We start from the raw sequence: 99,822 nt of genomic DNA on the forward strand, positions 1-99,822 counted from the left end.
CTATTATACAAAATAATATATAAAGTAACGAACTATAATGTTAAAATTAGCAGTAATTAATTATGAAAATTGAAATGTCATTGTGCACAATGGCTTCGATCTTTTTTCACTTAAACTGTGAAAGATGAAAAGGAGCAAAAAGATATGCAGTATTATTATTTTTCGTTATTACTTTTAACAAGTTTATTATGGGGCGGGAACTTTGTCGTAGGAAAATCGCTTGTCGGTCATGCTTCTCCGATGACTTTGACGAGTTTAAGGTGGATCATTGCTATTAGTTGTCTTTTGCCAATTGTATGGTGGAAAGAAAGAAAGATATTTCCCCCTCGAACTGCAATCCTTCCTTTATTTTTGATGGGAATTACTGGTGTGGTTCTATTTAATCTTTTACAATTTGCAGCATTAGAGAAAACATCCGCCACTAATGTTGGATTAATATCAACATTAAACATGATTTCAATTGCTGTTTTTTCATTTTTCTTTTTAAATGAAAGAATTAATATTCTACAAATGTTTTCTATGTTTTTTTCGCTTATTGGCGTAATACTTGTACTTTCAAAAGGAAATATTGATCTATTTCTTTCATTGCGATTTAATACAGGTGATTTATATATGATGGCTGCTGTATGCGTTTGGGGAATATATTCCGTTTGTAGCAAATGGGCCATGATAACAACTACACCCATGATGTCTACATTATATTCTGGTATATTTGGACTTATAGTCCTTCTTCCGTTTAATTTTTCTAATTTTACAGTGTCTAATATAAATACTTCTTTCATCCAATCTATTTTATATACAGGCGTTATCTCAACTGTAGCATGTATGGTACTTTGGAACATTGGTGTACAAAAATTAGGTACAACAACATCAGGTATTTTCTTGAATTTTAATCCTATTTTCACTGCAATTTTAGCCTTTCTATTATTAGGTGAAAAAATGACGTGGGTACAAGGAATTGGTAGTGGTATTGTGATTATAGGCTGTTATTTGTTCTCACATTTTAAAGCGAAAGTGATTTTTAAAAAGAATTCTAGACAATCGCAGATTCAAGCATGATTTTTTTCAAAGTCTATAAACGTAATATCTCTCGTGATTAATTTTCTATATATACATTAAAGCCTGATCCAAGGTGGATACAGGCTCGTTTGTTCAAAAACTTTCCGGATAAAATATGTAAGATGTCAAAATTGGCACTTTTTTCGTTTAAAACCAAGCCTTCCTTTATCGACTTCTTTTTAAATACTTTCGTAAGCATTTAGAAAACTGCTTTTTTTCTTGTCCCGTTTGACTTCAACTGTTCCTATTGCCTTTGCAGTCTCGACTGCCTTTTCATGGAGTGGCAAATATGAAATCCCCACGGTGTATAGAAAATTATTCATAGCGGATTTCGTTCGTTCAGGAGAATCGTGAATCGTATTTTCTCAATATCAAGCATATTGGAAATCTTGCTTTCTGAAAATTCAACATCTAGCCGATTCCCTAAAAGCTAGCTGTAGCAACTCCAGCCCGCTGACAATCATACTTTCACCCAGGCTACTAACACAACTGATGAACATAATGGATAAACCAGCATATAAAATAAACAACCATCCTTAAGATTATATACAAAAAGCATTCGGAACGAATTAATTCCGAATGCCTTTTTGAATTTAATCGCATACCATGCTTTTTGCATCAGCGAAAATACGGTCGCGAGATTAATGGATAGTTTTTAGGAAACTACTTAGTTTGAACTAAGACAATTTCGTCAATAATCGGAATCTCTCTTTTTAATAAAGATAAGAGAGTTTCTTCAATTGTATTGTCGATTTCACAAACCGTTATTGCTTCACCATTGATTTTGGAACGTTCATTGGCCATTCGGGCTATATTGAACCCTTTTTGATAAAGAATATCCGATAATTCGGCAATAACCCCTTTTTGGTCGGAATGACGGATCACAAGTGTTGGCCGTTCTCCTGAAAATTTTAATGGATACTCATCGAATTCCTGAACCTCCACTTTACCACCGCCTAAAGAGCTGGCCAAAACCTTTACAGTAAGTGTGACGCCTGTCAATTCTACGAGGACTGTATTCGGATGATAGCTTCCAAGAACCCTTTTCGTGAATTCATATTGTAAGCGATTTTCTTCAGCAATTTGTTGGGCATTTGGAATACCATCATCCATTGTAGATAACCCAAGAACACCGGCTAATAGAGCCAGGTCTGTTCCATGGCCTTGATAGGTTTCGGCGAAAGATCCCATCAGCGAGAACTTTGCATATAATGGATTTTCGTTTAATAGCTGGCGGGCAATATTCCCGATTCGGACAGCCCCGGCTGTATGAGAACTCGAAGGGCCAACCATTACCGGACCGATGATCTCATACGCACTTTGGTATTTTGCCGGCCCACCGCCACTAGTTTTTCCGCTTAGAATCTGCTTCTTTAATTTTTGCCCGGTCGGAGTTCCGGCGAGACCTCCTATCCCGGTTTCTCTCAACGATTCGGGCATTTGCTGTCCGACTTCATGCATCACATGAATCACTTCATCCGGTGGGATGATACTGGCTATTCCAGCTAAAGCCATATCTGCAGCAGCTTGTGCGGTAATTGCATGTAAACCGTTGCGGATGATGCACGGGATTTCCACCAGCCCAGCAACCGGATCACATACCAACCCCAGTGAATTTTTCAAAGCAATTCCTACGGCATTTCCAACCTGCATTGGTGTTCCACCGGCAAGCTCTACTAGGGTGCCGGCAGCCATTGCGGTTGCTGAACCGATTTCAGCTTGGCACCCGCCGGCTGCCCCTGATATCGAAGCTTTATTTGCAACAACTAAACCAAGGGCAGAGGCAGTGAATATTGACTGTACAATCTGCTTTCTGGTAAATTTCCCGCTGGCAAGGGCGTGAACAAGGACAGCTGGCAAGATTCCCGCTGACCCAGCTGTTGGCGTCGCCACAATTCGCCCCATAGCAGCATTTACTTCCGATACCGCGAGCGCATTTGCTGCAGCATTCAATGTTTTGGGATTGACAAAGGAATTCCCGTTTCGGGCATACTGATAAAGACGGTTTCCATCCCCTCCCGTCAAACCAGTACGCGACATGACTGGACTCATTGTACCTCTGCGGACAGCCTCCTCCATTACAGTAAATTGTTCCGACATTATTTCTGTAATCGTCTCCCTGGAACAACCTTTCTGTTGTACTTCTGTTTTGATCATCAATTCCGAAATGGTTGTTTTCTCCAGCTCTGCTAGTTCAATTAACTCTTTCAAATTGGTAAAAGACATGTGATCACTCCTTAAGGATACGGTTCCCACGCCGTAAGCATAAGAACCGTATCCTTCTTCCCTTTGTTTACTTCTGTCCAAAATATTCTATAACTACAGCTGCCATTGCTTTTGCTGCGATGATAAGGCTGTCCTCATTAATGACAAACTTAGGATGATGGTGAGGATAAACTGGACCATCATCCGGCTTTGCTCCAACATAAAACATACTGCCAGGAATCTTTTGCAAATAGTAAGCAAAATCCTCTGACCCAGACATTGGCGGTGTTTCCACTAACGCTTTGATTTCAGGAATTCCGGCCTTTTTAATCCCATTTACAACCAGTTCTGTCATGGCATTATCATTCACTAAAACAGGGTAATCATGTGAGTATATTAAGTCATAGGTAATGTCAAATTCTTGAGCAAGCCCCGCTAAAATTCGCTTGAATTCAGTTTCCACTGTAGCACGAACTTCACTGGACATGGTTCTAACATCTCCCTCAAGTTCCACGCTGTCCTTTATAACATTAAATGATCCCTTTCCATCAAACGAGCCAATCGTTACTGTCGCCATATCAAAGGGATTGATTCGACGGCTGACAATCGTCTGGGCTGCTACAACAAAATGGCTTGCTGCGACAATACTGTCATTGCTTGTATGCGGCATCGAACCATGTCCGCCTTTTCCTTGGATTTTCACTTTGAAATACGAGCGTCCGGCCTGCATTTCTCCAGCACGATAAGAGACTTCCCCGGTCACCGATGGGGACATAAGGTGAATGCCGAAAATACTATCCACACCTTCTAAGCATCCATCTTCAATCATTGCAATTGCTCCACCAGGAGGCGTTTCTTCCGCAGGCTGATGCAAGATAACAACGTTTCCCCTTAATTGGTCTTTTATTTCAATTAATGCTTCGGCTAGGATCATTAAATAGGCAGTATGTCCATCATGACCGCATGCATGCATAACACCTGGATTACTCGATTTAAATGGGACATCTGCCTCTTCCATAATTGGCAGTCCATCAAAATCAGCACGCAGGGCAACCGTTTTACCTGCGAGTCCGCCTTCGATTGTCACAACCACTCCATATCCGCCAACATTTGTCCGTATTATTACATTTTTATCTTTATAAAAATCAGCAATGTATTGAGCCGTTTTTTCTTCTTTAAAAGATAATTCAGGATGTTGATGGAGATATCTACGAATTTCTATCATTCTTTCTTTTTTCTCTTCAAGTTTTTGCATTAGTTGATCTAACATCATATTCCCCTCCTATTATTTTTCTGCTTTAACGGTAAGTATTACTAGACCGCATATTACAACGGCTATTGCCAAGGTGATGAATACGATAGAAAACGATCCACCGGCCATAGAAATTAAAGCACCGAATGCCATTGGAGCAATAAAGCCACCAAGCGTTCCACCCGTATTGACGATCCCAATGGATGACCCAATTACTTTCTCAGGTAAAATCTTGTGCGGCCAAGAGAAAATCCCCACAAAGATCGTAGTTAATAAAAATGTAAGCACATATAAGAAAGCAATGGAAAGGGCCAATGAATTTGAAAATACTAAACCAAGAAACAACAAGGATGAAACTACTGAACAGCACATTAGCAGTAACTTTTCCTTACCAGCAAAATATTTTGTCAATAATACACCTGCAAATATGGAAGCTAGCGTTCCCCCAATAGCGTTCACTGCCAGGATTATCCCAACCGTACTAATGGATAGTGTAAATTTTGTCTTTAAGAAGGTTGGCAGCCATGACATATTTCCATAAAAAGCTACATTCGCAAGCAGCATAGCAACGAATAAAATAATTACATTTCGATTGGAAATCACTGATTTAAAACTAACTTGTTTCTTTTCAGTTTTCGTTTTGGCAGTTGGATGGCTATTAGGTACCAAAAAGGCAACCAAAAGTAACGAGATCGCAAACATTGTCCCCAGTGCATAGTAGGCATAATGCCAATCCAAGTCAATCAGCCGTGCCCCAATCACAAATGCCAAAATTCCGCCAATTCCACTCGTTGACAAAATGAGCGATTGAACAAAAGTTCGTCTTTTTTTCGGGAAATTTTCGGCGATTCCTTTTGAACAGCTTGGAGGATAGCCTGCATGGCCAATACCAGCCAAGAAACGAATCAAAATAAACATCAATAAGCTTCCAGCAAAGCCAAATGCGAATGAAAATATTGTAATAAGCGAAAGCGAAAGCATTAGTACCTTTTTATATCCAATCTTATCTGCGAGCCATCCACCAGGTATCTGCATTAAAGAATAACCCAGGAAAAATAAACTCATTATCAAACCAGTTTGACTTGTTGTTAGATGGAATTGTTCTGCAATTGGGATAATTGCAGTCGAAATCATGTTTTTGTCCATGTAAATCATGGAATAACCAGCCATTAAAGCTGTAGTCAACAAAACTCCACCGGTATTTTTTTCCTTTGATACCGAAAGTTTTGCTTCGCTTTGCTTCTTAATCGTTCCTTGAGAAACAGACATAAAAGGCTACCTCCGAAATAATATTTATGTAATCGCTTTCTTGTCTTCATTATAATTATTTTAAGTATTGAAAACATTCCAATCATTGTCGAAAACTTACCCCTTCATTTGCCCTTTTTCATTACTTGGCTTTACCGGACAACAAAAAAAGACCATCAAGTTTTAACCTAATGGCTTAATTTCAAAGAGATGTATGGCATTTAACGTCAAAGTGGATTGTAAAAATAGATCCGAGTCAATGTTTTCCTCATAGATTTGCAAATCTGGATAAGCTCGCTGCTTGAGATACGTAATGATCTCTTGGTCATAGATATACTGCTGATTGAGATTGAGCCAATTAAAGTAAAATGCACCGTTATTTCTATCGAGAATGTGTTTGCGAATTTGATAAATGCCAGAAGGCAGCCCTGAAATCATGATTTTCTTTTCCTTGGTTAAGGAGCGCAAAAAGAAACCTTCGACAGAATAAGTGGGATTAACATAGGAATTGTTATAAATAGCCAATTGATACCCTTGTTTCCCCTTCGTCAGTACAAAGTCCTCACCTTCGGCTAAAATCTCTAGTCCTATTTTCGCGATTAATTGCATGTTAAAAAACGCCGGACGTTTTATTTGATAATAATAAAGCAGGGCAATTCCATTCATTGCAATATTTTCATTATCCATATTACTTTTTTCTAATGAATGGGTATCAATCCAAAATCCCAAACCGGAAATCTCTTTTATAACATCAAGCATGTCTTTAAAAATGAGAGCTGATCGAAAAAAAGTTCCACTTAAATTTACTGTATTACCGTAGAGTGTATTCCAGTTTGTCAGGTAAATTGGTGTGCCAGCCAAGCCAGCTGACAATAGCTTTGCTTTTAATTCGATACACGATTTCTTTATATAATCTTTTACTCCCTTAAAGGAACTGTTATCCATATCGGTAAAGTCAACTTGTTCATTTGGATTGCAGCTAAAGCAAACCAGGTCAATTTGATCCATTTGCTTTAAAAATTCAGTAATAGGGACTGATAATCCTTTTTCTAAGGAAAAAGGCACTTGAACTCCGACCTTTGCGGTGGAAGCCCTCTTTTTCACAGTATGAAAGTATTGTTGATAAAAAGTCCGGGCAGTTTGATCCCACTCCGAGAAAACCAATTCAAATTGCCATTTCCCGACAAAGGCATCGCCAAAATAACTGACAGCGTGCTGTAAAAATTCATCTAACATCTTTATATAATCCGGGCAGCTTACTACTTCCTTTTCAATCTCCACACTAATGAATGGAATTAAACCCAGCCTTTGAAACTCGTTAAATAAAGCATCAATCTTATAATACGGCCCACCTATTTGCAAAAGCGGATCGATTGTCGTAAATGTTTTGGAAAATAGGTTCGTGAAATAGGCATATTCAAAATGGAGCTGCTCCTGAATAAGCTTTAATTCTGCTTGGACCTCTTCATTTAAGGCATATTCCAGCTGTCCAATCACCAATAATCGCTTGGCTTTATCCCTCACAAGAACAGGCTCTTGCGGCAGGTTGATATGTACCGCCGAAACTCCCGATTCTTTCACCTTAACACTTTGGTCCTTTTGCGAAATATACTTGCTCAATTCAATTAAAAAGTGCGGCGAATTCACCAAGGTATATTGTTCGCTTATATTATTTACTTCCTGGAAAGGTTCTTTTTTGTGAAGACCTCGATATTCGGTAGGTGTTTGATTGTACATTTCCTTAAAAGCCTTGTTAAAAGCTTTCACATTTGGAAAACCATTATTTAACGAGACTTTCATAATATTATGATCGGTATATAACAGCTCATGAACAGCTGATTTCAAACGGATTTGTTTTACATATTGTGAAAAACTCACACCAACAGCCTGTTTGAAATAACGGGACAAATAGTATAGGGATAAATATTGCCGTTTGGCAATCTCTTCAAATGACATCTGTTTGCGATAATTTTTTTCAATAAAAGTAAGGATATCCCTAATTCTTTCATCCTTCATTTCATTAAATCGATTCTGCCCGAGATGTTTTGTTTTGAAATTCCGGATAAGGAGTGTAACTAACTTGAAAATCTGGCTGTTGATTTCGAGTTCACTTCCGTCCTGCTCTTGGTAATGTGCGATCAAAATTTCAGCCAAGAGTTGACGGATTTGGTCAAAAAGAAGATATAACCCGCTATCCTCTTTAGATGAACGGCAGTCGAAATAACACACATGAATATCCGGATAATGCTGCTCGATGGAATGAAGGGGAATTTGCAGCAATAGAACTACATTGTCTTCATGCCCCTTTACGGTATGGACATCATTAGCATTTATAAGCATAAGATCATTTTCCGCCAAGTGATAGGAATCTTGATTGACCATAACCTCAATTTCTCCCCGGATAACGAAAAGAATTTCAATTCCTAAATGGATATGCTGCGAGTGATGGCGAATATTTTGCAAACTGATTAGGTAAGAATCTTCTATTACTGGTTCAGACATGAACATTCACCTTTTTTACTGGGATTTTACCACTGCCCATCATACTTTAGCAAATCAATATCAAACGCTATTTTTCATGTAATATGATGGTAAGTAAGGTTTTTAATTCTATTAGTAAGAAAAGCCACAGCTCCCCGCCTATTGAAGTAAAGTAGCAGTACAATAAGCGGGGAAACAGTCATATATATAAGTATATGAAATAGGTTTTTCATAACCAGTGTTTTGGATACTGTCTTGTTTGAAATAAATTATTATAAATCATCGATATAAAAACTAATAATAAGGTACCTATTACAATCGGAATCAGGAATCCCCAACCAACTTGAGAATTGATCGAAACAAGGGCACTAGCCGCTGCGGGAGGGTGAACGGTTTTTGTAAAAGTCATAATAATTAATACAATAGCCAGTACCAGACCGATAATGAATAGACTTTTACCGAAAATGCTCCAAATGATAAGGGCTGTTGTTGTAGAGATTATATGTCCTCCAATAACATTACGGGGTTGTGACAAGAGACTTTTATGCGCACCAAAAACAATAACACAGCTCGCCCCAAGAGGAGCTAGTGCCATAGGATATCCTAAATAAACAGCTATAAAACTAATAATGATAATAGCAATGAGTCCACCTATAGCTGAAACAAAGGAATCCATATAATCAATTCTGTGTTTTTCTCTAGCTTCGCCCTTCATTTTCTTTAAATATGCTGTTAAACCAGTGTTTTGTTGATTACTCCAACTTTTTTCAAGACTTTTTTCGAATTCCATAATTTATGTTTTCCTCACGTTTTCTAAGTAAGTCGACAAGTCGACAGGGTTTTTATATATTGATATCTTACAGGAAAACCATGAATTTTTAAATATATATCTGAATTTCCATTTTTGTTTTCTATAAAACAGTTAACAATCTCCCCTTAGTCTGTGAAGCTTTCATTATAGTTTGTTATTTTAGTGAGGATTTGCCGTTATTAAAGAGTATAGATTAGTATCAAATGAAACATCATTCTGGTACATATAATTTCTCAATATCCCTTCTTTTTTGAAACCTAAATTTGTCAACAACTTATTGGATGCTTTATTTTCAATAAAAACAATTGCTCCAATACGAGTTAGGTCAAGCTCTTTAAAACCATAAGAAATCACCTTACTGACAGCTTCTGTTGCATAACCGTTACCCCATTCATTTTGGAAAAGTGCATAGCTCAGTTCTGCTCTCTTATGTTCATGAAACCATTCTTGTAATCCAATTGTCCCAATGATGCCATCCTTCCCTTTCAATTCAATTCCCCATTTAATACCGCGTTTTTCATCGAAATCCTTTGAAAAATTCCTAATGATTTGCTTCACCTGATCTGTATTTGTTAATGGAGTTTGCCCATAATATCGTAATACCTCTGGATTGGAAAAGCATTTTAATATATTTAATGCATCACCCTCCACCAATTCTCTCAAGATTAACCGTTCTGTTTCTAATATAGGAAACATTTTTCCACTCCCTTTGCTTAAAATTAGATTCCTCTTAAAAAATCTTGGCCTATTTCTTTCAGAGGCTCACCTCAATAAATTTATGGCGCAACCCCCGTACGTATTACCCTGACTACTGATATATCAGACTTCCATTTTAAAAAAGGTCAACCAGTATAAACCGGTTAACCTTATAATTAGAACACACCCTTTAGCTTTTTAAGAGCTTGTTTATTATCTTGTATCATTTATTAGGATTTGCTGTTATGTTCGATTGTTATCACGACATTCCCCTTCTTGTGTCCTTTCTCTACATATGTATGGGCTTGAACTATTTCTTCAAACGCATAATATCTGTCAATGACCACTTTTAACTTCCCCGCTTCAACAAGTTCATTGAGGAAGTTTAGAGCTTCGGGGGTTTCAGGAGAATTTTGACTCAATATCAGCTTTTTGCTGGTTGTCAATTTAGTCCATAGCATTCGAACACCGGGTACCGGTACGGTGACATTTAGATAGGTTCCGTTCTTTTTCAGCGATTTCATACAAGCTGAAAACGGACTCTTGTTTACCGCTTCAAAGATAACATCATAAGTCTCACCATCTCTGGAAAAATCCTCTGAAGTGTAATCGATGACCTTATCGGCTCCAAGAGATTTTACCAATTCTACATTCGCGGTACTGCAAACCCCTGTAACTTTTGCTCCGAAATACTTGGCAATTTGTACTGCATAACTTCCGACACTTCCTGAAGCCCCATAGACAAGAACCTTTTGACCTCTCTGAATGTTAGCTTTTCTAAGATAAAACAATGCTGTACGTGCCCCAATTGGAATGGCTGCGGCTTCCTCAAAAGATAAATTAATAGGTTTAATGGTAACTGGCCCGTCTTCAGGCAAGCACTTATACTCGGCATAAGCACCATAACCGACTTGGGAAGCTGCAAAAACCTGGTCACCTGCTTTAAACAACTTGACATCTTCTCCTACTGACTCAACTTCCCCAGATAACTCCAAACCCAATATGGATTTCTTTGGACGCCTTAACCCCATTATTATCCGAGCAGGCAGCCAAACAGAGAGGGGAACTGTAAAGCTCCGTGACCGAATATCCCCCATTGTTACCGTTGTCGCTTTCACTTTTACCAGTATTTCATTCTCCTTAGGAGCAGGTTTTTCTACCTCTTTCAGTTGAAGAACGTCGGGGGGACCGTACTTGGTGTACACAATTGCTTTCATTTATCCACCTCCAATTCGTTATTTTCACTTAATATCTACGAATCTTCAAAAACTGTATTTGAACAATACTGCTCCGCCGGATTTAAAATACTAAATCTAAACGCGTTTACATTAGCTTACTCTCCTTCATTTATCTTCATGCCTCTAATAAGAACTTCAGGATCGTGTAACTTAAGTATTCCATCCTAACATCAGCGGGTATATAATATTTTTCGTTTCACCGACAAGAGGATGCAATAATAGTCCATCAACGGATTCCAATGCAGTTTTTTGCAGGTATTCATTCACGGTCTCTTTTTTTAAAAGACTAAATAACGGCAAATGTTTCTCCTATTTCTCGATTATTTCATTAAGTGGATTCCTAAGTTGTATATGGTTATGTTTGTTATCCTTTTTAATTTCATTTTTGAAATTATATGAAATCATTATTGATTGAACTCCACACCATTCTATTAAAAAAGCTATATGTCCTTGTGAGGACATATAGCTTTTTATCATTTTTGAAATTGTAATTGATGCAGATTGGCAAAAATGCCCCCCTGCTTAAGTAAGTCATCGTGACCGCCCTCTTCAGCAATTCCTTCTTCCGTTACTACCACGATTTTGTCAGCGTTTCGAATGGTTGCCAAACGGTGTGCGATGATTAACGTAGTTCTGTTTTCAGCTAGTTCAGTAAGAGCCTGCTGAATAATTCTTTCCGTTTCAGTATCGAGTGCAGAGGTTGCCTCATCGAGAATTAATATTGGCGGATTTTTCAAAAACATCCTTGCTATTGCAATCCGTTGTTTTTGTCCTCCCGATAATTTCAAGCCGCGTTCACCTATTTGAGTCTCATAGCCTTCCGGAAGTCCTTCAATGAAAGTCTCCAAATGGGCTCTCCTTGCGGCTTCTTGAATTTGTTCATCCGATGCGTCAAGCATTCCGTACGCAATGTTCTCTTTTACAGTTCCTGTAAAAAGAAACACGTCTTGCTGGACAATGCCAATTTGTGAGCGCAATGACTTTTTCGTCATCTCACGAATATCAATTCCATCAATGGAAATTGAGCCGGCATTAACATCATAAAATCGTGGGATCAATGAACATATAGTCGTTTTCCCGGCTCCTGAAGGCCCGACAAAAGCGATGGTTTCACCCGCTTTAACTGTTAGATCAATACCTTTTAAAACCGGCTTTTTATCTTCATAGTAAAAATAAACGTCTTTAAAGGAAATATCACCCAAAAGGGTGGTTACCTTTATTGCATCCTTTTTATCCACGACATCAGGACCGACATCCAGAAGTTCCGTAAAACGCTTAAAGCCGGCCATCCCTTTTGGATAGAGTTCCATCAACGCACTGATTTTGTCGATCGGTTTAAATAATACGTTAACGTATAAGACGAATGCAACCAGTTCACCATAAGAGAGCTGCCCATGAAATGTTAGCCAAGCTCCTATCACCAACACGGCAAGGGTCATAAACCTCGTCATCATGTAAATGCCTGATAAGCTAAAGGACATTACCTTATATCCAAGTAGTTTCGCTTTACGGAATCTGCGATTATTAGTAGAAAATCTTTTCATTTCATATGTTTCATTAGTAAAGGATTGGACAACCCTCACCCCTGAGACGCTATCTTCCACACGGGCATTTACATCTGCAACCTCTGTATACATTTTCTTCCAGGCTTTATTCATCTTTAAGTTACTTATGACAATTAATAAAACGAGGAACGGTAAAATACAAACCGATATGAGTGCCAATTTCACATTGATCGTCAACATAATCCAAAATGCACCTATAAAAGTCATGAAGGCAATGAATAAATCTTCGGGACCATGGTGAGCAAGTTCACCAATATCGAACAAATCATTGGTTATGCGGCTCATGATATGGCCGGTTTTCGTGTTATCAAAAAAACGAAAAGATTGTTTTTGCACATGCTCAAATAATTCCTCACGCATATCAGTCTCAATATTGATACCCAATTTGTGACCCCAATACCCTACGATGAACTGTAAGAAGGTACTAATGATATAAATGAGGAACAAACCGGCACTTACCGAAACAATTGCAGACCAATCGTCGCCAGGCAGCAGTGTATCTATAAACCACTGAACGGCTAGCGGAAATGCAAGTTCAAGTATAGCCACGACCACTGCACTGAAGAAATCAATAATGAATAACCGCTTATGCGGCAGGTAATATGAAGCGAAACGTCGAATCATCAAATTTTTCTCCTTTTTTACATATATTAAGGAGTATAATTCCATATTCAATATTCAGCAAGCATTTCAGAACCCCCATTTTCATATTATGGTAAAATCATCTATATAAAGCAGCCCAACCCGGCTCATGCAATCTATTAAATTAAGGAGTGAATCCAGTGTAAAAAAATAACCATTCTAAATATCCATGAACTTTATTTTCTTAAAAGGATGGTATTCATGAAAAACACATCGTTTCGATGCCTTTGGATAGGTCAGGCGTTTGCAAATCTAGGGGATATATTTTATGTAGTCGGGTTGATTTCACTATTATATACCATAACGGGATCTGCCTTTTATTTGAGTTTGCTTCCGTTCACTACAACGATTTTTCGGTTTTTCAGCAGTTTACTTGCCCCCCTTGTCATCGACAGGTTTCCATTAAAAAGAATCCTTGTACAATCTCAATGGTGGAAAACTATCTTACTCGTTTGCCTAGGAATCTATATAACAAATTTCAATCAAGGTTTTTCTGTTGCCGTCATTTTCTTCATTGCCTTGATATCATTATTGGATGGAGTCGCAGCCCCGGTCAGCGCAGCTTTGATTCCTCAATTAGTTCCAAAAGATGAACGGATGAAAGCGAATGGTTTCTTGAATGTGATCACTCAGACCATCTTTGTTGCAGGATGGCCACTAGGTTCCGTCTTATTGATAAGCACCAACAGCAGCTTAATCATTTGGCTTACTGTCATGCTTTTTGCCGTTTCAACGATCTATACTGTGAGAATCGAAATCTCAGAACAAACGACGGACTCTGTTGCTCCGACAAACTGGGGTTCCATTATATCCGGATGGGTTGCGATTCGCCAAATCCCAACTATCCGTACACTCATTTCAATTGATTTTATAACTACTTTAGCTTCAAGCGTGTGGGTGGCTGCCGTTATCTATTTATATGTAGAACAGAACCTGCAACTTGGTGAGGAGTGGTGGGGATACATTAACACAAGCTACTTTGTCGGCATGATTTTCAGTGGATTGATCGTCATCCGTTTTGCCAAGATACTAGAAAGATATATTGGATTCTTCATCACTTTCGGGCTATTTTTAAGTTCACTGCTGATCTTACTTTTTGGAACTACCAGTATTCCAGCTTTGGCTTTGCTGCTGGCATGCCTGTACGGCCTCCCAGAACAAATCCGGGAAATAATCTACACCAAGCTATTCCAAGACCATGCAACGGAAAAGACTCTTGCAAAAATTTATGCCGCTTGGGGAGCGGTCATCAATCTTACATTTGCCGGCTCTGTCTTACTATTAGGCTATATATCGGAAACATACAGTGTCAAAACAACGTTCCAATTTTCTTCCACCCTGATATTCCTTGCTTTTCTTTATGCAACGTTTAAAAGGAAGGACCTACAAGGGGGAAAATGTAATCAATCACCGTCAAGTCAGTCATCTAATATTCCAAGATGATGTATTTCTTTCGATTCAACATAAAAAAGGAGCCTTTGTTTTCAATGGCTCCTTTTTTATGTTTCAAGGGCCCGTCGAAGAATATTGTCGCTCTTTAAAATATTGCTCGGAGTGATTGGCTTGCCCCTGATAAAAGCTGCACAACCAAACAAGGGAAAAAAATATATAACGCTTCTTTTCACCTCCTGGCACCCATTCATTCTATTTGATAATCCAGATATTCTTATCTAAAAACTCCCAATTCTGAGGGAATTCCAAACCAATCTGCCAATAAGTTGCACCTATAAGTTCATATGCATCAATCATTTCATATTTTGCGCTTATCGATCGAATATCTTCAAACCAAACGACATGGTTCGAATTCTCTCTTCGATAAGAATAGGTAGGGGACGCTGCTGAAGTGTCAAAAGTTATTTCAGAGCCAGTTGCAATGGCAAGATTTTGGGCATTTTGAGCTGATAAAGCTTTAGTCTCGTGGCTTGGTACTATCCAATCGTATCCATACATAGGAAAAGCCGACTGCAGTTTATACTCAGGTATAGTCGACAATGCATAACGAAGAACCTCGCCCATCCACCAAAGTGGGGAAATGGGTTCAGGCGGTCCAGTTGGATACCCATAGTCAATGGTCATCACGGCAACAAGGTCGGCTGCCTCTCCGATTCCCCGATAATCATGCCCGCCTACAATTCGATTATCAGGATTATCCGCTGTTTTTGCATGTACGTTCACATGCAGGATCAGTTCGTTCAACCCCTCCTTTAATTCTTTTAAAAAAAGTACATAATCGGAACGCCTGGCAGGTGGGATGAATTCGATGTCCATACTGACACCGGCATAGCCTTTCTCTGTAACGAAATTCAGCATACTATTGATTAAATTCGCTCTATATACTGAACTAGCAAGGACATCGCCAGCCAAATCCGCATCAAAATCACCATCTTGGAAGTTCCGGATCATCAGTAGCGGCTTCACCCCTGTCTGCTCGCATTTCGCAATAAGGGGGAGATCATCACCATCAACGTATGCATTTCCTTCCCTTGTAAACGAATAAGCTACAATGGCTAAATAGGATAGTTTATCACCATTCTGCTCAAGTGTTTCAAACACTACTCCACCTGAAGTAGGGAAAGCAAAACCCAGCGTAATCAATTGATTTTTGTAAGGAGACGGAATTAAAATTTCCGTACCGACTTTTAACGAGTTTGCAACGATTCCTGGATTGGCCTCCATGATTTCCGCTGCACTCGTACCAAAACGACTGCCGATTCTAGTAAGGGTATCCTGACTTTTAATTAGATACCTCCGATTCACCGCTTTTTCATTAGGTATATACAATGCCAGGCCAGGGACCAAAGTTGTTGATTCCAATCCGTTTACTTCAATTATCCTCGATGGGTCAACTTTATTTTTCGTGGCAATTTCCCAAAGACTGTCACCTTTTTGCACAATAATGATCGTCATTTAAAGCCCTCCAAACTCCCTCCAAAAAAGTTTATGTCATTCAGGTAATTGGATAGAACGCATTATCACATTTCCTAATGATGATATCCTGGTTTTTTAGACTTTATTTTAAATGGGAATGAAGGATCACAAAAAAAAGAGGCTGTCCTAAGGGACAACCCCACTCTATAAGCCATCAGTTGATTTTTCGTTTCACATACTCCCATACATCAAAGTAAATTCTTAATATCGTAGAACTTCCCATTCTCCAAATCTTCCGCTTCAAGAAGCTGCAAAAGTTTATCTGCCACAAATTCGGGGCTTCTTAACATGCCATTTTCTTTATATTCATGAAATTTGTCTCGATCCGAAAAGTCCCGTTCGTCTGCTGACCGGATTGTCCCTTGCATCTCCGTATCCATTACACCTGGTGAAAAAGAGATGAGAGACGTAGGGAAAGATGTTTTATCCTGTTCCAACCCTGCAACCCGTGTGAACATTTCTAGCCCTGCCTTAGTGCTGCAATAGGCTGACCAGCCATGATAAGGGTTTTTTGCTGCTCCTGAAGATATGTTGACCATTACCTTCTTTCTGTTCCAGTCCTTTGTCTGTTTAACGAATTCATCAGCCAATACGATGGGTGCCATGAAATTCACCCGCATGATTGTTTCCAAATTTACTATACCAAGGTTTCCTACCGGCTTTATCGGTTCAATGACACCTGCATTGTTAATGAAATAAATGTCACTTGTTTCATCGACAGCAGCAAGAATCTCATTGACTAAGGAAGGTAACTTTTCAGTTTCATTCAAGTCCATCGAAATATATGTAAGTTTCGTCCCGGATCGGTCAGCCATCTGCTGCATTTCAGGATGGGCTGTACGGGAAACTAAGATGCAATGATCACTCGTTTGCAAACATCCTTTGGCAATGGCAGCCCCTAAACCTTTTGAAGCTCCTGTGATTATAAACGTTTTCACGGCATTTCCCCCTTTTATGGATATAAACTATTGTACCAAAATGGAGTCCGGAATGGTCTCCTGCCGAATTCCTTTCACTATTTTTACCGAGGAGATGATTACTATAATTTTAAAACAGTCTTGGTTATACTCCGTGATTTTTTTCATTTATATGAAATAAATCCTCACTGGATTTAAGAAATTCGCGACACTCATGCCGAAAATTTGCTAGCCGAGACCCCGGTGACGCTTGCTTTGATGAGGCTTGACAGACAGTCGGTGGAAAGGGGATTTCTGAAAGAGGGTTTGTGAAATGATTTCCACTCCAAGCACTCGCTTTCCGCGGGCGGTCCGGGAGCCTCCTCATCGCCTTTGCGCCTGCGGGGTCTCCCCTGGACGCGCTTTTCCCGCAGGAGTCTCGTACCTTCCATTCCAATCAACTTTGTTTTTCTTTTAGATAGAATACGAATAACCCTAAAAAAACTGTAGACCGACAATAGAACATGCCTGTCTTAACTTTAGATAATTATTACCAAATCATTAAACCAAGACTTGGTTATATTCCGTGATTTATTATTTGCGACACTCCTGCCGAAAACTGGCTAGCCGAGACCCCGGTGACGCTTGCTTTGATGAGGCTTGGCAGACAGTCGGCGGAAAGGAAGCGGATTTCTGAAATCATAGCTAGAACTTTTTTGAGGGTTTGTAAAATTTTGAACGTTTTTCAAAAAAAAAACTGCAGGCAAACTCGCTTTTTACGAATTTGTCTACAGTCTGAGTGGCCCATATAGTAATGGTCCGCAACTTTAAAAATTATAATATGGGTGATACCAGCCTTGCAATGGACTCTTTAAAACGAATCCATTTTGAACGCTTTTCAAAGTCTTCAATTGTAAGCTGCCTGCAGACTTCAACATCCTTATAAAAAATCCTTGTCAGTGTTTCGGCCATTCCTTCATCATAAATGAAGGCATTTACTTCAAAGTTCAATTTAAAACTACGGACATCAATGTTAGCAGTCCCCACCGAGGAGACCTCTTCGTCCACCACGATCATCTTCGCATGAATAAAGCCGTTATCATAGATGTATATCTTAGCTCCCGCTCTTAATAACTGCCCTGCATTGAACGTTGTTGCCCAATAAACGAAAAGGTGATCAGGTTTATTCGGAATCATGATTTTTACATCTAACCCTGATAAGCTGGCAATCCTGAGTGCATCCAATAAACTTGCATCCGGTATGAAGTAAGGTGTTTGAATGAGAATCGATTTCTTTGCTGAAGATATTAATTTAATATAGCCATTTTTAATTTGTTCCCATTCAGAATCCGGCCCACTTGTTACTATTTGCAAATCTATATTGCCTTGAGGCTTTAAAACAGGGAAATAATGTGGCTGATAAGTTATATCATGGTGCTTTGATGCCTGATTCCAATCCAGAATAAAACGGGTTTGAATGGCTTTGACAGCCGAACCCTGTATTCGAAGGTGTGTATCACGCCAAAAACCGAATTTTGGATTAAGCCCTAAATACTCATCACCAACATTAAAGCCTCCTACATACCCTACTTTTCCATCAATGATGACTAGCTTTCGATGGTTACGGAAATTCAGCCGTAAATTTATAAATTTTAATTTGGATGGGAAGAATGCCTCCACTCGCCCTCCTGCCTGCCTAAATTCCCTGAAGAAACTTTTAGTCATCCCCCTGGATCCCAGCTCGTCATAAAGAACCCGAACTTTGACGCCTTCATTCGCTTTTTTAGTCAAAGCTTCAATGAATCGTTTACCCAGGCCATCCCTTTGAATGATGTAGTATTGTATGTGTATATGGTTTTCTGCCACTTCGATATCTTTAAAAAGCTGGTCAAACTTATTTTTTCCTTCCGTAAAAATATCGACTTGATTATCTTCAGTAAGCACGGCATCATTGTTCCGGAGATGCATATAAATCAAATCACGGTAATTACTTGAAGAGGCATTTCGAAAAGGAAAATGATCCGTTGAAAGCTCTTCCATCTGTTTATCAAGGATTTCTTCAATCCCGATTTTCTTCTTGTCCTCCCATTGGAATAAGTGGGCGTGCCTTAAACTCGTACCAAAAAGGAGATATAAAATAAAACCAACTACAGGGAGAAAATATAACACCAATAACCAAGCCCAGGTGGTGCTCGCTTCCCTTCTTTCAAAAAATATGACAATCGTGGCAAATAAAATATTTAGAATGATGACGAGGCCGAGCAAAACCGATGTAACATGCGTAAATTCCATAGTATACCCTCACTCAATTTTTATCCCTTTAAGGATACCATGCAAATTCTTTATATCAAAGGATTTGCTTATCAGAAATGAAAACAGAGAATTCAAAAAAATGGACCCCTTCCTGTAGAGGCCCATTTTAAAAAAATCCATCCACCCTGGACACTAGAATTTCTTAGATTGGTCAAATTGTTTTCAAACATTGTCTTAAAAATTCCAATTCAACAATAACCATAAATCTAATTGCTTATCGACTTTTCACTAATAAATTCACAGCTTCTTTTACTAGCTCTTCGGGATTCTTTTCTCCGGCTTCATTAGCCTCCCGGACGCATTCTACAAGATTTGAACTTACTATTACCCCGATTGTCCTATCGATTGCAGATCTAGTGGCAGATAACTGCGTTACTACATCTCTGCAATCTTTGTTTTCCTCCATCATTTTCAATATCCCACGAAGCTGTCCTTCAATTCGCTTCACTCTATTTTTAACCTGCTTATCATATTCCATGTGAGGCCTCCTACCCTGCCTATTACTTATGAATCCTATCCAGACATCCATCATAAAACCTATTCAGTTGAAATGAAGGATTGATAAAAATCTTACAATTTATAATACATACCACTTAGGTATAATTGTCAAGTGCCAATATTCAATAATGATAGCTCCAATATGTAATTTCTATTTTTGTACTAGGAGACTTTGTGCAACTGCCTCAGAAAACTCGATCGTCATTTGGGGAACGTAGGTTTTTAACAAAGCATTGACGATAGGGGCTTTGGCTCCTTTTGCCGTAATCGCCAGGCAGCCAGTCATTTTAGTCTGCCCAATTCCGCACTGTTCTGCTAAAAAATAGCCATGCCCATCAAATTTTTCATTTAATCCCTTAAGTTTAAATGTTACCTTTTCGGGTTCAATCCATTCCAATATATTCACTTCAAGTTTTACTTTCTTCTTCATTAATCCCAAATCGCTTTTAAACTCCCAAATGAGTGTCCTTTCATTCATCATCTCATGATTGATATATCCTGGGACAAGAGGTGCCCAACGATCTATGACACTGACAAATCCCCATACCGTTTTTATTGAAACTGGTAAAATGATACTATGCACACCTTCTGACAAAGCAGTTCCCCCCCTTAATCATTCTATTTACATCTTTTTAATGTATGGCTGAATCATATTGAATAGAACGGTAAGCTTGGTTCTTAAACAAAATTCTCCCTGTGGTAAGAAACCATTTAAAGATAACAGCAAAGAATCGCCCCTCGGCAATAAAGGGACGATCCTTTTTTGTCGTATTCCTTATCAATCTGACGCCAATTCAACCGTATACATACTCAGTCTTGGATCAGGGTTAATCCAGGCGCTTTCAAACACGAATACCACTTTATAATTTGCGTAATCGGTATAAGTGACATAGTACATCCCTTCTTGCTCCACCTCACTTACAGGTTCACCAATCAATCCCTTCAACATGGATAAATGGATGGTTTGCAATTGCGGATCAAAATCATCAATGGCGGTAATCGTTTTTCTTCCTGTTGAACCGTCGTAGAGGAATCGGATATTATGGGACCAATAATTGGCCGCAGCGGTACTTAAATCTTCCGGTACACCCCAGGCTTTTTCCACTTTCTTCAACGAATCACCTACAGAAAATTGACCACTATTAATGGTTTGCTGGGATTCATAGGCTAAACCCAGGATCTGCCGAATCAAAAGGTCTGGCGTGGATTGTGATGTTAAGGAAGATGAAGCAAAAGCAGGCTGCCCACCAAACATGAGAAATGCGAGCATTAGAAATGTAACACTCCGGATAAAACGATTCACTTGTTTCAAAGCTATCCTCCCTTTCCACCTGGAAATGACTAATTACATTATTTTAAATATCTTAAAAAAGATGAAAATTTGCGTATGTCATTCCAGTTGGTTTTACATTTACTATTAATATTCATTGGAACTTTGGACACATACCATTCGTTTAGGAAAAAACTTAAATTGAAATATTAAGCTATTTAACTTGACGCCAATGGTGCCTTCTTTGTCCGAGTGGGCAAAAAAAATGTTCACAGCTTTTCTTGTGAAGATAGTTAATTATTAAAAGTTAACGATGGTGGAGATTTGGAGAACTCATGCTTTAATAGGACCTTTTAAATAAAGAGCTGCTATTTTGGTATGAGTTTTTTATATGTATCATCATCAATACTTAACTTAATTAGGTTCAAAAAATATTATATTAAGGAGGAATTGGATTCCCAATTTACGGACCTGAAATGTTAATAGGTCTACAAGCACTGGATTTAGTTCCTAAAAAAGCTGCAGGCACTGCAGCATGACTGACTGGCTTATTTGAATATTTAAGATGATCTGTAGCGGCTAATGCTATTAGATATATTCCATGGGGGATGGATTTTTTATGAATAGTTATACACCCTCCATGATTAGATCGACGGTCAAAAAATATCTGAATATTCAGATATTAATACCTAAAAGCAGTTGACGGACGGTTTGGGTAACATTTCATAAAGGAATGTATATAATAAATGACTATGCCTTTATACCAACGGTCCTAAAGGCATAGTCATTGCATCAAAAATCATATAGATTAATGTTTTCTACTAAAATACTGGTTATTGCCGATCAAAAAGAGAAGCTCCCGCTATACCGGGTTTTGTCATCTCGTAAGGATTTAGAATGAGATCCAATTCTTCTTCTGTCAACACATCATATTGTAAACAAAGTTCGCGAACTGATTTGCCTTTTAATATCGCTTCACGCGCAATTCGTGAAACCACTTCGTACCCAAGGTGCGGATTGACTGCTGTAATCACTCCAACACTTTGTTCGACATAATCTTTTAAATGTTGCTCATTAGCTTCAATGCCTTCTAAACAATAATCTGTAAAGACATTGAAAGCATTGTTCATTATGCTAATTGATTGCAATAAATTGAATACAAGGACTGGCTCCATTACGTTCAACTCTAGTTGTCCTGCTTCTGATGCTAAGCAAATCGTATTATCGTTCCCGATTACTTGGAAAGCGACTTGATTAATTAATTCTGGCATTACTGGATTTACTTTTCCTGGCATGATGGATGAACCTGGTTGACGTGCTGGAAGTGTGATTTCTCCTAATCCCGCTCTCGGTCCTGAAGCCATCAAACGTAAATCATTAGCAATTTTAGACATATTCATCATACATACTTTCAATGAAGCTGACACTTCAGTATATGCATCCGTATTTTGAGTTGCATCTACTAAATGTTCTGCTCCTACAAGCGGCAAGTTACTGATTTCAGCTAAATATTTAACAACATTTTCAATGTAACGAGGATCTGCGTTCAATCCCGTTCCCACTGCTGTTGCCCCCATATTCACTTCATATAAATGTTGACGTGATTGACTGATTCGTTTTATGTCCCGATCCAACACGCGACTGTATGCCTCAAATTCTTGACCGAGTCGAATTGGCACTGCGTCCTGAAGATGTGTACGTCCCATTTTGATAACATGATCAAATTGTTTTGCTTTATTCTTTAAAACCGTACTCATCTTGGTCATTGTTTGTAACAATTGCTCTAAAAGCCGTAGTGTTGATAAATGAATGGCAGTAGGGAATACGTCATTGGTTGATTGCGACATGTTAACATGGCTATTTGGACTTAATTGTACATAATCCCCTTTATTGTGTCCCATGAGTTCTAACGCACGGTTGGCAACGATTTCATTAATGTTCATATTCATCGATGTACCTGCGCCGCCTTGAATTGGGTCAACGATGAAATATTCATGCCACTTTCCATCGATCACTTCATCAGATGCTTTGACGATAGCGCTTCCAATACCATCATATAACCGTTTGGTATCCATATTTGCTAAAGCGGCTGCTTTTTTAATCATTGCTAATGCACGAATCATTTCTTCATTGACTTTGTAACCGGTAATCGGAAAATTCTCTACAGCGCGTAGAGTTTGTATTCCATAATAAACATCTGCTGGAATTTCCTTTTCTCCAAGAAAGTCTTTCTCGATTCGGTATGTTTTCTCTTCTATCAACATTTCCTCTTGCCCCTTTGTTTGTTCTATAATGTAATGTCCTCTGCAATCGGTGTTTCCATCATTTCCTTCACTTTTTTGGGATCTTGTGTCTTGGCTAAAATCCACATCATCTTAGGAACGATGGCTTCTGTATTCATATTTCTGGAACGAATGATGACATTCTTATTCACTTTTCGTCCCACTTCGTAAATATCCATATCTTCCCCTTCTTCTAAACATTGGGTAGTAATGACTACGGATATTCCACACTGTACCAACTCATTCAATTTTTCTAAAATATTTCTTCCTTGAAATGGAATACCACCGCTGCCATAACTTTCAATTACGATTCCCCGACATTGATTTTTCAGAGAATCAAAGAATTCAGGCTTAATACCGGGATGCAGCTTAACCAAAGCAACATCAGTACATAGGGAAGCATCTAACTTAGCTTCCTTTTTCTTTGGTGAATGAACTGGCTTTAGATACTCAATTTTATCTTTGAATATGGTAGCGATATATGGATAGTTAATACTTTCAAACGAATCATAGCTTTTAGTTCTCAATTTAATGGCCCTAGTACCCTGGATGACTCTACCATCAAAAACAACATATACTCCTCCAATATCTTCACAAGCAAACCGGATCGCATCAGAGATATTTCTTTTGGCATCTGTCTTTTTAAAGGCAATTGGGATTTGAGAACCTGTAATGACAATTGGCTTCCCTAAATCTTGTAACATATATGAGAGCGCAGCTGAAGTGTAAGCCATTGTATCTGTTCCATGGGTAATCACAAAGCCATCGTAATCATGGTAGTGCTCATGAATGGATTGTGCCATTTCTGTCCAATCTTCCGGCTGCATATTTGTACTATCAATATTCATCAAAGGCTTACTATCAATCTGATAAAGTAAATCCAATCCCGGCAGGTGTCCTAAAAATTCGTCAGCTTTCATCTCTGGAACAAGTCCATTTTTTCCTTCTAACGATGCAATTGTACCACCTGTAGTAATTAACATCAACTTCTTCATTTTTGACTTCAACTTCTCCAATATACTACCCCCTATAAAGCCTCCCTGTTTTACAATCATTCAATCATCTTAGAAAAGGATGTTTTCGCTGTAAATGTACATGTTACGCGTACACCACATGTTATTATAGTCATGTTCCAGAGTGAAATCAAGCTAAAATCATTCATTACGCGTACGCTTTTTCCAATATGATGTTATAATGGATTTATATAAAAGGAGAGTAATAAGAATGATTGTAAATAGATTAACTACATTAAGGAAGGCCAAAAGGTGGTCTTTGCAATATACCGCTGACAGACTCGGAATCGCCAAGAGTACCTATGCAGGTTACGAATCGGGCCATCGCCGCCCTTCATTAGAAACGATTAATTTATTAGCAGGCTTATATGATACATCCACTGATTACATTCTAGGTCGAGTGGATTATCCATCTAAAGATATTACCACAGAATCACCTCGAGTCATGGAATTAACGGATTCACCAAATATGGAGCTGGCTGTAGATGGAATCTCTCTTTCTGAAGAGGAAACGATTCAATTCATCGCTTTTATTAGAGCTAAACGAGAAGTGGAAATAAATCGCGATAAACAAAATGAAACATAGCAGACATAGGGCTTAAGACTTGGTATATGGGGTATGAACCGCACTTCATCACCAGGTTCTTATAATATTCACGATGTAACTGGCATGATTTAATTAAAACTGTAAAATTCCATGGCTTTATCCAGTTAGGATAAGTGGGTTATGATTAATCGTTGAGTTCGCCCTTTTGACGCTACATGTAATTAAACTTACTAACTGGGCTTAGTAGTTTTTGGAATTCTAATGGTGCACCGAGTTTAGAAAATTAAGTTTTATTATTTATAATAGAAGAAAGTCGGCTAATTAAATGCATCTTATTCTGTTATCTTCTTTAACTTACTTCCTTTTCCATCAAGGGAAGATGAGTAAATTCCGCTGTTTTTTCTATCCGCCATATATGCTTATTTAAGTTTAATCTCCGACTTTCCCTCTTGATTTATATGCAATGAAAGAAAAACCATAGCAAAGCTCATGGTTTTTCCAAAGTATATAAATGGAAATTGCTGTCTCATCTTTTAAGCTAAAAACGAAGCTGAATTTTGGAAGCCTCATGATGTGCTTCTATTTTCGGAAAGCAAAATTATAAAACCCTTAAAGGTATGGAAAATTGCTCCATATCTTGATATGTTTAAAAGTGTCTCATTCAATATACTGTTTCCCAATAAATCAAGGCATCTCGTCATCTTTTTCCCGATTTTTGAAAGCTTCATGTGTGACAATATCCTCGATTTGTTCATATTGCCGGGTGTGTTCCTTCTCTTCGCTAATTCTATTATTGGGTAGATTTCCTGGATGTCCTTTATCTTTGTGATTAAAACTTTTACCACGACTCATACTCAATCTCTCCTTTCTAATCATTGTTTGTTTAGTTTCCCCAAGCACACAAAAAATATGATTAATTTCTCTTTTTCCTGTTTTTGCGACAGGTTTGGATTCACCTGTAATTTTCAGCCGAAATTCATTGTAAAAACACTGAAAAAATAAGAGCTATGAGTCAATCCGGGATGTTCCTTCACACCGATCTAGTGCAAAAAAAGAACAGGAACCGTCAAATTATGACGCTTCCTGTTCTTTTTATTTATCCACTACTTACATACCTTATAACAGTTTGATAACAGTAAAAGGGCTAGGAGGATACCACCACGGAAGGTCGCCACTTTCTTGAAATGTCCGCAATATGATTCGGTGCCGTTCTGCAACATCCTCCAATTAAACGTGCCCCTGCATGGTGCCATTCTTCAGATTTCAGGTCGAGCCTGTTACATGATTCTTCACCATGCCAGGTTTTAGTTTCCGGATTATATGTTTCACCAGAATTCGGATAAACTATAATTGGTTTATTCGTGTTTGAACGCAACACCTGTATGGCTTCCGTGATACCTGATACAGGCGCACAGTTGATGCCGATTGCTGCAATTTGCTCACTTTCCCCAAACAATCTGGTACACTCCTCAAGCAATGTACCGTCACTAATCGCTTTTTCATTTTTCAATGAAAAGGATAGCCAAGCATAGACTTCTGGATAATCTTTCAATAATGAATGCAATACTTTCGCTTCTTGCAGGGAAGGAATCGTTTCAAATGCTAAAATGTCAGCACCCGCTTCAATCAAAGCTGATATTCGCGAGCGATGAAATGCAGTTAAAGTTTCATCTGAAACACCATAGTTTCCTACATACTCTGAACCATCTGCAAGGAAAGCCCCATAAGGTCCAACTGATGCAGCAACTAATGGCTTAGGTCTAGTCGTTTGATATTCTTCTTCCTTCCAAAATTCATCTCTTGCTTTCCTTGCAAGTAAAACCGTTTTCCGGATTAGTTCCAAAGCCTCTTTCTCTTGTATTCCGCGGAGTGCGAAACCTTCAACTGTTGCTTGGTAACTTGCCGTTATCGCACAGTCAGCACCAGCCCGAAAGTAGTCAGAGTGAACTTGATAAATCACTTCTGGATTTTCAAGTAATACACGTGCGGACCACAGGGGATCGTCCAAATCGCACCCATGCCTTTCAAGCTCTGTAGCTAGAGCCCCGTCCAAAATCATGACTGAATGATCTCGTAATATTGCGTCAATTGGGCTAATTTTATTCTTCATGTTCTACTCCTCTTTTTCTTTATAGTTTGTGTCAGATAATAACTTCCATAGCAAAACAAAATAAAAGGAATGCCACAATATAGTGCAATTCGTTGTGTAGGATCAAATGCAATTCCTATGCAAGAAGCAAGACATAGCAAAAAAGAAACGATTGGTATGAGTGGATATAATGGTGTATGATAAGCCAAATCATTTACTGAATTTCCTTCGTTTATAAATCGTCTGCGAAATAGAAACTGTGACGCGCTAATACTCATCCAAACTACTACCACGGCTAGTCCAGAAATGGATACAAGCACTATATATACAGTATCCGGTGCAATAATACTCGAGAAAAGGGCTAAACCACCTCCCAACATACTGAAAAAAACTGCATTTATCGGAACACCCCGTTTTGTCAATTTTGCAAATATGGGTGATATTGTTTTCTTATCTGCAAGCGACCAAAGCATTCTGGATGATGCATATAATCCTGAATTTGCAGCAGACAAAATGGCAGTTAATATAATAAAGTTCATAATATCCGCTGCATACGGCACTCCAATTCGTTCGAGAACTGCAACAAAGGGGCTCTCTAGTACGCTTGCATCCGAAATAGGCAATAATGCGGATAATACAACAATGGTTCCTACAAAAAAGATAATCAATCTCCATAATGTCATACGGATTGCCTTTGGTATCGTTTTTTCTGGGTTCACTGTTTCTCCAGCTGCAATTCCGATTAATTCAGTTCCAGAAAATGCGAAATTCACCGCGAGCATCGTCATTAGAATGGCAAAAGCACCATTCGGAAATAAACCTGCACTTGTAAAATTGGATAATAACGGAGCTGATTGTGAATTAATTATTGGAATAAAACCTACCATTGCTGCAGCTCCCAGAATAATAAATATCACAATAGCAAATACCTTTATAGACGCAAACCAGAATTCGGATTCAGCGAAAAACTTAACGGTCCACGCATTTAAAGCCAAGACCAATATGGCAAATAGAGCACTCCATATCCAGACATTGATTGATGGAAACCATCGCTGCATCAACAATCCTGCAGCCGTAAATTCCGAACCTAGTGCAACAGTCCAGGTTAGCCAATACAACCAGGCTACTGTATACCCTGTCCCTGGTCCGATGTATTTGGCTGCGTAGCTATGAAACGCGCCTGTCTCGGGCATATGTACTGCCAGTTCACCAAGACATAGCATGACTAGATAAACCACTAAAGCTCCAATCAGATACGAAAGGATGGTGCCGAATGGGCCAGCCTGTTGAATCGTATAACCCGAACTTAAGAATAAACCAGTTCCAATCACCCCGCCAAGCGATAGCATTATTATATGCCGTGCTTTCATTTTCCTTTGAAAATCATGTTTTCTTTTGTTCTCCATTCTTACTCTCCTTAATCTTGGATCCAGAAAAAACGAAAACGCACTCTAAAAGAGTGCGTTACTGACAAATAAACACGTACGGTCTTATCTATCAAGGTTTCACCCCCTGGAATTAGCACAGTGTCTTTGTAGACCTGCTGCTGAGGTTTCATAGGGCCAGTCCCTCCACCTCTCTGGATAAGAAATTATTTTTTTATAACTTTATCAATCTATGAAAAAATTGTCAAGTTTTGTTTCGGATTGTAAAGACTTCCTTTAAAATTCTAACGATCATGGCACCGGCGGCATAAATATGAAATGGTTGCTCGTTTTTGGAACAGTCGCTTACCACATTAAAATTGCAGATAAAGCTAACCGGGTAATTTTGATTTTAAAAAATGACGCCATCTTAAAAAGATGACGCCATTTTTTCTTTCTTTTCACTTAAGGACGTTCTATTTCAAATAATTCCCCTAGTTTTGTATAAGTATGACCCGCTAATCTTGCTACAGGTTTTAACCCATTCTGGTCAATTCGGCCATTATGGTAAATATCTTGCTCTATATGATAGCAGACTATTTTCCCTATCAATAAATCACAACCAGGTTTATTCTGGGAACCTGCCAATGGTATCGCATGCTCTAATGTACATTCAAAGCGTACCTTCGCTTCTTTCAATCCTGGTACGGATACCTTATCACTAACAGCCGGCGTGAAATTGGTAAGACCCAATTCACTTTCGTCGGATGGGAGTTCCTTCGCCGTTCGATTTGCATCAGCGACATTATTCTCATCAGTGATATGAACAACGAATTCACCTGTTTGAATTGCATTTCGGGCCGTGTCTTTTGAAACCCCTTCTTTCCGTTGGACAGAAATGGAAATCATCGGAGGATTTGAACTGACTATGTTAAAAAAGCTGAACGGCGCTATATTGATTGTACCGGTTTCGGATTTTGTCGTAACCAAGGCTATAGGTCTCGGTATAATGCTTCCAGTCAAAAACTTATAATTATCCCGTTCAGTCAGACTTTCAGGATTAACAGAAATCATCTTCATTCCCTCTCATTCTTATAAAAAGTGCTTTTGAAACCATGAACCCGCTGCCTCAACCTCTGAACGTGTTAACTGATGACCGTAATTTTCCCACTGAACATCCACTGTAGCACCAGCTTGCAGTAAAAGTTGATTAAGTTCATCAGTTTCTGCTGCCGGGCAAATCGGATCGTTTTTACCTGCAGCAATAAATACAGGTATATCCGAAAGGGACGGCAATGCAATACCTCGTCTAGGCACCATTGGATGATGAAGAATCGCTCCTTGTAATGCCCCTTCGAAATGGAACAGCAAACTTGCCGCTATATTTGCACCATTGGAATAACCTAATGCTACCACTCTTTCACGGTCGAAGTCATATTTTTTGGACGCTGATTCCAAGAAGTCATAAAGCTCCTTCGTACGAAAGATCAAATCTTCTTCATCAAAAACCCCTTCGGATAACCGGCGGAAAAAACGTGGCATTCCGTTTTCAAGTACATTTCCCCGTACGCTTAATACGGATGATCCCGGTGAAACCATTTCCGCTAATGGCAAGAGATCTGTTTCCGTTCCTCCAGTGCCATGTAAAAGCAAAAGCAATGGCTCTTCTGGATTACTTCCTTTTTGAAAAATATGCTTCATCATTTATCCTCCTCCAGTACTCTCGGCACTGCCGGCAGTAACGTTTTCTCCATGATTCCCCTTTTCTCTTCCAGCCATGGCGGCAGCATTAATTTACTACCCATCGTTTCCTTCGTTTCATCATGAGCGAAGCCAGGTGGATCTGTGGCAACTTCAAAAAGTATGCCTCCATCTTCCCTGAAATAAATGGCATCGAAGTATTGACGGTCTGTAAAGGGTGTCACACCATAGCCATGGTTGGCGATATGCTCCCTCCACCCTTTATGATCTTCATTATCGATTGCACGCCATGCAAGATGATGGACAGTTCCCACTCCGATTTTCCCATTGGGCAAAACCGTTTTTTTAACATCTATCAAATTACCGATGTCGGATGTGGATTTGAAGCGGATGTAATCGCCCTCTTCTCCAATTTTTTGCAGGCCCATCACTTTCTCTAATAGTTCCATCGTTTTGATCGGTTTTGACGTCAATAATACGGCACCGCCGAATCCCTTGACCGCCTTGGCAGCTGGTACACCGCCGAATGACCACTCGCTATTTTTCCCTTCTTTACGCTCAACCAGTTCAAGTTGCAAACCGTGTGGGTCATGAAATTCCAGATATGCCTCGCCGAAACGTGAAACCTTTTTAAAGTCAATGTTAAATTTACCTAAACGCATTTCCCAGAAACCCATTGATCCTTCCGGAACTGCATAGGTTGTAACCCCCACTTGTCCTGAGCCAATTCTCCCTTTGTATGCCCCAGGCCAAGGAAAGAAAGTGATGATAGTTCCCGGAGAACCTGATTCATCTCCGAAATACAAATGATAGGTGCCTGGATCATCAAAATTAACGGTTTTCTTCACCATACGCAGTCCCAATACTCCAGCATAAAAATCCACGTTCTCTTGAGGATTGCCTACAATTGCGGTTATATGATGTATTCCTGCATTTTGCTTTTGCATGCCGATTACTTCCTTTCCCGTTGATTAATTTGTTGGTTTTGTATTCAGTGGTTTTAAATTCGCTTCAATATCTTTTCTTTTCGATTCTAAAAATGGTGGCAGGGCAAGGTTCTCACCTAAGTGCTGCTCTGCTTCATCCACTGCAAAACCTGGTCCATCAGTAGCTAATTCAAATAAGATGCCATTCGGCTCCCTAAAATAGAGTGAATGAAAATAAAAGCGGTCCACATAACCCGAGTTCACGAATTTCGATTCGCTAATTTTCTCTATCCATTTTCTCAGTTCCCCTTCATTATCCACCCGGAAGGCAATATGGTGTACTCCACCCCTCCCCAACCTTTCCCGAGGTATGTCATTCCTTTCTTCAATATGGAGTTCCCCTCCTGTTCCTCCCTCACCTGTCTCGTAAACGACTATCGGATTTTGCCCCCTTATTGAGGATGGGTATGTGCCGGATTTCCTGAACCCCAATACCTCGGTAAGAACGCGTTCTGTTTGTACAATATTAGGTACAGTAAGTTTTACTGGTCCTAATCCAAGAATGGAAAACTCTTGCGGCACCGGGCTTCCATCCCACGGTAATCCTCCTTGAACGCCGTTATTATCCTGATCGGAAACCAAAAGAAGCCTCTGCCCTTCAGGATCTTTAAATGTAAGCACTTTCCTATCAAAACGGCTCGATAATTCATCATGCTCAACATTGAATTCAACAAACCGTTTTTTCCAATATCCTAATGCTTCATCATCTCTCACCCTTAAGGAAATTTCTGAAATACTATTGTTCCCCTCATGAGTGCGGGCAGCATTGGGAATCTCAAAAAACGTCAATTCCGTACCCGGTGAACCAATTTGATCTCCATAAAATAAGTGATACACACGTACATCATCTTGATTCACCGTTTTTTTAATTAATCGCATCCCTAAGACTTTTGTGTAAAATTCAAAGTTATTTCCCGCTTTAGCTGTAATCGCCGAAACATGATGCAATCCTTTTAATTCCATCCGTACCACTCCTATCTTTATAAATCTCCCCTTACGGAGATGAATTAATCCATATATAATATCTCGAATTCAAAGTATTTAACCTGTACAATGCTTTTAATACAAATATCTTGATTTAAAGATAAACGACAGTGATAAATTTGTCAACCATTTTTATTCAAATTATTTCACCCGTATTCACTTATCATAAAATATTAAAATCAGGTCAAAATAAATCGGTATATAGAATGGAGGTGTGATATATGGTTAAAGATTTTTTTAGCGCAATCGAAGATAGACGCTCTTATTATTCCCTTAGCAAGGAACGTGTTGTTCCTAATAAAAGGATTAAAGAAGTTATCGATCATGCCGTTCAATATTCCCCTTCCGCTTTCAACTCCCAAAGTGCAAGAGTGATTGTTTTAACTGGTCAAAGCCACGACCAATTATGGGATATCACGAAAAAAACATTAAGAAAAGCAGTCGGTGACAAAGATTTTGAAAAAACTGAAGAAAAAATGAAGTCATTTATAAATGGTTATGGTACGGTTTTATTCTTTGAAGATCAGGCCATTATAGATAGGCTTCAAGAACAATTCAAAACGTATGCCGAAAACTTTCCGATTTGGTCGAACCAATCGTCTGCAATTTTACAATTTGTCGTATGGACTTCCTTGGAAATTGAAGGGTTTGGGGCAAGTCTTCAGCATTATAATCCTTTAATCGATGACGAAGTGAGAAAGACATGGGATATATCACGGGATTGGAAACTCATCGCACAAATGCCCTTTGGAAAACCCACTGCAGAGCCTGGCGATAAAGACTTCTCACCACTTGAAGAACGTGTGAAATATTATCAATGATACAATAGGGCTGGCTCTAAATAACGAGCCAGCCCTACTATTTTCAACCGATATAATCTGGAATAGTTCCAAAAAATCTTGTGAATACTACGGGCGCAAACCCTAAATAACCTATAATTGGCATAATTTTTAAATTTTCATATTCATTTACCACTTATATCATACATCTCCCTTCAAAAACTGTTAATTATTTATTGGAGAAGATCGCTTCGGAAGCCATTCCTTAAGGTAAAGTGGGAGTCCACTCACATACTCCTTGGAAGCATGTCCACTTGGTAGAAGAATGTATGTCTTATCCTTACAGGTCAAATGCTTCATAACCGGATTAATCATTTCCTGCGGTACCAGACGGTCATTTTCATTTGCTGATACTAATACACTAGCGTCAATATTGGATAGCATAGCTTTTTTTCCTCTGATTCTTAAACTCCCCTTAACCAAACGATTGTTTATCACAAGATCTTCACCTATCTGTTTTGCAGTCGCTCCAGCTAAAGGCACGTGTCCATTTGTCCACGCATTGAATCGACGCCAATGTTGAACATATTCTTCATCATCAGCTTGATTTAATAATGACAGATAGGGTGATATATAGATAGGTGATGTGATCAAGCGGATTCCATATTTAACCTCACTAGCTGGGATCGTTTTAAAAATGTCAATCGTCTCGTCAAAATCTGCGGTACCATCTTTTATTGCAGCTTGCCATTGATCAAAAGATTGGGAGGCACTAAAATCTATAGGTGTAACGGAGAGAATTAAATTCTTAACAGGCTCGTCTGCAATAGCCGCATACATAGCAGCTATTGTACCGCCAAGACAAAAACCCATTACAGTTATCTCTGACGCTCCGGAGTGTCGTAATGCGCGCTGGACTCCTTTTTGAATGTAATCGACGATATAATCATCAATCGAGATGTCACCATCTTCATAGCCTGGACTTCCAAAATCAAGCAAATACACTTCAAACCCTTCATTTACAAAAGCTTCTATTAAACTATTTCCTGGAGCTAAATCGAGAATTAACGGGGTATTGATGAGTGAATAAATTAGAAAAACCGGCACGTTATATCTTTTTTTTACCGCCGGATAATACCAAAGTGTAGATTTATTTTTTTTCCACACCGAAATTTTTGGTGTTAATCCCATTTCCGGCATAGGCTGATTGGGAATATCCGAAAAATGTTTCCATTTAGATATCGATTTAGGTTGATTTTTTGGCACCTTCCGTTTAGACATTTCTATTCCTCTGTCCAACGAACTTTAAATCTTGTAATTGGTTTATTAAATCTAAAACCCTTTTTTTATTCTCTTCCTTTTTGTTAGATTCCTCTCTTGATTTCATTTTTTTACTACCTAATGAATAAACGACCCCTAAATCACTCATAGAAGGTTGACTTCTAAGATACCCATTTCTTTCTGGAATTACAGTGGAAAGTAGCTCTTCTAATTTGTCAATTTTTTCTTCGAGCTGGAGGACTAATTTCGCAATATTGGCTACATCTTTTTTTGTGGGATAATTCATGATAATGGACCTTCTTTCTGAGGCCTCCTGCATCTTTATTATCTCTGGAACCTGCATTTGTGAACTTCTACTAACTGATTCTATTAACTCCCTATTATTTATTAACTCCTGAATTTTACTATTCAACTGTTGCTCTTTTTGTTTGCCGAACACTTTTAGCTCTTTATATAAATCTGATTTTTTTTCTGTCATATATATCGTTCCTCTCTTCTCCGATTATGCTAATGCTGCTATACCTCCGTCAACGATTAAAACATGTCCAACCAAATAATCGGACGCTTTCGAGGCTAAAAAAACGGCGGCTCCTTTTAAATCCTCTTCATTACCATACCGGCCAGCCGGAGTTTGACCTACGATGTCAAAGTTGGATTCTTCAAGGATTTTTTTTGTGATTTTAGTCGGGAAAAAGCCTGGTGCTATCGCATTGACTTGAATCCCGTGTCTAGCAAGCTTAACCCCTAGATCCTTAGTCATTGTTATCACAGCGCCCTTACTTGTGTTATAAGCAATGGTATCCAATACTTCAGGTATCGAACCGCCAAGACCCGACACAGATGCAATATTAATGATTTTGCCGGACTTTTGCTGTAACATGACCTTTGCTACAGCCTGTGAAAACAAGAACGTACCCGTAACATTTACCTTCAACACTTTCTCCCATTTATCCTCAGGAACATCCAATAGCGGGCCTGACCAAGATGTACCGCTATTATTGACAAGAATATCAATGGCACCGAATTGAGAAACAGTTTCTTTTACAACATGTTCGATGTCACTCTTATTGGTAATATCACATTCAAAGGCGATCGCTTTAATTCCTAATGATTGTAGGTGATCACAAACCTCTTTACATACAGAAAGATTGCGTGAGGCAATAACAATATTAGCTCCTGCCTCTGCCAGCGCCAAAGCTATCTGTTTGCCTAGCCCTCTGCCGCCTCCGGTAATAATAGCCGTTTTATTCGTTAAATCGAACAGATTACTTAATGTTGTCAACTTTTCAGCCCTTCCGTTATGAAATATCTATCTTTTTATAAAGCGATTTATATTATTATAGAAAAGCCTATCCATTATGGTGCTTAAAATAGCCTAATGCCTCTGCCTTTTTGTTTCACTAGCTTTATTAATTTTTGCTTTCCATATGAATTCAATATGTATGAGATTACTTCCTGATTTACGAGCAAAATCGAATACATAGCCTGTTTATTCGTTTACACTAAAAGAATATTAAGGAGGTTATAGATATGACGATACATCACTTTCATTTAACCGCAGAATGGCCCGGCGGCAGAAATGATATCGGCACGATTCATTCAGGGAATCTTCAAACACAAATAAGTATTCCTACTGGAATGGAAGGACCAGGGGTCGGGACTAATCCCGATGAAATGCTTCTTGGGGCGGCCTCGACCTGCTATATCATTACCTTTGCTGCCATGTTAGAGCGAGCCCATATAGAAAAGGCGAGCTTGTCCATGCAATCGGAAGCGTTAGTGGATGTTACGAATGGTGTATTCACCTATAAGAAAATCATTCATTGCCCTGCACTTGTATTAGTACCGGGCACTTCTGAAAAAGTGATTGAAAAAGCGAGGAAGCTTGCTGAAAAAGCTGAAACTTCATGTATGATTTCTAGAGCGATAAAAGGTAATGTAGCGGTGGAATTGAATGCGACAATTTCCATAGCACAGCAATCTTGAACAGAAAAAGTGCCTAACCCTATGTCGGTTTAGGCACTTTTTGAACTATTGAATCAAGTTCACTTTATTTTCAACCTCGCGGCACACTTCATCAGCCGTTAAACCATTTGCCTCAATGATGGACGCTTTCAATGAAGTATCGCTTATACCCATCATATTACTTTCCAAACCTGTTACCACACAACAATCCACGTTTTTTGCGTCAGCTTCTTGTTTAATCTCCACAACATCAAAACCTTTTTCGCGAAGTGCTTCCTGAATATTCGTTAATGATTCTTCAACACCGATTTTTGACATCAACACACACCTCCTCTACCCTCTAACCTGTCCTTTTCACCTTCAATATATGTATAGGATGTAAAGGAAATAGGGAAAGTAATATCGAGGTGATAAACATATGAATGGGAAAAACAAGAAGGATGCTTCACAAACTCGTTTAGGTTCTTCTCAGATAGAGGGGCAAGGTACCACTACGAAAGAAACAGGGGCCTTCACTCAACCTTCTTCACTTAAAAAGCAAAAACGTTCCTGATAACAGAGAATCTTAAATCAATCATGGAACTCCGCCTTCATGAACAAAAAAAACGCTTGGTTTAACCGCCAAGCGTTTTCCTCTGCATGATCCTGTCTTTGCCGTACATTCAATAAGGGTCTTATATATTTTGTTTTCTGATTTCCCTTTGAATTTTTAGATCATTCAATTGATCTCCATCAATTGTTTTTGAATCCATTTTTGCTTTATCGGCTTCACCTGGGTTTAAATCACTTGCCCTTAAATTATTATTGGGCGCTGCTTGCTCGTTCCATTTGGCCATTATGATCTCCTCCTCAGTCCTTTATCCTTCCCAAACCTAAGAATATTCATGAATACACCCCATCATTTATTGCAAAGATAGGAATGGAGGTGGTTTTATTGGAACCAAACAAACCCGGCAATAAGAATGTACCGGATTTTAAAGAGTTGAACGACCGTATCATCAGAGAAGCATCACAGAGTCCCCGTTTAGTGATTCAAACAAATTTGGATGCAAAGAATGTAAAGGATGAGAACCCTTATGCGGATCGGATTAACAGTGAAGGATTTTCTGATTTTTTTGAGGAATAAAACAAACCACTTTGTACAATTAGGACGTTGATTTCCACTCCAGGCACTCGCTTTCCGCGGGCGGTCCGGGAGCCTCCTCGGCGCCTTTGCGCCTGCGGGGTCTCCCTTGGACGCGCTTTTCCCGCAGGAGTCTCGCACCTTCCGTTCCAATCAACTTTGTTTTAAATTTAGATAAAATCCCTTTTGTCTACAAACTGAAACCGGCTTTATAAGCCGGTTTAATTTTAAAAATATTTTTTCTTCCAAAAAATGAATGCCGTCGTTCCAGCCAATGTGATGGCAATTAATAATGTAAAAATGAAAGCAAACCGATTATGTTCAAATGGCAGTTCGACATTCATTCCGTAAAAACTTGCCACCATCGTCGGAAGTGTTAAAATAATGGTCACTGAGGTTAGAAACTTCATGGCATTATTGACATTATTGGAAATGATCGAAGCGAATGCATCCATCATACCGCTAAGAATGGATAGATACACTTCTGCCATTTCGATTGCCTGAGCATTTTCGATGATTACATCCTCAAGCAATTCTTTATCTTCTTCATACATTTTCAAATAATTAAAACGGAGGATCTTATCAAGTACTACGCGATTGGATTTCAATGATGTCGTAAAATAAACCAGGCTTTTTTCCAAAGCAAGGAAAGTGTATAATTCTTTATTTTTCATGGACTGATGCAATTCACGTTCCGCTTCATTAGTCATCTTGTTAATCTGTTTCAGGTATCGTAAATAATAGGATGAAATCTCAAATAATATTTGTAAAGCAAACCTTGTTTTCTTATTAGTGAAAAATCCTTTGATTTTATTGTTTTTGAAATTCGCCAATATCGGTGTTTCTTTCAAAGACACTGTAATGAAACAGTCTTTGGTGAAGATCATACCGATAGGGATCGTTTCAAAGATAGGTAAGTCTGCTTCGTCCCTGGTCAAATATGGGAAGTCGACAATAATTAAAACATTATCATCCTCTTTTTCGATTCGTGGCCTTTCTTCATCATCAAGTGGATCTTTCATGAAATTGATCGGTAATTGCAAAGTCGTGCATATATAATCTATTTCAGCTTCTGTGGGCGCAACAATGTTCACCCAGGAACCTTTTGTCATGTCCTCGATATTGTTTAGGTGACGATTTTCATCCGTCTTGTATATTTCAATCATTTTCTTGACCTCCTCTTCTATAGAGAAAGCCTTATTTACCTTCTTCGAGCAGATACTCAAGGAGAATAACAGTCTCGACTTCTAGCATCATATTGGCTTCCTCTTTCTTTCTGGGTTCAGGATCATAAGAACTGCTGCTCACTCGTATCCACTTCCTTTCGATTCTTTAATCTTAATCCTTATTCATTTAAAGCACAATAAAGAATTTAATACCATGAATCCCTATTTCGAATTCGCAATTATCTGATTTTTTTCATTTGAAAAATATAATAAAAAAAAACGCTTGGGTATCCCCAAGCGAGTCTGATTGCATTATCCATGCTTCGCATTATTATAATAGTGAACACCATACATGGCGCCTTCATCTACCATTTTATTATCGTCATGATCATATGGATCAGGGTGACCTGCCTTTTCAATTACGGGATCCAGCTCGGAAGCCTTCCTATTCCAAAAGTCTACTGTTTTTGCTTTTGCATTGGACCATATGTCCTTCACTTTTCCTCTGTTCGTTTTATTCGATAAAAATGAGACTCCGGCAATTCCGACTCCTATTAATACTACGTTTTTTCCTAATGCCATCATTACCTTCCCCCTTATTTATTGACTTGCTATAACTATACCCCGCGCCAGTTAATTTAAACCTTTATTTATATGGAGGAATTTGATAAAAGAAATTAGGTTTCATTATTTCATTGTTATATGGCTGATGAAAAACGTGTGTCGTCGCTGGAGACACCGGTGGAATTAACCAGGTCCAGTCCCCCGTTACTTTCCGATTACAAGAGGTTTCTTTTTCTTCGAATTTCTTGAATTGTTTAGCTGCTGTATGATGATCTACAATGCTGACTCCGTGTTTTTTATACGAATGAAGGACTGCTTCATTCAGTTCGATCAGGGCTCTATCTTTCCATAAATTCGAATCACGCTTAATATCCAAGCCCATCCTCTCCCCGATTTCCGGCAGCATATTGTAGCGTTCTTCATCCGCAAGGTTCCTCGCACCGACTTCCGTTCCCATGTACCACCCATTAAATGGTGCAGCTGAATAAGTAATACCGCCAATTTCCAACCTCATACCGGAAATGATGGGAACCGCATACCATTTGATTTGAAGATCTTTGAACCATTTTAGCTTAGGGTGGGTGATTTGAACTTCTTTAACGAGTCTTTCAGGTATATCATGAAAACTAGGGGTTTTTCCGTCCAATTGGACTACAAGGGGTAAAATATCGAAAGGTCCGATTTTCCCTTCCCATCCTAATGCAATACATTGCTTGGTGAATTCGATTGAACTTGAATCGCCGATTACGCCATGTTCCGTCTCATATCCTGCATATCGAATAAGCTGATGATTCCAAATATCCACTTTTCGATCATGATCTTTCTGTTTGAAAATTGTAATCACAGGTCTGATGCTCCCATTATTCGTAGCATATTCGATATGCTTAAAGAGAGCCGATACTATTCCCTCTTCGCTTTGAATCATCCTTTTATCAATTACCCTCAGCGATTCCCAAAAAAAGCGCCCAATGCAACGATTGCTATTACGCCAAGCTAATTTAGCACCATATACCAATTCTTCATATGTATGTTCATATTTGCCTGTTTCATTTATTTCCTTGTTAATTTGTTCGATCCTGCCATTTATGTCCTCTTCCGTTTTCAATAATTCCGGATAACTTGTCCTGATAAAGGATACGGCCTCTTGCAGTAAATCATTCATCTTTCCCACGGATCCTTCCATTTGCAAAACTTTGACTTCAATATTAAAATAACATATTTTTTATGGTATCTCTAAAGAACACAATTTTTAAAAAGCACATTTTTTTAAAGTGTGGCAATTCTGAGGCGGAAAACTTTTCATGATACTTAAAGTAAGCTCATAAATTTCTTATACTATAACATCTCTAGTAACTAAATAATTATCGGTAAAGTTGTTACATTTGAGGTAAATGGATTATAATATATTAATAATGAGGTGATATGATGAATAATACGACACTTTGTCCACGATTTGAAAAAGGAATGCAAATCTTGAGTAAACGCTGGACTGGATTGATTGTCAATCAATTACTTAAAGGCCCTCAACGGTTTTGTAATATTGAATCTGCATTCCCGATAAGCGGCAGGATTCTTTCTGAACGTTTAAAGGACTTGGAAATTGAAGGTATTGTTAAAAGGGACGTATATCCAGAGACACCGGTCAGGATTGAATATTCCTTAACTGAAAAAGGCAAGGCCCTTGCACCGGTAATGAACGAAATTCAAAATTGGGCACAAGAATGGCTTGAACCAATACAGAATCAATGATATAGGAATTAAAGAAAGGAGGAAGGTCTGCCAGCTGCGGACTTCCTCCTTTTTTGTTTAAGCGCCAGCGACTAGTGGTATATTTTTTACAGATAGAATAACACTAGGTTTATTCCAAATTTATGGGCGGTGAATTCATGAAACAAGCAGATTGCATTATTATTGGTGGAGGTATAGCCGGTATTCAGGCAGCCATCCAACTCGGAAGATATAAACATGATATTATCGTCATTGATTCTGCTCAAGGCCGATCTTCGATTGCCAAGGCTTACCATAACATTCTTGGATGGCCTGATGGGGTAAGCGGCAAACAATTAAGGACGCTTGGCAGACAGCACGCTGAAAAATTCGGTGTCGAATTCTTGGATGATACAGTGAAATCTCTTGAAAAAAAGCAGGACATGTTTTTTATCCAAACAAAGAATGACAGGGAATATCAAGCCAAAATGATTTTTCTTGGTACTGGCATTACCGATAACATTCCTCCAATCAAAAACATCTATCCAACTCTTGGGACATCCACATATATATGCCCTGATTGTGATGGGTATGAGATCATGGATAAGCAAACCGTTGTCATGGGAGGCGGAAATGCGGGCGCGGGCATGGCGCTTACTCTATTATATTGGTCAAAAGATATCATTTACGTAAATCATTTGAAAACAAAAATTGATGATGAGTATAGGGAAAAGTTAAAGGAAAATCAGATTCCCGTAATTGAAGAGGAAGTTTGTGAGGTTCATGTTGATGCCAAACAGCAGTTGACAGCCATACAATTACTATCAGGTAAAATAATCGAAGCTGAAAAGGCATTCACGGCATTTAAAGGTAACAAACTTAATAATGAGCTAGCCTTACAATTAGGTGTGCAAGTAAATGAAAACAATCATGTGGTGATTCATCCACGGACTAAAGAAACGAATATTAAAGGAGTCTGGGCAGGCGGCGACCTCGTTGCCCATTCCGAACAAGTCACCATATCGATGGGGGATGGTACCCAAGCAGCGATATGGATTCATAAGAGGCTGTTAGGCCAGCCACTTCCTTATGATTGACAACCTGATGGAAAATTAAAAGGCGACCTGTCCACCAGGCCGCCTTTACATGGGTATTTATAAAGCTTTCCACGTTAGCTTTCTATACACATCTATGTTCGATTCCTTCCCTTAAAAACTTTAACCAAAATGAGAATGACCGCGATGATAAGCAAGATATGTATAAATCCTGCAGCCACTTTAAAGACTAAACCAAGAACCCATAATAATATTATTAAACCAATAATTGTCCAAATCATGATAATCCCCCTTCTTCCCTTCTTTAAATGGTTTTTATTTAGAAGCTAAAATGAAATTTTCTGCTTACATTTAAATTACCCATCTCTTTCTGTAACAAACCTTCACCCTATTTTTTTACATAAAACTGTAAATTCTGTAAATGATAATAAAGAAATAAGGAATCTTCCATATTGAAAAACATCCACCATTAGGAAGAGACTTACAAGCTTTATAGGTTCCACAAAAATCAATTAGAAGGAGTCGTTCATTCATGAAAAAGTTTTTAATCATCTGTCTAACAGCATGTTCCCTGTTCTTGGTTAACCTGAATCATCCGGCTGCACAGGAAAATAAAGCAAAACCGGAAAGTGTCCAATTCACTGAAGCTCAAAAATCGGAAATCGCTAAGATCCAAAAGCAGATACTCGCTGACAAAAAGATATTGATCGAAAAATATGTCGAGTATGGCGCTCTCTCGAAAGAAGAAGCCGATAAAATGGTTTCACATTTTGAAGAACATTATAAAATGATGGAAGAACATAATTTCCAAATTCCACCGCACCGCCCACATACTCGACACATGCATAAGTAATTGAATGTTTTTTTGCCTATATAGCCTGATAATCCGACCTGATGAATAGGCCGGATTATTTTCATTCTCTTGTCCTTGATAAATAAACATTACGCGTTTACCATTTACTAAAGGATTTATATTTCTCTTTAGCGAAATACATAACTATGAGAAATGAAAGGGTGAAAAGGATGAACAAAATAGGTATAACAGCAAGAGACTTATTTCACTTGAAATCAGTAACCGATCCAAGGCTATCCCCGGATGGCAGCATGGCGATTTATGTCCAAACCAGAATAGATGAAAAAACGGAAAAATACATTTCCAATCTGTATATGTTCAGCCTGATCACGAATGAAACAAAGCAATGGACGTTTGGGGATAATCGTGATACATCACCAGCCTGGTCCCCCGACGGCAAGCATATCGCCTTTATATCGGACAGATCTGGTAAAAAACAAGTCCACATTATCGGGAGCATTGGTGGGGAAGCTCGACAGCTGACACATTTCGTTAACGGCGTAACAAAGCCTATTTGGTCTCCTTGTTCCACCAAGTTGCTGCTTTCAACCGGATTAAAGGTGGGCGAAAACCTTAATACGGTTAAGGAAAATGATTTGTCCAAAGAAGTTCATAGGTATGACCGGATTAAGTATAAATGGGATGGGAGAGGCTATTTTGATCAGTTATATCAGCAGCTGGTTATAGTGGAAATTTTTAAGGGAGATTCCACATTGCTAACGGAAAACAATATTGATCATCATCCGAATGCATGGTCCCCAGACGGACAGCATATTGCATTCATAAGCGGGGATGCAGAAAGAAGTGATGATGAACTTTTTTCCGATCTTTTCATCATGGAACTAGAAACGAAAGCTTTAGAGAGGATAACGGATGGCAAAGGGTTCTTTAGAGATCCGAAATGGTCACCAAATGGCGAATATATATCTTTCATTGGCCATAATAAAGAATTTGCCGGTGCCACCTTTTCAAATATCTGGTTATATTCCATTTTCGATCAAACGACACAGTGTTTGACCGATGGATGGGACGTCCAAATTGGAGATTCCGCAATTGGGGATTTCCAAATCGGAGCCGTCGACCCAGGTATCTTATGGACAAACGATAGCCAAGGCTTTTACTTTTTAATAAGCGATTACGGAAATACCGGAGTTTATTATGGTTCCATTGAAGGAGCCATGTATCCATCGATCCTTGACCCGCAGCATATTTACGGCTTTACTATAGATCCCGAAAGCCATCGTGCTGTCGTAGCCATCAGTACACCTGTTCATCCCGGCGATCTCTTTACTTATAACCTTACCAATGGCGATAAACAACAAATCAGTTTTGTTAATGAGGATTTTTTGAAGGATAAACATTTGTCCATGGCTGAACCCATTACATTTCCATCTGTTGATGGACTTACCATCCACGGCTGGATCATGAGACCGACCGATTTTAATGGTAATCAAAAATATCCGCTCATTTTAGAAATCCATGGCGGTCCGCATATGATGTATGCCAATACCTATGTTCATGAATTCCAGACCTTGGCTAATGAAGGGTATACTGTATTGTTCACTAACCCGCGCGGGAGTGTAGGATATGGCCAAGACTTCGTAAATGCCTGCCGGGGCGATTATGGAGGCATGGATTATAAGGACTTAATGGCTGGAGTTGATCACGTTTTAGCTTCGTATGATTTTATCGAGCATGAAGATTTAGGGGTATCCGGAGGAAGTTATGGAGGGTTCATGACAAATTGGATCATTGGACATACCAACCGCTTCAAGGCCGCTGTGACTCAGCGTTGCATAAGTAACTGGCTAAGTTTTTATGGGGTCAGCGACATTGGCTATTATTTTACAGAGTGGGAAGTAGGCGGCGATATCGTTAACTCTTCTGAAAAATTATGGAAGCACTCTCCTTTAAAATATGTTTCCAATGTGAATACCCCTTTACTTTTACTTCACGGGGAAAAGGATTTCCGCTGTCCCATTGAACAGAGCGAGCAATTTTTTGTCGCTTTAAAACGGCAAAAAAAAGAAGCAGTGCTTGTTTCATTCCCAGATGAAACTCATGAAGTATCCCGAAGCGGATCTCCAAAAATGCGCCTGCAACATGTTGAGGAAATCAAAGGATGGTTCAATAAGTATCTTTAATAACAAAAACTCTGTTAGCAAAAGCTAACAGAGTTTTTGTTTTTAGTGTTGAATTTGGTCTCTGTCCTCGGAAATTGAACTTAAAGCATTTCCCGCCATTGAATTTGTCTGTTGGTGTACAGCAAGATCCCCTAATGCCACGACTCCCACCAGCTTGTCATTCTCAATGATAGGGAGCCTTCTGATTTGTTCGGTAGCCATTAACTCTTCAGCTTCATCCACTGACATATCAGGCGTACCTGTTACAAGGTTCGTGGAAATGACATCAGTAATTCTAGTTGAATTCGGCTTTTTCTCGGCAACACAGCGAATGACGATATCCCTGTCTGTGATGACACCAATTAAATGGTTATTCTCCAATACAGGAATGACACCAACATCTTCATTCTTCATTTTGACTGCCGCTTCATATATATTATCTTCCGCAGTGCAACAATCCACGTCTGTTGTCATGATATCTCTTAATGTAGTCACGGAAATCCCTCCATTTTCATAAGTTGCTTGTTTATTTTTGACTTCTGAAGAGAAATTATTCATGGAACACGTTTATGCTTCATTCCACATATTTCCCATGATCCGGTTTAGCTAATGAATCGAACTCCTTTGCAAGCTTTGATAAACCCTTTTCCAGTTCTTGCCCTTCAACAGGATACCCGTGCCCCGTTATGGCAACAGCCGGCTTTATACTTTCCAATAACTTTACAGATTCTTTTGCAGCCTTCCAATCGGTTGTCAAATACCGCGGTGGGCCCGCTATTCTTTCTCCTGAGTGATTACCTTGTATAGGGAATCTTGCCTGACATTCACAAAAGCATCTCCAGCAATCAAACTTCGGTCACTTTCACGGAAAAGTGAAATATGTCCTTTTGAATGGCCAGGGGTGTGAACCCATTTCCAATCACGAAGCCCGGGAACACTATGATCATCAGGCAATGGCTGAACTTTTTCATCAAGGTTGATTCCCTCATTCGGAAATATCCATGAAATTTTTGCGACCATCCCTCCTTCAACAGCAGGGTCCGGATTGGGGTAATTTTCCTGTCCCGTTAAATAAGGCATTTCTTTTATATGGGCATAAACTGGAGCTTTCCAATACTCCATTAACTCAATCATTGCACCAACATGATCGAAATGTCCATGTGTCAAAATAATGGCAGCTGGTGGATTTTGTGGTCCATATATTTCTTCAGCAGTTTTCTTTATTACCTCTGCTGAGCGTGGCATCCCTGCATCTATAAAATACCCATTTACCATCTTTGGGTGACCCTATAAAAATTACATTAACGATTTGGACGGAAAGACAATGTATATTCTAAATTTATTATATGTACATCACCACTGGAGACTGAAGTCATTGGCATCAATTTTTCATTCAAATGATTATCATAATCCTCCTAATTTTGAACATACTTTTTTTAAAAGGATACCCTGTACAAGAAAATAAAAAACAACCTACTATTTGTATAGGCTGTTTCAGGCAGAAGACAAATTCGAAGAAAAAGCGAGTTTGCCTGCAGTTTTTTATTTTTAAAAAAGTTGCAGATGATTTCAGAAATCCACTCCCTTTCCGCCTACTGTCTGCCAAGCCTCATCAAAGCATGCGTCTGTGGGGTCTCGGCTGACAGTTATTCGGCAGGAGTGTCACCAATTTCTTCATCCAGTGAGTTTTCAGTTCATATAAAACAGTAAAAAATAAATCAGTATAACCAAGTCTTGTTTTAAAAATCATGGTATTCATTCCCTCGATAAAATCGTGAAAAGGATACGGGATGACCGTTCCGATCCCCATAAGGTCGACAAATTCGAAGAAAGGCCAGTTTACCTGCAGTTTTTTTATTTTTAAAAAGGTTGCAGATAATTTCAGAAATCCGCTCCCTTTCTGCCGAGACCCCGCGAGCATCTAGCGGGGTCTCGGCTAGCCATTAAACCGAGTTTTCTTTTGAAATCCGGTCCGGTGTGCGACACTTCCGGAAGCCCTTTTGTCAACAAACTGAAACAACCAATAATTTATATTGGCTGCTTATCAGTATACATCCCTCCGGATAAATACTGTAAAAGATACAATTAAAGCAAGAGCCCACCAAACGAGCAAGGTAATGACAGATGATAATAAAGTCATCCCTTCTATCGGTGGAGCCGTCCCGCTAATATAAGCGGTCAACTTCAAATTCACCATAAAGAAATATTTCGCTGATTCCCATGATGAAACCATATTGTTCAATATAGCCCCGGAAATTAATGCAGCCAGCATGATGCCCATGCCTGCAGGGGTGCTCCTCACTAAAACCGAAAGCATGAAAGAAAGGGTCCCTACAACAACCGCCACCAGCCAGACAAGTCCTAAATCCATCAATAGGAATTTCCATTGTTCAACTAACCTTACTTGACTGACATCCACATCAGCACCATTCAATTCGAATCCGGTTATTACGGGGGCTCCCCATCCTTGATAACCGAAAACGATTCCTGATAAAAGGTAAGACAATAAGGCTGTCATCGCAACGATAATCGAAACCGATAATAATAATGTTACATATTTGCTCAATAAGATTTTCCAGCGCTCCACTGGCCTTGTCAGCAGAAGCTTGATCGTGCCTTGTCCATTTTCGGAAGAAACCAAATCACTGGCCACAATCATGATCAACAGCGGAATGAATAAATCAATTGAATTTTCCAAAAACATGCGTGTAAAAGTAGCTGCGCCTGGTTCTGAGGGATTGATATCATGATCGAGATAATATTGCTGCTGCTTCAGACTTACTTGCAGCTGTTCACGCCACTCATCCAGCATCCTATTCGAGCCCAACCGATTTTGAGTATCAATGATTTGCTGCTGAAGAGCTGCACGCCAATCATCAGTTCCCAACTTCTCTCGCTGCTCTTCCACTTGTTTGTATTGGGCATATGTAAACATCAACACTAAAATTCCAACGATGATACCGATTATGATCAGCCGCTTTTTTGCCAACATCTTCATCATTTCATTTTGGACCAAGTTATTCAATGCCAGCACCTCCGACACCGGTGACTTGCAAAAACAACTCTTCCAATCCCGGGAGCTTTCGATTCATTTCATGTACCCTCACCCCTGCATGGTTAAGTGCAGCATTCCATTCAGGTGTTTTGAGTTCATCATAAGCTGTAATGATATATTTTTGATCTAAGGTAATATCGGTGAAGCGGCTAAGAATTTCCACTCCTTTTTGAATAGGTTCCACCCGCCAAATTATCCGCTCCTGCGCGGATAATAAGCTTTCCACTGTATCCGTTTTAATAATTTCCCCGCCTTTAATAATTGCGACCCTGTCACAAAGTTGCTGTATTTCACCTAATAAGTGTGAAGAAACCAGAACACTCATACCTTCTTCTTCAGCCAACTTCCTGATGAATTGTCGCATTTCACGGATTCCGGCAGGATCTAGACCGTTAGTGGGTTCATCCAAAATTAACAGCTTAGGGCTGTTCAGCATTGCCTGCGCGATTCCTAAACGCTGCCTCATCCCTAACGAATAGGTCTTCACTTTATCGTGAATTCTCGCTTGCAGACCAACGAGTTCAACAACCTCGATCATTCTTGTTTCATCGACTTCAGGTAACATTCTTGCAAAGTGGAGCAAATTATCCCACCCACTCAAAAATGGATATAACTCTGGATTTTCAACGATGCAGCCCATTTGCTTCATAGCCTTCGTAAATTCCTGACGAACATCATACCCGCATATATGGATGGAACCCGAGGATGGCTTAATCAATCCGACCAACATGCGGATTGTCGTCGTCTTACCTGCCCCATTCGGTCCTAAAAAGCCGAAAACCTCACCTTCATGCAACTCAAAATCTATTCCTTTAATAATTTCCCTTTTGCCAATCTTTTTTCTCAAGTCCCTAACAGACAATGTCACCTGTTTCATCGTTCCACATCCTCCCATTTTATTAAAGGAGCAACTCTATCAGCAATTAAACGATACCCCTTCTTATTAGGGTGAAAATTGTCCGAATACAAATACTCATTTACCGACAATTGAAATAAATCGAATGTTGGAACGAAAATTGCATTTTCATAATGAGCCACGACTTCTGCCGTTTCATTATTCCAGTCCCGTACGATGCGGTTCGTATCAAAGTCTTTATCCAAATCTATAAATGGATTATACAGGCCAAGCAACAAAATAGTAGCGGAATCATTGACTTTATTTATATCTTTAAAAATTTCATGTAAATTTCCCAAGAAATTCTTTTGTGATACGGATGTAGCCTCACGATCATATTCAAGCAGGGTCTTCCCTTTTTGAAATAAATCGTTACCCCCGATTGTAACTAAAATAACATCAGCTGCCTGGATTTGGCGCTTCACTTCCGGTTGTTTCACTTGCTGCACCAATTCGTTAGACACTTGTCCATTAATTCCGAGGTTATGAATGATTGGTTTTCTATTATATTGACTCTTCAAATCTTCAACAACAAGTCCAACATAGCCTTTGCCTGTTTCATCACCTGTGCCACGTGTTAATGAATCGCCTATCGCCACTACCGTAAAATCATCGGGAAGATCATTTTTAATGGGAGTTTCTTCAATTACTTCCATATCGAATGATTTTTTTCCATAATGGTCCATAATCGCCCATCCTAGGCAAAATACAAAAAACAGGCCGATAAGAGCTGATACGATGGTAGTAGCCAACACTTTTGGTTTACTCAAAAACACTCACCCTTCCATTCATTCTCTATCTTCCATTAAATCATATTATTTCCAAAAACAAAAAAACGCTTACTTATGGTTAAAAATCCCAATAACTTAATTATTAACAGCATTTCTTTAATAAACCGCACTCTTCCCCTCTTATCAATAAAAAAAGACAGAATGGGACTCATTTAATCCCTTTCTGCCTTTTTTGATTTACTGTTTAATCGATTCCTTACCAACTACGGAATTCCCTTTGATTTTGTCTACTCTTTTTGACCCGGAAACATTATGCCACACACTATAGATGGCACCCGGGACGGCCTCTAGTGAAGAGAAATGAACTGTCGTTAATGCAGCACCTAAACCTGAGTTTTGCATGCCCACTTCAATTGATTTTGATCTTCGTATGGAAGTTTTAACACTTTAGCAGCAAGAAAACCAAGTAATAATCCAAACGAATTATACAGGACCATCACTCCGAATATAGCAGGCCCTGATTTAAGTATCTTCTCCTTATTAGAACTGACCACTCATCATTTTTCAATTATACCTAAGGGTTTCCCCATTACTTTTAAATTCTTTTCTAACCTCATGAGCCAAATTGTAAGCAGCATCCCGATCAGTGTGAGTAAACCATAAAATAAATAGACTGAATATATCCCTGATTTTTCCAATACTATCCCGCCGCTGAAGGTACTGAACCAGTTCCCCAAACCGTTGCCAATGGCCGAATAAAGCGTTATTGCTGTTACTGTTATACGTGCAGGGACAACTTCCCTGATATATTGTAAAGCTGCTGGAATGAATAAGCCAAGTGAAAACCCTTGAATTATCGAAGTCACATATACAGTAGCTAAACTTGGTTCGGTGAAGTACAAACCCCAGCGGACCAATGAAGCAGTGCCAGCCAATAAGGTAATTGGCAGCAGGCCTATCTTATGAATCCAGGCACCTGCCATTCTCATAAAGGGGATTTCCGATAATACAGCTAATAGGAACGCAATGCCAATTCCTGTATATGTTCCTCCTCTTGCCTCGACAAACAAACCATAGTATACATTATTTGCAAGATTAGGACCAAAAAGCAAGAACGTTATAGCAAGAAAGATAAGAAAACGTTTCATGGTGATCAATTCTTTCATGCCACCGAAAAGTTTCACTTTTCCCCCAGGTGGCTCTTCGGGCAAACGAAGAGCCAGACTAGCCGCGATCAACAGGCCGAAGAAAAAGGCATAAAATATGACGGAAGGACCCATGAAGGATTCAGATAACTTTCCCATTACAAAAACCGCCACACCGTAACCAAGTGATCCGAATAAACGGATTTTCCCATAATTCGATTTGATTTTTGTTGTATATTGAAGGGTGATGCTATCAGAAACTGGTATTATCGCACTTTGAAAGATGGCCAAAGCGATTGCGACGGATACTAAAAGGAAATAGTGTTCGAACAGCAAGTAGCCTAAACCGAATACACCAGCAAGAAACGATGTGATTGCAAGTATTTTTGCTGGTCTTCCGCTCCAATCACAGACAATTCCCCAAAAAGGTTGAAAAACGATCATCACTATCGGTCCAACAGACATGATCGTACCTATTTCAATACCGGATAAACCTGCCTCATTGGCCAAATAAACGCTTAATAGCGGTGTTAAACTTCCCACTGCAAAAAAAGAAAAAAGGTAAAATACCTTCAAGCTAATAATATTGACATGCTTTTGTTTTTCCAAATCCAGTTCCCCCACGTAGACATCTTCTACAAAGTTGATGATTTTTTTCATTGCTACCTATTAGGCATTTTAAATAGGGAGCACGATATTAAAGACTGTTCCTTTATTGACTTCGCTCTCGACAAAGACATTTCCCGAATGGCTTTCTATGATTTTAAAGCTGATCATGAGACCTAACCCATTACCAGATTTTTTCGTTGTGAAAAATGGTTCTCCGAGTCTCTTAAGCTGCTCTGGCGGCATCCCAATTCCTGTGTCGGTAATGGATATATGCACATTATCCTCTTTAAGTTCAGTAATGACTTTTATGAACCCACCGTCAGGCATAGCTTCCATACCATTTTTAATGAAGTTCAATATGACTTGTTTTAACCGATTCTCATCACAACGAACGAGGATTTCTTCGTCATTACAATCCGAAATCAGCGTGATGTTCTTCTTCCTGGCTTCAAACTCCGTCAAAGATACAACGTTTTGAATGATCGACACAAGATTTTTCGTTTCCAATATCAATGCCTGTGGTTTGGCCAATTGTAAGAACTCTTCAACTATCTCATTCACACGATTGATTTCATCCATGATTATTTCTAGATATTCTTGTTTATTTTCGTCCGTTTCATCCAATTGCAAAAATTCCGTATACCCTTTCATGGAGGTCAGCGGATTCCGTATTTCATGTGCCACCCCAGCAGCAAGCTGACCGACAGCGGCTAATTTATCCTGCCGATGGAGCATCTCTTCAGATTGTTTACGCTCAGTTATGTCATATCTAAGTGCCAAAAACTGAAATGGCTTTCCTTCTTCGTTGAAAAATGGAACAATTGTTGTATCGACCCAATAAAAACTGCCATCTTTCGCCTTGTTTCTAATTTCACCTTTCCAAACTTTCCGTTCATGGACGGTCTTCCACATTTGTTCAAAGAATTCCTTTGAATGGTATCCAGAATTAACCATTTTATGGGTCTGGCCTATCAATTCACCTTTCCCATAACCTGAAACCTCCGAGAACTTTTCATTCACTTCAATAATGACTCCTTTATCATCAGTTATCGCCACAATCAAAGATTGGTTGATTGCATAATGCATATCTTCTAGTTCCTTGATTGACCCCTTTAAAGCATTTTCTGCTTTTTTACGACTGGAAATATCCGAACGGATAGAAATATATTGATATGGTTTCCCCTTTTTCATAAAAGGAACGATAGTTGTGTCCACCCAATAAACATTACCATCTTTAGCCCGATTGCATATTTCACCATGCCATGTTCTCCCTTGGCTGATCGTTAGCCATAAGTCAGTGAAAAATTCTTTTGCATGATAACCAGAATTGATTATGGAATGATTTTTCCCTATTAGTTCATGTTTTTCATATTGTGATATTTCCAGGAATTTTTCATTAACATATGTAATAATTCCTTTTGCATCCGTGATGGCGACGATTGCCGATTGATCTAAAGCATAACGGATATCACTCACAGTATTATCGCTTTTTGCTAACCGACGGCCTACGATCGTACTTGAAGCTATCAAACTGGCCAGTATGAATAATGAAACGAAGCATGTAAGATAAAGCATGAATGGAGTGAGTGGAACAAATTCACCCGTTTCATTTTTAACGTTCATCGGTAACACTCTCACAAAAAGATAATAGCCTTCAATGATTGCCCCACTCATCATGAGCGTACTGACTGGCTTTAGCGAAGATTGACTTAATTTATTAAAATAAAATAATATTGCAAGCGCTGCTACAAATAAAATAAAGATACTGAAAAGCGTACTGAGAACCGACAATGGGCTAAAATGCAAAGAGTGATTTAAAGATGATGTTCCCATTATATAATTGGATAAAATGGCCATCGTAAACATGAAGCCGCAAAAAACAATTTGCAGGACTTGTGTTTTATACGAAATGGCCAATAACCCAACGCCTGCGAGAGCTATCGCTAATGCTAACGAAAAAATTATTGTAGAAAAGTTGTATGCTGCCATTCCTGAATTATCGAGGGTGTATATGACCACAAAATTAAGCGTCCAGATAGCCACTCCCATAGAGCAGCTGCTCCCTATATATACCAGGCGTTTATATCTCTCTATCGTCAGTAATGTTGTAAGTAAATCCAAGGCCGTATAACACGCCATTATTATCAATAGTACTGCAATCATAAAGAGGACAGGATTTGATGCCACAATTGATTGTTCCATTTTTTTACTTGATCACCTCTACCGTTCTATTCTCCTATATTGTAATGTAAATTCAAAGGACCTCAAAGGTTTTTTATTTCCTTACTCCTGTATATTTACACTCTGATTCTTTCTGCGCACCCCCTTTCTCAAGAAAATGCAGGTTTTTTCATAAAATCAATAAAATAAGAAATACTATTGTTTTGTATGGAGTAGAATATAAATACATGATAATGACAAGCATCCACAACCCTGCTTCATCATTGCAGGACATGATCAATAATACCAATAATTATTCAGGAATATATTAATCAGGAATGTTAATTTCTTTATTTAATTATACCTATAGGTTTATAATTAAATAGAACTTATATAGAGAGAAGGAGTGGGGGGCATGATTATGTCAGACCTGGCAGGTGCAAGCACAACAGAAATTATGCAAAAGAAGACCCAGCATAAAAAATTAACACTTAGACAAATTTTACAGAGAGGTCTTTTAATTACAATCGGTGCGGTTTTAATGGCTGTCGGCCTCGAGATTTTTTTAGTGCCGAATAACGTAATCGACGGGGGCATAACGGGTATATCGATTATGTTATCTTACATCACTGGATGGAAGCTTGGAATCTTTCTTTTCATTTTGAATCTTCCTTTCTTTTTTATCGGTTATAAACAAATCGGAAAAACCTTCGCATTATCTACCCTTTATGGAATTTTAGTCCTTTCCATTACCACTACATTGCTTCATCATGTACCAGCTTTCACTCAAGATATCCTCCTAGCGTCCGCTTTCGGCGGAATGATTCTTGGCATTGGTGTTGGAATGGTCATTCGATATGGCGGCTCATTGGATGGTACAGAAATACTTGCTATTCTCGCTAGCAAGAAGCTCCCTTTTTCCGTTGGGGAGATCGTCATGTTTTTTAATTTATTCATCCTTGGCAGTGCGGGCTTCGTATTCTCGTGGGATCGTGCCATGTATTCGATCATAGCTTACTTCGTGGCATATAAAACAATGGATATCGTAATCGCAGGTTTGGACGAATCCAAATTTGTTTGGATTATAAGTGATGAATTTAATGATATCGGCGAAGCGATAATGAATCGTCTTGGACGGGGCGTAACCTTTTTAGCTGGCGAAGGTGCTTATTCCGGTGATGATAAAAAAGTCATCTTTTGTGTAATAAACAGGCTTGAGGAAGCAAAACTTAAAGAAATAGTCAAAAGCTTCGATCCATCTGCATTTCTTGCCGTAGGGGATATCGCGGAAGTTCGAGGCGGTCGATTCAAGAAAAAAGATATCCACTAACCTCACCTGCTTTTTGCTTCATCCAATTGGCAAAAAGATAAAAAAAGCTGAAGGGAGAATCCCCTTCAGCTTTTTTTATATAGCCTTAATAGTTTCTTGGATTGTTGATTGCTTGAAGCATTCTGGTGCCGGGTTTCATCTCGCTGCTACATAACGGACAAACATGTTCATCATTACTTGTAAAGTTATCGCGAATCCAACCTTTGCAATCTTCTGATGTACATTCCCACACCTTTGTTTCTTCAGGAATGATTTCTTCCGTATTATTTCTTCTATACATATATCTCACTCCTTAGAATTGAATTGACTCCGTCCTGCATAACAGATCACAAGCCATAAAGATAAAAGAAAGAATAGATGGCGTTTAATCTAAATTGTGAGTAAATAACCATTCGCAAATCTAAGTATGATTATTGTTCTTTCAAACAAACTTTTGAATGGTAAGAACTTGAGATTACGACATGAATTTTTCATATCTCAGTAACCATTATATCATATATATGCTTTATATATTTGAAGAAAGATTCAAAAAAGAAACGATTCCCCAAAATGAAACACAGTCCCTGACTTACCCTTCAAGATAATCGAGACTGCGCTGTTTAAGAATCCATTCCATATGGTTCTTCTTGCTCGTTCAATGAACATTTCAAAGCGAATCGAGCATGAGAGTAATTTTTAATGCCAAAACCTAAAACAATGAAAGCCCTGCCTCTCTCCCATCCATACGGTTCCTAGACCGTGCCTGCGAGAATCAGATAAAAGCTTGTAAGTACATGTTTATTAATTAAAACCGTCCGTAATTCCAATTGGGTAGATTAAATTCCAAAAGACAAATGGTACATAGAAGTAAGTTAATGAAGAACAGAAATGGATCGAGGAAAATGGTTACATGTAGTTCTTTTTTCTAGATGTGTTTAACTTGTTTCTACTTCATCATGAAAACGATGAAAAATTATTTTATTAATAAAAATGTTACTTTAAATTACCCTCCAGTGTTTTCTTTTCATAACACTGAAACTTAATAATACCATAAATATTTTTATATGTAAAGCCTTAATCCAAAATGAAACTACTCCGTCATACTTCTTTCTTAAAATAAAAAATAAAGAGGCTATGATTCACCTCTTTTATTTAAACGCATTATACTCATTTTCAATTTTTGGAAGTTCCCTGACTTCCTCAACTAATTGACTTCCGCACATTGGGCAATCATAGTTTTCCGAGGCAAAATCTTTTCTCATCCAACCATTGCAATCAGCTGATCCACATGCATATACTATCGTATCTTCCAAAACGATTTCTGGTTCCTCTGAATTCTTTTTACCAAAATACATGAGCAACCTCCTCTTTTTTATATAAAGACTCTGATTAAAGGCACAAAATTTCTCCTTTTTATCATTCCTAGTATACGCATTAAACTAAATTCTTATTTATTCAATGAAGAAATTATCAAAAAAACCTTAACACCTTTCGTTTTCCAACCCTGCTTTAACCAAGATCGCTTTAATCATGAAGTAGGAAACATGCTCAGGCAGGGCTTCTTTTAGTGGTTTCAATTTTTCGGAATCCAATTGTTTCGCAGTTTCCATAACAAGATCAAACTCTTTATCCGAGAAAATATCATCCCATTTAATCTCCAAGTGTTCTTCTGCACACTTTAATAAATGATTTTCAATTGATACGGAAGACAGCCCTCTCAATGTTCCTATTTCCTTGATTGATTTGCCTTCCCGATATAAGCGATAGCTTTCTAAATGAGATGGTTTAGTAGCTCGCTTTACCGTTTCCTTTGTAACCATAGTATTCGTTTCTAATTCAGAATGTGCCTGTACATATTGGGAAATCCCTTGTAAGAACACGGATCCGAAGCGTTCAAATTTCTGCATCCCTACGCCCTTAACTTCCAGGAATTCCTCTTCCGTCCTCGGCAGTTTGACGGCCATATCTTTCAAAGATGCATCGGAAAAAATAATGAATGGAGGTACATTTTCCTTACTTGCCAATTCTTTTCTTAACTGTCTTAACTCTTCGAACAACCCATGATCCGCACTGATGCTGCTTACTTTTTTTATTTCCTTACGCAGGACTTTTTTCTGTCCCAGTAGCACTTCCCTGCCAGCATTGGTAACCTTGAGGACCGGAAACTGGCCGCCCGTCATTTCGATGTACTGTTTTGCTGTCAGGAAATCAATGAAATCACCTACATCCTTTGCAGATTGATCATTGATGATGCCATAGGTTGAAAGCTTCTGGAATCCGAACTCTTCAATTTTCTTATTGCGTGATCCCGTAAGCACTTGGGAAATCATCGTTTTACCGAATCGCTCACCCATTCGCAACATGCATGAAAGGACCATCTGTGCCTGTGTAGTTACTTCAACAGAGTCACGTTTATCTGTACAATTTTCGCAATGACCGCAATCTTCCGGGTTTTCTTCTCCAAAGTATCGAAGGATGAAGGCTTGCAAGCACCCTTCTGTAAAACAATAATCCTTCATCCTGTTCAATTTCTTCAATTCCTGGGATTGCCACTCCTGCGAGGGATTTGATTGATCAATCAAGAAACGCTGTATCTGCATATCCTGAGGGGAATATAAGAGGATACATTCACTATCCAAACCATCCCTCCCTGCACGGCCCGCTTCCTGATAATAACTCTCCATGTTCTTTGGAGTTTGGTAATGGATGACGTATCTAACATTCGACTTATCGATTCCCATCCCAAAGGCGGATGTTGCCACCATCAAGGGAACGTCATCACGAATGAATTGGTCTTGCTGTTCCGACCGGTCTTGTTCATTCATGCCAGCATGGTATCGACCTGTTTTGAATCCGGCTTTAATAAGCTTGGCATACAAGGAATCGACTTCTTTCCTAGTGGCTGCATATATGATACCCGATTCACTTTTGTTTTTCTCTAAATAGCGCATTAAAAACCGTCCGCGATTTTCTTCTTTCACAACGGAAAAGAACAGGTTATCTCTGGAAAATCCCGTTGATACTGTATGCTGCACTGATATTCCTAGTGACTGACATATATCATCGGTCACATGCGGTGTGGCTGTTGCCGTTAATGCCAGTACAGTCGGAGCTGATGGCATGTTTTTCAATAAGGTTTTGATTTTTAAATAACTTGGTCTGAAGTCATGTCCCCATTGAGATATACAGTGGGCCTCATCAATGGCAACCAATGAAATTTCCACATTAAATAGATCCTGTTGAAATGCAGGATTTTCCAACCGTTCAGGTGCAACATAAACCAGCTTATATCTACCGTGCTTAATATCGTTCATTCTATTGGATGATTCTAACCCAGAAATGGAGCTATTAAGAAATGTGGCATCAATTCCATTTTGTTCGAGGGCATCTACTTGGTCCTTCATCAAGGAAATAAGTGGGGATATCACGAGTGTTACACCTGGTAACAGAAGGGCTGGAATTTGGTAACATATTGATTTACCTCCGCCAGTAGGCATGATTCCCGCTGTGTTTATTCCTCCCAAAACCTGTTCGATAATCTGTTCCTGACCTTTTCGGAATGACTCATAACCAAAGTATTCTTGTAAATATTCACGTGCTTTTTCCATCAATTTATTACTCCTCCTATTTACCTTGTTAGGATTTATAAGGATCTATTTCTTTCATTGTACCTGCTTTTCCCGTGAACCAAAAGGACAAAAAAAGCAGACACATTATGTCTGTGTCTACTTTTTTCAATATATAAACATGTTTTGTATGGTTTTATTAATTCAGGATTTGAACTTTGACGTTTTTAACGCCCCAATTCACGGCATCTTTTTCGTTGGGTACAAAAATGTCCACTCTATTCCCTTTGATGGCACTGCCTGTATCAGCTGCGGTCGCGTAGCCATAACCCTCTACATAAACTTTAGATCCAAGCGGAATGACTGATGGGTCCACTGAAATCACCTTTGCATTAGGATTAGCCTTCAAGTTAACTCCTGTGGCTGTAGTACCGCTGCAGCCTTGACAATCAGCCGTATAGGCAGTTGCTCTAACAGTGATTTCTTTTTCGATTCCTGCTTGATTACTGGATTCATTGTTTGTGTCTGCTTTTTCTGATGATTCTGCTGGTTCCGATTGTTCAACCGGCTTTGTTTGTTCAGCTGGTTTCGATTGTTCCACTGGCTTTGATTGTTCTGCTGGTTCCGATTGTTCTGCTGGTGCAGCTTGCTCAGATTCCTGCGCAGGCCCTACACTCGCAGCTTCGACTTTATTAGCTGCAGGTTTAATGACCAGTTTCTGACCAGGATGGATTGTATCTGAATTTAAACCGTTCCAAGATTTAATATCATTTACCGCTACATCATATTTGTCTGCAATTTCCGATAATGTGTCCCCTGACTTTACTTTATGATGCTCTTCTTTAGAAATATGTATGGTTTCTCCGGCATAAATCACGTCTGAAGACAAATTGTTCCAAGACTTAACATCTTCTATTGATACTTTATAAGTTTGAGATATCCCCCATAATGTGTCTCCATCTTTCACTTTGACATCTTCTGCTTGTACCGGAATTGTGAATGCACCGGATATTGCAGCCGCTGCCGCTAACGATAAGATTGATTTTTTCATATGTTGTTACCTCCTTGTGAGCTGCTTTATAAGCTACGAGTTAAATCTTAACATAGTTTTTTTCTATACAAAGAACAAACAGATAAAGAATAGATGACAAACATCACAGTAAGATAACGGGACTATAACAATAATTTATAATATTCTGAAAAAACATCATTTCCCATAAAATTTCCTTCCGAGACCAGATGAGTCATATTATGCATTACCCAGACATAAAAATTAAAGGCTATATCTTTACAAAGGAGGTATTTTTGTGACTCGCGAAAAGACTTTTACCTTAGTTAAGTCATATAAGCCTTTCCATAGTAAATTCGATCCGTGCCCGCCTATTGGGAGAAAGTACTACAGGACACCTCCTAATTTGTATATTAATTTCCAACCGCCGAATTTGGAGCAGTTCACACCGGAGGAAGCTTTGAAATACGGGACACTTTGGAAATTCTTTTATGATTTTTATGATAATCCATATCGGGAAAGGGAGACATAAATGAATAAGAAACTGGATGATGAATATTATCAGTTGCTTGAGCAAATCCAGGCTGCGGATTTCGTACTTGTCGAGTTGACTCTTTATTTGGATACACATCCTAATGATCAGCAAGCATTACAGCAATTCAATCAATTTCATGAATACTCCAAACAATTGAAATCGGTTTTTGAGCCTAAATATGGTCCATTATTGGGTTTTGGAAACAATTCAGGCGGTGAAAATAACTGGGAATGGGGCCAAGGCCCTTGGCCATGGCAGGTATAAGGAGAGATTTCTATGTGGGTTTATGAAAAGAAGCTGCAATATCCAGTTAAAGTAAGAGACTGTAATCCCCGATTGGCAAAATATTTAATAGAACAATACGGGGGGGCTGATGGCGAGTTGGCTGCAGCACTCCGATACTTAAATCAACGATATACAATTCCCGATAAAGTGATTGGCCTGCTTACGGATATCGGAACGGAAGAATTCGCCCATCTGGAAATGATCGCCACGATGATTTATAAGCTTACAAAAGACGCCACCCCTCAGCAGATGGCTGCAGCTGGCCTAGGTGACCATTATGCTAATCATGATAGTGCCCTTTTTTATCATGACGCAGCAGGAAATCCATTCACTGCCACATATATCCAAGCCAAAGGCGATCCCATTGCAGATTTATATGAAGACATCGCCGCTGAAGAGAAGGCCAGAGCAACCTATCAGTGGTTGATCGACATCTCGGATGATCCTGATATCAATGATTCACTCAGGTTTTTGCGTGAGAGGGAAATTATCCATTCGATGAGGTTCAGGGAAGCTGTGGAGATTTTAAAAGAAGAAAAAGGTAAAAAGAAGTTTTTTTAATGAAATTCACATAAAAAAAGCAGCGGAGAAAATCCGCTGCCTTTTTCATTTACGGTCTGAAGAATATGTCCATCCATCTTCCTGGTAAATCTTTTCTTCCTTCATCAGTTTACCAAGAGCACGCTTGAACGCTCCCTTACTTAAACCGAAGTGAAACTTAATATCATCAGGTGGCGTTTTGTCGCCATAAGGCATTGCACCGCCGCGATTCATTAAATAAGTGAAAATGACATCAGCATCTTCCCCCATTAAATCTTGTTTAAAGGGGATTAAAGAAACGTTAAGCGTTCCATCTTCTTTACTATCAATGACACGTCCTTCAACTAATTCACCAAGACGGGGCTCTTCCTTGCGTTCACTTTCGTGAATGAAACAGCGGTATCCTTCTTGTGAAATAAAGAAAGACCCAACCATTAGCAAACGATAGACATTTCCCTTAATACTGGTGTTTCGGACTCCTTTTAAAGGAGCTGTCACTGCAATCTCCTGAATTACATCTTCCGTTGCAAGTTTACCAAACAGACGATCATGACGATCTGTCTTCAGGGATACATATAGACGATCACCAACCTCAGGCCATAAACGATCAATATTCGGAAGGTCGTCCAGGGATACAAGAATATCTTTGGAAAGACCTATGTCCACAAAAACACCCAGTTTCCTTTTCACATTGACAACTTCCGCCCAGCCATATCGATCAATCTGAATTTCAGGTATCTTCATTGTCGCTGTTAGCCTTGCTTGTTTGTCATGGTAGATGAACACAGTTACTTCATCGCCAAGCTCAAGTTCCGTTCCTTCACTCATTTCATTATGATGAAGTAAGACATCTTCTGAACCATCCGTTAAAAACCATCCGAAATCAGCCTTACGTTCCACTTCTAACTCTACAGCCATGCCGGCCTGAATTTTTTGCATGTATAAAAATCCTCCTGTAACTTACCTTTACCTACAATTGTACCCAATTATTTATTTTTCCAACATATTTGAATTTATCATTTTTTTGTTGTTCTGTATACCTATTACGGTTTTTTATTTTTAATCCTTGTTTTCTTCATGGAATGCCTGTGGGATCAGAATCTGCCCTTGTTTACCATTACTTAACAAGGTATGCATGATCACTTTGGATAATTGGCTCGGTTAATACGGTTTAACTAAATAACCCTTTGCTCCCAAGGAAATTCCCTTCTCCCATTCGTCAAGTGCGGTCGATACAATTTTAATTCCCTCAGGAACGTCAAGCCGTCCATCTCTCCCTTCAAGAAGGATATCCAGTACAATGGCATCCGGAGGTGAGGTTTTCAGCTTTTGAAATGCCTTTCCACCACTTTTGAAATAGCTAACGTGGAAGCCATTGTCCATCAATTCATATTTTAGCAGTTCCGCTAAGCACAATTTATTTAAAATTTGTCATAAAGTTTAATTATTTACCTGACTTATCTTCTAAACCTGCAATTTCATACTCAGGTATTTCGATGATATAATTTAATGATCAACAGAAAGGAAAAAGAAAACATTCATGACAAAAAAATTGTATTACACATCCACAAAAACTTCCCAATGGGATACCAAAATTCAGGAGAGCTTTGAAGAAGATGGCTATTACTACATCACTCTTGAAGAAACCGCTTTTTATCCCGAAGGGGGAGGTCAGCCTGCAGATACTGGTTTAATAGAAGGAATCACCGTTCTTGACGTTAAAAAAGGCAATGATGGAAAGATTCTGCATAAGACGGAGAGAAGGCCAGATTCAGAAATCGTTCACTGTGAACTTGATTGGTCCCGCCGCTTCGATCATATGCAACAGCATAGCGGCCAGCATTTACTCTCTGCTGTCTGCAGGGAACTGTTCGACTCTAATACGGTCAGCTTTCACCTTGGAAAAGAATATTTAACGATCGATATAATGTCAGGATTTCAATGGACTGAAGTACATACGGTTGCTGCTGAAAAGCTAGTTAATCAATATATCATCGAGAATCGCGAAATACTTATCTATTACGTGACAAACGAGCAATTACAGACACTTCCTGTCGTCAAAATGCCTAAAGTTTCAGAGAATATCCGTATTGTTGAGATTGAAGGGATTGAATATAACCCTTGCGGTGGAACTCATGTAGGGCGTACTGGTGAGATTGGCTTAATAAAAATTTTCAAAACGGAAAAGCAGAAAGAACATACCCGTCTCTATTTTAAGTGCGGCTTCAGGGCATTGAACGATTATTCCGAAAGTCTAGGAATTCTTTCAGCATTATCGAATAAGTTCAATACCGGACGTACAGAGATTCTGAATAGGGTGGAGAAACTGGAGAATGACTATAAGCAGCTACTATCGGCAAATGAAAACTTAAAACTTGAAAATGCAAATTTTCTTGCTGACTCTCTGCTTGCAGAAAATGCAGGGGGATTCATCTCTCATATTTTCGAAGATAGCTCAATGAAAGAACTGCTTTACCTTGCAAATACGATTGTAAAAAAGGAAAAGGTTACCGTATTATTAGCATCACGTAAGGAGCAAAAGGTCATCCTTTCGCACAGTGGGGCCTTCCCCTTTCATTGCGGACAATATTTCAGGGCTGAACTCGCTTCGTATAATGGGAAAGGCGGAGGGAACGAACAGACTGCACAAGCAGGTTTTGCGTCACAAAATGACTTAATTGCATTTTACCAATACTCAGTTGAAAAATTAGGCCATAATCCTGGTGTATAAAACCTTTGCGAAGTGGTTGAAGACATTCGTGATGAACACGGAAATCATGACTTCTCAGAATGAGAAAAGAGAGGACAAATTAAGTCCTCTCTCTATTTATTCATCTATTTTCAATTTCACTAATCCATGTTCTTCAATATGAAGATGATATTTTTCTTCGAGCTCCATGATACGTTTAAACGCTTCCTCCTGATCGTATTCATGTTTTTCCGACTCCTCGGCAAACTCTTTTCTAGCCAAATGGTAAGCAAGCTTATCCCTGAAAACTCCTTCTTCATACTCATTTATGACTTCATGAAGTTGCTCCTCCAATTCCCTGCTTAAATCAAAAATTTCATATTCCTTCACAAACTGTACTCCTTCCATGCCGAAATCTTTGGCAAAGGAATTGAGATACTGTTCCATCTCACTGTATTCTTTATTATCTTCAGTATCGGAAGCAACCCAATATCCGTACTGAACCATTTTGAATAATGTTTCATACTGTTTTTTGGTAAAATTGATTTTCATTGTCGATACTCCTTTTCCGGTTTCCTTACAACAAAAAGAATAAACCGCAATGGAACAAATGTCCAATGCGGTTTATTCTCAATCCAATATTTCCGTTACAGAAAAATAAGCTGCTTTTTCCGTATCTACGACATAATGGCAATCGCCTTTAACTAAATTATAATAACGGTGCTTTTGAATATTTGAAATCATTTGAGTTGAGTCATCGCCCTCAACCTCATGCTCTAGTTCTTTGCCGCCCGGAAAATAAAAACTAACTTTCAATTTCATCTTTCTCATCCTTCCCCTCATCTGGTTGAATCACTCTTTTATTTCTTATCCTTTCTCATGCAGTTTTAAACATAAATAATATGCTTATTCACTTTTTCCATGATATTCTAGGAAAAAACGGAAATCAGAAGGTGTTTTCATGAAGATAAGGAAAGCTATAGAAGAAGATGTAAATGGAATAGCAAATGTACATATTAACAGCTGGAAAACGACTTATAAAGGAATCCTCCCGGAACAATATTTGTCCTCCATGAATCTGGAAGCCAAAAAGAAAAACTGGCTAAGAAATTTAAAGATGCTGCATAATGCCACCTTTGTAGCGGAAAGCGCCAATGGGGAAATCATCGGTTTCGCTGCCGGCGGGCCTGAACAAACGAATGATCCGCGTATTCAAGGTGAAGTATATGCCATTTATTTTTTAAAAGAATATCAACGACAGGGACTCGGCCGAAAAATGATAAAAGCTGTCATACATGAGCTTATTGAAATGGGACATAAGAATTTAATAATCTGGGCATTAAAGGATAATCCTTCATGCGATTTTTACAACACCCTTGGCGGTCAAGTTATAGCTGAAAAAACCGTTAAAATGGCAGGCATCGAGCTCATCGAAGTCGGTTTCGGGTGGGAAGATATTCAGGATATCCTTTTGCATTTGTAAGCGTATTTAGAGGAGGGTGGTTACACTCCACCCTACCCTTTCATGTCTCGATAAGAAAAGCATTTTTCTCATTACCTAAAAAATAAAGCCTGTGCAATGGCCTTGTCATTGTTACGTACAGCAATTTGATATCAAGTTCATTTCCATGGAAATACGCTTCTTCCAGGGATATTGCAAATACGACATCGAATTCGAGACCTTTCGCTTGATAAGAAGGAACAATCAACGTTTTATCCTTAGGGATGTTTCCCTCTTCATCTATTAAATGAAAGCCTTGATGGAATCCCCTTAGTTTCTCGTTTGCCAGTTTGCAATCTTTCATCGTTTTAGCAATAACGGCAAACGTTTTAAATCCTTCTTCTTTAAGGCTTGCAATAAGTTCGATAAGTTCTTCTTCCCAACCTTCCTTTTCAATGGAAATGAATTCCGGCTCTTTGCCATGACGGACTACTGGTTCAACTTCCGGGAAATCATATGTTAACAACTGAAGTATTTCATTAGCTTGTTTCATTATTTCAACAGTTGTTCTGTAGCTTTTTTGTAATTCGGTATACGTCGCCCGAGGGAAAATACGACTGTGAACCTCTTCCCATGTTTGAAGTCCGCGGTATGAATGAATGCCTTGTGCAAGATCGCCTACAAGTGTGAACATATCGGTATCCACTGCCGTCTTTAGTGCCTGTAACTGCATGAAGCTGTAATCCTGTGCCTCATCAATGACGACATTTTTTGCTTTGTTTTCTTTATCGATACCAAAAAGCCGCTCCTGAAGATATAATAATGCTCCTAAGTCCTCCATCTCGTAACTTTTAACAGAAAATAATTTATGATTATACTCACATAATACACTGGCATCTTCAACAGTAAGTTTACCGTTGCTGTAAGAGGCAAGACGCTCTGGATCTTCGTATAACTCCTGATAGTAATCCAGGAGACATTTACTTTTGAATTGCTTAAAATACCCTTTTACGGAAGTACGGATTGCCTTTTGGATCTGACCTATCCTTTCCTCCTTTTTATCGAGGCATTTTGTAACAAAATCCTTACGAATGACTGGATCAATATTTTTATAGAGAGCTTTTTCAATTTTGGCATCATAAAGGTCAACAACACGTTCAAGCATTATTTTCTTTTTCAATTTCACTTCATTTTGTAAAATGGCCTTCAGTTTGTCCAGCCTGCTGTATAACGGTAAATACCAATAATCCTCTTCCAATAATCTAATGAACTTCTTTTTGGAATATAGGCGATATTTATCACAATAAAAATCAGCATTCGGATGAAAACCCCTGAAAATATCCTTTACATATTCGTCCAATATATATTTAAAGACAGGGGAGCCCTTCAGACCTGATATCCAGACGGCCGATTTAATTTCTTCATCATCCTTTTCCAGCAATCGAGTTAATTTATCATCCGCTACAAGCTTCACTTGCTTTCCAATCGCTGCCTGAACATATTCGGAAAATGTGAATTGTTTAACCTTTTCGACACCCAATTCAGGTAAAGCTTCAGATATGTAGTCAATGAAAACCCGGCTCGGAGCAAGAATCATTAATTGTCGCGGATCGAACAAGTCTTTATAGTGATAAATGAAATAAGAGATCCTATGTAAAGCAATTGTAGTTTTACCACTGCCCGCTACGCCTTGGACAATGATAGGTTTATTCAAATCTGCACGAATGATTTTATTTTGTTCTTCCTGGATCGTGGTAATGATATCTGTCAATCGATTGCTGGAACTTTTGGAAAGGGATTCCTGCAATAATTCATCCGTTGTTGTCAAATCAACGTCCCTTATCTCCTCCAAGACACCTTCTTCGATCATTAGCTGTCTTTTTAAAGTGATGTTCCCGCTGAATGTCTCTCCTTCCGCTTCATATTCTATTTCACCAATCCGTCCCTCATAATAGAGGTTTGCAATCGGGGATCGCCAATCGACGATGATCTGTTCCTGGCTTTCCCTCTGATAAAGCGATGTTTTCCCGAAATAAAGGACTTCGCCTCTATCACCGTCATTCCTTTCAAAGTCCACTCTTGCAAAGTAGGGCTTTTTACTTGCTTTGCGTAAACTTTCAAGTTCGGTTTTGGACATCTCAAAAAAGTTGGCCGTCGTCAGCAACTGTGAATATAAGCCTGATTCAGACCAATCGGCATCGCCAAAAGCTTCTTGCATATTCCGCTGAAATTGATCCTTGCTTGTTTCTGATGTTTTGATGACTACATCGATATAACGTTTCGTAAAATCCAGCCGCTGCCGTTCCTGTTCAAAATCAGGGTGATTACCCAATGAAACCACTTCCCCTTCCTTATTTAGTTATCAAACTCATTACAATGCCGATGCTAAGACGAAATGGACATTTATACTATCAGAAAAGCCAATGGTTGACAAATCTAGAGACATAGAATTATATAGTTGAAATTTACCTTTCATGATATTTCATATAATTTGAAGAATACACTAAATATTCCAGATTGGATTTTGCTATAATATGTTGACTTATGAAGGAGCTTCCAAAATGCCTTCAGGAGGAAAATCATTGAATACTTTTTTTACCATTCTGGGAGTAGGAAGTTTATTTCTATTTCATCATATGGATATCACATTATCCGATGCAATTATGTTAATGACAATCATACTATCCTCTTTATACATCATGATATGCAATGAATTGATTGTATATCAAAAAGATGTCAAACCCATCAAGCACCATTGAACGAATGAACCCTACCCTGCTCTTCCTTCAAACCTCCTATACGACTGCACAGAAGTTTCCGTTGTTAGTAAGTAGACGAAGCCTGATATTGCATTACTTAGGGGCTACCATACCTTCCGTCTTACTTGTTATATTATTTATATATTGGGAAAGGCTGCATTTCAGGTATTTTAGTGCTATTGGGATTGATCATAAGTGTAATTATGTCTGTGATGCGGGCTTTATTTGGCTTTTTCTTATCCATGAAAGCCATCCGCCCTAAAAAGGAATACGATCAAATAAAGATGGCCCCGGTAAAAGGGGCGGACATCATAGAAATATAAATATGGGCGGGGAATTACTATAGCTGAGTCCGGGCGTTAGGCATCATCATGAAAGGTATGATGGATTGGGATACCTTTATTCGGTCGCTCATCATGATTCACTGGTAATGATCAGCACCTCCATTAGGGTAAAGTGCTCGATTATACCTTTCTTCTACAATTGTCATCATCTCTTAACATAAATAACGCTAATTTAATATTTTATTGGAAACTCACATTATATACTTAAATTACAATTAAATAATTTTTTTAAGAAAGTGGGTACTGTCATGGAAATAAATGAAAGACAACCAATGCTATCCCCTAAATTAATCCATGAACTTGAAATTTTATCATCCAAAACAAATATGCCTATCTCCGAAATATTAGAAATATCTGTAGTGTCACTGCTGGAAAAGGTGAATAATACCAAAGAACTGAATGTTGGACTTAATAATAAGGAAATGATTTTAAGAAATAAAATCATTATCAATCAAAATAAAGAGGTTTTGAATAACCAAAGCACTTGACCATAAGGTGAAGTGCTTTTTGGTTCCTAACTGCCACTGTTTTAATGGATAAAATATTCTATCGTGGTTTCCAATGTAATATTTCTTAAAATAGCCCCAATAAAGTATTCTGCAAAAAATTCCCTATGATGAAGATACCATGTACGGTTCATGAAAAAATCATATCGGTTAGAATGTGTAATTACGCATAAAAAAAAGCAGCTATTAACTGCTTTTCAAAAAGAGTGCTATCTAAATGTTAAACAAAGTTGATTGGAACGGGTGTGCGAGACTCTTGCTTAGATTAGCGCGTCCAAGCGAGTGCCCTCCGTTCCAATCAACATTAGATTTTTACAAACCCTCAAAAAACTTTAGATAAACTTGATTCTCCAAGTTTGCCTAAAGTCTGAAACAGCTATTAAACTCTCATCAATGAATCATGGTTTATTTGATGTCACGTATGTACCAGCTATGAAATCATGTATCGCTCTATGGTCTTTCCTTAGGCCGACCATGAATGCACTAACAATAAACGCTATCCCCAATGTAATGGCATAAACCAAAGCAGCAACTAAATACCTCAATAGCATTGTGCCTATTCCTAATTTTTTGCCGTCCATCCTTACTATGCGTATTCCCATAATCCGTTTACCTACTGTATAGCCATACCATAATATCGGGACAAGCAGCATGTAAAGAAAGTCGAAGAACGTTGAATAGTTTTCATTTTCCCAATCTCCAGTAATCAACCCGAAAATTATCGCTAATGGTAAAGATACTATTATGCCATCCAATAATCCTGCAAAAAAACGTTTCCAAAAACCTACTGAATCACTCATTTATGATCCTCCTGTCTTGTTAGTTACAGTTACCTATATTACCAATTAAAAGGTTGAAAAGTAATGAGTCTTTATGCCTATAAATTTCTTCTGTGAAAAAATAAAACATACTTTATACGCGACATTTTAAAAACAAAATTAAATCCTTGTGTAATTTTTGCTTATAAACGTTTGTTTTTGCTAATCTGCCTTTAATTTTCATAAGAAACATAAGAAATAAGATACAATTTAACGAACGGCATTTAAAAAATTATTGAACATAAACTGCTGTTTGTGTGAATCAGCGTATAACTAATGAAACAAAGTGTTGGACACGTTGAAACAAAAGTATTTTGGAGGAATGTAAATAAATGATTACAGTAAATAATGTTGGTTTACGCTATGGCGATCGTAAACTGTTTGAAGATGTTAATATTGGAGTAAAACGCTGATTCTACGCTGTGCAGTTTACGCTCTTGTTTACGGTGTGTCGTAAACTATATAGGGAGCGTAAATATTATGAAAAGGACTCGTTTTTTAACTAAGGATGAACAACAAAAGCTTAATTCAGTAGATAAAAAGGTACATTACGTTACCGATTGGACAAGTGCTATGGAAATGTTCTTAAAGGATTGCGAGATAAGAGGTTTACGAGAATCAACTTCTTTCTATTACGTTAAAGAAACTCGCATGATATTTCGTTACTGGGAAGAACAAGAACTAGATATCTCACCAGATCAATTAACTAGTGAACACATCACCGATTTAATTCTCTACATGAAAAACAAAAAAGAGTTGTCTCCTTCTAGTATTAACATTCGTTTAAGAGCATTTAAAACAGTACTCAAATGGCTTTATGACAATAAAAAAGTACCAATTAATGCTGGTGATGGCGTAAAGCGCCGTAATTGTTCAATGAGAATGAGATAGAAAATAATACTTGGATAGGCGTTCGAGATACGGCTATTTGCCTTGTGTTACTTGAATGTGGTCTGCGTCAAAATGAAATATTAAATTTAAACGTCTTTGATGTGGTGTTTGAGCAAAATTATATTATGGTTCGCCATACAAAAACATACCATATGAGAAAAGTACCGATTACTCATCGGACTAAAAATGCTATACGAAGATGGCTTACTGTCCGTGGTGAAAGCAAATACTCGCAACTATTTATTAATATTGCTGGTAACCAACTCACTAATCGTGGTTTATATCAACTAATTGAAAAATATGGGAAACGAGCTAAGGTTGAAGGAATTCGTTGTAGCCCCCATACTTTTAGACATACATGTGCAAAACTCTATTTAAAAAATGGCGGCGATTTATTCAGTTTACAGGCGATATTAGGTCACATGAACATCGAACAAACAAAACGCTATGTGACCCTCAATCATGATGACGTTGCAGATTTACATGCTGAACATAGTCCGTTAAAAGCATTATGGAAAAAATAATATTGAATATTAGGTAGTCATCTTGACTGCCTTTTTTCTTTGGAGAAAACACTACTCAACCATACTAGATCCCAGTTCAGTGATAACCTCAGAATGTTGGTTTAGAGAGCCTAAACATCACGCTTAAACTCTCTAATTTAAACTTCTTCTATTTGGCATCCGGGAACATTCTTTGTGCCATATCACCAAACTCATCAAATATTCCGCTAATCGGCTTTCCATTTTGAATATCGTTGACATATCCTTTCATACTTTTAACAAAGTCTGGATTTGCAGAGACATAAACATTGTCTGTACCTTCATCCTGTTTTTTTACTTGATCAACAATTTTCTTTTCTAAGTCATTTGTCAGGTTCTTGTCATTTGTCAGATTCACTGCAACGTATGCGTTATTATCTGTAATTATGACAGAGGCGCCCTCTACATCCTTCAAATCCTCTAGCTGATCTGCTACTTCATCAGCCACGCGCATTTTATTATCATTGTCATCATTGCTTAATTGCCTTGCATTGTAATCGTTGTCGCCGTTTCTGTCATTTACATTCAAGGTATTGGCATTATTTTTATCGCTTCGAGTATTCATTCCTACATTTTTTCCATTATCATTATCATCACTTGTCCCACAGCCGGTAAGGAATAGAGCAATCAAGGCGCTTGTTAAAAATGTGTATTTCATGTTAGTCACTCCTTTAAAATTAGATACCTTAGTACTATCTGCTGTATTTTCGAGAATATTCATAAAAAAACACTTTAAGTTAAACTATACCCCGGATAACGAACACACATAAAAAAGTGTCCCTTATCCTGGTTTTTTAATGTTCAATAGATGTAATGGTTATGGACGGAGGGTTTCTATGAGTAAGAATTTATACATTTTCCATTTAAAGCACCCGATTACTCAATTCCCTCCTTTATTCTGCAATTCATCAAATCTTTACATGATTAATACATTTATTGAACTTATCTATTTTATAATTAAATTACAATTTAATTATTCACATCATATGGAGGGTACAATCATGGAAATAAATGAAAGGCAACCATTTGAGTCTTTTTTATCTCCTCGTCAACTTACTGAGCTAAAAATCTTATCTACTAAAACAAACATAGCTTTCCATGAATTATTAGCAATGCCATCAATAGTCTCACTTCTAGAGAAACTGAACAATACTACCGAACTAAATGATGAGCTTAATAATAAAGAAATGATATTAAGAAATAAAGTTTTCATTAATAAAAATAAAGAAGTATTAAATAAGACACAAAAAGCACTCGACCATTTAGGCTGAGTGCTTTTATGATTGATGAGTTCCTCGCGTTAAATATATTTACTCTTATCAAGAACTTTAAAATAAACATTTAAAATTTCATCATACGGTTCAAATCCTTCTTGTATTTTGAACGATGAACTGAAGGACTAACTAAAGTTATAAATACACTCTATGAAGAGTTAAACAGAGTGGATCGAGAGAAGACTGCATTCGGAAAACCTAAACAGCGAAAATTATTAGATATGATATAAAAAAAGAGACTTTTATTAGCCTCTTTTTTGATTATAAATGTTGGTTTTTGCTAATGAACCTTTAACTTTTTGCATAAATAAGATACAATTTAAATGATGCACAGTTTAAAACATACAAGATCGTAAACTGCTGTTTGTGTGAATCAGCGTATAACTAATGAAACAAAGTGTTGGACACGTTGAAACAAAAGTATTTTGGAGGAATGTAAATAAATGATTACAGTAAATAATGTTGGTTTACGCTATGGCGATCGTAAACTGTTTGAAGATGTTAATATAAAATTCACGCCTGGTAACTGCTATGGCCTGATTGGGGCGAATGGTGCGGGTAAATCCACTTTCTTAAAAATCCTTTCAGGTGAAATTGAAGCGCAATCCGGTGATGTTCATATGGGACCTGGCGAACGCCTTGCCGTTCTAAAACAAGATCACTTCGCTTATGAAGAGGAAGAAGTCCTTAAAGTTGTCATTATGGGACATGAAAGATTATATGAAGTCATGCAAGAAAAAGATGCCATCTATATGAAGGAAAACTTCACGGATGAAGACGGAATGAAAGCTGCCGAACTTGAAGGTGAATTTGCCGAATTAAACGGATGGGAAGCTGAACCTGAAGCTTCAATCCTCTTAAAAGGCCTTGGCATTGCAGAAGACCTGCATACAAAGAAAATGGCTGAGTTGAACGGTGGCGACAAAGTTAAAGTATTGCTTGCCCAGGCACTATTCGGTAAGCCGGATGTCCTTTTACTGGATGAGCCTACCAACCACTTGGACTTAAAAGCGATCAAATGGCTGGAAGAATTCTTAATCAACTTTGAAAACACTGTTATCGTAGTTTCCCATGACCGTTACTTCCTTAACAAAGTTTGTACACATATCGCGGATCTTGATTTCGGTAAAATCAAAATTTATATCGGTAACTATGACTTCTGGTATGAATCAAGCCAGCTTGCCCTTAAACTTACTCAAGATGCCAATAAGAAAAAAGAAGAAAAAATTAAAGAGCTTCAAAATTTCATCGCGCGTTTCAGTGCCAATGCATCCAAATCGAGCCAGGCGACATCCCGTAAGAAATTATTGGACAAAATCAGCTTGGATGACATCGAGCCTTCTTCACGCCGCTATCCATATGTCGGCTTTACTCCTGATCGTGAAATCGGGAACGACCTTCTTCGTGTAGATGGAATTTCTAAAACGATTGATGGCGTAAAAATATTGAATAACGTCAGCTTCACGATGAATAAAGGCGACAAGATTGCATTTGTCGGAAAAGATGAGATTGCTAAAACAACATTATTCAAAATCTTGGCAGGTGAAATTGAACCGGATAGCGGTTCATTCAAATGGGGCGTTACCACCTCTCAGGCATACTTCCCTAAGGATAATGCTGAATTCTTTGAAGGTGTCGATTTAAATCTTGTCGATTGGCTCCGTCAATATTCTCCTAATGACCAGAGCGAAAGCTTCCTGCGTGGTTTCTTGGGCAGAATGTTATTCTCTGGCGATGAAGTAACGAAAAAGGCAAGCGTACTTTCAGGGGGCGAAAAAGTCCGCTGTATGCTTTCCAAAATGATGTTAAGCGGTTCGAACGTCCTGATGCTTGATGAACCTACTAACCATCTGGACTTAGAGTCGATTACGGCATTGAACAACGGTTTGATCAGCTTTAAAGGATCGATGATCTTCTCTTCTCATGATCATCAGTTCATCCAAACTATAGCGAACCGTATCATTGAACTTACACCAAAAGGTACAGTCGATAAGCAAATGAGTTATGATGAGTACCTTGAAAATAGCGAATTGCAAAAGCAAGTAGCTGAAATGTACAAATAATACTTTTATGAAAGCACATCCTTATTGGATGTGCTTTTTTCGTTCCCGATTCTTCTACCTGCCTTTATTTCATACCTTTAATACATTGAAGGTATAAAAAACACGCTGCATTAAATATAATAATATTCCCCGAAAGATGAGCACTGAATAATTTTATCGATAAAAAGGTATATTGGTAAGGAAGGAGTGAGTTAGAATTGGATGGTCTTACAGTGAAAAATATTTTTGATGATACAGGATACCTTTTTTTATATGATAAATTCAGTTATCATTTTTATGTATCCGGCTTGTTCGACTTAGTCGATCAAGAAAAAATAATCTCGGATTTTTTAAATTCTTATGGATTCGATGATAAAAATCCTCTCTTTTTTGACGACTTTTCCTTTTATTTTAATTGCTTTCATTATTCCCAGCAAAAACAAAAGATGATAAATTACTTGAAAACCGAGTATGACGAACATATATGTTAAGTATAAAGGCCAGATAAACTGATCCTGCCTTTAAACGAGCACTATTCAAAAAAAAGATAAGAGCATATAAATTTTATTATAAGTCAAGGTTATGATGAAATGACTTGATAAAAAGGAAGTAATATATAATGTCACACATTATATAAGGTAAAATAAAAGGATAGATAAAGTCAGAACTTTATCAGCTTTATCTATCCTATTTTGTACAACATATGACCTTATTTACTACAACAACATTAAGATTTAACTACAATAAAATGAGAATTTCGTTATTCAACAAAAGCGCCCTATTACGGAATAACTCATTAAAGAATGCTGCTCCGTGTATTCCTCTTTTCTGACGAATATTGCACCTGTTAGTTAAATGACCCTTCATGTGAACGATTTCAATCATGGGCAACATTTATGAATGGCTACTGAAGCTACCCCACCACAAACAATAATAAGTGCTTTTCCCATTCTAATCTCCTAACTAAATAGATTTTGTAAATGAAAGAGGGACGTCAATAACAAATTAACTAGCAGTGCATCAACTTATTAGGATGCTTTAGAAAACAAATGAATGCAATGTCTCTGCTTATCAATCAGCCTATTCAATCCATTTAAGTCTTTGATGCAATAATCCATCGGAGCCTTTATTTTCTCCTGTGACAAAGTCAGTCATATGGTAGGTTAAATACCCTCCGTACTTGCTCTTGGTGTTTAGCAAAAGCTCATCAACATAATGGATACATAAAGAAAGGTCATCCAGGATTATGCTGGCCATAGCAGCATAAATGCCACAAGCAACTTGGAAGTACGTGGCGTTTGTTTTGAATTTCGGATATATTTCACTACTTTTCATCACATTATATATATACTTTTCGCTATCCTCGTAAACTAATAGGACACCAACTAGGTCTTCACCTTCAATTTCACCTACATCTGGATCAAGCAATTGTTGATTCCAATCCCAGAGAACGTCTACATTAGCCAAATTATTTCGGATTGATTCCGTTGTATATTCATTAACACGATAAATAAACCCCAATTGCATATCAAATAATTTACCTAATGTAATCACTTCTTCATGTGGCATTAGACAACCATAAAACTCTTTTTGCCCTAACCTTACTTTATACTCCATTGCATAAACTTCTTCATAAAAATATTGTGGCAAATGATGATGGACAAACATAGGGTAGCTTAATATCGCTTCATCCAGGAAGCATTCGACCGACCAAGAAGTATAGAGTGTGTTAGGTTTGATTAACGTTTTGTCTTTAAAAAAGGAATCGTCATGCTCCACAATGTAGCAGGCTAATGGTTTTTGATCCGGATTTTCGTTTATGAGTTTTATGGCCATCCATTGCACTACACCAGGATTCATCCCCGAGCCAACAATCGCCTTTATATTGGTAAGATTTTTTTTGCTATCTTCAAATCTAATATATCGCTCTGTCAATGGGAAACCATATAGACTTTCGTCCTCATCAACCTCGGTATTCTCGAGGGCAGAATTGACGTAAAAAACATCTAATTCGTTACAGCATTTCATCATCTCAATTGTATCGGCCCATGAAACATCAATGACTACTTTCGTTTTTGTCTTTTTTAAATGTTTCTGAAAGTGACTTAAAACTGTGAGGTCAAGCTGGTAAATTTTTATTTTATCGGCAAGGTTAGGGAATAATTGGTCGTAATACTCTTTATCCTTTTGTTTAACATCAATTAGGTGAAGCTGGGAAGTGCTAATGATGGAGTACATAGGGTCATTTTTATCTTGGGCGGATTGATTTAGAATGGCCAATACCGCTTTTGCAACACCTCCACTGCTGCCTAATATAGAAATGGACAATGAACTTGTCCCATTTAACATTTCATCACTCCTTTCGCCAATTAATGCTGCACGTGAAACATGTGCAATGATTTCTTAAACAATATATGATTCTAATGATCGCTACGTATGTGCTTCTGTCTATGAATAAGAGAGATGTTAGAATTAATAATATGAGATTTAGAATAAGTGCTTTTTCAACTAAGGTGGCAGTAGTTAAATAGAAAGGGGTTATACCATTGAAGAAACATATTTTGAAGGTGTATTCGGCATTCAAAAGATATCGTTTATGGCAGGATGATTTTTGAATGTAAAAAAGCTCCCGATTGTGGAACAAAAATAAAAGAGCTTTCTCGTTTTCCAGGGGGACATTCCGCTGATTGAACTTGGATAAAATACGCGAACGACCGGTCACTTAAACGAAACTGCTGTATATAGTAATAGTAAGTTTTGAGAAAGGGTGAACAGAATCGATGATACATCCAGATACCGAGATTCGGTTTGTCAATGAAAAGATTGGTGTGGGTGTTTTTGCCACAAAAATGATCCCCAAAGGAACGATCATCTGGGCATTGGATGATTTGGACATCATTCTCGAGGAAGATGAAATTGAATCGCTTGATCTCGTGCGAAGGGAAATCGTCTATAAATATGCCTACCTCAACGATGACGATAACTACGTGCTGTGCTGGGATCATGCCAGATACATGAATCATAGCTTCAGTCCAAATGTGGTATCGACGGTCTATGAGATTGAATTGGCGTCGAGGGATATTCTTCCCGGAGAGCAAATCACATGCGACTATGCTACGCTCGGGTTAGACGAACCTTTTGAGTGTGAACCGGAGGAAGGGACTTCTAGCACCGTAGTGATGCCGGATGATTATCTGTATCGCTACAAGGAATGGGATGAGTTGGCTAGGGAGGCATTCAAACAATTGAATCAAGTAGACCAGCCGTTGCGTCATCTGATTCGACCGGAGTTCGTCGACAGGGTAAACGCGATCGCAGAGGGAAGTGCCGAGCCGGATTCCTTTCTTACGCTCTATGAAGAGGAGTAAAGGCAACTAAACAACCACCAGGACAGACGGTTCTGTTGGTTTGTCTATGTTCATTTAACCAGCTTTTTTTGGCGATCTAGCAAGATGGAACATGAATCATCAGCGTGAGGGTTTAATACCCAGAAAAGACCGCACCTCTGGCCAAGGTAGAGAACTTACCTCTGTCAAGTAGACAGTGCTAAAAAAGACTATGCAGCCACCGTGATTCGGTATTCTACTGGAGCACGGTGGTTTAGTCGTTTTTGGAATCACTTATAATAGTAATGATACATATATGTTTCTATAGCTTGTATTAACTCTTCCTCTGTTTTACAATCAATTTGATACAACATTTCTGTTTTAAAATGTGAAAAGAACGATTCTACACAGGCATTATCGAGGCAGTTTCCTTTATTACTAACTACAGGAATGCTAAACGACCCTTTAGCTTTCCATATATGAAAAAAGAACCTCTAGTAATATACTAAAGATTCGGGATTAATAAATATATTGTAACTTTAATTAGTTAAATGAAAGTAATTAAGTTAGTATATTTCCATAATACGAGATAAACGAATAGAGAAAATCTTTTGATTTTCATCCTTTAAGGAAAGGGTTTGTTCATTGAGGTTAAGTTTATGCAATTGACCCTTACATGTTTTTAATACTCCTTCTTTATAATAAATGATGGTCGTTATGCCCTTTTTTTTCAACGATTTCAAGATCATCTGATTATCTCCTTTCTGTCTATTCAAATATTTATTAAAAATTGTATGATAATTGGTGCAATACTATGAAATCAGTTAAGATATGTATATTATATAACGAAAATCGTAAGCGTTTTCATTGTTGTTGTGAACAATTTGTGAAAGTTTGAACATTAGAATATTTTAGGAAAATCAGAATAGGCTCGGAAATGGTAAAATCCATGATAAAAAAATGAATATTAAGTGAATCGACTTTTAGACTGAAAATTACTTAACGTATTATATCCCCGTTTTGTCGGCAGACTCCCTTATAGATTTTCTAGTCCAGAAAGAATTAAATTTCCCATTTTTATTCAAATCATCATTTGGACTATACGGTACTTTCGTTAGCCACTGATTTACCTGATTAAGATTTGTACTTTTATCGTCCGCTACCTGGTATAGAACCCATACCTCAGGACCGGATCGATTGTCCTTGAACCTCTTTTGTTTAGAATATGATCAGAACGGTTGTTGGGCCTAAATAAAATCTATGTAATTACATTCTGAAGGAGTTGTCTATATGAGTGAGCTTCCCCCACTAACTTCGTAAGAGATTACACGCTCTCATAATATTTGTTGCTTCTTTAAACAAATTTCTAATAAAGTCTCTGCCGCCATCGCTTTCACGAATTGGTCCCATTGGTGCACACATAAGTGTCGTAACACCTAACACAAAAAATATACTTGTCATAATTATTGCTAATCCTAGATAAGTACTTATTTTAGTGTGTTCATTTAAAAATACCCCCCCAAAAATCATTCCAAATATAGGAACTAATAAAGTAACGCTTACTATCCTGGTTGGACCCACATTTTTTTAAGATAAAAATAAAGAAGATAAGCAATACCAGTGGAAAAAAAAGCTAAACCTAAAACTGAAAACTGTTAAATTTGGTAACCTTCGAATATGAATATTCCATAGAGTTCACAGAAATATGACGAACATATTTATTAATTATATTAGGGCAGACTTTTTTTAACGAAAACGATTCAAAAAAAGGTAAGAGCATACAAGTAGCTCTTACCTCCTTAAAATTTCCCCTGTTACTCTTCCTTGCCTGCTGCCATATTCATGTTCGCTTCGATATTCTCCTGGCTGATGGTGGTAAATGGTAAATTTCACTTTCCTGAGAAATTCTCAAGCAAGTCTTTGACATCAATTCCCGAAGATGCCATTAAATCCGTTGCATACCCAGTCACTTTATTAGCTCCGCCATTCACACCGCTTCCACCTGTATCCACTACAGTGATCTAGTCGATATTACTAAGCGGGCTTGCCACTTGTACGCAAATTAACCCCCGTCCATTTAGGTATTTCGATTATAGTTTTACCTCAAACATGATTTGCTATAAGACTTATCGCAGAGTTGACACAAACTGTGAGGCAAAAAGTCCTCATTCAGAGGACTTGGAAGGATTCGAAATCCGATTTAAGGGAGAAAAATTCTCTCTTTTCGTGCTACCTTAAAATTTTTTCCTTCAATCGAAAAAAAACTATGAATTACATTCCAACTGAAATGTAATCCATAGTTCCTTAAGTTAATCACATTATTTACCAAAGCGATTTTGCCTCGGAATCTACACTTTTACAGTCAATTATATCTATGCACTTTCTTCTTTTAATTTCTCCTCCTGCGAAAGAGCACTACCCGCTGTGAATTCTTCTAAAGCATGCATGGCAAACCTCGCGTTGGGATAAGTGATCGAACCGCCACCAATCACACCAATTTTTAGGGTTTCAATGATTTCATCGATGGTTGCCCCGGCATTTAAACAGCCTTCCATGTGATTGCAAATGCATTCATCTCAGCGGCTGACTATTGATATGGCTAATCCCATAATGGTGTACTTACCCTAACTGGCGTTTAAATTGTTTACTGGCGAAGAAGTAAGCGATGACCATGATGCCGACGCACCAGGCAAGCGCGATCCAGATATCTTTGCCAACAGACCCTTCATACAAGAGGGCACGAATCGCATTCACGATTGAAGTCACGGGCTGGTTCTCAGCGAACGCACGGACAATTTTAGGCATGGTTTCGGTGGGGACAAAGGCCGAACTGATAAACGGCAGGAAAATCAGCGGGTATGAGTAGGCTGTCGCCCCTTCCATAGACCCCGCTGTCAATCCGGGAATGACAGCCAGCCATGTCAGCGCCAGCGTAAACAGCCCGAGTATCCCAGCTACCGCGAGCCAATCCAGGATATCAGCGTTGGAACGAAAGCCCATCAAGAGCGCGACGAGGATAACCACCACGACAGTAAGCGCATTGGAAACAAGCGAGGTCAACACGTGAGCCCACAATACCGACGAGCGCTTGATGGGCATGGTAATGAAACGCGCCATCAGCCCGCTCTTTACATCCGTAAACAGCCGCACGGAAGTGTAAGCGACACCGGATGCGATAGCCATCAGCAAGATTCCCGGCAATAAATAATTGACGTAGTTGTCCGTGCCTGTCTCTATGGCGCCGCCAAATACGTAGACAAACAGCAGCAGCATCATAATCGGCGTAATCGCCACCGTGATAATTGTATCCGGGCTGCGCATGATGTTGCGCATTAAACGCCCTAGTAGTACCCCTGTTTTGCTTTTCATTTACATCTCCTCCTTTTTGCCGATGATTGCGAGGAAAATTTCCTCCAATGTCGGCTGCTTCTCGATGTACTCCACTTTCGCTGGCGGGAACATCTCCTTAAGTTCGGTAAGGGTACCGGTCGATATGATTTTTCCGCCATTCAGGATGGCGATACGGTCCGCCAGTTGTTCGGCTTCCTCCAGGTACTGGGTCGTCAGCAAGATGGTTGTGCCGCCGCCGGCAAGCTCCTTGACGGTATTCCAGACTTCAATCCGCGCTTCGGGGTCAAGCCCTGTCGTCGGTTCGTCGAGAAAAATGACTGCTGGCGTCCCGATCAGGCTCATGGCGATGTCAAGCCGGCGCTTCATCCCGCCGGAATATTTGTCCGCCCGGCGGTTGGCCGCATCGGTCAGGCTGAATCTTGCAAGCAGATTGTCAGCGACTTGAGCGGGATTGGAAACTCCCCGCAACTTGGCGATCATCATCAGGTTTTCCCGCCCGGTGAGCATGCCGTCTAAAGCTGCGAACTGCCCTGTCAGGCTGATGCTCTGGCGAACATGATCAGGTTGACGCTGGACGTCAAAGCCGCAAATACCTACTTCGCCGCCATCGGCCTTCATCAGTGTCGAGAGGATGTTGACCGTCGTCGTCTTGCCCGCTCCATTTGAGCCCAGCAGTGCGAAAATTTCGCCACGCCGCACCTCAAAATCCACCCCCTTTAAGACCTCCTTGTCTTTAAAGGATTTTTTTAACCCTTTTACAGAAATCGCTGCATTGCTCATACTTTTTTCCTCCTTATAAATAGCGCAGCAAGGCCGCTTGCGAGATCCATAATTATCCGGTCGAGCGCCTTGCGGAGCTAGATTGCCTATACTCTTCTATTTAGTCTGACTGATAATCAGTATTACTTATTACCGAGGTGAAAATATAACTGAATAGCGAAGGTGGCAATTCACATTTGTAACCAGCTATTCAGTCAGTATTATCTATTGAATTTATTTTTTCCCAATCGCTTCATGATACTTTGATTCAAATCTTCACGATACTTGGCGACATAGGTTTTAGCGTTTGCCACTAGTTCGTCGGCAAAGGACGCCACGTCGTCCCCAGTGATTTCCAGCACTTGTCTGCCTTCCGCCGCACCGGCTTCGAACAACTCGATTAATTCATACTGCATGTGCAGCATATCCATCCCGTTGCCTGCTGAGAAATTCCACATGTAGTTTTGAATTTTCTTAAATACAAACTGGTAGTCCTCTGGCAGGGCTTCAACCCGTGCCATCATCATTTTATACTCTTTTTTATCACCAATCATTTTTTTGAACAATTCCATCATGTTATTTTTCCTCCTTTTTTATAAAGCTGAACAAGTCACTCCAAAATATCGTACGGAATATCTTATGAAGCTAGATTGACTTTAAGACGTTGATTTTCGACGATACAAAATCCCATTTTTCCCAAAATAATTCAAGTTCCTGGCGGCCAGCCTCATTAAGTGAGTAAAACTTGCGGGGCGGCCCCATATCTGACGGTTTCTTCTCTATGTTCACCAGTTTTTTCTTTTCTAATCGCACGAGGATGGTGTAGACCGTCCCTTCTACGACTTCAGTAAACCCAAGCTCGTTCAGGCGTCGGGTAATCTCATAGCCATATGTTTCATGGCGGCTGATGATTTCCAGCACGCAGCCTTCCAGTGAACCCTTCAGCATTTCAGTTAAATTTTCCATGTTCAGAGCCTCCTCTATTTTGTGACTTATATACTTAGTATTGAGGGAAATTTTTACTGAATAGCTATTGGGAAATCACGCTATTTAGTATTACTTATTACTTCTAAACTGTAACACTGAGTAGCAGAGGTGTCAACTTTTTCTTAAAAATATTTTTGCAACTTCACTATTCAGTGCTGTTGGTATCCAGTGTTACTTACTACAGGGTATGCTGTAACACGTAGTATGGTGACTGTCAACTTGATTTTTTAATTTTTTTAAAAACCAGCTACCCCCATTGGATACAGATGATTTCTTTTATGGAGCCTTTACTTCCTCCTATGCTTCTTTCACAATGATCACACCGCGGATCATTCCCATCCAGCAGCTGCACATGTAGGTTCCCGGTTTCTCTGGTGTGAAAACGATGAGGTTTTCTCCTACTTCCAGAGACCAATTCCTTCCGAAGAAATGTTAAAGAGTATTCCCGAAATGAAAGAAGAACTTCATAGACCCATGCTCTTAATAATCTCGGCAGAAAAGTAAATGTTTATTATGGTTTCTGCAAGATGTGGGGACGTTTTTCTTTTTGGGTTCACGGGAGCTTTTAGTAAAATAACTGAGGATTATTAATGTAACTCCTTCGCGTTCTTCACTTTTCCACTAACTATAGGAGCTTCATAAGAAGCCCTATCATAATTTTAAATTCTTATGGCTTCGATGATAAAAATCCACTTTTTTTAACGACTTTTCCTTTTATTTTAATTGCTTTCATTATTCCCACCAAAAACAAAAGATGATAAATTACTTGAAAACCGAGTATGACGAACATATTTGTTAAGTATAAAAGGCCAGTTAAACTGATCCAGCCTTTTTTAAACGAGCACTATTCAAAAAAAAGGTAAGAGCATATAAGTGCTCTTACCTTTCTTCATTTTATTTTTCTCTGTTACTCATCCTTGCCTGCTGCCATATTCATGTTCGCTTCGATATTCTCCTGGCTGATGGTGGTGAATGGTAAATTTCGTTTTCCTGAGAAATTCTCAAGCAAGTCTTTGACATCAATTCCCGAAGATGCCTTTAATGACTCCTGCAAGGATGCCATTAAATCCGTTGCATACCCGGTCACTTTATTAGCCCCGCCATTCGAACCGCTTCCACCCGTGTCCACTACAGTGATCTTGTCGATATTACTAAGCGGGCTTGCCACTTGTTTTGCATACTCCGGCAGCATTTTCAAAATCATGTCCATTACAGCCGCTTGCCCAAACTGTTCAAAGGCTTCTGCAATCTTCTGCTTGGCTTCGGCCTCGGCTACCCCTTTTAACCGGATGATTTCCGCTTCTGTCGTACCTTGTGCCCTTTGTGCGTCCGCTTTAGCAAGACCGTCCATACGAACACGTTCCGCTTCCGCTTTCGCCATGGCTTCAATTTTATACTTATCGGCATCCGCTTCTGTAATCTGTTTCATCTTGTTAGCGGAGGCTGCCTGCTCTACCGCATAACGGTCGGCATCCGCCTTTTTCTTCACTTCTGAATCATATTGCTTTTCACGGCGAAGGATTTCTTTTTCCTCCAGCTCAATTTGCTTCTGACGTTCAATGATCCTGATTTGCATTTCCTGTTCTGTTACATCCTGTTTAGATCTAGCCGTTTCAAGATCGTAAGCTTGGTCAGCTCGTGCTTTGGCAATATCCTGCTCGCGACGGAATTCCGCAACCTTTAGCTTGTTGATTTTTTCGGCTTCCGCAATTTCTGTTGCCCTTTCAAGTTCAGCTCGCTGTGCTTCCTTCGATGCTTCTGCGCGCTTGATTCGCGTTTCTTTCTCTGCTTCTGCGGTAGCTATATCGGCATCCCTCTTTACTTGTGCGATTCTTGGCTTACCAAGGGATTCAAGATATCCATTTTTGTCCCGAACATCTTTAATGGTGAACGATACGATGATGAGTCCCATTTTAGCTAAATCCTGCGAGGCTACCCTCTGTACTTCCTGGGAAAACTTTTCGCGGTTTTTATAAATTTCCTCGACTGTCATCGACCCAAGGATGGAACGAAGATGTCCCTCTAAGACTTCCCGTGCTTCCTGTTCACGGTCATCTTTGGATTTACCAAGGAATTGCTCCGCTGCTGTGGCAATATCGGTGATTGAACCGCCAATCTTGATTATCGATACACCATCAGCCATGACTGGAACTCCCTGTTCTGTATATACTTCAGGAGTTGAGACCTCAAGTTTGCTTGACAACAAGCTTAGTGGTTCCGCTTGCTGGAACACCGGGAGAACGAAAGCGCCACCTCCGCGGACGATTTTTATTTTATTTCCTGATTCGTCGATGTGAACATTTTTGCTTCCTAAGTAGCTTCCAGTCACGATCAATGCTTCATCAGGACCAGCCGTGCGGTATTTCGTAATAAAGACAGCAATAAGTGCGATAAGTAAAAATGCTACAATGGCGACGACAATCCAAATCAAATTAAACATAAACTACCTCCTACCTTTTTTAATCCTGGTGGGGCATAACATAGACAACCCCGTTTTTAACTTCGATGATCAAGACCTTTGAATCCGAAACAATTCCTTCATTCTTATAACTGGCCGCAGTTTTCGCGATGCTTCCACTGATGCTTTCAATAAGGACTTCCCCAAACCCGTCAACCGGGATTGATGTCAGAACCCTGCCGACCCTCCCTCTCAGATCATTATCATGAAATGTCAAACTTTCTTCCGCTGATGAGATGGGAAGCAAAACAAATACATTCAGTAAAGTGACGATGGTAAATGAAATGATCAGGGAAATGCCGGCACTCAATCCAGCATGAAGTCCTGAAAGAGATTCAAGTAAAAACCCACTCGCAAAAAACACGGTCAAAAAGCTAAAAATGAGTGTAGGATTAAATATATCCGGTAATTCAAGGCCGGAAAATATATCATTAAACAAGATAAATAAGAATGTTAGCCCCCCGAATATAATTAATCCATATAAATAGACTGTTTCTAATGGAACCCCAAATAACTCCATCTCTTTCATCCTTTAAATTCGATTTTTTCCAAGCCGCATACTATTTTAAGGACCTGGGATAAGCGTTTTACCAACATTGATAGTCTATTGTTATAATCCCCTCCATTTTCTTCGCTTACCATTCATACGAATTATGCATTAAAAAAGTTTCATTTATTTTCCAAGTTTTGAATTTTACCCTTGTGTTCACTTACAAACAATGTAGTCTAATAAATCATTAATGAATTAAAATCCATAATATCATTGACAGTGTTTAGTTAACATATTAAAATTCTTTATATGTTAACTCGTCATATAAATAGGTTTACATTAGGGGGAAGCACAATGAAGGAGCGTCATGAGAAGTTAAGAATGATGATGGTTACAGCTTTATTTGCAGCACTTATAGGAATACTTGCCCAAATTACAATTCCACTGCCCTTAGTACCGATTACAGGACAGACTCTAGCAGTCGGACTGGCAGCAACGATACTCGGTTCACGTTATGGAACTTCTTCCGTTTTATTATACTTGTTCATAGGGGCAGCGGGAGTGCCGGTATTCGCTGAAATGTCTGGAGGATTAGCTAAGATATTCGGTCCGACAGGCGGTTATTTATTATCCTATATCCCGACAGTATATATAACGGGGCTGATATTGGAAAAAACCCGTTTCTCAGTTGCAATGGCTTTCCTTGCCAATACAATCGGGATGATAATTACTTTAGTCATCGGTACGGTTTGGTTAAAATATATGAGTTCATTATCTTGGCCAGTGGCATTTGCCAGCGGTTTTGCTCCATTTATAATCGTAGGCGTTTTAAAGGCATTCCTTGCATCATGGCTTGGCATTACAATCCGTTCAAGGTTAGCCTCGGCTAATATGCTACCAAAAAAAAATGCACCACTTTCCCAATGATGGGTAAATGAAAGAGAGGGTACTGCTTGTGGTACCCTCTCTTTCATTTATATTCAAATTCCCGAACACTTGCACAAAAAAAAGACTCTTAAAAAAGAATCTTTTTTACAAGTAATTATTGCGGTCCTATCCCCATAAGTCCGAATATAAATAGCAAATGTATATTATCCCCTTTGCTAACCGTAATCATTTTACTATAGTAACAGTAATTTGACAACTATTGAGGACACACATGAACATGCTGCCATTTAATTACTTAAGGATATATAGTAACGGCTTTAGTTACTTATTATTCACTTTATATTCTTTTTTCGTACCATCTTCGAAAACGACCTCTAAATCAAATTCTTGATAGTCATCCTTCAAATTAAAAGCTTTTGTCACTTCTTGAATGACCTCCTCCTCTGATGAATCTTTGGTGAATGTCAATTTTTCTAGAATCGGGGTCAATTCTTTCATTGCTTCATCACCGTGAACTTCATGTTTGTTAAGTTTGTCCTTGATCGAAGCTTCTGTTTGAGCTCCCATGGTATCATATTCAGCTTCGTATTCGTTATCATTGCCTGTATAATCCGCTTCCAATTGAAAATCCTTATAAGTGAAAGGCAATTTTTCATTATTATCCGTTCCTGTTTCAGGATTATTTTCAGCTTGATTTTCATTTTCCTGAACCAGCGGGTTTTTCACTTCATCGTTTTCTTCGCCGCATCCAGCCAAAACAAGCACAGCGGCAAACGGCACTGATAATATTTTGATTGATCTTCTCATGAGTTTTTCCTCCTTTAGTCTGTATACCTTATCTATTTCCTAATAGAGGTCAAATAAAACTCAAGATTTCCTCATATACATTAAATCGACCAAGTGATCATAGTGGAAGGATATAAAACAATACCGCAAAAAAGTGTGTGACAGATCCCCCAAGCACGAATAAATGCCAAACCGCGTGATGAAACGGAAAACCGCGCCAAACATAAAATATGGCTCCAAACGTATAAAGCAATCCACCTGCAATCAGTAACTGGATACCAGCTGTTGGCATCGTTGCTGTAAGTGGTCCCCAAACGATAACGATCATCCACCCCATTGCAATATAGAGAATCGTCGAAAGGAAGAGGAATTTTTTCACATAGAAAGCTTTGAAGACGACCCCAACTATGGCAACTCCCCAAATTATACCCAGCAGTGTCCAGCCTAGTGACCCTTGGATCACAAGAAGCATGATTGGCGTGTATGTTCCTGCAATGAATATATATATGGCTGAATGATCAAAGATTTCAAATATATCCTTTGTTTTGCCCTCTGGAAAACTATGCACTAAAGTGGAAGAGACGTATAAAAGTAGCATGGAAACACCATAAATGACTGAAATGACTATATTCCAAGGCGATCCTGTTTGGGCTGAGAATATGATTAAAAACACAAGTGCTGCAATACTTAACAAAACGCCGACACCGTGGGTTATCGCATTGACCACTTCTTCTTTTTTTGTATAAACATGTGTATTAGCCATGTTACAGCTCCTTAATTCCGCATTAATTTTTTAGTATTCAACTAAAGTATACATTAGATCTTCCAAGCAATATAGAAAAGTGAATATTAACTTGATTATCACCCCTTAATTAGATTATCATCTAATTAGATGATAATCTAATTAAGGGAGGGATTAAAGTGCAACTAGAAAAATTGGTCGCTTTCCATAAAACGATTGGTGATGTAACAAGGATTAGAATTATATCCATCCTGGCAAATGGTCCAAAACACGGACAGGCACTTGCCGGAATATTAAAATTGACGGCCCCGACAATCTCACACCATTTAACTAAATTGAAGGACATTAATTTAGTGAAGGATCGAAGGGAAAAAAATACGGTATATTATTTTTTGAATGAAGATGTCCTGAAGCATTATTCATCAGCATTACCTAAAATGGTTTCAACTAAGGGGGATTCCAATAAAATGGATAATCAAAAGCTGAATTTAGAACACAAAAAGATCCTTGAAAACTTTTTGATGCCAGATGGTCGACTAAAAACCATACCTGCACAGAGAAAAAAGAAAATGATCGTTCTTCATCATATAGCCAGCCTTTTGGAAAAGGGACGGAAATATCCAGAAAAAGAATTGAATGAATTCATCCAGTCTTTCCATGATGATTATGCAACAATAAGACGTGAACTCATTATCGGGAGTATCATGTACCGTGAAAACAGCATTTATGAATTGAATCCCCGCGAGATGTGGGCTGATATCGTTTAACGGAAGGTTTCAAAAATAAAAAACCGGCCTCCCCTTTGGAAAGCCGGTTCTTGTGATATAGTTTATATGGCAAAATGGTGGCCGCCGATAATTTTTATTACATCTAATTGTTTCATCCATTCACTGTCCGAAATACTAGGATTCCAAAAATACAAGGCATCATTTGTATACCCATGAATCGCCAATGCTTCATTGACAGCTTTCTTGGCATCATCTCCTGCTGGTTTATTTATACTGCCATCACCAACAGGCGAGAATTGGTTTTTTTGATAAATCACTTCCCGTACCGTATCAGGAAATTCATCGCTATCAAGACGATTCAAAACAACTCCTGCCACCTCAACCTTACCTCTGTATGGCTCCCCTTTAGCTTCTGCATGCACAAGCCTTGCTAATAATTCTTTATCTTTTTCATTCATTACATGTGGAATAATTAATGTTTTACCGGGCTCGGCAACATTATTTACATTATTATTGACTTCTTTCAACTTTCCGATTGGAACACCGTACTGCTTCGCAATATCCCATATCGATTCACCTTGTTTAATGACATGTTTGGTTGCTCCATCCGAAGCTTTACTGGTCGTTCCCTTAGGAAAAGCTATCCCAAGTATGATGACACTTAGAGTCATTATCACGGTTAATAATACTGATAATTTCATCCTGTAACCTCCTCGTTAAGCATCTTCCAAGGATAACAGACCATTTGGGAGAAAACAGTGCTAAATTTTTTCCAAGGAAATGAAGGAAAAATTTTCACGGGGGTCTATTAACTTCAGAATTTTAATGATTCCCATTCTTCCCGTAGCATTCCCATTCTGATTGAATCATAATAATAACCATCATGATAACGACATTTTCTCATTCTTCCCTCTACTTGCATACCTACCTTTTCTCCAACTGCGATCATGCGTTCATTACCTGACCATGTCGTCAGACCCACCCGCTCAATCTCCATTTTTTCGAATAAATAGCCTATGAATAACATTAACGATTCTGTTCCATAACCGCCATTCCAATACTTGGGCTCAAATATCGTAATTCCGATTTCAAGCCAACGGGAAGGTTCATGTTCCCAGTAATATACAACAGATCCTATTATTTGATCATTTTTTTCCAGTAATAGCTCAGAGTAAGCCCCCATTTTTTCATCATAGGTTCTATGCTTCGCTTCTTTATCGATATACGTTTGGAAATCAATGAGTTCAAGTGGATGATAAGGTGCATCCCACTTTTTCCATTCTGGATCGGCTTCTCCATATTTCAGGCTCCATAAACGTTTTAAATCGGCTTGTTTAACATTCCTCAATATTACTTTACTTCCTTCAATCCAAACATCGTCCAATCCGCTTCCTCCCACTTCAACCTTGCCGTACTTTCCAATTTACCTGTCGACACATAATTTAATAAAATATTGCCTATCTCTGGGACCATCGAATTCACAAAAATATACACCTTGCCAAGTGCCAAGGATCAAGCTCCCTTTATGGATGATCACCTGCTGTGAAGAACCAACCGTACTTGATTTCAAATGGGCTGCCGTGTTTCCTTCCATATGTAAATCCAATGTATGATTCCATGGGTATTGCTCATCCAGTCTTCTTAGCATATCCTTTTTAACATCGGGATCGGCATTTTCATTAATCGTGATCCCTGCTGTCGTATGTGGACAATATATAAGAGCTATCCCCTCTTGAATCCCCTTTTCCTTGATGAATGCCTGTACTTCTGTCGTAACATCAATCATATCATCCCTTTTCGTAGTTTTTAAGGTATTTTTCTTCAGCATGTACGTTCACTCCTTTTGTTCGATTTTATATTCCATTACCCATAAACATAAAAATTCATGCTTTAATAAACCAGTCGATATTAAGATTAGCAAACCTTTTTATAATTATTTTGTTTTAATATTGGATCTATAAGGAATGAGGGGGGGTATTGTCCACATTTCCAATTAGCCACTCCTGCATATAAAGTGGACCGATTGAGGAAGTTTTTCACGGAAATTCTATTTAAAAAAGAAACCTGCAACCTTAAAATGCTAAGGGCGAGTATGGTTTGAATCCGGATCGATCAATTGAAACTGCGCGAAAAATCCCATCCAGCTCTGATAGTTGAAAATCAGATAGGCTATAGGCTTCTAGCCACATTTAATAATTAATCATATATCTTTTAAAGTGATGCGAGGTTTCCTGAAGCGAACCGCATTTTTGTATCACCCTTTCGGCAACCGGACTGAAGTTTTGGATTGGATACTAGAAAAGCGCATGCGCTGTAATTAGATGCGCTTTCATACTAAAGACAAACTCGATGAAAATCGAGTTTGTCTTTAGTTTTTTTATTTTAGGCAATGTTAATTTTCATTGTTGAATTACGATTGAAATAACAGCTAATCGAATAAAATGAATTTTATCCTCTTGTGTAAGTTGACCATATATCATTAGTTCTCACCCAACTCTAACTCCTTTATGGTCATGCCATCCGTGGTTAATCGGAATAGACCGAACATCACTGGATTAGCTTGCACCAATCCTTCACGCACTAAATCTCTAAGAGTCTGATTTACACAGGATAGGTTTCCCCATTCTTTCGGAAGACGGCCAGCAATTTGAATCGGTGTCTGCCAATCAGTGGTTAATGATAGCAAAAAGTTTTGTTGTTTTGGGGTCAAGTCCATACTTACTTCCTCCCTGTTTTTAGGTCACATTACTATATTGTACGTTCTTAATGACTGATAAGTTTCGTTAACGGTAATAAACAGCTATCTACAATGATTTTTCTTATAGATATATTATCACTTCAATATTGTGAAACCCCAATTAGCCAAAGCTCGATCGGCACTAAATTGATATCGGACAATCCGCTCTGCCAAGATGCTTAAATGACTTTTTCTTCGTATGGAATAAGCAAAGGATTGGAACCTTGTCGCTTTAAATCAGATGGTACAGAAGGTGTTAAAGGACTCTACCACACCCAGAATGTGAATAATTATCACAGTGGTTTAAAAGGCTGGGTGCAATGATTAAATGGTGTAGCAAAAAAAACTCGACAATTATTTGAGTTGGTTTTAATTTTTAGATATAGTGAAACATCTATCAAAAGGAAACAGGTGCCATCAAGGAAGAAAACAAGGAGATTAAAGAAAGGCAACTGATCCTGAGAGTAGCTACTATGTGCAAGAGAACAAAACAGTTTGCCTATTCGTTTCATGCGGCAGCAGTAAATACGCATGATAGTCATCTTAGATCCTCTATTTATAACTGCTTCCATCCAATAAAATTCAAAAAGGTTCCGGAATGATGCCATTCCGAAACCTTTTTGTCTACAAACTGAATGCGGATCCAATGCACTTGGACCCGCTTTCTTTCAGTTTTTTTTATATCCGTTTCTTTTTCCAGAACCCTAATAGTAAGGCGGTGATGAGGGATCCTATTAAAATGGCCAACAAATAGAAAAATGGGTGATTGACAAGTGGGATGACAAATATTCCACCATGTGGTGCAGGGAGAGTCACGTTAAAAGCCATTGACAGTGCTCCCGCTGTCGCTGCACCGACAACACTACTGACGATAACACGCAATGGATCCGCTGCCGCAAAAGGAATCGCTCCTTCTGTAATGAACGAAGCACCCATGAAGTAATTAGTGAATCCTGATTTTCTTTCCATTTCAGTGAATTTGCTTTTAAAAAGTGTAGTGGCAAAGGCAATCCCTAGAGGAGGAACCATTCCACCAGCCATTACAGCAGCGTGCGGTCCGAAACTTTGAGCTTCAATGGCCGCTAGCCCAAATGTGAAGGCAGCCTTGTTTAGGGGGCCACCCATATCTACAGCCATCATCCCTCCAAGAATCAAGCCAAGGAATATTGCGTTCGTACCAGATAAACCTTGCAGCCAATTGGTCAACCCCATGTTAATTGCGGTTACTGGTTCATTTATGAGAAATAACATGATAAACCCTGTAATTAACATACCGAATACAGGATAGAGTAAAACCGGTTTAATGCCATCGAGTGTTTGCGGTAATCTGGAAAACAATTTTCTTAAAAGTAAGACGACATAACCTGCAAGGAAACCAGCGATCAGTCCGCCAAGAAAACCGGCATTAGCCTGTGCTGCCAATAATCCCCCTACCATACCAGGAGCAAAACCCGGACGGTCGGCAATACTTGAAGCAATGAATCCAGCCAGGACAGGGACAAGTAAGAAGAAGGCACCATTTCCCCCGCCAATATCACTTAATGCTTTGGCAATGGGATTATAATCCGGATTTGCCGGATCGGCTGCCTCGATTCCAAAAAAGAAAGAAAGCGCAATCAAGATTCCGCCCCCGACGACAAATGGAAGCATATTACTTACGCCATTCATTAAGTGCTTGTAAATCCCCAATCCTCCTTTTGCTGAATCACCTTCATCACTTTTATCGTTTCCTGTTCCTTTGTAAACAGGGGCATCCTGATTCAAGGCTCTGGTTAACAGCTCCTCGGTCTTCCGGATTCCATGGGCTACTGGGACCACAATGACATGTTTTCCATTAAATCGATCCATTTCCACCTGCTTATCAGCTGCAACGATAATCGCATCCGCCTCATCAATTTCTGCGGAGGTTAATCCATTTTTGATTCCTGTGGAACCATTTGTTTCGACTTTGAAATCGATTCCCATTTCCTTAGCTTTAGCCTTTAACGCATCGGCAGCCATATAAGTATGGGCAATTCCTGTTGGACAAGCTGTAACGGCTAGGATTTTAACTCCTTTATTGTTACCACTGGCAGCATTACTTGATTGCTGCTCTTCTATTTCTTCTTCATCGGCTTCCATTTCTTTTTGATTGATTATCTCCAACACTTCCTCACCAGAAGTAGCAGAAATCAATTGGGCTCTGAATTTATCATCCATCAGTAATGAAGAAAGCCGGGAAAGGGTTTCCAAGTGATCTGCATTCGCTCCTTCACTTGCTGCAATCATAAAGAACAAATGAGCCGGCTGCCCATCAAGCGATTCATAATCCACACCACTGACAGATTTGCCGAAACAGATGGCAGGTACCCTTACAGCACTTGTTTTTGCGTGTGGTATGGCTATCCCTTCACCAATCCCTGTGGTGCTTTGCTCTTCACGTTTTAAGATGGCAGCTTTGAAACCCTCCACATCGTTTAACCTGTCTGCATCGGCTAGCTTTCCTGATAGTTCATCAATGACTGCTTGCTTTGTAACGCTTTGCAGATTGATGATGATTGTATCCAATTTTAACAAGTCTGTAATTTTCATAGAGTCAGCCTCCTGTTAGATGATTGATGGCAATTTGCGGTAATAACTCTTCAATTTTATCCAATGTACCGAGATCGGATGAAAAGGCTGTAGCACTTCCTGCTGCAAGACTGAAGCGGAAAGCAGATAGAATATCCCCTGTACTTTCATATGTCCCGATGAAACCTGCGACCATGGAATCACCGGCACCCACTGAATTGATGACGTTCCCTTTTGGAACATTTGCGGAATATGACTCTCCACCGGAGCAAAGCACGGCCCCCTGTCCCGCCATTGAAACAATAACGTTTTGTGCTCCTGCTTCAACCAATTTAGCGCCATATTCCCTAGCATCATCAACCGTTCTTATTTCGGTTGAAAAAAGCTCACCCAGTTCATGATGATTGGGCTTTATTAAAAATGGCCGGTGTGCAAGGACATTCAGTAATTCCTTGCCACTCGTATCCACCACCACTTTAATGCCGTTATGGGAACAAGACCTTGCCATGGCTTCGTATACATCCGAAGGAACGCTTGGAGGGATGCTTCCTGACAAAATGAGGATATCATTATTATTCATCTGTTCGATTTGACTAAATAATTGTTGATAATTCCCTTTTGAAATGATTGGCCCTTGGCTATTTATTTCTGTCTCCAGCCCTGTTTTCAATTTAACGTTTATTCTTGTATCTCCAGCTATCTCTGTAAAGTCCGTGTAAATCTCTTCTTGTCTTAAAAACCTTTTTACAAATTCACCAGTTTGTCCACCGATGAATCCTAACGCTGTCGTACTATTTCCCAGCCTTTTAAGCACTCGGGAAACGTTGATCCCTTTCCCTCCTGGGAATTTTGCATCATAACTGGTTCGATTCACCTTGCCCATTTGAAAACTCTCCACCTCGACCAGGTAATCGATGGATGGGTTTAGTGTCACTGTATAAATCATTAAATGGTCACGACCTTTATCTTTGGATTTTTATGGAGTTGAGCAATAGCCTCTTCATCATTGCTGTCAGTGAGGATTATGGCATCGCTTACATCTGCCACCTTAGCGAAAGTAGCTTCATTCAGTTTTGAACTGTCAGCAAGCACGTATGTCTCGTTAGAGAGGCGTAATGCCATCTTCTTCAGTAGAGCTTCCTCCGGGTCGGGTGTTGTGAAACCCAGATCTTGATGGATGCCGTTCATTCCCAAGAAACATTTATCAAAACGGTATTCATTCAGAAACTGTACAGCATTACTTCCAATAACAGCATTTGTCGAAAATTTTATCGTTCCGCCCACTAACACTGTTTTGATTTCCAATTCGATGAGTTTTGGAATATGCATAAGACCATTCGTCAGCACCGTTATATTTTTATCCTTTAAATAAGGAATCATTTCCGCAGTTGTCGTGCCTGCATCAAGATATATACAATCATTTTTCTCTATGAATGAAGCCGCCAGCTTTGCTATAAGTTGTTTTTCAGCTCTTGCTTTGTATTGCTTTTCCATAGTTGTTGGTTCAAGGCCTTTTCTTTGAAGTAAAGAGGCCCCACCATGCACGCGTTTCAAGAGCTTCATTTCTTCGAGTTGCACTAAATCTCTCCGAATGGTCGACTCCGAGGCTTGTAACTGATCTACAAGCTCTTGCAGCTTTACCGTTCCTTGTTCTTTAAGGATCGATAAGATGAACTGGTGCCTTTCAGTTGTCAACAATTCGCCCACCTCACTTTAATATCATCATCATATATGAAAACGAAGCAATAATCAATCATAAACGTTTAAAAATACTCAAATTCATTCAAAAATACCTTCAAAAACATTCATTTAGATAGATAGATATGACCTTTCTTGAATCCCATTATCTTTTTTCTATGAAAATATCCTTTCAGTTCTTCACACACAAAAAACCCCCATGTCATGATGACATGGGGGTTCGTATTATTTTATTAGCCTTGAAGTAAAAGTTGTTCTGGATCTTCCAGCATATCTTTGATAGCCACTAAGAAACCAACAGCTTCTTTTCCGTCAACGATACGGTGATCATAAGATAATGCAAGGTACATCATTGGCCTGTTTTCGATTTGATCTCCAACAGCGATCGGACGAGTCTTGATTGTATGCATGCCCAAGATTCCAACTTGAGGGGCATTCAAAATTGGTGTAGATAATAGGGAACCGAAAGTCCCGCCGTTTGTGATAGTAAAAGTACCACCTGATAAATCTGAAAGTCCCAGTTTGTTGTTACGCGCTTTAACAGCTAAATCCGAAATGTTCTTCTCGATTTCAGCAAAGCTTTTGCGGTCAGCATCCCTTACTACCGGAACAACAAGACCTTCATCAGTGGATACAGCTACACCGATATCATAAAAGTTCTTTTTCAGGATATGGTCGCCTTGGATTTCAGCATTCAATAACGGATATTTTTTCAATGCGCCAATGACTGCTTTAGTGAAGAATGACATGAAACCAAGTTTAACATCATTTGTTTTCACGAAAGAATCCTTATGGCGGCTACGCAATTCCATGACTGCAGAAAGATCGACTTCGTTAAAAGTAGTAAGCATGGCTGCTTCGGATTGTACTTGAACTAGACGTTTGGCAATGGTTTGACGACGGCGTGTCATCTTAACCACTTCAATGCGGTCATCATTCACTTCAACAGGTGCTGCTGCTTTTTTAGCTGCAGGAGCTTGTTTAGGAGCTGCCGCAGGTGCTGCAGGTGCATTACTTGCTGCTTCTACGTCTTGTACACGTACGCGACCTAGTGGATCGGCTACAGGCACTTGAGTCAAGTCAATTCCTTTTTCGCGAGCCAATTTCCTTGCAGCTGGTGATGCAATAACTTGTTGAGTGGATGATGCTTCTTTCGCTTCAGCTTTAGGAGCCTCTTTAGCAGGAGCCGCTTGTTCAGCCTTAGCTGGTTCTGCTTTAGCTTCTTCAACCTTAGGAGCTTCCGCTTTTGGAGCTGCAGCAGCTGATCCATTTTCATCAACGATGGCGATAGCCTGTCCAACTTGGACAGTATCGCCTTCTTCTGCTAAATGTTCCGAAAGTGTACCAGTATAATCTGAAATGATTTCTACGTTCACTTTATCCGTTTCAAGTTCAAGGACATATTCTCCTTTTTCAACGTGATCACCGGGTTGTTTTAACCATTGCGCAATAGATCCTTCAGAAATTGATTCTGCTAATTCAGGTACTTTTACTTCAGCCATTTTATTTCTCCCCCTCATTATTGCGTGTAATTGCTTGAGTCATAATCCGTTGTTGTTCATTTTTATGGACAAGTGGATCTCCCTCAGCCGGGCTTGATCTGCGCTTCCTTCCTATATATGTTACTGAAAGATTGCCAGGAGCCGCTGCATTTAGGCGTGGTTCAACAAATGTCCAAGCACCCATGTTTTTAGGTTCTTCTTGAGCCCAGAAGATTTCTTTAAGATTTGTATATTTTTTCAGGGCTTCTTGAACTCCAGTGAATGGGAATGGATAAATTTCTTCGATACTGATGATTTGCAACCAATCTGTATTTTTTTCAGTTGCCGCTTTTTCACGAAGTTCAACCGCCAATTTACCTGATGCAAAAACAATGCGTTCAACCGATTTAGGTTTTTTGCCCAAAGCTTTGGTTTCTACGAATGATTCAAAAGAGCCTTCACTGAATTCTCCTGCTGTAGAAGCCATCACTTGATTACGAAGCATACTCTTCGGTGTCATGATGACAAGCGGGCGTACTTGCTCTTGATCCAAAATCTTAGCTTGTCTTCTAAGGATATGGAAGTATTGAGCTGCCGAGCTTAAGTTGGCAACTGTCCAGTTGTTTTCAGCCGCTAATTGAAGGAAACGCTCCAGGCGTGCACTTGAGTGCTCTGGTCCTTGTCCTTCATAGCCGTGTGGAAGCAGCATGACAAGACCTGATTTTTGACCCCATTTTGCACGGCCTGCCGCGATGAATTGGTCAAAGATCACTTGTGCTGTATTAGCGAAGTCACCGAATTGTCCTTCCCATAATACAAGTGTCTCAGGTGCAAATACATTATAACCATATTCATAAGCCAGAACTGCCGTTTCAGTAAGCGGGCTGTTATGAACAGCGAATGATGCTTTGGCAGTTTCTAGTGTGTGAAGTGGTGAATATGTTTTTCCGTTAACACTATCATGTAACATGATATTACGTTGAGCGAATGTTCCACGCTCTGAATCTTGTCCTGTCAAACGGATTGGAGTGCCGTCACTCAATATGGATGCAAATGCCAATGTCTCAGCATGAGCCCAATCAACTTTTCCGTCAGCACCAAAGGAATCCAAGCGACGTGATAAGATCTTTCCTAATTTTTTATTAGGAGTGAATCCTTCTGGCCACTTAACAAGTTCTTCGTTAATTGTAACAAGTTCTTGTTTCGGAACTGCCGTATCAATGGCTGGAAGTCCTTTTTCAATAATCCCAGGAGGATTACATTCTTTAGAAGCTTCCGGTTTATTTCCGGAAATTTTCGCATATGCATCTGCAAGCCTTGTATCTACTTGCTCAGCAATCGCTTTAACTTCAGCTTCAGTGAACTCGCCAGATTGAATCAGTTTTTTTCCATAAAGCTCTTTAACGGTTGAGTGCTTATGAATTAATGCATACATTTCAGGTTGAGTCACCAATGGCTCATCCATTTCGTTATGGCCGAAACGTCTGTAACCGATCAGGTCGATCAAGAAATCCTTGTTGTATTTTTCACGATATAGGTTAGCAAGGTTCACAGCAGCCATACATGCTTCCGGATCATCTGCATTCACATGCACGATCGGCACTTCAAAGCCTTTGGCCAAATCACTAGCATATAAGGTAGAACGTGAATCTTCACTTTCCGTTGTAAAACCGATCATGTTATTCGCGATGATATGGATGGCGCCACCAACTTGATAACCGCGTAAACGGCTTAAGTTAAACGTTTCAGGTACAATTCCTTCACCTGGGAATGCTGCATCACCATGAATCAGGATTGCAAGAGATTTGGAAATGTCTTGAACCGGGAATCCTTTTTCAGAACGGTCTTCTTGTGCCGCACGAGAATACCCTTCCACGATTGGACCGACTACTTCCAAGTGACTTGGGTTATTGGCAAGTGTTATCCTTGCTTTTTGTATATTTGCTTTAGTTATCTGTTTATCCAGACCTAAATGGTATTTAACATCACCAGTCCATCCATTGTTAATGCCTGTTGAACCTTCGGAAGGAACCAAATCTTTATTCGGTGAATGTTGGAATTCAGAGAAAATGACCTCATATGGCTTTCCTAATACATGTGCAAGCACATTCAAACGTCCTCGGTGAGCCATGGCAATATTCACATTCCCCGTTCCGTTTTGAACGGTTTGTGAAATCATTTCATCTAAAATCGGAACCAAAGCATCCAGTCCTTCAATAGAGAAACGTTTTTGCCCTACATATGTGCGGTGAAGGAATTTCTCGAATCCTTCGACTTCATTCAATCGTTTAAGTAATAGTTCTCTTTTCTCTTTAGTCACTTCCGGGAACATGTTTCCGGATTCGACCATATCAGTAAGCCATTGCTTTTCATCCAAGTCATTAACATGGTGAAATTCAAAGGCTATCGTTTTTGTATAGAGTTGTTTTAGGTATTGTACGGCTTCGTATCCGTCTTTCACGTCTTCAGGTGATTCCGGGCAAATAAAGTCAGCCGGTATTTTCCTTAAATCATCTGCAGTCAAGCCATATTTTTCAAAGTGAATTTGTTCAGTGTCAAGAGCTTCTTCTTTTAAAGGATAAATATTTGCAGCAAGATGTCCGTATGCACGGATATTTTCAGCTAACTTTACTGCAGACATAATTTTCTTCATTGGAAGAACTTCTCCAGTTTGTACAGTTGGTGCACTTCCAATCGTTGTTTCTACCGATACATCGAATGAAGGAGGACCTGCTACTTCAAAAAAGTTTTTCAGTTCCGGATCCACTTCTTCCGGGTTGGCTAGAAATAGATCGTATTGCTCCATGACATACCCAAGGTTTGGACCTGAAAAAGCTTTCCAGTGGTCTAATACCTTAGAATCATTGATGGTCATTTTGTAAACCCCCAAATTTTTCTCATAATTTTTTTCATTACGTTTTATCCATCCCCAAATTTCTTTCTTCTAAATTTTCCCCAAATATATGATATATATAAGATATATAATAAATAACTTTGGTCATTGAATAATAA

The 99,822-nt window shown here is 39.0% G+C and carries 96 protein-coding genes, 9 pseudogenes and 1 riboswitch; of the genes and pseudogenes, 28 read left to right on the top strand and 77 right to left on the bottom strand.

The window, feature by feature from the left end; all coding sequences use genetic code 11:
• Positions 1-144 precede the first annotated feature (144 nt).
• Entirely contained in the window at positions 145-1,059 is a 915-nt protein-coding gene (locus FNK51_RS13520) for a DMT family transporter (RefSeq protein ID WP_141993682.1), read from the top strand.
• A gap of 179 nt (positions 1,060-1,238) precedes the next feature.
• On the opposite strand, the pseudogene FNK51_RS13525 reads toward FNK51_RS13520, so the two are convergent.
• The 10 genes and pseudogenes from FNK51_RS13525 to FNK51_RS13565 form a co-directional block, all read right to left on the bottom strand.
• A pseudogene (locus FNK51_RS13525) lies at positions 1,239-1,519 on the bottom strand (DNA alkylation repair protein); the annotation flags it as partial.
• Positions 1,520-1,722: 203 nt separating this feature from the next.
• A complete protein-coding gene (gene sdaAA / locus FNK51_RS27535) occupies positions 1,723-3,285 on the bottom strand; it encodes an L-serine ammonia-lyase, iron-sulfur-dependent, subunit alpha (protein ID WP_141993684.1) in 1,563 nt (520 codons plus the stop codon).
• Positions 3,286-3,352: 67 nt separating this feature from the next.
• Positions 3,353-4,534, bottom strand: coding sequence for a M20 family metallopeptidase (locus tag FNK51_RS13535; protein ID WP_141993685.1), 1,182 nt, complete (start codon positions 4,532-4,534; stop codon positions 3,353-3,355).
• 15 nt (positions 4,535-4,549) lie between these two features.
• Positions 4,550-5,785: an MFS transporter gene (locus FNK51_RS13540; RefSeq protein WP_141993687.1), complete on the bottom strand. Its 1,236-nt coding sequence runs from the start codon at positions 5,783-5,785 to the stop codon at positions 4,550-4,552.
• A 162-nt stretch (positions 5,786-5,947) separates the two neighbouring features.
• Entirely contained in the window at positions 5,948-8,266 is a 2,319-nt protein-coding gene (locus FNK51_RS13545) for a helix-turn-helix domain-containing protein (protein WP_181762256.1), read from the bottom strand.
• Between the two features lie 208 nt (positions 8,267-8,474).
• Positions 8,475-9,035 (bottom strand): HPP family protein, encoded by a 561-nt coding sequence (locus FNK51_RS13550; RefSeq protein WP_141993690.1) that lies wholly within the window; start codon positions 9,033-9,035, stop codon positions 8,475-8,477.
• 180 nt (positions 9,036-9,215) lie between these two features.
• Positions 9,216-9,752: a GNAT family N-acetyltransferase gene (locus FNK51_RS13555; RefSeq protein ID WP_141993691.1), complete on the bottom strand. Its 537-nt coding sequence runs from the start codon at positions 9,750-9,752 to the stop codon at positions 9,216-9,218.
• A gap of 230 nt (positions 9,753-9,982) precedes the next feature.
• On the bottom strand, positions 9,983-10,969 hold the full coding sequence (locus FNK51_RS13560; RefSeq protein WP_141993693.1) for an NAD(P)-dependent alcohol dehydrogenase: 987 nt from the start codon (positions 10,967-10,969) through the stop codon (positions 9,983-9,985).
• Positions 10,970-11,147: 178 nt separating this feature from the next.
• A pseudogene (locus tag FNK51_RS26575) lies at positions 11,148-11,254 on the bottom strand (hypothetical protein); the annotation flags it as partial.
• 209 nt (positions 11,255-11,463) lie between these two features.
• Positions 11,464-13,179 carry an ABC transporter ATP-binding protein gene (locus tag FNK51_RS13565; RefSeq protein ID WP_141993695.1) on the bottom strand — a complete coding sequence of 572 codons (1,716 nt, stop codon included), beginning with the start codon at positions 13,177-13,179 and terminating at the stop codon, positions 11,464-11,466.
• Positions 13,180-13,398: 219 nt separating this feature from the next.
• On the opposite strand from FNK51_RS13565, the gene FNK51_RS13570 reads away from it, so the two are divergent.
• Positions 13,399-14,640, top strand: coding sequence for an MFS transporter (locus tag FNK51_RS13570; protein ID WP_181762257.1), 1,242 nt, complete (start codon positions 13,399-13,401; stop codon positions 14,638-14,640).
• Positions 14,641-14,841: 201 nt separating this feature from the next.
• Here FNK51_RS13570 and FNK51_RS13575 read toward each other — a convergent pair whose 3' ends face one another.
• From FNK51_RS13575 to FNK51_RS13605, 6 genes are all read right to left on the bottom strand, one after another.
• Positions 14,842-16,104 carry a LysM peptidoglycan-binding domain-containing protein gene (locus FNK51_RS13575; RefSeq protein ID WP_141993697.1) on the bottom strand — a complete coding sequence of 421 codons (1,263 nt, stop codon included), beginning with the start codon at positions 16,102-16,104 and terminating at the stop codon, positions 14,842-14,844.
• Positions 16,105-16,313: 209 nt separating this feature from the next.
• On the bottom strand, positions 16,314-17,063 hold the full coding sequence (locus tag FNK51_RS13580) for a (S)-benzoin forming benzil reductase (RefSeq protein ID WP_179890961.1): 750 nt from the start codon (positions 17,061-17,063) through the stop codon (positions 16,314-16,316).
• Positions 17,064-17,855: 792 nt separating this feature from the next.
• Complete coding sequence (gene cls / locus FNK51_RS13590) at positions 17,856-19,313, bottom strand: cardiolipin synthase (protein ID WP_141993699.1); 1,458 nt, start codon at positions 19,311-19,313, stop codon at positions 17,856-17,858.
• Between the two features lie 235 nt (positions 19,314-19,548).
• A complete protein-coding gene (locus FNK51_RS13595) occupies positions 19,549-19,812 on the bottom strand; it encodes a metal-sensitive transcriptional regulator (protein ID WP_098369447.1) in 264 nt (87 codons plus the stop codon).
• A 171-nt stretch (positions 19,813-19,983) separates the two neighbouring features.
• Positions 19,984-20,427 (bottom strand): SRPBCC family protein, encoded by a 444-nt coding sequence (locus tag FNK51_RS13600; protein WP_098369446.1) that lies wholly within the window; start codon positions 20,425-20,427, stop codon positions 19,984-19,986.
• Positions 20,428-20,610: 183 nt separating this feature from the next.
• Positions 20,611-21,135 carry a DUF4309 domain-containing protein gene (locus FNK51_RS13605; protein ID WP_260399701.1) on the bottom strand — a complete coding sequence of 175 codons (525 nt, stop codon included), beginning with the start codon at positions 21,133-21,135 and terminating at the stop codon, positions 20,611-20,613.
• Positions 21,136-21,551: 416 nt separating this feature from the next.
• On the opposite strand from FNK51_RS13605, the pseudogene FNK51_RS27225 reads away from it, so the two are divergent.
• A pseudogene (locus tag FNK51_RS27225) lies at positions 21,552-21,638 on the top strand (hypothetical protein); the annotation flags it as partial.
• A gap of 297 nt (positions 21,639-21,935) precedes the next feature.
• Here the strand turns inward: FNK51_RS27225 and aspA are convergent.
• On the bottom strand, positions 21,936-23,366 hold the full coding sequence (gene aspA / locus FNK51_RS13615; protein ID WP_098369444.1) for an aspartate ammonia-lyase: 1,431 nt from the start codon (positions 23,364-23,366) through the stop codon (positions 21,936-21,938).
• A gap of 23 nt (positions 23,367-23,389) precedes the next feature.
• Positions 23,390-24,379: an asparaginase gene (locus tag FNK51_RS13620; RefSeq protein ID WP_098369629.1), complete on the bottom strand. Its 990-nt coding sequence runs from the start codon at positions 24,377-24,379 to the stop codon at positions 23,390-23,392.
• Between the two features lie 229 nt (positions 24,380-24,608).
• On the opposite strand from FNK51_RS13620, the gene FNK51_RS13625 reads away from it, so the two are divergent.
• Positions 24,609-24,983, top strand: a complete 375-nt coding sequence (locus FNK51_RS13625; RefSeq protein ID WP_098369443.1) for a helix-turn-helix domain-containing protein — start codon at positions 24,609-24,611, stop codon at positions 24,981-24,983.
• 645 nt (positions 24,984-25,628) lie between these two features.
• On the opposite strand, the gene FNK51_RS26580 is transcribed toward FNK51_RS13625, so the two are convergent.
• The 7 genes from FNK51_RS26580 to FNK51_RS13655 form a co-directional block, all read right to left on the bottom strand.
• A complete protein-coding gene (locus FNK51_RS26580; RefSeq protein WP_181762258.1) occupies positions 25,629-25,796 on the bottom strand; it encodes a hypothetical protein in 168 nt (55 codons plus the stop codon).
• A 292-nt stretch (positions 25,797-26,088) separates the two neighbouring features.
• Complete coding sequence (gene mmuM / locus FNK51_RS13630; protein WP_141993700.1) at positions 26,089-27,054, bottom strand: homocysteine S-methyltransferase; 966 nt, start codon at positions 27,052-27,054, stop codon at positions 26,089-26,091.
• The gene (mmuP, locus tag FNK51_RS13635) at positions 27,051-28,439 is read right to left on the bottom strand and encodes an S-methylmethionine permease (RefSeq protein ID WP_141993701.1); all 1,389 of its coding nucleotides are present in this window, start codon (positions 28,437-28,439) and stop codon (positions 27,051-27,053) included. The genes mmuM and mmuP overlap by 4 nt, the downstream gene beginning before the upstream one ends.
• An 81-nt stretch (positions 28,440-28,520) precedes the next feature.
• Positions 28,521-28,623: riboswitch (SAM riboswitch) on the bottom strand.
• Positions 28,624-28,862: 239 nt separating this feature from the next.
• Positions 28,863-29,471, bottom strand: a complete 609-nt coding sequence (locus tag FNK51_RS13640) for a flavin reductase family protein (RefSeq protein ID WP_141993702.1) — start codon at positions 29,469-29,471, stop codon at positions 28,863-28,865.
• Positions 29,472-29,489: 18 nt separating this feature from the next.
• Complete coding sequence (locus FNK51_RS13645) at positions 29,490-30,098, bottom strand: alpha/beta hydrolase (protein ID WP_141993703.1); 609 nt, start codon at positions 30,096-30,098, stop codon at positions 29,490-29,492.
• Positions 30,098-31,045, bottom strand: a complete 948-nt coding sequence (locus FNK51_RS13650; RefSeq protein WP_141993704.1) for a ring-cleaving dioxygenase — start codon at positions 31,043-31,045, stop codon at positions 30,098-30,100. The genes FNK51_RS13645 and FNK51_RS13650 overlap by 1 nt, the downstream gene beginning before the upstream one ends.
• A 24-nt stretch (positions 31,046-31,069) precedes the next feature.
• On the bottom strand, positions 31,070-32,047 hold the full coding sequence (locus FNK51_RS13655; RefSeq protein WP_141993705.1) for a ring-cleaving dioxygenase: 978 nt from the start codon (positions 32,045-32,047) through the stop codon (positions 31,070-31,072).
• A 242-nt stretch (positions 32,048-32,289) separates the two neighbouring features.
• Between FNK51_RS13655 and FNK51_RS13660 the strand changes: the two genes are divergently transcribed.
• Positions 32,290-32,889: a nitroreductase family protein gene (locus tag FNK51_RS13660; RefSeq protein ID WP_063234495.1), complete on the top strand. Its 600-nt coding sequence runs from the start codon at positions 32,290-32,292 to the stop codon at positions 32,887-32,889.
• A 183-nt stretch (positions 32,890-33,072) separates the two neighbouring features.
• On the opposite strand, the gene FNK51_RS13665 is transcribed toward FNK51_RS13660, so the two are convergent.
• Genes FNK51_RS13665 through FNK51_RS13675 form a run of 3 tightly spaced genes read right to left on the bottom strand, consistent with a single transcriptional unit; the run spans position 33,073 to position 35,410 of the window.
• On the bottom strand, positions 33,073-34,128 hold the full coding sequence (locus FNK51_RS13665; RefSeq protein ID WP_260399695.1) for an alpha/beta fold hydrolase: 1,056 nt from the start codon (positions 34,126-34,128) through the stop codon (positions 33,073-33,075).
• The gene (locus FNK51_RS13670; protein WP_141993706.1) at positions 34,121-34,606 is read right to left on the bottom strand and encodes a hypothetical protein; all 486 of its coding nucleotides are present in this window, start codon (positions 34,604-34,606) and stop codon (positions 34,121-34,123) included. The genes FNK51_RS13665 and FNK51_RS13670 overlap by 8 nt, the downstream gene beginning before the upstream one ends.
• A 24-nt stretch (positions 34,607-34,630) precedes the next feature.
• Positions 34,631-35,410: an SDR family oxidoreductase gene (locus tag FNK51_RS13675; protein ID WP_053346465.1), complete on the bottom strand. Its 780-nt coding sequence runs from the start codon at positions 35,408-35,410 to the stop codon at positions 34,631-34,633.
• A gap of 248 nt (positions 35,411-35,658) precedes the next feature.
• Here FNK51_RS13675 and FNK51_RS13680 point away from each other — a divergent pair, with 248 nt between their 5' ends.
• Positions 35,659-36,114, top strand: a complete 456-nt coding sequence (locus tag FNK51_RS13680) for an OsmC family protein (RefSeq protein WP_141993707.1) — start codon at positions 35,659-35,661, stop codon at positions 36,112-36,114.
• A 45-nt stretch (positions 36,115-36,159) separates the two neighbouring features.
• On the opposite strand, the gene FNK51_RS13685 is transcribed toward FNK51_RS13680, so the two are convergent.
• On the bottom strand, positions 36,160-36,411 hold the full coding sequence (locus tag FNK51_RS13685; RefSeq protein WP_098369433.1) for a YkuS family protein: 252 nt from the start codon (positions 36,409-36,411) through the stop codon (positions 36,160-36,162).
• Positions 36,412-36,511: 100 nt separating this feature from the next.
• Here FNK51_RS13685 and FNK51_RS13690 point away from each other — a divergent pair, with 100 nt between their 5' ends.
• The gene (locus FNK51_RS13690; protein WP_098369432.1) at positions 36,512-36,646 is read left to right on the top strand and encodes a YuzL family protein; all 135 of its coding nucleotides are present in this window, start codon (positions 36,512-36,514) and stop codon (positions 36,644-36,646) included.
• Between the two features lie 121 nt (positions 36,647-36,767).
• Here FNK51_RS13690 and FNK51_RS26585 read toward each other — a convergent pair whose 3' ends face one another.
• A complete protein-coding gene (locus tag FNK51_RS26585; protein WP_181762259.1) occupies positions 36,768-36,929 on the bottom strand; it encodes a hypothetical protein in 162 nt (53 codons plus the stop codon).
• Positions 36,930-37,027: 98 nt separating this feature from the next.
• Here FNK51_RS26585 and FNK51_RS13695 point away from each other — a divergent pair, with 98 nt between their 5' ends.
• Complete coding sequence (locus tag FNK51_RS13695) at positions 37,028-37,219, top strand: hypothetical protein (protein WP_260286457.1); 192 nt, start codon at positions 37,028-37,030, stop codon at positions 37,217-37,219.
• Between the two features lie 224 nt (positions 37,220-37,443).
• Here the strand turns inward: FNK51_RS13695 and FNK51_RS13700 are convergent, their stop codons facing one another.
• The 3 genes from FNK51_RS13700 to FNK51_RS13710 all read right to left on the bottom strand — a co-directional run bounded on the left by FNK51_RS13700 (position 37,444) and on the right by FNK51_RS13710 (position 40,108).
• Positions 37,444-38,382 (bottom strand): magnesium transporter CorA family protein, encoded by a 939-nt coding sequence (locus FNK51_RS13700; protein ID WP_098369430.1) that lies wholly within the window; start codon positions 38,380-38,382, stop codon positions 37,444-37,446.
• Positions 38,383-38,694: 312 nt separating this feature from the next.
• A complete protein-coding gene (locus tag FNK51_RS13705; protein WP_141993708.1) occupies positions 38,695-38,967 on the bottom strand; it encodes a hypothetical protein in 273 nt (90 codons plus the stop codon).
• 61 nt (positions 38,968-39,028) lie between these two features.
• The gene (locus FNK51_RS13710) at positions 39,029-40,108 is read right to left on the bottom strand and encodes a nitric oxide synthase oxygenase (RefSeq protein WP_141993709.1); all 1,080 of its coding nucleotides are present in this window, start codon (positions 40,106-40,108) and stop codon (positions 39,029-39,031) included.
• Between the two features lie 263 nt (positions 40,109-40,371).
• On the opposite strand from FNK51_RS13710, the gene FNK51_RS13715 reads away from it, so the two are divergent.
• Complete coding sequence (locus FNK51_RS13715; RefSeq protein WP_098369429.1) at positions 40,372-40,695, top strand: winged helix-turn-helix transcriptional regulator; 324 nt, start codon at positions 40,372-40,374, stop codon at positions 40,693-40,695.
• Positions 40,696-40,832: 137 nt separating this feature from the next.
• Complete coding sequence (locus FNK51_RS13720) at positions 40,833-41,750, top strand: NAD(P)/FAD-dependent oxidoreductase (RefSeq protein WP_141993710.1); 918 nt, start codon at positions 40,833-40,835, stop codon at positions 41,748-41,750.
• Between the two features lie 92 nt (positions 41,751-41,842).
• On the opposite strand, the gene FNK51_RS13725 is transcribed toward FNK51_RS13720, so the two are convergent.
• Positions 41,843-41,989 (bottom strand): lmo0937 family membrane protein, encoded by a 147-nt coding sequence (locus FNK51_RS13725; protein ID WP_141993711.1) that lies wholly within the window; start codon positions 41,987-41,989, stop codon positions 41,843-41,845.
• Positions 41,990-42,240: 251 nt separating this feature from the next.
• Between FNK51_RS13725 and FNK51_RS13730 the strand changes: the two genes are divergently transcribed.
• Positions 42,241-42,561 carry a YckD family protein gene (locus tag FNK51_RS13730; RefSeq protein WP_141993712.1) on the top strand — a complete coding sequence of 107 codons (321 nt, stop codon included), beginning with the start codon at positions 42,241-42,243 and terminating at the stop codon, positions 42,559-42,561.
• 170 nt (positions 42,562-42,731) lie between these two features.
• Positions 42,732-44,705 carry a S9 family peptidase gene (locus tag FNK51_RS13735; RefSeq protein WP_286178700.1) on the top strand — a complete coding sequence of 658 codons (1,974 nt, stop codon included), beginning with the start codon at positions 42,732-42,734 and terminating at the stop codon, positions 44,703-44,705.
• 42 nt (positions 44,706-44,747) lie between these two features.
• Here the strand turns inward: FNK51_RS13735 and FNK51_RS13740 are convergent, their stop codons facing one another.
• The 8 genes and pseudogenes from FNK51_RS13740 to FNK51_RS13770 all read right to left on the bottom strand — a co-directional run bounded on the left by FNK51_RS13740 (position 44,748) and on the right by FNK51_RS13770 (position 53,321).
• On the bottom strand, positions 44,748-45,179 hold the full coding sequence (locus FNK51_RS13740) for a CBS domain-containing protein (protein ID WP_098369624.1): 432 nt from the start codon (positions 45,177-45,179) through the stop codon (positions 44,748-44,750).
• 79 nt (positions 45,180-45,258) lie between these two features.
• Positions 45,259-46,066, bottom strand: a pseudogene (locus FNK51_RS13745) (MBL fold metallo-hydrolase).
• Between the two features lie 662 nt (positions 46,067-46,728).
• On the bottom strand, positions 46,729-47,709 hold the full coding sequence (locus FNK51_RS13750; RefSeq protein WP_141993714.1) for an ABC transporter permease: 981 nt from the start codon (positions 47,707-47,709) through the stop codon (positions 46,729-46,731).
• Positions 47,702-48,616, bottom strand: coding sequence for an ABC transporter ATP-binding protein (locus FNK51_RS13755; protein ID WP_141993715.1), 915 nt, complete (start codon positions 48,614-48,616; stop codon positions 47,702-47,704). The genes FNK51_RS13750 and FNK51_RS13755 overlap by 8 nt, the downstream gene beginning before the upstream one ends.
• Positions 48,613-49,404, bottom strand: coding sequence for an SGNH/GDSL hydrolase family protein (locus tag FNK51_RS13760; protein ID WP_141993716.1), 792 nt, complete (start codon positions 49,402-49,404; stop codon positions 48,613-48,615). The genes FNK51_RS13755 and FNK51_RS13760 overlap by 4 nt, the downstream gene beginning before the upstream one ends.
• Before the next feature lie 198 nt (positions 49,405-49,602).
• Positions 49,603-49,919 (bottom strand): annotated as a pseudogene (locus FNK51_RS27230) (bile acid:sodium symporter family protein); the annotation flags it as partial.
• Between the two features lie 3 nt (positions 49,920-49,922).
• A complete protein-coding gene (locus tag FNK51_RS13765) occupies positions 49,923-51,119 on the bottom strand; it encodes an MFS transporter (protein ID WP_286178703.1) in 1,197 nt (398 codons plus the stop codon).
• 69 nt (positions 51,120-51,188) lie between these two features.
• The gene (locus FNK51_RS13770; RefSeq protein ID WP_098369420.1) at positions 51,189-53,321 is read right to left on the bottom strand and encodes a PAS domain S-box protein; all 2,133 of its coding nucleotides are present in this window, start codon (positions 53,319-53,321) and stop codon (positions 51,189-51,191) included.
• 373 nt (positions 53,322-53,694) lie between these two features.
• Between FNK51_RS13770 and FNK51_RS13775 the strand changes: the two genes are divergently transcribed.
• Positions 53,695-54,609, top strand: coding sequence for a YitT family protein (locus tag FNK51_RS13775; RefSeq protein ID WP_230303410.1), 915 nt, complete (start codon positions 53,695-53,697; stop codon positions 54,607-54,609).
• Between the two features lie 85 nt (positions 54,610-54,694).
• Here FNK51_RS13775 and FNK51_RS13780 read toward each other — a convergent pair whose 3' ends face one another.
• The 4 genes from FNK51_RS13780 to FNK51_RS13795 form a co-directional block, all read right to left on the bottom strand.
• Positions 54,695-54,889: a cold-shock protein gene (locus FNK51_RS13780; protein WP_034307294.1), complete on the bottom strand. Its 195-nt coding sequence runs from the start codon at positions 54,887-54,889 to the stop codon at positions 54,695-54,697.
• 847 nt (positions 54,890-55,736) lie between these two features.
• On the bottom strand, positions 55,737-55,943 hold the full coding sequence (locus tag FNK51_RS13785; protein WP_141993718.1) for a cold-inducible protein YdjO-related protein: 207 nt from the start codon (positions 55,941-55,943) through the stop codon (positions 55,737-55,739).
• A gap of 126 nt (positions 55,944-56,069) precedes the next feature.
• Positions 56,070-58,199 (bottom strand): DNA helicase RecQ, encoded by a 2,130-nt coding sequence (gene recQ / locus FNK51_RS13790; protein WP_141993719.1) that lies wholly within the window; start codon positions 58,197-58,199, stop codon positions 56,070-56,072.
• A gap of 154 nt (positions 58,200-58,353) precedes the next feature.
• Positions 58,354-59,205, bottom strand: a complete 852-nt coding sequence (locus FNK51_RS13795; RefSeq protein WP_141993720.1) for a LysM peptidoglycan-binding domain-containing protein — start codon at positions 59,203-59,205, stop codon at positions 58,354-58,356.
• Positions 59,206-59,461: 256 nt separating this feature from the next.
• Here FNK51_RS13795 and FNK51_RS13800 point away from each other — a divergent pair, with 256 nt between their 5' ends.
• The 3 genes from FNK51_RS13800 to cotJC are packed head-to-tail and all read left to right on the top strand — an operon-like array spanning position 59,462 to position 60,544.
• On the top strand, positions 59,462-59,695 hold the full coding sequence (locus tag FNK51_RS13800; protein ID WP_063234475.1) for a spore coat associated protein CotJA: 234 nt from the start codon (positions 59,462-59,464) through the stop codon (positions 59,693-59,695).
• A complete protein-coding gene (locus tag FNK51_RS13805) occupies positions 59,696-59,962 on the top strand; it encodes a spore coat protein CotJB (RefSeq protein WP_141993721.1) in 267 nt (88 codons plus the stop codon).
• A 12-nt stretch (positions 59,963-59,974) separates the two neighbouring features.
• A complete protein-coding gene (gene cotJC, locus FNK51_RS13810; protein WP_034307306.1) occupies positions 59,975-60,544 on the top strand; it encodes a spore coat protein CotJC in 570 nt (189 codons plus the stop codon).
• Between the two features lie 45 nt (positions 60,545-60,589).
• On the opposite strand, the gene FNK51_RS13815 is transcribed toward cotJC, so the two are convergent.
• A complete protein-coding gene (locus tag FNK51_RS13815) occupies positions 60,590-61,462 on the bottom strand; it encodes a CvfB family protein (protein ID WP_098369415.1) in 873 nt (290 codons plus the stop codon).
• 222 nt (positions 61,463-61,684) lie between these two features.
• On the bottom strand, positions 61,685-61,906 hold the full coding sequence (locus tag FNK51_RS13820; RefSeq protein ID WP_141993722.1) for a response regulator transcription factor: 222 nt from the start codon (positions 61,904-61,906) through the stop codon (positions 61,685-61,687).
• Between the two features lie 157 nt (positions 61,907-62,063).
• Between FNK51_RS13820 and FNK51_RS13825 the strand changes: the two genes are divergently transcribed.
• Complete coding sequence (locus FNK51_RS13825; protein WP_141993723.1) at positions 62,064-63,254, top strand: alanyl-tRNA editing protein; 1,191 nt, start codon at positions 62,064-62,066, stop codon at positions 63,252-63,254.
• Between the two features lie 96 nt (positions 63,255-63,350).
• Here the strand turns inward: FNK51_RS13825 and FNK51_RS13830 are convergent, their stop codons facing one another.
• Together FNK51_RS13830 and FNK51_RS13835 are read right to left on the bottom strand one after the other, a co-directional pair.
• Complete coding sequence (locus tag FNK51_RS13830) at positions 63,351-63,764, bottom strand: hypothetical protein (protein WP_141993724.1); 414 nt, start codon at positions 63,762-63,764, stop codon at positions 63,351-63,353.
• A 78-nt stretch (positions 63,765-63,842) separates the two neighbouring features.
• Positions 63,843-64,034: a hypothetical protein gene (locus tag FNK51_RS13835; protein ID WP_098369411.1), complete on the bottom strand. Its 192-nt coding sequence runs from the start codon at positions 64,032-64,034 to the stop codon at positions 63,843-63,845.
• A gap of 139 nt (positions 64,035-64,173) precedes the next feature.
• Between FNK51_RS13835 and FNK51_RS13840 the strand changes: the two genes are divergently transcribed.
• The gene (locus FNK51_RS13840; protein WP_098369410.1) at positions 64,174-64,695 is read left to right on the top strand and encodes a GNAT family N-acetyltransferase; all 522 of its coding nucleotides are present in this window, start codon (positions 64,174-64,176) and stop codon (positions 64,693-64,695) included.
• A gap of 40 nt (positions 64,696-64,735) precedes the next feature.
• On the opposite strand, the gene FNK51_RS13845 is transcribed toward FNK51_RS13840, so the two are convergent.
• Entirely contained in the window at positions 64,736-66,994 is a 2,259-nt protein-coding gene (locus FNK51_RS13845; RefSeq protein ID WP_141993725.1) for a HelD family protein, read from the bottom strand.
• A gap of 241 nt (positions 66,995-67,235) precedes the next feature.
• Between FNK51_RS13845 and FNK51_RS26595 the strand changes: the two genes are divergently transcribed.
• Positions 67,236-67,412, top strand: a complete 177-nt coding sequence (locus FNK51_RS26595; protein ID WP_181762261.1) for a hypothetical protein — start codon at positions 67,236-67,238, stop codon at positions 67,410-67,412.
• 592 nt (positions 67,413-68,004) lie between these two features.
• The gene (locus FNK51_RS13850) at positions 68,005-68,244 is read left to right on the top strand and encodes a hypothetical protein (RefSeq protein WP_141993726.1); all 240 of its coding nucleotides are present in this window, start codon (positions 68,005-68,007) and stop codon (positions 68,242-68,244) included.
• 416 nt (positions 68,245-68,660) lie between these two features.
• On the opposite strand, the gene FNK51_RS13855 is transcribed toward FNK51_RS13850, so the two are convergent.
• A complete protein-coding gene (locus FNK51_RS13855) occupies positions 68,661-69,062 on the bottom strand; it encodes an RDD family protein (RefSeq protein ID WP_098369405.1) in 402 nt (133 codons plus the stop codon).
• 498 nt (positions 69,063-69,560) lie between these two features.
• On the opposite strand from FNK51_RS13855, the gene FNK51_RS13860 reads away from it, so the two are divergent.
• Together FNK51_RS13860 and FNK51_RS13865 are read left to right on the top strand one after the other, a co-directional pair.
• Positions 69,561-69,971 carry a phage integrase N-terminal SAM-like domain-containing protein gene (locus FNK51_RS13860; protein ID WP_141993727.1) on the top strand — a complete coding sequence of 137 codons (411 nt, stop codon included), beginning with the start codon at positions 69,561-69,563 and terminating at the stop codon, positions 69,969-69,971.
• Positions 69,950-70,495: a tyrosine-type recombinase/integrase gene (locus FNK51_RS13865; RefSeq protein ID WP_098369403.1), complete on the top strand. Its 546-nt coding sequence runs from the start codon at positions 69,950-69,952 to the stop codon at positions 70,493-70,495. Before FNK51_RS13860 ends, FNK51_RS13865 begins: the two co-directional genes overlap by 22 nt.
• Before the next feature lie 148 nt (positions 70,496-70,643).
• Here FNK51_RS13865 and FNK51_RS13870 read toward each other — a convergent pair whose 3' ends face one another.
• Positions 70,644-71,171 (bottom strand): YhcN/YlaJ family sporulation lipoprotein, encoded by a 528-nt coding sequence (locus FNK51_RS13870; protein WP_098369402.1) that lies wholly within the window; start codon positions 71,169-71,171, stop codon positions 70,644-70,646.
• Positions 71,172-71,514: 343 nt separating this feature from the next.
• Here FNK51_RS13870 and FNK51_RS13875 point away from each other — a divergent pair, with 343 nt between their 5' ends.
• Positions 71,515-71,784, top strand: coding sequence for a hypothetical protein (locus tag FNK51_RS13875; RefSeq protein WP_076369090.1), 270 nt, complete (start codon positions 71,515-71,517; stop codon positions 71,782-71,784).
• Positions 71,785-72,230: 446 nt separating this feature from the next.
• On the top strand, positions 72,231-73,850 hold the full coding sequence (locus FNK51_RS13880; RefSeq protein ID WP_141993728.1) for an ABC-F family ATP-binding cassette domain-containing protein: 1,620 nt from the start codon (positions 72,231-72,233) through the stop codon (positions 73,848-73,850).
• Positions 73,851-74,909: 1,059 nt separating this feature from the next.
• On the opposite strand, the gene FNK51_RS13885 is transcribed toward FNK51_RS13880, so the two are convergent.
• On the bottom strand, positions 74,910-76,178 hold the full coding sequence (locus FNK51_RS13885) for a saccharopine dehydrogenase NADP-binding domain-containing protein (RefSeq protein WP_141993729.1): 1,269 nt from the start codon (positions 76,176-76,178) through the stop codon (positions 74,910-74,912).
• A gap of 431 nt (positions 76,179-76,609) precedes the next feature.
• Between FNK51_RS13885 and FNK51_RS13890 the strand changes: the two genes are divergently transcribed.
• Positions 76,610-77,197: an SET domain-containing protein gene (locus FNK51_RS13890; RefSeq protein WP_141993730.1), complete on the top strand. Its 588-nt coding sequence runs from the start codon at positions 76,610-76,612 to the stop codon at positions 77,195-77,197.
• A gap of 248 nt (positions 77,198-77,445) precedes the next feature.
• On the opposite strand, the gene FNK51_RS27540 is transcribed toward FNK51_RS13890, so the two are convergent.
• The 12 genes and pseudogenes from FNK51_RS27540 to FNK51_RS13950 form a co-directional block, all read right to left on the bottom strand.
• A complete protein-coding gene (locus tag FNK51_RS27540; RefSeq protein WP_141993742.1) occupies positions 77,446-77,634 on the bottom strand; it encodes an IS3 family transposase in 189 nt (62 codons plus the stop codon).
• Positions 77,635-77,721: 87 nt separating this feature from the next.
• Complete coding sequence (locus FNK51_RS13900) at positions 77,722-77,904, bottom strand: YolD-like family protein (protein ID WP_034307388.1); 183 nt, start codon at positions 77,902-77,904, stop codon at positions 77,722-77,724.
• Positions 77,905-78,484: 580 nt separating this feature from the next.
• A pseudogene (locus tag FNK51_RS27235) lies at positions 78,485-78,592 on the bottom strand (oxidoreductase); the annotation flags it as partial.
• Between the two features lie 12 nt (positions 78,593-78,604).
• A pseudogene (locus FNK51_RS27770) lies at positions 78,605-78,736 on the bottom strand (EamA/RhaT family transporter); the annotation flags it as partial.
• Between the two features lie 308 nt (positions 78,737-79,044).
• Positions 79,045-79,209 (bottom strand): annotated as a pseudogene (locus FNK51_RS13910) (flotillin family protein); the annotation flags it as partial.
• A 318-nt stretch (positions 79,210-79,527) separates the two neighbouring features.
• Complete coding sequence (locus tag FNK51_RS13915) at positions 79,528-79,722, bottom strand: carboxymuconolactone decarboxylase family protein (protein WP_339202406.1); 195 nt, start codon at positions 79,720-79,722, stop codon at positions 79,528-79,530.
• Positions 79,723-79,774: 52 nt separating this feature from the next.
• Complete coding sequence (locus tag FNK51_RS13920; RefSeq protein WP_141993731.1) at positions 79,775-80,524, bottom strand: ABC transporter permease; 750 nt, start codon at positions 80,522-80,524, stop codon at positions 79,775-79,777.
• Positions 80,525-81,286, bottom strand: a complete 762-nt coding sequence (locus FNK51_RS13925; protein WP_141993732.1) for an ABC transporter ATP-binding protein — start codon at positions 81,284-81,286, stop codon at positions 80,525-80,527. It lies immediately after the preceding gene.
• Between the two features lie 200 nt (positions 81,287-81,486).
• On the bottom strand, positions 81,487-81,840 hold the full coding sequence (locus FNK51_RS13930) for a DUF1048 domain-containing protein (RefSeq protein WP_098369394.1): 354 nt from the start codon (positions 81,838-81,840) through the stop codon (positions 81,487-81,489).
• A 70-nt stretch (positions 81,841-81,910) separates the two neighbouring features.
• Positions 81,911-82,231, bottom strand: a complete 321-nt coding sequence (locus FNK51_RS13935; protein WP_033796096.1) for a PadR family transcriptional regulator — start codon at positions 82,229-82,231, stop codon at positions 81,911-81,913.
• A gap of 928 nt (positions 82,232-83,159) precedes the next feature.
• Positions 83,160-84,692, bottom strand: coding sequence for a flotillin lipid rafts scaffold protein FloT (locus FNK51_RS13945; protein WP_141993733.1), 1,533 nt, complete (start codon positions 84,690-84,692; stop codon positions 83,160-83,162).
• A gap of 19 nt (positions 84,693-84,711) precedes the next feature.
• Positions 84,712-85,230 carry an NfeD family protein gene (locus FNK51_RS13950; RefSeq protein ID WP_098369392.1) on the bottom strand — a complete coding sequence of 173 codons (519 nt, stop codon included), beginning with the start codon at positions 85,228-85,230 and terminating at the stop codon, positions 84,712-84,714.
• Between the two features lie 324 nt (positions 85,231-85,554).
• On the opposite strand from FNK51_RS13950, the gene FNK51_RS13955 reads away from it, so the two are divergent.
• On the top strand, positions 85,555-86,127 hold the full coding sequence (locus tag FNK51_RS13955; RefSeq protein WP_260398126.1) for a biotin transporter BioY: 573 nt from the start codon (positions 85,555-85,557) through the stop codon (positions 86,125-86,127).
• A 282-nt stretch (positions 86,128-86,409) separates the two neighbouring features.
• Here the strand turns inward: FNK51_RS13955 and FNK51_RS13960 are convergent, their stop codons facing one another.
• On the bottom strand, positions 86,410-86,895 hold the full coding sequence (locus FNK51_RS13960; RefSeq protein WP_141993734.1) for a YusW family protein: 486 nt from the start codon (positions 86,893-86,895) through the stop codon (positions 86,410-86,412).
• A 97-nt stretch (positions 86,896-86,992) separates the two neighbouring features.
• On the bottom strand, positions 86,993-87,637 hold the full coding sequence (gene trhA / locus FNK51_RS13965; RefSeq protein ID WP_141993735.1) for a PAQR family membrane homeostasis protein TrhA: 645 nt from the start codon (positions 87,635-87,637) through the stop codon (positions 86,993-86,995).
• A gap of 158 nt (positions 87,638-87,795) precedes the next feature.
• On the opposite strand from trhA, the gene FNK51_RS13970 reads away from it, so the two are divergent.
• Complete coding sequence (locus FNK51_RS13970; RefSeq protein WP_098369389.1) at positions 87,796-88,383, top strand: DUF2087 domain-containing protein; 588 nt, start codon at positions 87,796-87,798, stop codon at positions 88,381-88,383.
• Between the two features lie 62 nt (positions 88,384-88,445).
• Here FNK51_RS13970 and FNK51_RS13975 read toward each other — a convergent pair whose 3' ends face one another.
• The 4 genes from FNK51_RS13975 to FNK51_RS13990 form a co-directional block, all read right to left on the bottom strand.
• Positions 88,446-89,045, bottom strand: a complete 600-nt coding sequence (locus FNK51_RS13975; protein WP_260398125.1) for a cell wall hydrolase — start codon at positions 89,043-89,045, stop codon at positions 88,446-88,448.
• A gap of 113 nt (positions 89,046-89,158) precedes the next feature.
• Entirely contained in the window at positions 89,159-89,728 is a 570-nt protein-coding gene (locus tag FNK51_RS13980; RefSeq protein ID WP_098369388.1) for a GNAT family N-acetyltransferase, read from the bottom strand.
• A 39-nt stretch (positions 89,729-89,767) separates the two neighbouring features.
• Entirely contained in the window at positions 89,768-90,172 is a 405-nt protein-coding gene (locus FNK51_RS13985; protein ID WP_141993736.1) for a secondary thiamine-phosphate synthase enzyme YjbQ, read from the bottom strand.
• A gap of 651 nt (positions 90,173-90,823) precedes the next feature.
• On the bottom strand, positions 90,824-91,060 hold the full coding sequence (locus FNK51_RS13990; RefSeq protein ID WP_141993737.1) for a hypothetical protein: 237 nt from the start codon (positions 91,058-91,060) through the stop codon (positions 90,824-90,826).
• A 127-nt stretch (positions 91,061-91,187) separates the two neighbouring features.
• On the opposite strand from FNK51_RS13990, the pseudogene FNK51_RS13995 reads away from it, so the two are divergent.
• Positions 91,188-91,451, top strand: a pseudogene (locus FNK51_RS13995) (IS1595 family transposase); the annotation flags it as partial.
• A 308-nt stretch (positions 91,452-91,759) separates the two neighbouring features.
• Here FNK51_RS13995 and FNK51_RS14000 read toward each other — a convergent pair.
• From FNK51_RS14000 to FNK51_RS14020, 5 genes are all read right to left on the bottom strand, one after another.
• On the bottom strand, positions 91,760-93,652 hold the full coding sequence (locus tag FNK51_RS14000) for a PTS fructose transporter subunit IIABC (RefSeq protein ID WP_141993738.1): 1,893 nt from the start codon (positions 93,650-93,652) through the stop codon (positions 91,760-91,762).
• A 4-nt stretch (positions 93,653-93,656) separates the two neighbouring features.
• Positions 93,657-94,577, bottom strand: a complete 921-nt coding sequence (gene pfkB / locus FNK51_RS14005) for a 1-phosphofructokinase (protein WP_098369384.1) — start codon at positions 94,575-94,577, stop codon at positions 93,657-93,659.
• Positions 94,577-95,329, bottom strand: a complete 753-nt coding sequence (locus tag FNK51_RS14010; protein ID WP_098369383.1) for a DeoR/GlpR family DNA-binding transcription regulator — start codon at positions 95,327-95,329, stop codon at positions 94,577-94,579. The genes pfkB and FNK51_RS14010 overlap by 1 nt, the downstream gene beginning before the upstream one ends.
• A 233-nt stretch (positions 95,330-95,562) precedes the next feature.
• On the bottom strand, positions 95,563-96,831 hold the full coding sequence (gene odhB / locus FNK51_RS14015; RefSeq protein WP_141993739.1) for a 2-oxoglutarate dehydrogenase complex dihydrolipoyllysine-residue succinyltransferase: 1,269 nt from the start codon (positions 96,829-96,831) through the stop codon (positions 95,563-95,565).
• Position 96,832: 1 nt separating this feature from the next.
• On the bottom strand, positions 96,833-99,685 hold the full coding sequence (locus FNK51_RS14020; protein ID WP_141993740.1) for a 2-oxoglutarate dehydrogenase E1 component: 2,853 nt from the start codon (positions 99,683-99,685) through the stop codon (positions 96,833-96,835).
• Between the last annotated feature and the right edge of the window lie 137 nt (positions 99,686-99,822).

The sequence above is a fragment of the Bacillus sp. B4EP4a genome (genome assembly GCF_006680105.1).
Lineage (GTDB): Bacteria > Bacillota > Bacilli > Bacillales > DSM-1321 > Peribacillus > Peribacillus simplex_E.

Coding starts and splice junctions, on each gene's coding strand:
- FNK51_RS13520 (WP_141993682.1), top strand. CDS start 145: ATGCAGTATTATTATTTTTCGTTATTACTTTTAACAAGTTTATTATGG.
- sdaAA (WP_141993684.1), bottom strand. CDS start 3,285: ATGTCTTTTACCAATTTGAAAGAGTTAATTGAACTAGCAGAGCTGGAG.
- FNK51_RS13535 (WP_141993685.1), bottom strand. CDS start 4,534: ATGTTAGATCAACTAATGCAAAAACTTGAAGAGAAAAAAGAAAGAATG.
- FNK51_RS13540 (WP_141993687.1), bottom strand. CDS start 5,785: ATGTCTGTTTCTCAAGGAACGATTAAGAAGCAAAGCGAAGCAAAACTT.
- FNK51_RS13545 (WP_181762256.1), bottom strand. CDS start 8,266: ATGTCTGAACCAGTAATAGAAGATTCTTACCTAATCAGTTTGCAAAAT.
- FNK51_RS13550 (WP_141993690.1), bottom strand. CDS start 9,035: ATGGAATTCGAAAAAAGTCTTGAAAAAAGTTGGAGTAATCAACAAAAC.
- FNK51_RS13555 (WP_141993691.1), bottom strand. CDS start 9,752: ATGTTTCCTATATTAGAAACAGAACGGTTAATCTTGAGAGAATTGGTG.
- FNK51_RS13560 (WP_141993693.1), bottom strand. CDS start 10,969: ATGAAAGCAATTGTGTACACCAAGTACGGTCCCCCCGACGTTCTTCAA.
- FNK51_RS13565 (WP_141993695.1), bottom strand. CDS start 13,179: ATGATTCGACGTTTCGCTTCATATTACCTGCCGCATAAGCGGTTATTC.
- FNK51_RS13570 (WP_181762257.1), top strand. CDS start 13,399: ATGAAAAACACATCGTTTCGATGCCTTTGGATAGGTCAGGCGTTTGCA.
- FNK51_RS13575 (WP_141993697.1), bottom strand. CDS start 16,104: ATGACGATCATTATTGTGCAAAAAGGTGACAGTCTTTGGGAAATTGCC.
- cls (WP_141993699.1), bottom strand. CDS start 19,313: ATGGAATTTACGCATGTTACATCGGTTTTGCTCGGCCTCGTCATCATT.
- FNK51_RS13595 (WP_098369447.1), bottom strand. CDS start 19,812: ATGGAATATGATAAGCAGGTTAAAAATAGAGTGAAGCGAATTGAAGGA.
- aspA (WP_098369444.1), bottom strand. CDS start 23,366: ATGTTGATAGAAGAGAAAACATACCGAATCGAGAAAGACTTTCTTGGA.
- FNK51_RS13620 (WP_098369629.1), bottom strand. CDS start 24,379: ATGAAGAAGTTGATGTTAATTACTACAGGTGGTACAATTGCATCGTTA.
- FNK51_RS13625 (WP_098369443.1), top strand. CDS start 24,609: ATGATTGTAAATAGATTAACTACATTAAGGAAGGCCAAAAGGTGGTCT.
- FNK51_RS26580 (WP_181762258.1), bottom strand. CDS start 25,796: ATGAGTCGTGGTAAAAGTTTTAATCACAAAGATAAAGGACATCCAGGA.
- mmuM (WP_141993700.1), bottom strand. CDS start 27,054: ATGAAGAATAAAATTAGCCCAATTGACGCAATATTACGAGATCATTCA.
- mmuP (WP_141993701.1), bottom strand. CDS start 28,439: ATGGAGAACAAAAGAAAACATGATTTTCAAAGGAAAATGAAAGCACGG.
- FNK51_RS13640 (WP_141993702.1), bottom strand. CDS start 29,471: ATGATTTCTGTTAATCCTGAAAGTCTGACTGAACGGGATAATTATAAG.
- FNK51_RS13645 (WP_141993703.1), bottom strand. CDS start 30,098: ATGAAGCATATTTTTCAAAAAGGAAGTAATCCAGAAGAGCCATTGCTT.
- FNK51_RS13650 (WP_141993704.1), bottom strand. CDS start 31,045: ATGCAAAAGCAAAATGCAGGAATACATCATATAACCGCAATTGTAGGC.
- FNK51_RS13655 (WP_141993705.1), bottom strand. CDS start 32,047: ATGGAATTAAAAGGATTGCATCATGTTTCGGCGATTACAGCTAAAGCG.
- FNK51_RS13660 (WP_063234495.1), top strand. CDS start 32,290: ATGGTTAAAGATTTTTTTAGCGCAATCGAAGATAGACGCTCTTATTAT.
- FNK51_RS13665 (WP_260399695.1), bottom strand. CDS start 34,128: ATGTCTAAACGGAAGGTGCCAAAAAATCAACCTAAATCGATATCTAAA.
- FNK51_RS13670 (WP_141993706.1), bottom strand. CDS start 34,606: ATGACAGAAAAAAAATCAGATTTATATAAAGAGCTAAAAGTGTTCGGC.
- FNK51_RS13680 (WP_141993707.1), top strand. CDS start 35,659: ATGACGATACATCACTTTCATTTAACCGCAGAATGGCCCGGCGGCAGA.
- FNK51_RS13685 (WP_098369433.1), bottom strand. CDS start 36,411: ATGTCAAAAATCGGTGTTGAAGAATCATTAACGAATATTCAGGAAGCA.
- FNK51_RS13690 (WP_098369432.1), top strand. CDS start 36,512: ATGAATGGGAAAAACAAGAAGGATGCTTCACAAACTCGTTTAGGTTCT.
- FNK51_RS26585 (WP_181762259.1), bottom strand. CDS start 36,929: ATGGCCAAATGGAACGAGCAAGCAGCGCCCAATAATAATTTAAGGGCA.
- FNK51_RS13700 (WP_098369430.1), bottom strand. CDS start 38,382: ATGATTGAAATATACAAGACGGATGAAAATCGTCACCTAAACAATATC.
- FNK51_RS13705 (WP_141993708.1), bottom strand. CDS start 38,967: ATGATGGCATTAGGAAAAAACGTAGTATTAATAGGAGTCGGAATTGCC.
- FNK51_RS13710 (WP_141993709.1), bottom strand. CDS start 40,108: ATGAATGATTTACTGCAAGAGGCCGTATCCTTTATCAGGACAAGTTAT.
- FNK51_RS13715 (WP_098369429.1), top strand. CDS start 40,372: ATGAATAATACGACACTTTGTCCACGATTTGAAAAAGGAATGCAAATC.
- FNK51_RS13720 (WP_141993710.1), top strand. CDS start 40,833: ATGAAACAAGCAGATTGCATTATTATTGGTGGAGGTATAGCCGGTATT.
- FNK51_RS13725 (WP_141993711.1), bottom strand. CDS start 41,989: ATGATTTGGACAATTATTGGTTTAATAATATTATTATGGGTTCTTGGT.
- FNK51_RS13730 (WP_141993712.1), top strand. CDS start 42,241: ATGAAAAAGTTTTTAATCATCTGTCTAACAGCATGTTCCCTGTTCTTG.
- FNK51_RS13735 (WP_286178700.1), top strand. CDS start 42,732: ATGAACAAAATAGGTATAACAGCAAGAGACTTATTTCACTTGAAATCA.
- FNK51_RS13755 (WP_141993715.1), bottom strand. CDS start 48,616: ATGAAACAGGTGACATTGTCTGTTAGGGACTTGAGAAAAAAGATTGGC.
- FNK51_RS13770 (WP_098369420.1), bottom strand. CDS start 53,321: ATGGAACAATCAATTGTGGCATCAAATCCTGTCCTCTTTATGATTGCA.
- FNK51_RS13775 (WP_230303410.1), top strand. CDS start 53,695: ATGATTATGTCAGACCTGGCAGGTGCAAGCACAACAGAAATTATGCAA.
- FNK51_RS13780 (WP_034307294.1), bottom strand. CDS start 54,889: ATGTATAGAAGAAATAATACGGAAGAAATCATTCCTGAAGAAACAAAG.
- FNK51_RS13785 (WP_141993718.1), bottom strand. CDS start 55,943: ATGTATTTTGGTAAAAAGAATTCAGAGGAACCAGAAATCGTTTTGGAA.
- FNK51_RS13795 (WP_141993720.1), bottom strand. CDS start 59,205: ATGAAAAAATCAATCTTATCGTTAGCGGCAGCGGCTGCAATATCCGGT.
- FNK51_RS13805 (WP_141993721.1), top strand. CDS start 59,696: ATGAATAAGAAACTGGATGATGAATATTATCAGTTGCTTGAGCAAATC.
- cotJC (WP_034307306.1), top strand. CDS start 59,975: ATGTGGGTTTATGAAAAGAAGCTGCAATATCCAGTTAAAGTAAGAGAC.
- FNK51_RS13815 (WP_098369415.1), bottom strand. CDS start 61,462: ATGCAAAAAATTCAGGCCGGCATGGCTGTAGAGTTAGAAGTGGAACGT.
- FNK51_RS13820 (WP_141993722.1), bottom strand. CDS start 61,906: ATGGACAATGGCTTCCACGTTAGCTATTTCAAAAGTGGTGGAAAGGCA.
- FNK51_RS13825 (WP_141993723.1), top strand. CDS start 62,064: ATGACAAAAAAATTGTATTACACATCCACAAAAACTTCCCAATGGGAT.
- FNK51_RS13830 (WP_141993724.1), bottom strand. CDS start 63,764: ATGAAAATCAATTTTACCAAAAAACAGTATGAAACATTATTCAAAATG.
- FNK51_RS13835 (WP_098369411.1), bottom strand. CDS start 64,034: ATGAAATTGAAAGTTAGTTTTTATTTTCCGGGCGGCAAAGAACTAGAG.
- FNK51_RS13840 (WP_098369410.1), top strand. CDS start 64,174: ATGAAGATAAGGAAAGCTATAGAAGAAGATGTAAATGGAATAGCAAAT.
- FNK51_RS13850 (WP_141993726.1), top strand. CDS start 68,005: ATGGAAATAAATGAAAGACAACCAATGCTATCCCCTAAATTAATCCAT.
- FNK51_RS13855 (WP_098369405.1), bottom strand. CDS start 69,062: ATGAGTGATTCAGTAGGTTTTTGGAAACGTTTTTTTGCAGGATTATTG.
- FNK51_RS13860 (WP_141993727.1), top strand. CDS start 69,561: ATGAAAAGGACTCGTTTTTTAACTAAGGATGAACAACAAAAGCTTAAT.
- FNK51_RS13870 (WP_098369402.1), bottom strand. CDS start 71,171: ATGAAATACACATTTTTAACAAGCGCCTTGATTGCTCTATTCCTTACC.
- FNK51_RS13875 (WP_076369090.1), top strand. CDS start 71,515: ATGGAAATAAATGAAAGGCAACCATTTGAGTCTTTTTTATCTCCTCGT.
- FNK51_RS13880 (WP_141993728.1), top strand. CDS start 72,231: ATGATTACAGTAAATAATGTTGGTTTACGCTATGGCGATCGTAAACTG.
- FNK51_RS13885 (WP_141993729.1), bottom strand. CDS start 76,178: ATGTTAAATGGGACAAGTTCATTGTCCATTTCTATATTAGGCAGCAGT.
- FNK51_RS13890 (WP_141993730.1), top strand. CDS start 76,610: ATGATACATCCAGATACCGAGATTCGGTTTGTCAATGAAAAGATTGGT.
- FNK51_RS13900 (WP_034307388.1), bottom strand. CDS start 77,904: ATGATCTTGAAATCGTTGAAAAAAAAGGGCATAACGACCATCATTTAT.
- FNK51_RS13920 (WP_141993731.1), bottom strand. CDS start 80,524: ATGAAAAGCAAAACAGGGGTACTACTAGGGCGTTTAATGCGCAACATC.
- FNK51_RS13925 (WP_141993732.1), bottom strand. CDS start 81,286: ATGAGCAATGCAGCGATTTCTGTAAAAGGGTTAAAAAAATCCTTTAAA.
- FNK51_RS13930 (WP_098369394.1), bottom strand. CDS start 81,840: ATGATGGAATTGTTCAAAAAAATGATTGGTGATAAAAAAGAGTATAAA.
- FNK51_RS13935 (WP_033796096.1), bottom strand. CDS start 82,231: ATGGAAAATTTAACTGAAATGCTGAAGGGTTCACTGGAAGGCTGCGTG.
- FNK51_RS13945 (WP_141993733.1), bottom strand. CDS start 84,692: ATGTTTAATTTGATTTGGATTGTCGTCGCCATTGTAGCATTTTTACTT.
- FNK51_RS13950 (WP_098369392.1), bottom strand. CDS start 85,230: ATGGAGTTATTTGGGGTTCCATTAGAAACAGTCTATTTATATGGATTA.
- FNK51_RS13955 (WP_260398126.1), top strand. CDS start 85,555: ATGAAGGAGCGTCATGAGAAGTTAAGAATGATGATGGTTACAGCTTTA.
- FNK51_RS13960 (WP_141993734.1), bottom strand. CDS start 86,895: ATGAGAAGATCAATCAAAATATTATCAGTGCCGTTTGCCGCTGTGCTT.
- trhA (WP_141993735.1), bottom strand. CDS start 87,637: ATGGCTAATACACATGTTTATACAAAAAAAGAAGAAGTGGTCAATGCG.
- FNK51_RS13975 (WP_260398125.1), bottom strand. CDS start 89,045: ATGAAATTATCAGTATTATTAACCGTGATAATGACTCTAAGTGTCATC.
- FNK51_RS13985 (WP_141993736.1), bottom strand. CDS start 90,172: ATGCTGAAGAAAAATACCTTAAAAACTACGAAAAGGGATGATATGATT.
- FNK51_RS13990 (WP_141993737.1), bottom strand. CDS start 91,060: ATGGACTTGACCCCAAAACAACAAAACTTTTTGCTATCATTAACCACT.
- FNK51_RS14000 (WP_141993738.1), bottom strand. CDS start 93,652: ATGAAAATTACAGACTTGTTAAAATTGGATACAATCATCATCAATCTG.
- pfkB (WP_098369384.1), bottom strand. CDS start 94,577: ATGATTTATACAGTGACACTAAACCCATCCATCGATTACCTGGTCGAG.
- odhB (WP_141993739.1), bottom strand. CDS start 96,831: ATGGCTGAAGTAAAAGTACCTGAATTAGCAGAATCAATTTCTGAAGGA.
- FNK51_RS14020 (WP_141993740.1), bottom strand. CDS start 99,685: ATGACCATCAATGATTCTAAGGTATTAGACCACTGGAAAGCTTTTTCA.